Here is a 115,343-nt window from a genome sequence, read left to right as displayed (position 1 = left end):
TCAGTAAAACGAAAGGGTCTCAACCATAATTGATTGGTCTCAATAAAAGAATGTTTTCCTAATTTTGTCCAAATATCCATATGGTTATCATACAGTTTTTTTGCATACTAGTCAACGATGAAATGTAGATAGTGTAAGGAATTCTTTATTGTTTATAAAACACCTCAAAAATAAAAATTCTTTCAAATTAAAATTCCCACCACAAAAAAGTAATGGGAATTTTGAAAATGAAATGATGCATTTATCTATAACTATGCCAAATCTCATCATTATATTGTTTAATCGTTCTATCAGATGAAAAGAAGCCAGCTTTAGCAATATTATGAATTACTTTTTTAAGCCAAATATCTTGATTTTCATAATCTAAAAATACTTTTTCTTTGATAGCAATATATTCTTTCAAGTCAATTAAAGTCATGAACCAATCTTTAGTAATAAGCTCATGATGAAGTCTCAAAAGACGCTCTTTGTTTCCAAATTGTAGTAATTCTTCACTAACAATAAAGTCAACAGATTCTTTAATAACATCATCTTGATAGTAATCACCTGCTTTATAGGCTGAGTTCGCATAGAGATTTATGATTGTATCACTATCTTTACCAAAAGTAAAGATATTATCCATCCCCGCCAATTCAGCAATTTCAACATTAGCACCATCCATTGTACCAAGTGTCAAGGCACCATTTAACATAAATTTCATATTTCCTGTCCCTGAAGCCTCTTTGGAAGCTAATGAAATTTGTTCAGATATATCAGTAGCCGGAATTAATTTTTCAGCCACAGTTACATTATAGTTTTCTACCAAATAAACATTAAGATATGGGTTGACTTTTGGATCATTGTTGATAAGTTCAGACAAGCTGAGAATTAAGTGAATAATGTCTTGTGCAATAGTGTAAGCTGGAGCAGCCTTCCCTCCAAAAATAATTGTAATCTTGCGTTTTGGTAGATTACCTTTTTTAATATCTAAATATTTATGAATGACGTATAAAGCATTCATTTGTTGACGTTTATATTCATGGAAACGTTTAATTTGAGTATCTATAATTGAGTTTTCGTCTAAATCAATGCCTTTATTATCTTTGAAATAGTTTTTTAAAGCCAATTTATTATTAAATTTAATTTCAGCTAATTTTTGATGAACGTTGATATCATCAGCAAAATCCAATAATTTTTCAAGTTTCGTAGCATCCTCTAGATAGTCATCTCCAATTAATTCTTTAAGATAATCAGCTAAATCTTGATTAGCAAATTCTAACCAGCGTCTAAAGGTAATTCCATTTGTTTTATTGTTGAATTTCTCAGGATATAATTCATAGAAGTCTTTTAATTCACTGCTTTTTAAAATCTCTGTGTGGAGTGCTGCAACCCCATTAATACTATTTGAGTAGTGAATATCCATATGTGCCATATGAACACGTCCGGTATTGTCAATAATATGAACAGATGGATTTGAAAAATCTTTTTTCACAAGCTCATCTAGTTTGTAAATAATGGTAACAAGGTGAGGGACTACTTCTTCTAAATAATCAAGTGGCCATTTTTCCAAAGCTTCAGCCAAAATAGTATGATTAGTATAACCTGTCATCGCTTTAACAATTAGAACTGATTCTTCAAATGAAAGGCCATGAATTTCTGTTAATAAACGGACCAATTCAGGAATTACTAATGATGGGTGAGTGTCATTGATTTGAACGTAGGCATATTCAGCCAAATCATGAAGATTACTTCCTCTTTCAATTGCTTCATCAATTAAAAGTTGAGCTGCATTTGAGACCATGAAATACTGCTGATAAATACGCAATAATTCACCTGTTTTGTCAGAATCATCAGGATAAAGAAAGAGCGTTAGATTCTTTTTAATGTTTTTCTTATCAAATGAAATACCTTCTTTTATTAAACTATAATCAACAGATTTTATATCAAATAAATTGAGGTAGTTTTTCGTTTCTTTTTGATATCCTAATACATCAATACGATCTAATTTTGATCTGAGTGTAAAATGTTTGAAAGGAACATCATAGCTAATATCAGTCGGCACCAACCAACTATCATTTTCAATCCAGAAGTTAGGTTCTGCTTCTTGCTGATTATCTCTAAAGACCTGTCTAAAAAGACCACAATGGTAATTTAGACCAACACCCTCAGCATTTAAAGATAAAGTTGACATAGAATCAATAAAACATGATGCTAATCTTCCCAAACCACCATTTCCAAGTGATGGTTCTGGCTCAACATCTTCAATATGACTAATTGATTTGCCAGCAAGTGCTAACTCTTCTTTAATATTTTTATAGATTCCCAAGTTAATTAAATTATTGGATAATAATTTCCCAATAAGAAACTCTGCCGAAATATAGTACACTTTACGTTTTGATTGATTTTTCTCTTTTTTTGCAGCTTCTTCTTTGACATAGTTTAATAATTGAATATATATTTCTTCATTAGTCATTTCTTTCAAGGTTTTTTTAGTTTTTTCTAAAACATAATTAGTAAAATAAGTCATTTTTTTCATTTCCTCTTTGATATAATGTTGTAATTTTAATTAAAAAATCTTTCTTGTCTTGTGTCAAATCTTCTTTTTTCATACGCCATTGCCAATTTCCTCCAACTGTAGAGGGCAAGTTCATTCGAGATTTCGCATCTTTATCTAAAATGTCTTGCATGGTGGCAATAACAGTGTTACTAGCAGTTGCAAATAGAACTCTAAGCATAGCCTGGCTCACTGGTTCAATTGGTTTACGATTACTATATGCATCAAAATATTTTTTTTGATCAAGAGTAAGATTATCATACCAACCGTTAATGACCTCATTATCATGGGTTCCAGTATAAGCTACACTATTTGGAATACAACGGTGAGGACTATCAATACTTTTTCCTTCAATGTCATAAAACCCAAATTCTAAAACTTTCATCCCAGGAAAATTAGCTTCTTGTAATAATTGCCTAGCCTTATCATCTATATTACCAAGATCTTCTGCGATAATTGGTAATTCCCCCAAAGCCTCTTTAACAGCATTAAAGAGCTCAATTCCTGGACCAGGTTGCCAACTACCGTAACGTGCGATAGTAGCTTTCCCATCAATTTCCCAATAATCAGAAAAACCTTTAAAATGGTCAATTCTTAAATAATCATATAGTTTAAAACTTTCTCTAATACGCTCAATCCACCAAGTATAATTTGTTTTAGCATGATTTTCCCAGTCATAAATAGGATTACCCCAAAGTTGACCATCTGAGCTGAAATCATCAGCTGGAACACCTGCTACAAAAAGAGGTTTTCTATCATTATCTAATTTAAATAGCTCTGGCATAGTCCAAACTTCAACACTATCAGCTGAAACATAAATTGGCATATCTCCAATAATAGCAATATTTCTTTGATTAGCATAATTTTTTAATTTCTGCCATTGACTAAAGAAAAAATATTGGCACACTTTATGATAATGAATTTCTTTAGCTAGAAGTTGACGATAATAGGCTAAAGTTTCTTCTTCACGAACAACTGCTTTTTTATCATCCCAAAAAGGGAGTGCCTTATTGTCAAAATATTCTTTAAGGGCCATAAATTCCGCATAATTAGTTAACCATGAATGATTGTCAGATTCAAAAGCAGCATAATCTTGTGTTAACTCATCAATAGTTAAAAATTGTTCAACAGCCTTTTCAAGAATTGGACGTCTCATAGCAAATAAAATATCATAATCAACAAGCTCTTCATTGTTTGAGAAAACAAAAGATTCATAATCTTCATTTTTTAAGATGCCTTCCTTTGTTAACAAATCAAAATCAATGAAGTGAGTATTACCTGCCATAGCAGAAAAAGATTGATAAGGAGAGTCGCCAAAACTAGTTGTTGTTAAAGGCAAAATTTGCCAATAAGTTTGCTTTGTCTCAACTAAAAAATCAACAAATTCATATGCTTCTTTTCCAAAAGTCCCAATCCCAAATTTACCTGGTAAAGATGAAATGTGCATTAAAACACCACTTGCTCGTTTGTTCATAGCTTTAACCTCGATTTTATTTATTGCTAATGAGATTATAACGCAAACGGTTGCATAGGTCAAGCTTTTTCAAAAAAGAAAAAAGAAAGACTAACTCTTTCTTACAATTTATAAAGATCTCGTACACTTTCTCTTTCTTTTAAATGAAAAGGGACTGTTTCTTTCTTATAACCTTTTTTATAGTGATGCAGTTTATCCAATAAACCTAACAGACTTGATTGTCCTAGTTGTTTAATATTGATATCAAAAGTTGTCAAATAAGGATGAATAATTTTAGAGTAAGCAGAATTGTTAAATGAAATAATTGAAACCTGATCAGGTACTTTAATATTGTAAAAAGATAAAAATTGAATAACACGTACTGACAACATATCATCAATAACAATTAAAGCTGTAATATTTTTTTCTCTTATTTGAGTAATAAAATTATCCAATGAAAAAGGATTATGCCGATCAAATAAAATATTCCCATAATTTTTTATTTTCAAAGCTTTTGTTGCCGAAGCATAGCCTAAATAGCGTTCAGAATTAACCTTTGCTTTTTCATCATCAGTCACAAACAAAATATTCTTATGACCTTTTTCAAAAAGGTAATTAACTGCTGTTTTTGCCATTAATTGATTGTCATTATCAATATAAGTGACAGCATTTTCTTTTGATTCTTGTGAACCAACAATAACAAATGGAATGTTATTTTGATTAAGATAGAAAGTTACAGGATCATTTTTATCAGAATATAAAACAATAAAACCATCTACTCTTTTTTGACGATACATTAACATTGCTTGGTCTCTTAAACTTTCAAATGAGTCTCCAGCAGCAATTGAAACAGTAAAATCTTTCTTTTTGGCTTCATCATTAATAACAGTTAAAATTTCCATAAAAAAAGGTTGACTAATCCGATCAGAAGTTGTCAATGGAGGTAAAATAACACCTACACACTGTGTTAGGCCACTAGCCAACATTTGTGCAGCAAAATTAGGAACATAGCCTAAGTCATCCATTGCTTTTTTGACCTTTTCTTTAGTTTTTAGTGAAATGGATTGACTATTTTTTAAAGCCCGGCTTACAGTTGATGGATTAACACCAGCTTTTTTGGCAACATCTTTTATGGTAACCATCTTTTGCTACCTCCTTCAATCTATTTTAATATTATTTTCTATTTTACAATACATTTCTATTTAAAACAAGAAAACTCAGTTATAAGCCATTTCTAACAATAATTTTATAATATTTTTTTGAAACAAATCAATTGTCAAACTAAATATGATATGTCATCTATCTAATAAAGTCAGTTTCTTTTAAAGTGTTTGACTAGTCGAAAAAGTTTTAACATTTAATTTTGACTATTTTCAAAGCCTGTTGTTGATTTGTTAAATGAAAGGCATTAAACATCCTTAACTTTGATATTAAAAGGCATATCAAAAGAAAAACTCGTAAGTAAGAAATTTTCTTTCTAACATAATTCACACATTATCTTAGAAAAATAATGATAAGTGATTTTCCTGTAAAATAGATAATATGTCAGTCAATTTTTTCTTTATTCTACATTTTACGACTTTGTCAGATAAACATATTTTTTACTAACACTTCATTTTTATAGGGAAACAAAAGAAAAAAATTAAAAAAAATAACAAAAACACTTGACATTTTCTGCAAACGGTTGCATAATAGGAGTGTAACTAAATTTATTTCATGTTCCAGGGAGGAAACACGCTATGAAAAAATGGCAAAAATTATTAATTAGTAGTGCAAGTCTAACACTTGCTGGAAGTCTTTTAGTCGCTTGTGGTGCTAATGATAAAAAAGAAGATAGTGCTGCTGCATCTGATAATAAAACAATTAAATTATGGGTGCCAACTGATTCAAAAGACTCATATAAAGATATTATTGCACAATTTGAGAAAGATTCAGGCTATAAAGTTAAAGTTATTGAATCAGAAGATCCTAAAGCACAAGAAAAAATTAAAAAAGATGCCAGTACTGCTGCTGATGTCTTCTCACTTCCACATGATCAACTTGGTCAATTAGTTGAATCTGGTGTTATCCAAGAAATTCCTTCTAAATATTCAGACGAAATTGCTGCTACTGCTACTGACCAAGCAATTGCTGGAGCACAATATAATGGTAAAACTTATGCATTCCCATTTGGAATTGAGTCACAAGTACTTTTCTACAATAAAGAAAAATTATCTGAAGAAGATGTAAAATCTTATGAAACAATCACTTCAAAAGCAAAATTTGGTGAAACATTTAAACAAATGAATGCATATGCCACAGGTCCATTATTTATGTCAGTTGGTAATACTTTATTCGGTGAAACTGGAGAAGATGTTGCTGGAACTAATTGGGGAAATGAAGCTGGTGTTTCAGTTCTTAAATGGATTGCCGATCAAAATAATAATTCTGGATTTGTAAATTTAGATGCTAGTAACGTAATGTCATCATTTGGTGAGGGAACTGTTGCTGCAATTGAGACAGGTCCTTGGAACTACCAAGCAGCTCAAGAGGCTATTGGTGCTGATAATTTAGGAATTGCTGTCTATCCAAAAATAAATATTGGTGGACAAGACATTCAGCAAAAAGCATTTTTGGGAGTTAAACTTTATGCTGTAAACCAAGCACCAGCTAAAGGTGATACTAAACGAATTGCTGCAAGCTACCAATTAGCATCATACTTAACTAATGCTGAAAGCCAAGAAAATCAATTTAAAACTCGCACTATTATCCCAGCAAATAAAGAAGTTCAAGCTTCTGATGTTGTTCAAAATCATGATTTAGCACAAGCTGTTATCACAATGGGTTCATCAACTGATTATACTGTTGTTATGCCTAAGTTGAGCCAAATGGGTACTTTTTGGACTGAAAGTGCTGCTATCCTTAGTGACACATACAATGGTAAAATTTCAGAAAGTGACTACTTATCAAAACTTCAACAATTTGATAAAGATCTTGCTGCTACAGAATAATTCATGACACGTAACAAGTGAGGAGAAAACTTCTCCTCACTTATTTTGTTTAAAAAGAACCTCTGCTAATTAAGCTTTTCAATGGGTGAGTTTAACTAGCAGAGTTTCTAATTAATAATATAAAGGAGTCTTTTTATGGCTAAAGCTATCACATATGAGAATGTTTCTGTCGCACAAGCATTTAAAGAAGGCGGTATTGACATTAAACTCTCTTTTTTAATTATGGGATTTGCCAACCTTGCTAATAAACAGTTTATTAAAGGATTACTATTTTTTCTAAGCGAAATTTTATTTTTCATTACTTTTTTTATTCAAGTCATTCCTGCTTTAGGTGGTTTAATCACATTAGGAACACAGACACAAGGCATGAAGACTCAAGAAGTAGATGGCATTACTCTTCAGGTAGCTGTTGATGGTGATAATTCCATGTTAATGCTAATTTTTGGTTTGGCATCACTTATCTTTTGTCTCTTTTTTAGCTATATTTATTGGTCAAATCTAAAAAGTGCAAGAAATATTTACCTTTTGAAAAAAAATAACCAAAAAATTCCTTCTTTTAAAGAAGATTTTGTAACATTAGCTAATGGTCGCTTTCATATGACTTTAATGACTGTCCCATTAATTGGAGTCCTATTTTTTACAATTTTACCACTTATTTATATGATTACGATTGCTTTTACAAATTTTGATCATAACCATTTGCCACCCAAGTCACTCTTTGATTGGGTAGGATTTACTAACTTTGGGAACGTCTTTAGTGGTCGAATGGCTGGCACTTTCTTTCCTGTTCTGTCTTGGACACTGATTTGGGCTGTTTTTGCCACTGCAACTAACTTTTTCTTTGGTGTAATTTTAGCATTATTAATCAGTACTAAAGGATTAAAGTTAAAGAAAATGTGGCGAACTATTTTTGTGATAACTATAGCTGTTCCACAATTTATTTCGCTCTTAATTATGAGAAACTTATTAAATGATGTTGGCCCTCTAAATTCTTTATTAAAAAATTTAGGGCTAATCACTGAGGGGCTACCTTTCTTATCAGATTCTCTTTGGGCAAAATTTTCAATTATTTTTGTCAATATGTGGGTTGGTATTCCTTTTACCATGTTAATTGCAACAGGTATTATCATGAATCTTCCTAGTGAACAAATTGAAGCAGCTGAAATTGATGGTGCAAGTAAGTTTCAAGTCTTTAAATCCATTACTTTCCCACAAATTTTGTTAATTATGACACCAACTCTAATTCAACAATTTGTTGGTAATATAAATAATTTTAATGTAATCTACCTACTTACTGGTGGTGGACCTACAAATTCACAGTTTTATCAGGCAGGAAGTACAGATCTTTTGGTGACTTGGCTGTATAAATTAACAGTAACTGCAGCTGACTATAACTTAGCTTCTGTTGTAGGGATTTTAATCTTCACAATATCAGCTATTTTCAGCTTATTGGCTTACACTAGGACTGCATCTTACAAGGAAGGAGCAGCAAAATAATGAAAAATAAAAAACAACTCCGTCTAACAATGGTGTATGTGACACTAATTATTCTATCAATTATTTGGTTATTTCCAATTGTTTGGGTTGTTCTAACCAGTTTTCGTGGCGAAGGCACAGCTTATGTTACTTACTTTATTCCTAAAACTTTTACTTTAGATAATTACATCAAACTATTTACAAGTAGCTCCTTTCCATTTGGACGTTGGTTTTTAAATACCTTGTTTGTTGCCTCTGCTACATGTGTTCTTTCAACATTTATCACAGTAGCAATGGCATACTCACTTAGTCGAATAAAATTCAAATTTAGAAATCACTTTTTAAAACTTGCTCTTATTCTTAATATGTTTCCAGGTTTTATGAGTATGATTGCCGTCTACTATATCTTAAAAGCTCTTGGTTTAACACAAACCTTAACATCACTAATTCTTGTCTACTCAGCTGGGGCAGCTTTAACTTTCTACATTGCCAAAGGATTTTTTGATACTATCCCATATTCTCTTGATGAGTCAGCAATGATTGATGGAGCAACAAGAATGGATATTTTCTTTAAAATTACTCTTCCCTTATCAAAACCCATTATAGTTTATACTGCATTACTTGCATTTATGGGACCATGGGTTGACTTTATCTTTGCTCAAGTTATCTTAGGTGATGCAACTAACAAATATACTGTAGCTATCGGTTTATTTTCAATGTTACAACCTGATACCATTAATGAATGGTTTATGGCTTTTACTGCAGGTTCTGTTCTAATAGCCATTCCAATAACCCTTCTCTTCATGTTCATGCAAAAGTATTATGTCGAAGGTATTACCGGTGGTTCTGTTAAGTAAGAAGCTAAAAAAATTGTGAGGAAAAATTGTTATGACAACAGTAAAATTAAATAATATTTATAAAAAATATCCTAATAGTAAGCACTATTCTGTCGAAAACTTCAATCTAGACATTAAAGACAAGGAATTTATCGTCTTTGTTGGTCCCTCAGGATGTGGAAAATCAACAACTCTTCGAATGATTGCTGGTTTAGAAGACATTACAAAAGGGGAACTTTATATTGATGAAGAACTCATGAATGATGCTGCTCCTAAGGATCGAGATATTGCTATGGTTTTTCAAAACTACGCTTTGTATCCCCATATGACAGTTTATGAAAATATGGCTTTTGGACTTAAACTTCGTAAATACAAAAAAGATGATATTGATAAACGTGTTCGTGAAGCTGCTGAAGCTATCGGTTTAACTGAATTTCTTGATCGTAAACCCGCTGATCTCTCAGGTGGACAACGTCAACGTGTGGCTATGGGGCGAGCAATTGTTCGCGATGCTAAAGTATTCTTAATGGATGAACCTCTTTCAAACCTAGATGCCAAGTTACGTGTTTCTATGCGTGCTGAAATTGCCAAAATTCACAGACGTATTGGATCAACGACTATTTATGTCACTCATGACCAAACTGAAGCAATGACACTTGCTGATCGTATTGTCATCATGAGTGCCACTAAAAATCCTGATGGCACTGGAACGATCGGTCGAGTAGAACAAATTGGTTCTCCTCAAGAACTCTATAACTACCCTGCCAACCAGTTTGTTGCAGGCTTTATTGGAAGCCCATCTATGAACTTCTTTAATGTTCGAATTGAAGGTGAAGAAATTGTTAATTCTGAAGGACTTCAAGTGTCAATTACTGAGGGACAAAGAAAAGCTCTAGAGGCAAAAGGTTACCTTAGCAAATCACTTATTTTCGGAATTCGTCCTGAAGATATTTCAAGTAATCAGATTGTACATGAAACTTATCCAAATGCTAATGTTACTGCTGAAGTTTTAGTTTCAGAATTATTAGGTAGTGAGACAATGCTCTATGTAAAACTTGGACAAACAGAATTTGCTGCACGCGTTGATGCAAGAGATTTCCATCAACCCGGCGAAAATGTCAACCTTACTTTTAATGTAGCTAAAGGCCATTTCTTTGATATGGAAAGCAAAAAACGTATACAACTTAATTAAAAAAAAAGCTATTTAGGAAATCCTAAATAGCTTTTTATATCAAATTTAATAATCAACAAGAACAATGTTAGCCCCTAGATGAGTTAATTTTTCAACAATATTGGAATAACCACGAAGAATAAATTCAACATTAGTGATTTCAGTCTCCCCTTCAGCCAATAAACCAGCAATAATTAAGGCTGCACCAGCTCTTAAATCAGTTGCTTTAACTTTAGCACCAAATAGCGAAGATGGTCCATTATAAATAATTTTACCACCAACTACAGAGATGTTAGCATTCATTCTTGCTAATTCTGCAACATGATTAATACGTTTTTCATATATAGTATCAATAATAACACCTCTTCCTTTTGAACGAAGTAATAAGGGTGTGATTGGTTGTTGTAAATCAGTTGCAAAGCCAGGATAAGGTGAAGTTTTAATCGTGACTGCCCTCAAATCATCTTGTTTTTCAACAAAAACACTATCTTCTTCAACAGTCATTTTCACACCCATCTCTTCAAGTTTTGAAATAAAACCTTCTAAGTGCTCATATAGGACATTATTGACTCTAATTCCATCTCCCACTGCAGCAGCAAGGGCAATATAAGTACCAGCCTCAATACGATCTGGAATCACTTGATGACGTGTACTTCCAAGGTGTGATACTCCCTCAATAGTGATAACATCAGTTCCTGCCCCTCGAATATGTGCCCCCATATTGTTTAAAAATGTAGCAACATCAATAATTTCAGGTTCTCTAGCAGCATTTTCAATAATAGTTTTTCCTTCAGCTTTTGTTGCAGCTAAAATTGTATTAATTGTTGCCCCAACGCTAACTGTATCCATATAAATATGACTTCCTTTTAGAGATTTTCCTTGAGTTGTTAATCTCATATACTCACCTTCAAAAGAAAATTTTGCTCCCATAGCTTCAAATGCTTTTAAATGTAAATCAATTGGTCTTGGACCAAGGTCACATCCACCAGGTAAACCCACAACAGCTTCACCAAATCGTCCTAAAAGACTCCCATAAAAATAATAAGAAGCTCTTAAGCTATTTATTTTACCATATGGCATAGGCTCATTTTGAATACCCTTTGAGTTGATTTCTAAAGAATCATTTTCTCTTTTAACCGATGCACCCATTGCAATAAGAATGTCAATAAGGCTATCTACATCACTAATATCTGGAACGCCATCTAATCTTACAATATCATCTGATAAAATGGCAGCAGGAATTAAAGCAACAATACTATTTTTTGCACCAGAAACTGTCACTTCACCTTTTAGAGTTTTTCCACCATTAATTATAATTTTTTTCATTTAATCATCTTTCCTATACTTGACTTCAACCTTTTCATTTTACCATATTATAGGTCACTTTGACAAATTTTATAGAATACAACAAAAAAGAGAGGTTATTCCTCTCTTATTTATCAGTTAAAATAGCTTGTAAGGCTTCAATTTTATCTAATCTTTCCCATGGTAAATCAAGATCAGTTCGTCCCATATGACCATAAACAGCTGTTTGTCTGTAAATAGGACGTTTTAGATCCAGCATTTTTATAATGCCTGCTGGACGCAGATCAAAAATTTGACGGACGGCTTTTTCCAATTTTTGTTCAGAAACTTGACTAGTGCCAAAAGTATCAATTCGAATGGATACAGGATGAGCAACACCAATAGCATAAGCTAATTGCACTTCGACTTTATTAGCAAAACCAGCTGCCACAATATTTTTAGCAATATACCTAGCAGCATAACTTGCCGATCGATCAACTTTTGTAGCATCCTTACCAGAAAAAGCACCACCACCATGACGAGAATAACCACCATAGGTATCAACAATAATTTTTCGACCTGTTAATCCTGAATCACCTTGCGGTCCTCCAATCACAAAACGACCAGTGGGATTGATAAAAAATTTAGTTTTTTCATCTAGGTATTCCAGAGGAATAATAGATTTAATAACCTTATCAATCATGTCCTTCTTAATTTGTTCCTGACTAATATGGGGATCATGTTGTGTCGAAATAACGACTGTGTCAACACGAATAGGTTTATCATTTTCATCATATTCAACCGTTACTTGACTTTTAGCATCAGGACGAAGATAAGAAAGTATTTCTTTTTTTCTTAGATCTGCCAATTTTCTAACTAACTGATGAGCCAGTGATATTGGAAGGGGCATCAATTCAGGTGTCTCATTGACAGCAAATCCAAACATTAAACCTTGATCTCCAGCACCAATAAGGCTAAGAGCATCTTCATCACCCGAACGATTCTCTAATGCTTTATTAACTCCTTGTGCAATATCTATTGATTGCTCAACAAGTGAAGGATGAACTCCTACTGTTTCTGCTGAAAAACCATAGTCTGTGTTAGTATAGCCAATTTCTGCTATGGTATCTCTAACCACACGATTGATATCAACATAAGCAGATGTTGTAATTTCTCCAAAGACATGAACTGAACCAGTGTAAACAACAGTTTCTGCTGCCACATGTGCATCAGGATCTTGTTCTAAAATAGCATCTAAAATGGCATCTGAAATCTGATCAGCTATCTTATCTGGATGACCTTCTGATACTGATTCAGAAGTGAATAATTTACGTTCTGACATAATTTTATGTCCCCCTTTTAATTTTTAGTGTTAAAAAGTTACAAAGTACTAGCAAAGCTATCTTTTCGGGACTTATTAACTTATCTATTGTAACATTTTTTTAGAAATAATTCATTTTATAATAATTTTTTTATTAAGTTTTTAATCAAATTCAACTTTAGTGTATTTGATTAAAAAACTAAAAACGTCCCAAAAATAGGACGTTGTAGAGGTAACTTTATTTATTATCATTGTCATGATCATCTTCGTGGTCATCATGATCTTCATCGTGGTCATCATGTTTTTCATGATCTTCATCGTGGTCATCACCCTCAGTTAAAGCAATAGCTTCTGCTTTAGTGAGAATGGTATCTGTATTTTCTCTATTTTTTGGATAATAGTAGAATTTTTCGTTGACTTTGATTATATGACCCTCAGCAACTTCATATAAAACATCGCTATCATTCAATTTATAACTACCTTCTGGTAAAGTAGTATCCAAGAATTTAGCATTATTTGGTACTTTTCCTTCTTGAAAATGATCGTGATCACCATGAACATACGCATAGCCATCTGACATAATTTCTGAAACAATGATAAGGTCATCATGATTAGCATGATCATCTTTATCGTCATGATCAGCAGTCACTTGCGTAGTTGCCACATCATCTTTTTGATTATCACTTATGGAAGCTTGACAAGCCACTAACATAAAGTAACCAGCAAGAATGAGACCAATAATTTTTATTATAGTAAGATTTTTTTTCATTTTCTCCTCCTTTTATTAACCAGTTAAGTATATCATAAACTTAAATTTTTCACAAGTTATAACATCATTAGAATGATTTTTCAAATTATTTGTATTATACTAGAAGCATGAAAACACATGAAAAAATTTTTTGCCATCTCTATAAATCAAAAGACTTTATCACTGGAGAAGAGTTGGGTTTTCTTTGTAAACTCTCTAGAACTGCTATTTGGAAAGCTATTCAAAAATTAGATTATCATGACATTAAGATTCAATCTCAAAAAAATCGAGGTTATCGATTACTATCCGGTGATTTATTAATTCCAGAAATAATTGAAAAACAAACTGGTATTGCTGTTACACTTAACCATAACAGTCAATCAACGCAATTAGATGCCAAAATTGGCATTCAAGAAGGTCAAAAAGCACCAAGACTGTATCTTGCTAGTAATCAAAAAGAAGCTAAAGGCAGATTTGGAAGATCTTTTTATGCGTCTTCTGGTGGTATTTATATGTCTTTACATATTCAACCTCATGTTGCTACAGATAAACAACCTGCTTATACAATGATGATTGCAAGTGCTATTGTTAAAGCTATCTCTCGATTAACCGGTATTGAAACACAAATAAAATGGGTTAATGATATCTATTTGGGACACAAAAAAATAGCTGGTATTATAACCGAGGCTATTAGTTCAGTTGAAACAGGAATGATAACTGATGTGATTATAGGTGTTGGTATCAATTTTAATATTAAAGAAATACCTAAAGAACTTGAAAATAAAGCAGCATCGCTTTTTTCAAAAGAACCTAGTATTACAAGAAATCAGCTCATCGTAGAAATTTTAAAATTATTTTTTACAATTCCTGAAGCAGATCTCGTTAAAGTCTATAAAGATAAATCTTTCATTTTAGACAAAGAAATTAGCTTTTTAGAAGATGGGAAAACTTATCAAGGGGTTGCTGAAGATATTACAGATAATGGTGCTTTAGTCGTCCAACTAGATAATGGAAAAACAAAAATCCTTTTAGGAGGTGACATTAGTCTTTCTTCTTGGAAGATGAATTAAAAAAAACCGTCCACTTACTAATAATATAGGCTTTTCGAAGATTTTGAAACAGAAAAATTGCCCAAAACCCAACTAACCAATAAGACTGATTAAAAAAGGCATCCGTTAAAAAATACGTTTCTAAACTACACATGGCAGCCAGAATAAAAAATTGTTTTAGTGTCATAAAAATATTCTATCAAAAAAACTGCTGAAAAGCAGTTTTTTTATGATGAAATTATAATTTACTCCAATATTATAAAAATCTGTTTACTATTTCCCAAGGTTAAAAGAGTTAAGATCTTTCCAGCTTAATTGAAATGAAAATGAAAATTCCATGCCTAAATGTTATTTTGCAAAAGGATCTTTGTCACCGTATTTATCAAAATGAAGTGTATCAGATTTAAGGTAGTCGATAATCCATTTTGGAATATTAATGCCTGTTTCTTTATTCTTTTGATAAGTTAGAATATTTGGCTCACCAGGATAGTAAACTTGTTCAAAGCCTTTGGCTGGTTTCACTTCATGCAATTCATTAATACTTTGTTCCACATAATTTTTAAAAACTTCAAGATTAATAAATCGAGAAGGGTCAATAACAATAAAGAGATGCCCTAAGTCTCTTCCTTTTGTCATATCTGCATACATGGATGAGACATGTTTCCCAAAAGGTAAGCCAAGCATAACACCACTAAGCATATCAACCATCATCATCAAACCATATCCCTTAGGTCCTGATAAAGGAAGTAGACCAGAAACAGCCATTGGATCAGTAGTTGGTATACCATGACAATCTACTGCCCAAGTTTCAGGAATAGCTTTGCCTTTGGATCTAGCATCTAAAATTTTACCCCAAGCTTGAACAGTTGTTGCCATATCAAAAACGACAGGTCGGCCATTTTTTCGTGGTGCGCCAAAACCAATAGGATTGGTACCATAGTAAACCTCAGAACCTCCATAAGGTACTACCATTGGGTCAGATTGACAAATAGAAATAGCTACTAAATCTTCATTTGCTAATTTTTCTAGATAATAAGACATGGTTCCTGTATGACTTACTTTAGATAAACCAACAATGGCAACTCCTGTTTCTTTTGCCATTTCAATAATAGGTCCCAACGCTAAATTAGCAACGTAATGACCTTGAGCATTGTCACCATGATAAATAGCTGTGCTAGCTCCAGTTTTTTCAAATTTTAAGTTAGGATGACGCGTCACACCACCTTTATCTATTCGTTCAGCATAGTAATCAACACGAACAGCACCGTGAGAGTGAATCCCTGACATATCAGCAAAAACTAGATGATTAGCAACCTCTATTGCTTGTTCTTTTGGAAGACCAGCTCTTAGTAACTTATCAAAAATTAATTGATGTAATTCAGAATCTTTTATTTTAATTAATTGTTCATCCACTTTAGAATCCTCCCATGAGAAAATAGAATTGTTGACAGTTGACTCATTTTTTTAATTCACCAACGGTTTTTGCTACTAACATAGCAGTAAAAACATCAGAATCAACATTTAAAATCGTTCTTATCATTCCAACAAAGTAATCAACACCTGCAAACAATGCCACAGCTTCTATTGGAATTCCCATTTGTGGAAAAATAATTGCTAAAGATACGATACTAGAACCTGGGGCAACAGAATTAGCCAAAGAAACTAGAGAAGCTAAGACACCCAAATAGATTAATTTATCAATTCCAAGGTTAAATGAGTACATTTGGGCAACAGTAACAACTGTAATTGCCATGTGCATAGCCGCTCCATTACTATTTAATGAAACTCCCAACGGTAAAACCAAATTAGTGACATAATCATCTATTTTTAAATATTTTTTTGCACCTTCAATAGCAGTTGACAAAGTAATTGCAGATGAACCCGTTGTAAGGGCAACAACAGACATTTCTTTAATGCCTTTAACGAGAAAAGAAATAGACTTCTTACAATAAAAACTAACAACAGCAATCCAAATACATAAAAATAGCAAGGTAGCAAACGCATAAACCAATAAATATTTTAAAAGTGGTAAAATTACAGATAAACCTGCCTCACTAATAGTATCCGCTACCAAACTAAATATCCCTATTGGTGCTAATACCATAACAATTCTAATAACAACCATTACAATATCATTCAATTCTTCTAAAATTCTTAAAACAATATTATTGGTATGATTTTGAACATACATATTGATGGCTGTTCCAAAAACCAAAGAAAAGACAATAATTTGGATAATAGATCCACTAGATAGTGAGGCAAAAATATTAGATGGGAAAAAGTCAGCAAATGTTTCGGACAAATTTAATTCTTGTGCTGTTATTGCCTCCTCAGATGCTAAAGATATGGAAACACCTTGACCAGGTTTAAAAAGAGAACCAAAAAGAATTCCCCAAAAAGCAGCAATTAAAGTAGATACTGCAAATATGGTAATGGTGAGACCACCAATCTTAGAAATATCCTTTTTTTCAATACTTCCTAAAGCATAGACAATTTGTCCAAATATTAGAATAGGAATTGACATTTGCATTAATTTCAAAAATATTTTTCCAAAAATACTAAAATAGGCTGTCAAATTAGGAAACAAAAGTCCAAATGCAATCCCCACAATAACAGCTAGCACAATTTGGGAAATAAAAGATATTTTTTTCATTGCTAGCATCCTTTCACTTTTTGAAATTTTAACAATATATCAATCAACCATTAAACTAAATCTTTTTTGTATCTTGAGCTATCATTCCAAATAGAACTAGAGCAACCATTAACATTGCTGATGCTAAGTAGAATCCAATTTGCATAGAACCAGCGTTATCTGAAATAAAGCCAGTAACATAAGGAGCAAGGATTGAACCTGACATTCCAATGAAGTTATAAGCACTAAGAGTTGTTGATAGTCTACCTTTTGGTGCATGGCTGTTAACATAAGAGATTAAAATTGGATCGAGTGCTAATTTACCTGTTAATCCATAAAGAATTAAAACTGCAATAAGTAATCCTTGATTTTCAACAAAAGCAATGAGTGATACTGATAAGGCTGCTAGGGGCACTAAGAAATATGCTAATTTTTTAGTACTACCAATTTTATCCTTCATTCTTGCAAAAAATAATGCACCAGGAATAGAAGCCCAAGGAACAAGTGAAGAAATAAAACCGACACTAGAGCCTTCAAAACCACGTTCACTAATCAAGAATTGAGGTAACCAAGTGATAATAACAAAATTAGCATAGATACTTCCAAATAGTAAAATGAAGGCAAAAACAAGATTTTTATTACCAAAAATTTGTTTGAAAAAATTTCCTTTATTTGCAATTTCTAGCTCGCCAGTTTCTGATTCAATATTTCCATTTTCTTGAACAACTTTTTCTTTTAGCATTGTATAAAATAAAATACCAACAATAGCTGTTGGAACAGCCATGATAAAGAAAGGTTGACTCCAATCTTGTCCTCCTTCTAAAACAAGAGCACTTGAGAGTAGATAACCACCTGAAGTCCCAAAAGCCATACCACTATTAATAATAGCATTTCCTAGTGTCACTCTATCTTTAGGGATAGATTCAGAAGATAAAGCATATTGAGGTCCATAGTAAGCACCTTGTGCTATCCCTGCAATAGCACGAATAAGTAAGAACATCGCAAAGGTGCTAGCCAAACCACTAAGAAAGGTTGAAATGGCTAACCCTAAGAAACCAATTGTAATAACTAATTTTCTACCATATTTATCTCCAATTGCTCCAAATGGAATTTGAGCTACTGCATAAGTTAGGAAGAATATACTATTAGCTAATCCTAATTCTGTATTTGTAAGATTAAACTCTTCCCCAACAACTCCCATAATTGGATTAAAAATGGTACGAGTAGCATACATCAATATCCAACCAACAAAGAATAATCCAACTACCCTTATCCAGTAGGTATTATTAACTCTCTCTATTTTATGATTGTTCATTTTATATTCCTCGAGTGCATCTGTATTACAAATGATATTGCAAGAAATAATCCTAAAAGCATATCACTTCCAGAACTATGCCCAATTTTTTGTATGTTAGAGATGCATCTTTCCAATTTATTTTTTTCACAATAATGATGGTTTCTTAACCAAAGATATAGCTCATAAAGTGGTGTGCTCACCGATTGATTGAGACACGCCTTTAAGTAAGAAGCACTAATTAAAGTTGTTTTATCTAAAAAGTTTTCTATAAAAGATGATACTCGTTTTCTTTGATTATCATCACAAATAATCATCATAAAAAGATATGTCATTAAAATATCATCACCACTAGGAGTCAAGCCCTGGCCTCGGCCAATTAATTGTTCAACTGACTGTTCTAGTTCTGAAGGACTTGCTTTAACATTGGTTAGTGTTGAAAGAGCTTTTTGTGCACCATTTCCTAACCCGTTTTTTACTGATAAATGACTATTGTGTTCTAAATAATTTTTTAAAATATTTAATTTTTTATCAAATTGTTTCGTAAAGTCTATCTTATCTATCCTTAATCCAATAACAATCTCTTTATATTGTGTTTGATATATCCCATTAAAACTATAAATCATCAATGTTTTATCAGTTAGCTTAACTAAGTTTTCAACTTGAAGGTAAGGAACTAGCAGTTGGTAGTCAAGTTTTGATATCCGAATACCAAAACTTGACATAAAATCCTCATTACTACTAACATGAACCAACTGATGATTTATTAAAATATTAAAAGATGAGTTGAAGACACTGTGAATATGACCTATAGGGCCAAATTTTTCTAAAGGATAGACATAGCAACTAACCTCTATGTTAATCAACTTTTATTCCTCTTGATTTAGCATAAGCTTCCAGTGCCTTTTCAAAACAGCCAAGAGGAGCACGAACGGTCCCAGCTCCAACTTGTCCTACTCCTGCTTTCTTATGGGCAATACCAGTATTGATTAACGGTGTAATACCTGTTTCGACAACTTTACGAATGTCAATGCCTAAAAGTGATCCTTGGAAATCCCATGTTGGAATTGACCAATTTGGATTATGTGTAAGAGTTATTTTCTCCATTTCATTAGAAATATTAAGTGCATCTTTAAAGCCACCAGCACCAACAAATCGTGTAACACCTGGTGCTGAAATCATAGCCATAGCTCCAACCCCAACAGTTTCAGTAATAGCGCTATCACCAATATCTGGATTACCATCTTCTTCTTTGAACCCTGTAAAATATAAACCAATTGGGGTATTAACTGGTGCTGTATACCATTCATCATCTGTTTCAGCAATTCTAATACCAAAGTCAACTCCGTTTCTAGTCATAGTGGTGACAATTGTCCCCTTGCTACCAGTACGTGCACTATCAACGATTACTTTACCAATGGCCATCATAATATTTAAGAAGAATTGATCTGTATCTGATAAAAATTTAATAACATCATATTTTGTTTTTTGATCGACATCTTTTAATGACGTAATTAAAGGTGATATTTCTTTTAAAAAGTTTAATGAAGCAGCAATATTACGTTGATGGAATTCATCACCCATTGTAATGGCACGCGCAATCAAAACATTTAAATTGATGCCTTCTTTAGAAACATTTAAAGCTTTAGAGATAACTGGTCCAAGTACATTACGCATCCAGTTAAGACGATCTATAACTTCTTGTGAATAGGCACCAAATCTAAGAACTTTTCCAATTCCTTCATTTAAAGTACAGTACCCACGGACCCCATCAATCTTGTTTTCAACAATCAAAACAGGCATATTAGCTGAGGTAATACCACCCATTGGTCCAACAGCTTTCACATGATGACATGGTATAAAGCGAACAGCTCCTGAACTCAACAATTTAACGGCCTCTTCTTCTGAACTAGCCCATTTCTCAAATAATGCTGCTCCAATACATGACCCTTTCATTGGGCCTGTCATTACATCCCAAGTAATTGGTGGTCCAGCATGTAAAAGTGTTTTATGGTTTTTATCATTTAATTCAGATATAACACTCTTTGCTGGTTGAACATCAATCAAGAATGGTTGTGCTTCCTTCATTTTAGTAATCACTTTGTTGTTTTCTTCATCAATTTCATCTGCTATTTCTTCAAGAGCAGATAAAATTTTAATCATTTTTTTATTGCCACTAGCTCTTGGACGCCAGTTGAACTGTTCTGATATTCCTCCATAATCTTCAACTGATTTATTAAAACTTTGAAGACCAATATTAATTACTCGTGGTTTTGTTGTAATAAGTTCCATTACAGCTTCACTAGGTTGTGGTAATTCTAAATAATCACCTGTATAAGGTTTTGAATCTTTAACAACTTCTTTGAAATCATAGCCTTTTAGTTGTAATGCTAATCGAACTGCTTTTGCATTAGTATCTTCAATTAGAACACCAGCTTCATCCAAGCGTTTTACAGTGTCCTCATAACCCTGAGGGTCTTGATGTGTACCAACAACAGTTGCAACAAAATGTAGTTTACGATGATCTGCTTTAGCTTTTTCTAATTCCTCAATAATAGCTGGTAATAAGGCTGAAGCCATATCATCATGAGCACCATAACCTAAAACAAAGTCTAAAAGAATTACTCCAGTATTTTTATCTTGAGCAAATTCATGAATTTTTTGAATACGTGTTTCTGGGTCAATCATTGGGTGTGGTTTACCTTGGGTATAAACGTCATCACCTAGGTCAATTATCTCGTAGCCTTCAGCTCTTAAAACATAGCCTTCACTTTTAGCCGCACTAGTTAAATCAAGTGTTTCTTTAATCATCATTGCTGCTTCTGATGCCAATGTTCCACCTGAATATAATCCTTTAACCACTTTGTCTTCTGATAAACTAGCTAAATCATGATGTTTTAAATCTTCTAGATAATTTTGTTTTATCGTCTTTCCCTTGGCCAAATCAACAGCAATTTTTGCTGTTTCTTCTAAAGTATGTGCTAAGTAAACTTTACCAATATGGTTCTTTGGATTTTCACCTAGGAAGATTGCAACGACTGGTTTTTTCACACTTTGCAATAAACTAACAACATCATCACGAACTTCTTTAGCAGGAGGTTTAGAAATAATACACAAAACATCCGTTTCTTTATGATTCTCTAATGCAATAATAGCATCCTTAACAGTGATTGCACCAACTTCTGAACTTAAATCTCTGCCACCAGTTCCTATGGCATGGACAACACCACCTCCTAAACGATCAATTATAGTAGTTACTTCTTGAATACCAGTTCCTGAAGCACCAACAATGCCAATATTTCCTGGTTTAACAACGTTAGTAAAAGCTATTGGAATACTTGAAATAATACCAGTTCCACAATCAGGGCCCATCATCAATAGCCCTTTATCATGTGCCATTTTTTTTAATCTCACTTCATCTTCGATAGCTATATTATCGGTAAACGAAAAAACATGAAGATTATGACGTAAGGCTGTTTCAATTTCTTGTGCACCGTATTCTCCTGGAATACTAAAAACAGCCAAGTTAGCATTAGGTAAATGTTCTACTGCTTCATTCCAACTAGTTGAAATTGTTGTTTTACTGTCTTTTGATTTGACAGATAAATCATCTAAAAAAGTAGTTACCTCCTCAAGTACAATCTCAAGAATATCTGAACGCCCACTATTAACCACAATCATCAAGTCATTAGCAGAAGCTTCTTTAGCCTCATCTGTTAATAAACCCGTATTAGCTAGAATGTCTTTATTAGCATTTGTTCCCATCATTACTTGACTCATAACCACATCATCAAGCCCATTAATTTTATCTGTCAATAACATTAGGTTAATGGAATCTTGATAGTTATTTTTCAAAATTTTCGTAAATAACATTTTTTGACCTCCTTAAGTTATTATTAATCTTTCATAACTATTATACAAGGTTATGTTAACGCTTTCATTTGCCATTATTCTAATTTTTTGATATAATTTTTATCCAATATGGATAAAAATATATAATCGGAGTTAGTTATGAAAATAAAAGAATTACTTCAATTAGATCCCTTTAAAGACTGTGTTGTCAAAACAAGTTACATCGGTTTAGATAATGAAATTGAATCAGCAATGATACTTGAAGCCATTGATATTGAAAAATGGGGAAGAAAAAATCAACTTATCTTAACTTCTTTTTTTGCGTTAAAAGATCTAGATCAAAAAATGCTTGAAAAATTTTTTGCCACTATTCATGAAATAGGTATTAGTGGCATTATTTTAAAATTAAATCGCTTAATTGAATCAACACCTGAAAATATGATTAATCTTTGCTATCATTATCAAATTCCTTTAATTGAAATAAAAGGTGATGTTAACTATGAAAAAGTTTTAACCGCCATTTATGAGCCCTTATTAAATAAACAAACAACCTTACTAAGAACCTATTATGATGCAAATAAAGTTTTTTCAGCTTTAAAAAATTCCTCTGCAACCTATAAAGAAATTATTGAGCGTTTAGAAAGCATGATTTCAAAAAGTTGTCAGTTGACTATTCCTAGAGAAAATATTGTCATTAACAATCAACACACTTTTTTTAGTGATTGGGACTGTATCCAAACAGAAACTTTATCAACTGAATACACCGATAATACCTATCATATTACTACTCTAAAACATCACTCAATAGATCAATTAATTTATAAAATTACTGTTCAATATACCTCTCAGTCATTAATTCCTTTTGCCATTGACATCTTTCAACCAGAGCCTCAATTTGAACATTGTCACATTATGATTGTTGAAAATGCAATGGAAGCAATTCAACATAAACTCCAAATTGATTTATCCATTAAGCACGAATATTTTAATATCTATAATAACATTGCTGCTTCCATTTTTTTTGGTACGTCACCAAATGATAAAGAAAAAAATGATTTACTTGAAGAAACCAATTTACTTGCTCATCCCTATTATCAAGCAGTGGGTATTGGCAAACACATTCCACATGATAATGAAACTCTAAGATTATTAAGAAAAAAATTACAAGATATTTTTCCAAATAATCTCTACTATGAAAATAGAAAATATATAATTGTTCTTTTTAATATTCCAAAAAAGAGTGATAAATTGACAATTGAAAAACTTTCAAAAAAAATACCGACTCTATCTCTATTTAATGTTGTTATAAGTAGTTTCAGCGACAAAGATAATATCCATATTCTTTTTAATGAATGTTTAGATATGATTTATTTTAATAAAGAATATCACGTCTTCAACCTTATGACCATTACTGACTTAGGAGTATTTAGACATTTTTTGGATGCAAAAAATGATTTTTTCAACACTGATTTAGCTAATAACTTAACAAAATTAAAAGAAAAAAAACCTGAACTATTTGACACTTTCCTTAATTTTATTCTTTGTAAAGAAAACTATCAATTAACTGCCCAACAAATGTTTCTTCATCCTAAAACAGTAAGGTATCGTATCAATAAAATTCAAAAACTCCTTGATTTTGATATTAGAAATCCTATCCAAAACCTCAATTATTCAATGGCAACAATTATTATCAATTTTAATGCAAAGTAAAAAAACTGCCTAAGGCAGTTTTTTTATTTAACTTTTGGTAAATCATCAACCGTTTCTATCTTATCAGCTAAAAAAAAGAAATTATCAGGAATCATTGGTTGATTAATTTTTTTTTCTGTTTCTTGTTCATTTGGGGGATTATTTTTCAATTTACTTGTAAATTCTGTTCGAATCACTTCAAAATCATGTTTTGAAATAGCTAAAATATTTGGTGAAAAACCTGCTATTTTGCTCATAATATTACCAAAAATTGTATTCAAGTCAGAACGTCTCATTGCTTGTTCAGCATTAAAGGCTGCCTCAAATGCCAAAATGGCATTTTCACTATTGGCAAGAACGGGTTCAGATCCAAGGAGCAAAGCTCGATCTTGTGATGAAATACTATCTAAAATTTCATTCCATGCTGATTTTAAAGCCTCTAAATATTCTCTTGATTTTTGACTATCTTGAACAGTTTCCTCCATAATTGTCAAAATTTTACTTTTATCAATTTTTAAAGAAACGGTTTTTGTCGCCTTAATTGTTTTGGACATCACTTGATTTGATGGAATTTGTGACAAAGAAGACAAAAGAGCTTTCAAAGAGTTAACCTCTTCTTTTAAAGTTTGGAATTCCTGTATAAATTCTTCATTTATACTATTAGCCACTTCTTTAAATTCTGACAACTTCACTGTCATAGTTTCAGCATAAATTTTAGGATGGTCACCAGTTTTAATTTCGGTCAAACTTGCTGTCACAATATTAATTAAGTTAAGAATATAGGTCTGTGATAATTGTTGATTATTCAAAAAATATGAACTGTTATAGGTGCTTGAACCTCCACTTTTAACAATCAAAAGTTCTCTCAAATAATTAAGTAAATCAATAGCAAAACGACTCATGTTTTTACCACTAGAAAAAATAGTATTTAAATTGTCAAGTGCTTCTATAGTTTGATGATTAATTACATGATGCACATAAGTATCTAACGCAGATAAAGCAATACTTCCCGTAATATCCTCAACAACACCAATAGAAATGTGATTATCACTACTAAGGCTTCTTGCTTGATCAAGAATAGATAAGGCATCGCGCATGCCACCTTCAGCACGATTGGCAATAATGGTTAAAGCCTCATCATCAAAAGTCATTTGTTCTTTTTTTAAAATAAAAGCTAAATGCTCTTTAATAGCAACTAAACTAATGGCTCTAAATTCAAAACGTTGTACACGTGATAAAATTGTTGCAGGAATTTTATGTAATTCAGTTGTTGCAAGAATGAACACAACGTTTTCTGTTGGTTCTTCTAGTGTCTTTAATAAAGCATTAAAAGCACCCGTAGACAACATATGTACTTCATCAATGATATAAACCTTATAAGTTGCTCTACTAGGAGCATAAGTTGATTTATCACGAATATTACGAATATCATCAACACCATTATTTGAAGCAGCATCAATTTCAATCACATCATCTAGTTGACCAGCTGTAATATCTTTACAAATATCACAATAATTACATGGTTCTCCATCTAACTGATTAGGACAATTAATGGCTTTAGCAAAAATTTTTGCAGCACTTGTTTTACCAGTCCCCCGAGGGCCAGAAAAAAGATAGGCATGGCTAATTTTCCTAGTTGCTACAGCTTGTTTAAGGGTTTTTGAAATTATCTTTTGGCCAACCATTTCAGAAAATGTTTGACTACGGTATTTACGATAAAGGGCTTGATACATTACTTATCCACTCCAAACATGTCAAAATTAAATTCTGTTTTCTCAAGTAAGATGTTAATAAATTTTTCCAAATACTCTCTATCAATATCATCATAGTCAGCTATCAAAGAAGAATCCAAGTCTAAAACACCAATTAATTTGTTATTCTTGACCATAGGTAAAACAATTTCACTCATAGCAGCAGCATCACAAGAAATATAGTTCTCATGCTTTGTCACATCATCAACAATAAGAGTTTTTCTTTTTTGTGCGGATTCGCCACAAACACCCTTACCTAAAGTAATACGAACACAAGAAACACCACCTTGAAAGGGACCTAAAATAAGTTCCTGCCCATCATATAAATAAAAACCAGAAAAAACTGTGTTAGGCAAGGTTTGTTTGATTAAAGCGCTAGCATTAGAAAGGTTGGCTAGTGCATTATTTTCATTTTCAAATAGGGCTTTTGCTTGTTCTATCATAATTTGATAATATTTTTTTTTAACAGTCATTATTTAGTTACTACTTTCTTTGTTTACAGTTTGATTTGTTAAAGATATTTTATTTTACCATTCTATGGTAATTGTTTACCAAGTATACTGGCAATTTTGGTGCTAATCAAATCAAGTGCAACAAGATTTGACACACCTTCAGGAATAACAATATCAGCATAACGCTTTGTCGGCTCAATAAATTGATGATACATCGGTTTAACCACTGAAGTGTATTGGTCAATAACACTATTTAAACTACGATCACGTTCAATCATGTCTCTTTTAATTCGTCTAATAATTCTAATATCATCATCGGTATCAACAAATAATTTAATATCCATCAAATCCCGAAGTCTTTTATCTTCAAGAACTAAAATTCCCTCTACAATAAAGACTTCTTGAGGTTCTTGTCGATAAGTCTTATCACTTCTTGTGTGCTTGGTGTAATCATAAATTGGAATATCAACTGGACGACCCGATATCAACTCATTCATATGTTCTATCATCAAATCAGTGTCAAAGGCTAACGGATGATCGTAATTGGTAGAAATCCTTTCTTCAAAGGTTAAGTGGCTTTGATCTTTATAGTATGAATCGTGTTCAATCATTGCAATATCAGAATCTTCAAATTTAGATAATATTGCTCGAGATACACTTGTTTTTCCACTCCCTGATCCACCAGTAACGCCAATAATAATTGGTTTTTTACGCATCAGTTGTACACTCCTAACTCAGTCTTTTTATCTATTTTACACTAAAAAATGGTATAATGAAAGAAAATGACAATAAAAACTCCTCTTCTTTCTTATTAAAAAGAGTAAAACTATAGAAAATAAGGTAATCCATGATTAATCAACTTCCAATTGCATGGCAAGAAAAACTTACAAAACTTGCTTTTAAAACTTTAACTCCTATTCAAGAAGCTATTTTTGAACCAATAAAAAATGGTAAAAATGTTTTAGCTATAAGCCCTACAGGAACTGGAAAAACTCTAGCCTATCTTTTACCATCTTTACTAAATATCAAACCTAAAAAAGGGCAGCAACTACTAATTCTTGCTCCAAACACTGAGCTTTGTGGACAATTGTTTGAAGTTACTAAAAACTGGGCAGAACCTTTAGGATTATCTTCACAACTTTTTATTTCGGGTACTAGTCAAAAAAGACAGATAGAACGTCTAAAAAAAGGGCCTGAAATTTTAATTGGTACTCCTGGACGGATTTTTGAGCTGGTAAAACATAAGAAAATAAAAATGATGTCAATCAATACTGTTGTTTTTGATGAATTTGATGAACTTTTAAGCGATTCTCAATATCATTTTGTCAATCGCATCACTCACCACGTTCCTAAAAAACATCAAATGATTTATGTCAGTGCTACAAACTGTGTAGACAAAGAGATGCTTAAAAAAGATACGGAAGTTATTGATTTATCACTAAATAGTTTAGACACTATCACACACTATTATTTATTTCTTGATAAAAGACAACGGCTTGAGATACTTAGAAAATTAGCTAATATTCCCAATTTTCGAGGTCTAGTTTTTTTTAATAAACTTTCAGATCTAGGAGCAAGTGAAGAAAAATTACAATTTAATCAAATTAAAGCAATCTCACTGGCAAGTGATGTTAATACTAGATTTCGTAAAGTGATCCTAGAAAAATTTAAGAACAATGACATTTCTTTACTTCTTGGGACTGACCTCTTAGCAAGAGGACTTGACATTGAAGATTTAGCATATGTGATTAATTACGATTTGCCTAGTAGCAAGGAAAGTTATATTCACCGTTCAGGTAGAACTGGACGTATGGGTAAATCAGGAATTGTCATTACCTTAATCACACATAAAGAAGAACTCAAACAATTAAAAAAGTGGGCAGATGTGTCTGAAGTAATACTGAAAAACCAGGAATTACACCTTGTCCAAGAAACATCTAAAAATTAAAAAGTCTGTCAGTCCCTAACCAGGGACTGACAGACTTTTATGATTAATAACCGTAAAGTTCACTAATCGTTACAAATTCATAACCTTGAGAAATTAAGTAATCAATGACAGTGGGAAGGGCGTCGACAGACGTTTGATGAATATCGTGCATTAGAATAACACCGCCACTACCTAAAGTAGCTTTCAAGTTAGTCATAATTGATGGTGTGTTTCGCTCTGCCCAGTCTCTAGTATCAACTGTCCAAAAAACAAGAGGTAAACCAACATCTTGAGCAACCTTAGGGTTAGAGTCACCATAAGGTGGTCTAACGGTTTTTGGAGTCACACCTGTTGCTTTCATAATAGCATCAGTAGTTGATTGAATCTGCCACTTCACTTGTTCTGTTGTTAAACCTGTTAAAGCAGGGTGATCCCAAGAATGATTTCCCAACTCATGACCAGAAGTAATCATTTGTTGTAATATTGTCTCGTTTCCTGAAACATGAGACCCAAGAATATAAAAGGTTGCCTTAATATGATATTTAGCTAAAATTTCAAGTACTTGTGGAGTTGTTTGAGGACTTGGCCCATCATCAAAGGTTAAAGCTACCACTTTTCGACCTTGGTTTAGCATTTTTTTACGATTTTCTTCGGCTTGCTTTGCTTTTTCAGCAGCAATCCTTGCCTCTTCTTCTTTTTTCTTAATTTGATAATTTTGATAGTTCCTTAATTCTTCACCAGTTAAATAAGTTTCATTAATATTATCAAAAAAAATAGACAAAGGTATTTCAATTTCACTACCTAATTCAAGATAACCGTGTTTAAATGAAAAATAATTAATTGCCTTTCCTGTTTTCTTAAATTCAGAAACGAGATCCAATTGTTTTATTTTACCTAATATTTTTTCCTGGTTGTCTATCTGATGTTCTTTTAAATAATTTGCAATCGTATCAACTAATTGACTCTCATTACCTTTCACAAGTTCTTTCAAATAGAATAATTGGCCATTGTCATGAATGTAAAAATTTCTCAATACATTTTTACTTACTTTTTCAACACTCAGCAACTTTGATTGATAAACAGTCCTATAAACAGTTAATTTTTTAATACCTTTTAATGGCGAATCTTCAATTTTAGCATTTAAAAAAATAAGTTGATTTTTTTTAGGTGATGAAATTTTTTCTGCTTCTTTGTTCCAACTCTTAAATTCTGCCTCAATATCTTTAGAGTCTGTCACTGGCACCATAAAAATAGTAGATTTATTTTTACTTTTTTTAATATCAATCTCACCTGATGAGAATAATAATTCAGCCTTTTTCTTTTCAGTTTTAATAATCTTTTCTTCTTGTGTTTTTATATACCATTGTCTTACAAATATGGCGCTCACAACAAAACTTAAAATAATACCTATAGCTATAAAATATTTTTTCATTCTCTTTCATCTCTCTACTAAATCTAAACAATTATTAATAATAACACATATTATTATACATAAAACAACCTATTTTTTCAATGAAAAGAAGATTTATAAAAATTCAATAAATAATGTATTAAAAAAATTTGATAAAATAAAAAAGCAGAGATTTCTCTGCTTTTTCTTAATCAACATCAAGATATTCTTTTTGTAATTCAAGAACTTCTTCAGCTGTTGAGCATTCAGTTAAAGCACGTTGTGCGTATTCTTTCATTTTTTCAGTATCAAGACGTTTCATTAAACTTCTAGTTCTTAAAATAGAAGTGGCGCTCATTGAAAACTCATCAAGTCCCATTCCCATAAGTAATGGAACAGCTCTTTGATCACCAGCCATCTCACCACACATACCAGTCCATTTACCTTCTGCGTGAGATGCTTTGATCACGTTATTGATTAAACGAAGTAATGAAGGATTGTATGGTTGATACAAGTATGAAACTTGCTCGTTCATTCGATCGGCAGCCATTGTATATTGGATAAGATCATTTGTTCCAATAGAGAAGAAATCTACTTCTTTAGCAAATTGATCTGCAAGCATTGCTGCTGCAGGAATTTCAATCATGATTCCAACTTGAATATTATCTGCCACAGGAATGCCTTCTGCTTGTAATTTTGCTTTTTCTTCTTCATAAACTACTTTTGCTTTACGGAATTCTGTTAAGAGTGCAACCATTGGGAACATAATACGTAATTGACCATGAACTGACGAACGAAGTAAAGCACGAAGTTGTGTACGGAACATTTGATCGCCAGTTTCAGAAATAGAAATGCGAAGCGCTCTATAACCTAAAAATGGGTTCATTTCATCAGGTAAGTCAAAATAAGGTAATTCTTTATCACCACCAATATCCATTGTACGAACCACAACTGGTTTCCCATTCATTCCCTCAAGAACTGATTTATAAGCTTCATATTGTTCTTCTTCAGTTGGAAAATCTTGAGAATCCATGTATAAGAATTCTGTGCGGTATAAACCAACAGCTTCAGCTCCGTTATCATTAACACCTTCAATATCTTTAGGTGTTCCAATATTAGCAGCTAATTCAAAATGTTTGCCGTCAGCAGTAACTGTTTCAGCATCTTTTAATAAAGCCCATTCAGCTTTAAGATTTGCATACTCTTGACCAGCTTTTTGGAATTCAGCAATTTCATCTTCATTCGGGTTAATAATAACCTCACCAGTGATACCATTAACTGCAATAATATCATCACTTTTAACTAGGTCAGTAATATTATTAGTACCTAACACAGCGGCAATTTCTAAAGTACGTGCCATAATAGCTGAATGGCTGGTACGACCACCAATATTAGTTACAAAAGCCTTAACATATTTAGCATCTAATTGCGCAGTATCAGAAGGTGTTAAGTCATGAGCAATCACAATAGATTCTTCATCAATAGTTGCTGGATTAGGCAATTTAACACCCAATAGATTGGCTAAAACACGCTTAGCAACATCACGAATGTCTGCTGCACGTTCTTGCATATATGGGTTATCATCCATATTTTCAAACAAGGTAACAAACATATCAGTGACTTCTTTTAGACCACTTTCTGCATTAACTTGTTTTGCACGGATAGTTTCTTTAATTTGACCAATCATTTCAGGATCAGAAAGAACCATTAAATGAGCATCAAACACAGCTGCCGCTTCTTCCCCAAGACTACCTACTGCTTTTTCACGGATAATAGAAAGCTCGTCTTGTGATGCTGTTAATGCAGCATCTAAACGAGCTTCTTCTGAACTTGTATCTTCAACAGTTACAGTTTCAAATGATAAATCCGGTTGAGTGAGTAAATATGCCTTAGCAACAGCAACACCATCAGATGCAGCAATTCCTTTTAGCATTTTTGTCATAATTAAGCCAATCCTTCTTTTGTCATAGTTTCAACGATAGCAGCAAGTGCTTCGTCTGCATCAGCACCTTCAGTTGTAATTGTAACATCAGCACCTTGACCAACACCAAGACTCATAACACCCATAATTGATTTAAGGTTAACTGCTTTTCCTTTATAATCTAATGTAATGTCAGAGGCAAACTTACTAGCTGTTTGAACTAATAACGTCGCTGGACGTGCATGAATACCTGTTTCTGCAACAATGTGAAAATCTTTTGAAGCCATATAATGGTTCTCCTTTGTGTATTATCTTTATTAGTTGCCTATGGCAACCCTTACATTTTTTTATTATAGCACATCAGCCATATCTTTTCAACAATAAAATGATAAGCAAAAAAATTTTCACATCTTCTTTCTTTAATTTTCAATAAAATACTTTCAAATCATTAAAAATTAGTTAGGGTTTATTTAGGGTTAGAAATAGAAGAAAATGTCAAAATATTAACTTTTTCATATACTATTCTTAAATTTTGAACGTTCTTAAAACACCATATATAGTAACCAATAGAAAGAATAACACTATATTTAGTATTTATTTGATTTTCAGACTTGCCTTTTTTTCTCTTTTAAGGTATTCTATAAAAGTATTGTATTTTTTAAAAGTAAGGAGAAAAAAATGGCAAAAATCACTATTTTTTCAAAAAATAACTGCATCCAATGCAAAATGACTAAAAAATTTCTGACTGAAAAACAAGTAGAATTTGAAGAAATCAATCTAGATGAAAATCCTGATAAAATTAGCTATGTTAAAAATTTAGGATTCACTGCTGCTCCGGTTATTGAAGTTGGTGACATTGTTTTTTCAGGTTTTCAACCTAATCGTCTAAAAGAAATCATCTAATGCAATGGTAACAATAGTTTTTTATTCTTTGACTGGTCAAACCAGAAGATTCATGAAAAAATTGAATTATGATAATATATTAGAATTAAAAAGAAATAAAGAAAACCCTGATATAAATAATAATTTTATCCTAATTATACCAACTTATGAGGATGGATTAGATTTTGTTGATGATTTTCTTGATAGAAATCATCACTTTTTTAAGGGTGTTATTGGCTCTGGTAATCGTAATTTCGGTCCAGAATTTTGTCATGTCGCAAGACGCTTATCAAAAACTTACCATGTTCCTGTTTTGTATGAATATGAATTCAATGGTACGGATGAAGATGTAGAAAAAGTTAAAGGAATTATAGAAAATGAGTCTTAAAAATCTTGGGGAAATCTCTTACTTTCGCTTGAATAATGCTATAAACCGACCTGTAAATGGTAAAATCCCACTCAATAAAGATAAAGAGGCTTTAGAAGCCTTCTTCAATGAAAATGTCATCCCAAATACTATGACGTTTCCTTCTGTTTCAGAAAGGATTGATTATCTCATCCAAAATGATTATCTTGAAGAAGCTTTTCTGAAAAAATATAGCATGTCATTTATTGAAGAATTAGTTACTCTTATTAAAGAACAAAACTTCCACTTCAAATCTTTCATGGCTGCCTATAAATTCTATCAACAATATGCTTTAAAAACCAATGATGGTGAGTATTACTTAGAAAGTATGGAAGATCGTGTTCTTTATAATGCACTTTATTTTGCAGATGGTGATGAAGATTTGGCTAAATCAATAGCTATTGAAATGATTAATCAGCGTTATCAACCTGCAACACCTAGCTTTTTAAATGCTGGACGGAGTCGTCGTGGTGAATTAGTATCATGCTTTTTAATTCAAGCAACAGACGATATGAACTCAATTGGTCGTTCCATTAATTCAGCTCTTCAATTGTCTCGTATTGGTGGTGGTGTTGGTATTTCACTAAGTAACTTACGCGAGGCAGGTGCCCCTATTAAAGGGTATGAAGGGGCAGCTAGTGGTGTTGTACCAGTCATGAAACTTTTTGAAGACAGTTTCTCATACTCTAACCAACTAGGCCAACGTCAAGGAGCTGGTGTGGTCTATCTTGATGTCTTTCATCCGGATATCTTAGCATTTTTGTCTACTAAAAAAGAGAATGCTGATGAAAAAATTCGTGTTAAAACATTATCACTCGGTGTCACAGTCCCAGATAAGTTTTATGAATTAGTACGAAAAAATGAAGATATGTACCTCTTTAGCCCATATTCAATTGAAAAAGAATATGGTGTTCCATTCAATTATATTAATATCACAGAAAAATATGATGAGTTGATTAACAACCCTAATATTTCCAAAACAAAAATCAAAGCACGTGATTTAGAAACTGAAATTTCTAAACTGCAACAAGAATCTGGTTATCCTTATATCGTCAATATAGATACTGCTAATAATAGTAGTGCTATTGATGGTCGTATTATTATGAGTAACCTTTGTTCAGAAATTTTACAAGTTCAAGAACCAAGCACCATTAATGATTCACAAGAATTCATTAAAATGGGAACTGATATTTCTTGTAACCTTGGTTCAACCAACATTGTTAATATGATGACTTCACCAGATTTTGGAAAATCTATTAGAACAATGACCCGTGCTTTAACATTTGTCACTGATAATTCAAATATCGAAGCTGTTCCAACCATTAAAAATGGTAATAATAAAGCTCATACTATTGGTCTTGGGGCTATGGGATTACACAGCTACTTGGCAAAGAATCATATTCAATATGGTAGTCCTGAATCAATTGAATTCACTGATATTTACTTTATGTTGATGAATTATTGGACACTTATTGAGTCTAATAATATAGCACGTGAAAGAAAAATGAGCTTTGCTAACTTTGAAAAATCAAAATATGCTGATGGCTCTTATTTTGAAAAATATATTTCAGGTAATTTCCAACCAAAATCTGAATTAGTCAAAGAATTGTTTAAAGATCATTTCATCCCATCAAAAGAAGATTGGCAAGCTCTTTCTGATGCTATTCAAAAAGATGGTCTTTATCATCAAAACCGTTTAGCAGTTGCTCCAAATGGTTCTATCAGCTATATCAATGATGTTTCAGCAAGTATTCATCCAATCACACAACGTATTGAAGAACGTCAAGAAAAGAAAATTGGTAAAATCTACTACCCTGCATCAGGTTTAGCTACTGATACCATTCCTTATTATACTTCTGCTTATGATATGGATATGAGAAAAGTGATCGATGTTTATGCTGCTGCAACACAACACATCGACCAAGGGCTATCCTTAACACTATTTATGCGTAGCGATATTCCATTTGGCCTTTATGAATGGAAAAAAGAAAGAAAACAAACGACTCGTGATTTGTCAATTCTTCGTAACTATGCCTTCCATAAAGGTATTAAGTCAATCTACTACATCCGTACATTTACAGATGATGGTGAAGAAGTTGGCTCAAATCAATGTGAAAGTTGTGTCATCTAGGAGAGGAAAATATGACTTATTATAACGCGATAAATTGGAATGAAATTGAAGATGCTGTTGATAAATCAACTTGGGAAAAATTAACTGAACAATTTTGGCTTGATACACGTATTCCCTTATCAAATGACCTTGATGATTGGCGTAAACTCTCAGAAGTTGAAAAAGATTTAGTTGGTAAAGTTTTTGGTGGTCTCACACTACTTGATACAGTTCAATCTGAAAGTGGTATGTATCAACTTAAAAAAGATGTCAGAACACCTCACGAAGAGGCAGTGTTTAATAATATTGAATTCATGGAATCTGTTCATGCCAAATCTTACTCTTCTATCTTTTCAACCTTAAATACAAAATCAGAAATTGAAGAGATTTTCAAATGGGTTTCTGAGAATCCTTATTTACAAAAAAAAGCTGAAATGATTAATGAAATCTATATCAAGGGAGATCCTCTAGAGAAAAAAGTTGCTAGTGTATTTTTAGAAACCTTTCTCTTTTATTCAGGATTTTTTACACCACTCTATTATCTTGGTAATAATAAACTGGCTAATGTTGCAGAAATTATCAAATTGATTATTCGTGATGAATCTGTTCATGGTACCTACATTGGTTACAAATTCCAATTGGGATTTAACGAACTTTCTGATGCCGAACAAGATAAATTAAGAGACTGGATGTATGATCTTCTTTATCGTCTCTATGAAAATGAAGAAAAATACACAAAATATCTCTATGATCCACTTGGTTGGACAGATGAAGTGATGATTTTTCTTAGATATAATGCTAATAAAGCCCTTATGAATCTTGGTCAAGACCCTCTTTTTCCTGATACAGCTGATGATGTGAACCCTATCATTATGAATGGTATTTCAACAGGAACAAGTAATCATGACTTTTTCAGTCAAGTTGGTAATGGATACTTACTTGGTACTGTTGAAGCGATGACTGATGATGATTACCTCATCGGACTTGACTAAAACCAAAAAGTTTCCTTATATGAAATAAGGAAACTTTTTTATGGTTTATTTATAATAATCACGAACAGACTTAAACTGCATTAAAATAATATAAAGATGAATGACAGTGACAATGATGAGTCCTAAAAAAGGAATAGTCCTTGTTAATACACTATAAATAAAGAGTAGAATTTCAATTGCTGGTAGAACATATCCCGAAAGACTCATAACAATAGTAAAGCTTGACTTATATTCATTTAGCAATTCTGCTTCATCTTGTTGAAGAATATTATTGGCCACCTCTTTAACAGTAGGAAAAAGAGGTATGTCTATCTGACGCACATCCGAATAGAATTTCATCAACCTCCCTTGTAAAAAAATAACAATAAAAGTCATGACGATATCAAATAGAAACAATAGGATAGTTACAAATTTAAAATCTAGTAAATGATTTGCAGATAAAACAATGCTAAAGAAACATAAAATTGAAGTTAAACTATTAAATATCAAGCTATAAGCACCTTTTTTATTAATAGTAATATAAAGCTCTTCTGAACTATCATCTTTTTGATAATCTTGATATAATCTTTTAGCATCTCTAAATAAGAAGATAGCAATAAAAAATAAAATGGTGTAGATGGATCTAATAACAAAAGATGTTATATCAATGATGCTATCAATATCTATTCTTGTAAAAAATATTTTATCATTGATAAGCTCACTAGAAAAACCAACAATAAAACCCACAACACCACCAAGCAACAAGCTGCTAACAAGATTACCATATTTTTTTTTATTTTTCATTTTCTCCTCCTACTATGCGAAAAACATTTTCTACCGGTTCCTTAAAAATATTAGCAATTTTCAAAGCAATTAAAATGGAAGGTAGATATTCACCTCGTTCAATTAAACTTATCGTTTGCCTGGACACTTTTGCCAATTGTGCTAATTGGCTTTGATTTAAGCCATCTCTAGCACGTAATTCCTTCAATCGATTTTTAACAAGCATTTGATCACCTCATTTTCATCATTATTGTAACACATCCTTTTCTTTTTGACAATAATCATTGTCATTTTTTATATTATCTTTGTCATTAATCTATACAAAAAAGTTCTATGATTTTAATCATAGAACTTTTTTGTCCTTTTTATCGCACACCTAATGCAATTCTTGCATAACGACTCATCTTATCAACAGACCAAGCTGGGTACCATACCAGTTTAACATCCAACTTAGTGACTTCTGGTACAGTTTTCATCACATCATAAATCTGATCGGTTAACAAATCAGCTAGAGGGCAACCCATAGTTGTCAAAGTCATATCAATTTCTGTTTCACCATTATCATCAAATCTAATCTCATATATAAGGCCAAGATTGACAATATCAATACCCAGTTCAGGATCAATCACTTGTTCAAGTGCTTTTAAAATCTTACTCTTAATAACATCTACTTCTTTAAGAGAATAATTTTTTTCTGACATAAATTTCCCTCTTAATCTTCAATAAAATCACGTAATTGTTTACTACGACTTGGATGGCGAAGTTTTCTTAAAGCTTTTGCTTCAATCTGACGAATACGTTCACGTGTAACATTAAAAACTTTACCAACATCTTCCAATGTTCTCATTTTACCATCATCTAAACCAAAACGAAGGCGAAGAACATTTTCTTCTCGATCAGTTAAAGTATCCAAAACCTCATTCAATTGTTCTCTTAAAACAACTCGAGTTGTGTAATCAATTGGATTTTCAATAACTTCATCCTCAATAAAATCACCGAGATGGCTATCATCTTCTTCACCAATTGGTGTTTCTAAAGACACTGGCTCTTGAGCTATTTTCAAAATTTCACGAACTTTGTCTGGCGTCATCTCCATACGCTCACCAATTTGTTCAGCTGTAGGATCTTGACCAAGTTCTTGTAGAAGATTACGCTGCTCTCTAACTAATTTATTAATCGTTTCAACCATATGCACTGGAATACGAATGGTACGAGCTTGATCTGCAATAGCACGTGTAATAGCTTGTCTAATCCACCATGTGGCATAAGTTGAAAATTTGAAACCTTTAGAATAATCAAATTTATCAACAGCTTTCATCAACCCAATATTACCCTCTTGAATCAAATCAAGAAACTGCATACCTCTACCAACGTAGCGTTTTGCGATTGATACTACCAAACGTAAATTAGCTTCAGCTAGACGTTGCTTGGCTAGTGCATCTCCTTGGTCAACTAAGACAGCTAATTCTTTTTCTTCTTCGGTAGTTAAAAGAGGCACAACACCAATTTCTTTTAAGTACATGCGTACTGGATCATTAACCTTTGCAGAATTACTACCGAGAAGCTCTTCATCAGTTAATTCTTCTGGTTTTATTTCTTCAACAGCATAAGTATTTGACGGATTACCTTCTTTATCAGTAATAGAAATACCACCATCTGTGAGACGTTCCAATAAATTTTCAATTTGATCAGCATCTAGTGTAAAAGGAATAACTAATTTTTCTGTAACTTCATCATCAACAGCTGTTCCAGCTTTTTTATGATTACGGATAAAATCTGCGACTTGTACATTGTACGTTGATATTTCTTTTTTACTTACCATAATTCTCCTTTATTCCATATGACGCTTTTGTTCAATCAAGGCTTCAAGTGCTGAAATCGCACTTTCCATATCACCTTGGTTACTTGATTCACGGATAAATTGACTCTGTTTTCTCAAGTCTTGTTCCCTTAAAAAGAAATTACGTCGTTGTTCAATTTCTTCAATTTCATTTTCAGCTATTTCATCAGGTAAATTTTCTTCTAATGTTTTATAATAAGCCTGCCTTTGGTTATCAGTTAATTGAGCTAAATCTATAGTAGAAATTTCTCCTTTATCTTTTAAAATACTATATAAAAATTGCAGTTCAGGTGTTACAAATTTAAAATCATCTCTATTTCTAAAAATATTTAACAAAAATTCATGATGGATTAAACGATGGAATAATTGATTTTCCGCTCTTAATAGGCCTGTAGTATATCCCACTTTTTGTATTTCTCGATTAAGGGATGAAACATCAATTCTAACATTTGATTTTGAAGAACGTTGTTTAAGACGATAGTTGTTAACAACCTGTTCAACCTGAAGATAGTCAAAATCTGGAAGTCTCTCTGCCAATTTATAAATATAAGTGTTTTGAGCAGTTATAGACTGTTCTTTAGCAATTAATTGAGCCATTTGATCAACATAAGCTATTTCTGCTTGAAGATTGTCACTATTTTTTGGCATATAAAATTGCATTAAAAATTCAATGTTGCTAATTCGTGATTGTTCTAAGAGAGATACTAGTTCTTGTTCAGAATATTTTTTTACAAATTCATCTGGATCCAACTTCTGAGGCATTTTAACAATTTCAACTGTCAAATCACTTAATATTTCAAGTGCTTTAATAATCGCAGTTTGACCAGCAGAATCACCATCATAAGTCAAAATTACTTTTTTTGTAAATTTTTTCAAGTGTTTAACATGGTCAATCGTTAAAGCCGTTCCCATAGAAGCAACTACATTTTTTATCCCTGATCGATAAGCAGCAATAACATCCATAAAACCTTCCATGATATATACTTCATTTGTTTTTTTGATAATAGTTTTTGCTTTATCTAAATGATATAATTCATAGGATTTATTAAAAAATGGTGTTGTTCTCGTATTTTTATATTTCGCCACATTTTTATTAGAATTATCGTTTGTCCAAATACGACCAGAAAAACCAATGAGGTTACCTAAATCATCTGACAAAGGAAATATGATACGTTTTCTAAAGGCATCATATAACTGATTACTATCACTAATATTGAATAATCCAGAAGCTATGAGGTCTTTTTCCTCATATTTAGAGCCAATTGCTTGAAAAAGAAAATCTGTCTCATCTGGTGCTAACCCAATATTAAAATAAGTGATTAACTCATCAGTCAAGCCCCGATTATAAAGGTACTCTTTTGCCTTTTTACCAATCGTGGTTGTCATTAAAACAGCATGATAAAATTTGGCGGCATCTTTATTAAGTTCAAAAATATTATGATACGGGTGTTTTTTTTGTTCTTGTTTTCCTAAGAATTGACTACTAATTGAAAAGCCAGCTCTCTCACCAAGAGTTTTAACACTCTCTAGAAATGTAATCTGATGATATTCTTCAAAAAATTTAAAAACATCTCCTGATCGACCACAGCCAAAACAATGGTAAAATTGTTTATCTTCAATAACATTAAATGATGGGGTTTTTTCTTGATGAAACGGACATAGACCAAGGTAATTACGACCAGATTTTGTGAGTTCGACAACCTCACCAATAATATCAACGATATTAACACTATTTTTGATGTCAGAGATCATTGTTTTATCAATTGCCAAATCATCACCTCTACAGAAAAATCCCATTTTATTTTTATATTTCATTATAGCATAGTCATTTATAATTGTAAATTTTAAAACCGTTTTACTTGCTTTAACAACAAATTTACGTTATAATTCACAGGAATCAAATGAGAAAGGAGCAAGATATATGATTAAAGATCTTAAAAACTTTTTGTTTAAGGGAAATGTCCTTGACTTAGCCGTTGCTGTTATCATTGGTGGCGCTTTTGGAGCTGTTATTAGTTCTTTGGTTGAAGATGTTATTACACCTATTATTGGTATGATTGTTGGTCAACCTGACTTTTCAAGTATCAAAATTGGCTCTATTGCTATTGGTAATTTTATCAATGCTATTGTTAATTTTTTAATTGTTGGAACAGTCCTCTTTTTTATCGTTAAAGTCGCTGAACGTGCTATGACTCTTGGTAAAAAAGAAAAAACTATTATAGAAGAACCTGCTGGTCCAACTCAAGAAGAATTACTTATTGAAATTCGTGATTTACTAGCTAAAAAGTAAGACAAATAAATTTATGGTTTCACTCTTAATGAAAGACAAGCACTTAGTAGTGCTTGTCTTTTTTAATTTATTCTTTCAATACCTTATTCAAATTATACATTCAAGCTTATGAGCGCACTTCCATAACAACTGGTAAAACTGCAGGACGACGCTTGGTTTGCTCAAAAAGAAATCTACTAACATTATCTCTAATAGTTGACTTTAATTCACCCCACTCAAAATTATCTTTGGCCAAATATTTTTCAACAGTTTCATTAACTAAGTCAGCACTATCAATCAAAATGTCTCTACTTTTTTTAACATAAACAAATCCACGAGTATTAACTTTAGCTTTAGACACAATTTTTTTCTCACGTTTATTAACAGTAATAACGACAATGAAAATACCATCTTCTGATAAAACTTTACGGTCCCTTAAAACAATATTACCAACATCACCGATAGCATTACCATCTAATAAAACATCATTTGCTGGAACTTTTCCTTCTTTTAAGAAACGATCTTTTTGTAGAACCATAACATCGCCACGTTTCATAATATAAATATTTTCAGGAAACATACCAACCTCTTGTGCTAAGCCAGAATGTGCAGCCAATTCACGGTATTCTCCTTGAATTGGAAAAAGATATTTTGGTTTCATGAGATTAATCATCAACTGTAAATCTCTACCATTTGCATGACCTGAAACGCGTAAATTTTTGGTGATAGATTGAACCACACCCCCTGCCTTATAAATCAAATTTTCGACACGAGCAACAATAGCCTCACTGGCAATACTTGGAGTGGTAATAATGTAGATAAGATCACCCTCTTTAATCTGTACATAACGATGGCGACCTGTTGACATTTTTCTAAGACCATTAATAGGTTCACCCATACGACCTGTTTCAAGAACAATCAATTCACTATCATCAAATTTATCCATTTCTTTAGGTTTAATCAACAGTTTTTTATCAGATAAAGATAATTTTTTTAAATCTAGAGCTGTTCTAACAATATTTTCAGCATCAAAACCAGTTAATACAACACGACGACCATGTTTTTCTGCAGCAGCAAAGACTTGCTGAATCCTTGCTAAGTTACTTGCTACCGCAGCAACAATTATACGACCTTCCCAATCAGCTATGACATTATTAATCTCATCACCAACCTCTGCTTCACTAGCAATTTGAAAATTACTTTCAGCATTGGCAGAGTCTGAAAGAAGAGCTAAAACTCCTTCACTACCAATTTCTGCTAACCTAGAAAAATCCGTTTGATAAAGATTGCTTGCAGCTTGATCAAATTTAAAATCTCCTGTATAGACAATATTACCTTCAGAAGTTCCTATAACAATTCCTAAACTTTCAGGGATGGAATGAGTTGTTTTAAAAAAAGAAATAGTATTTTTACCAAATTCAATTTCTGTCTCACTATCAACAATGTGAAAATTTTTAAATTTCTTGGTGGCATCATTTGCTTTAACCACCAATTTAGCTAGAGCAATCGTTAACTCAGAACCAAAGACCGGTGCTTTTACTTCCTCTAATAAATAAGGAAGAGCACCAATAGCATCAGCATGACCATGAGTTAAAAAGATTCCTTGTACCCTTTCTTTATTTTCAAAAACATAATCTAAATTTGGAATAACAACATCCACACCCAATTGTTCATTTTCGGGATACTTCAATCCTGCATCTAAAATATAAATGGCTTTGCCAACTTCTACAATGTAGAAGTTTTTACCATTTTCTCTTACACCGCCTAGGGCAATGATTTTTATATTTGTCACTCTTTTCTCCTTAATATTTTTTTAATACTAACGGTCCTTGCCTAATCAACAAGTCGAATTACAGCGATTGCAACAATGTTGCGTACCTTTTTAGTATACAACTTTTCTCTTTTTTTTTCAATGATGGGCACTAGAGTTATTCATTAAAAACCATTGATACGTTTTATGAATGAACTGTGGTATAATAACAACATAAAACTGAAAGTGGGAATGTTATGTCTTTTGATGGCTTTTTTTTACACCATATGGTTAAAGAATTAAAAAGAAAAATTCTATTAGGTCGTGTGCAAAAAATTAATCAACCATTTGAAAATGAGTTGGTTTTATCCATTCGTCAAAATCGTCAAAATTATCGATTACTCCTATCTGCTCATCCCGTATTTGGAAGACTTCATATCACACAAGTAAGTTTTTCAAATCCACAAACACCAAACACTTTTACAATGATTATGAGAAAATACCTTCAAGGTGCTATGATTGAAGATATCAAACAACTTGATAATGATCGTATTGTTGAAATGACTTTTTCCAACAAAAATGAGATTGGTGATCATATCAAAGTTACCTTGATGATAGAAGTAATGGGAAAACACTCTAATATCATCTTAATTGATAAAAACAAGGGTAAAATTATTGAGTCAATCAAACACATTGGTTTTTCACAAAATAGTTATCGCACAATTTTACCAGGTAGTTCATATGTTTTACCACCAAAAACTAATAATATTAATCCTTTTGAGATTTCAGATGAAAAATTGTTTGAAATTTTACAGACTAATAAACTCACCCCTCAAAACCTACAACTCTTATTTCAAGGATTGGGACGTGATACCACACTAGAACTCAGTCAAAGGCTGATAAAGGAGAAATTCCAAGCCTTTCGTGACTTTTTTAATCAGCCTACTACACCTAATCTTACAGAAAAATCCTTCTCAGCCATTTTATTCTCAGATTCAAAAGAAACTTTTTCAAGTTTATCTGAGATGTTAGACGTCTATTATAAAGATAAGGCACAAAAAGATAGGATAAATCAGCAAGCTAATGATTTAATCCATCGTGTTAATACGGAAATACAAAAGAATAAGAAAAAATTAAAAAAACAAAAGCAAGAATTAAAAGACACCGAAAATGCAGAAGATTTTCGTCAAAAAGGAGAATTATTGACAACCTTTTTAAGGAATGTTCCAAATAATCAAAACCAGGTCACTCTCGAAAATTATTACACTGGAAAAATGATAACCATTTCACTTGATAAAGCTTTAACTCCCAATCAAAATGCCCAACGCTATTTTAAGAAATACCAAAAATTAAAAGAAGCTGTCAAGCATCTCCATCATTTGCTTAAAGAAACTATAGAAACGATTGCTTATTTAGAAACCGTTGAAATGGCTCTTAGTCAAGCTAGTCTTTCTGAAATTGCTGATATCAGAGAAGAATTAATTGAAACGGGATTTATCAAACAAAAAAAACGAGATAAACACCATAAAAGACAAAAACCTGAACAATACTTGGCAAGTGATGGTAAGACGATTATACTAGTTGGAAAAAATAATCTCCAAAACGATGAACTCTCCTTTAAAATCGCTCAGAAAAATGATCTCTGGTTCCATGCCAAAGATATTCCTGGTAGTCATGTGATTATTCGAAATAACCCAAATCCTAGCGATGAGGTTAAAACAGATGCTGCTGAACTTGCCGCTTATTTTTCTAAAGCACGATTATCAAATCTTGTTCCAGTTGACATGATTGAAGCTAAAAAATTAAATAAACCGACTGGTTCAAAACCTGGTTTTGTCACCTATACTGGTCAAAAAACCTTAAGGGTAACTCCTAATCAAGAAAAAATTAATAGAATGAGACAGTCTAAAAAAACACTTGCCTAGACAAGTGTTTTTTTAGACTATTCTTCTAATAGATGAACAATTTCCAAGTCATCAGGAACCAACTTGAGATAATTCTCTCCAATTCGTCTCATCCTTTCATTATCGCCATATTCTCTTAAAACGTAAAAATAATCTTTTAGAAATTCTGGATTAGTTTTTAAATCATTGACTAATTCTTCATAAGATGCTATTGTCTTTTCTTCGTCTTCAAGTGCTTGATAGGCTTTAGCAATGTTCCATCTGGTTAAAACATTATCAATATACTCTTTGCTCAAAGTAATAATGTCTTCATAACGTTCTTCTTCTAGGTAGAGGGTTGTCAATCGTAAAAAGACTTCCTCCTTGTCTTCTATGATTTGTTGAGCAGATAATAAATAAGTTTCTGCTGCTTTAACATCATGATTCTCATAAGATAATTGTGAAGCTAACAATAATAATTGACTATCAAATTCATTTTTAGACAATCCCTGTTGAGCAACCTTAAGAGCTTCTTGAATTTGATCTTCTTCATGGAGTGATAAAGCGTAAACATACTCATAACCGGTAAATTCACTGGAAAGATTATCCAACTGTTTAAAATAAAGATTAGCTTTTTGATATTCTTGCTTTTGATATAATACTGTTGCTAATTCAAAAATTGTATCTCTGCTATAATCAAATTCCAGAGATTTTTCTAGAAATTCAATAGCTACTTCATATTTTCCTAAACTAGCATAGGATTTACCAATTCTTTGATAGGTAGAAACACCTGTTAATGCTAAAATTTCCTGATGATTTAATTTAGCATATTCATTAATAGCCTCTTGATAATGCTCAAGCGACAACTCAATTTCAGCCAGGCCAAAAACAACAAGTGGTTCTTGACTCAACTGACTAGCTTCAACTAGCTTTTCACGCGCAACATCTGTCAAACCTTCTAAATCATATAAATCAGCCATAACTAGTAGAGCAGAAAGATAATGATTGCTTGTCTTTGAAATCTCATCAAGGTATAAAAAAGCTGTTTCAATATCGCCTTCTTCTGCCACAATTTGAGCTAAATTAATATTTACTTCTGGATAGTAATTTTTTAGCTTTAAATAGATAGCTTTTGCTTGGGGATAAAAACCTATGTTCTCTAGATATTCACCTAAAGAAAGCAACAAATCATCACTATCATTTATAAGGGCTTGATTAAAATAATAGTCTGCTCGCTCTAAATTTTTATTCTCAATTGCCTCTAGCATTTTTTCACTATTAGTCATCAATCTTCTTTCTTTTATCATCTTCATATAGCCCACTAACAGATTTATACCATTCAAACAATTCTTTTACGACTACTTTTAATGAGGCATAAACAGGTATACCAAGTAAGACACCCCAAAGACCAAACATTGACCCTGTTGTTAATAAGATAAATAATATAGTGATAGGATGAATGTTTAGTTTACTCCCTAAAACAAGTGGAGTTACAAAACGGCCTTCAATAGTTTGTTCAATTGTAAAAACAACAATAACCTTAATCAGCATGATTGGGCCATCTACTATAGCTAATATAATTACTGGTACCATGGCTAAAAAACTGCCCAAATAAGGAATCATATTTAAAAAACCAGCCATAATCCCTAAGGTAAATGCATAAGGCAGTTGAATGATATTAAACATGATAGAAAACATTAAACCAACGACAATAGCAACCGTTACTTGTCCTTGAACATAACCTGACAACTGTTTATTAACATCAGTTAAAATACGTGCCATTGGTTTTCTAATCTTTGTTGGTAAATAGGATACAACAGCTCCTTTGATTTGATTGCTGTCTCTTAAGAGGTAAAACAAGATAAAAGGAGAAATCAAAAGAGCTAACATGATTTTTGTTAGGGCTGAGGCAAATCTACTTGCCCAATCAACAGCTTGACTAGAGAAACTTTGGACAAAATCAATAGCCGTCTGACTAAAATTATCAATCATTTCAGACAACTGAGGTCTCATAGCTTCAAGACGATCATCTTTTAATAACTCTGTGAGTTGAGTCTCTAATTTAGTGATATAGTCAGGTAAATCATTGATGAAAGATGTGATTTGTGTCTGTAATGTTGGTATAATACTTGCTATTCCCAAAATCAACAGACCAAAAACCAGTATAAAAACGATTGTAATTGAAGCCATTTTATTGAGTCCTTTTTTCTTTAAAAAAGAAACAATTGGGTCTAATAGATAGTAAAATAAAGCAGAAATCACTATTGGTAACATAATAATAGAAATAATCGTAATAACTGGTTTAAAAATAAAACTAATTTTTGTTAAAACAAAAATATTTAAAAAGACCAGTAATGTTGATAATAAAACCACATTTACCTTATTATCTATAAACCATTTAAAAAACCAACTGAAACTAAATTTTTTGTCTCTAAAATTATTCATGGTGTCCTCTTTAAAATTTTATAATAAATACATTGTCTTAGCGCTCATTTCTTAAATTGAAAACATGTTGCAAAGTAGTTTTTGGCTGTAATAAAACCTTTTTTAAAAATTCTGGTTTAAGATTGAAGTCCGCTAAATCATTTAACGATAACCATTTAACAGGTAAATGTCCATCTTCGAAAACCTGACAAGGTGCCGTCTCAAGAAGAGTAACAGCATAATGGAACTCAATATTATGAAACTCTTTATCAGATAAAGAAAACTTGTTTTCGACCACAAACAATAAGTTGGAAACTTGACAAGCAATACCCAATTCTTCCATTACCTCACGTTGGACTGCTTCTTTTGTAGATTCACCAACCTCAATAGCACCTCCGGGTAGATAGTAAGTCTCTTTTTCTTCATTAAAATAAGTCAACAGTTAATTATTCTCAATAATAATGGCTTAACCTCTAACGCCAAAAATAGTCTGATTGCGTTCATGTCTAAAATCATTTTTAATCATAAAAAGTGACCTCCTTATCCACTAATTTTTTATTGACATAGGAAAATTTAGCAGAAAAGAAAGGATAATCCTCTAAAATCCAGTTTAAGATTTCATAATCACCTTCCCAAGTTGGTTTTTTTAAAACCTCCTCATAAGGTACCCACTCTAGTGTTCCCTCTGGGGAATCTTTTATCAGCTCTCCTTCAAATCCTATTACCTTAAAAACGTATGTATACCAATCCTCTTCAGGAGTAAAGTTTGGAAAAGTGATAATACCTTTAAGAGCCATTTGGGTGACAGTCAATCCAGTTTCTTCAAAAATCTCACGTTTAGCACACTCCTCAGGGCTTTCTCCTTGTTCGATTTTACCACCAACACTAATCCACTTGCCCGAGTGAATATCATTATCTTTTTTATTCCTGTGAAGCAATAATAAAGCTTTATCATTATCGATATAACAAATTGTTGCTAATTTTACCATTATCTCTCCAAAACCTTTTTATTCATTATACCAAAGTTTTAGAAGTTATGGGCAGTCTAAACTTTTCTTAAAATAAAAAATGTCAGAAAAAATTCTAACATTCTTTGAAAATTTTTTTCTCTTACCATATTAACTAAACCAAATGGCAATTTCTCTTTTGGCTGCTTCTGTTGAATCTGATCCATGCACAATATTAAAAATTCCACCTTCTTCTCCTGGAGCTTGAGCAAAATCTCCTCTAATGGTACCAGGCAAAGCATCTTTAGGATTGGTAACACCCATCATGGTTCGCCAGGATGAAACAACACGATTACCTGAAATCACTCCAATAACAATTGGACCGCTTGTCATGTAATCTTGTAATTCTGGGAAAAATGGTTTTTTAATGAGAGCTTCATAGTGTCGTTCTAGTAGCTCTTGGGTTGCCATACGCATATCTAATTTTTCAATAATAAACCCACGACGCTCGATTCTTTTAATGACCTCTCCTACTAAGCCTCTTTTGACACCATCTGGTTTAATGATAAATAAGGTTTTTTCCATCATTTATCCTCACATTCCTTTTTTATTATATTATAACATGAAAACCCTTTCAAAATAGTTATTATTTGTAATTTATAAATAAAACTACCAAATAAAAGGTAATTTTCCACATCCGTTAAATTTTCTCTCTCTTTTGAAAAAAAGCCCTCTAGTTAAACTAGGGGCTTAAAAGCTTATTGTATCAAGGCTTATTTTTTCAAGTTGTAGAATGATTTCAAACCACGGTATTCAGCCACTTCACCAAGTTGATCTTCAATGCGAAGTAATTGATTATATTTAGCAATACGATCAGTACGTGATAATGAACCCGTTTTAATTTGACCAGCATTTGTTGCCACAGCAATATCAGCAATGGTTGAATCTTCAGTTTCACCTGAACGATGTGAAACAACTGCAGTATATCCTGCTTCTTTAGCCATTTCAATAGCTTCAAAAGTTTCAGTCAAAGTACCGATTTGGTTAACTTTAATAAGAATTGAGTTCGCAGCATTTTCAGCAATACCACGAGCTAGATAGTCAGTGTTAGTTACAAAGAAGTCATCTCCAACCAATTGTACACGTCCACCAAGACGAGAAGTAAGAGCTTTCCAACCATCCCAGTCATTTTCATCCATACCATCTTCGATTGTAATGATTGGGTATTTATTAACTAATTCTTCAAGGTAATCAACTTGTTCAGCTGCAGTACGAATAGCCGCACCTTCACCTTCAAATTTAGTGTAGTCGTATACTTTACGTTCTTTATCATAAAATTCAGATGAAGCTACGTCAAAACCGATCATAATTCCATTTTCACCAGCTTCATATCCAGCAGTTTCAATTGCTTTAAGAATAGTTTCAACGCCATCTTCAGTTCCTTCAAACTTAGGTGCAAATCCACCTTCGTCACCAACAGCAGTCACAAGACCACGCTCTTTAAGAATTTTCTTAAGAGCATGAAAAACTTCAGCACCCCAACGAAGACCCTCTTTAAAAGTAGGTGCTCCTACAGGAATGATCATAAATTCTTGGAAAGCAATTGGGGCATCAGAATGCGAACCACCATTAATGATATTCATCATTGGAGTAGGAAGAGCTTTTGCGTTAAATCCACCAAGATAGTTATATAGTGGAATTTCTAGATAATCAGCTGCTGCGCGTGCTACAGCAATAGATACACCTAAAATAGCGTTAGCTCCCAATTTACCTTTATTTGGAGTACCGTCAAGAGCAATCATTGCACGGTCAATAGCTTGTTGATCACGAACATCATAACCAATAAGAGCTTCAGCAATAACGTTGTTTACGTTGTCAACAGCTTTTTGAGTTCCAAGACCAAGGTAACGAGACTTGTCCCCATCACGAAGTTCAACTGCTTCGTGCTCACCAGTTGAAGCACCTGAAGGAACCATACCACGTCCAAAAGCACCTGATTCAGTATAAACTTCTACTTCAAGTGTTGGGTTCCCGCGAGAGTCTAGGACTTCGCGAGCGTAAACATCAGTAATAATTGACATATAATACTCTCCTTATGAGTTTAATTTTTTACATGTTAATAATACCACAAAGTCATATCATAATCAAGATTTTACCTTTTTAAAAAAGTTTGAATGAAATAAGAATTTGAAGAAACAAATACAATATTTTTTATTTTAATGTTTTATGACAGCCTTCTCTTCTACTTTTATCAAAAATTAGTGTATAATAGTAATAAAGAATAAAGAGGTGAATTATGACAGATTTGCACGAAAAAGTATTAAAAGGAGCTTTTGGCGAAAAACGCTTGAATCCTGATGAACAGCGTTATTATCTAGGAACATTTTCTGAACGAGTCGTCCTTACTATTCTCATTGAAATGACTGAAAAAGATAAAATTAAAACATTCTTTCCAAAAGCTCTCGAACATCTTACTGAGCAATATGATAGGAAATTATTTGTTAAAATATCTCCACAAATTGCTCTTAGCCTCCAAATGCACTACTTAAAAATAGCTCAAGAACATGGGATTAATGCTACTATTATTGATGAAAAATCATCAAATTCTCCATTTGGGGTCGTTATTCATACGCAATCACCTGAATATCTTGATAAAACTGATATTTTTGATGTTTTTCCCAAACTTCTCTCTGACAAAAAAGAAACAAATCGTCCACAAAAAAAATCACTTTTTAAACGATTATTTAAAAAATAAAAGACCTCTCCAGACACTAATTGTTAAGAGAGGTTTTTAATTATATTAAATTAATAACAACATTATAAGTTGATAACAAAATAAGAAAAAGAATTAGTAAAAAATAAAGTTTCTCTATTCTTTTAATAGATAAAGATTGATTAAGGCGTGTACCAATCAATCCACCAATTATTGCTGTAATAATTAAAAAAGGAATAATTTTTAAATCGTAAATGATAAAACTACCACCAAGAACAGAAATTCCTAATTTAGATAATTGTGAAAAAAAGATTGTCGCTAAAGAATAAAAAGAAGCTTCTTTAATGGTAAATGAAAAACAAAACATGAGAACTGAAACATTTAACGGTCCACCACCAATACCTAAAAAGACTGAAATCATACCAAGAAAAAAGCCAATCAAAATGCTCGCTATGGTATTTTTGACTTGAAGATTTTTCACCTTTTCTTTTGAAAGAGTATAGTAAAAAATTAATAAAAGTGTAAGCAATAAAATACTTCCTTGAACTGCTTTAACTTGCTGATTATTCCAAATATTAAAAATAAATTGGAAAGCATATTCACCTAAAAACCCACCAAACACTGATCCAAAAGAAAGTGAATAAACAATATTATTATTAAATTCTATTTTTCTTCGAAGTTGTTTATAAAGAGAAATCACACACATTGAAAAAACAGCAACTGAAGAGAAAAAGCCAATTTCATCTACACTATGAAAACCAACTAAGTCAAATAAAGGTTTAATAATAATACCACCACCAAGTCCAGTAGTAGCACCAACAGAAGTAGCAAATAAAACAATTAGGATATAAATTAAGATAATCAAAATTGACTCCTTTTTAGTTATTAGTACCTTCTAGTTTAAAAAAAAAATAATAAAATAGCAATAAGAAGAAGATATTTATATATTAAAAATGAACTTTATTTAAAAAATGAAAAATAGCGGTAAGACCTGACACATGATTATTAAATTAGGTTTAATTATTTATTAGAATTTCGTAAACATGATAAGAATAAAAAAATATAGAAGCTAGGTGTCTATCCTAACCTCTTTATTATTTATAAATAATTATCAATCAATGAAATTACTTTATAAAGATCTGGCTCATTAATTTGATAATCAACTTGCTCTCTTACGATTGGTTTAGCACAAAAAGCAATTCCAAGGCCTGCTCTTTTTAACATTAATAGATCATTGGCTCCATCACCTACTGCTATCGTTTTTGATAACTCAAGCTGATTTTCACTTGCCCACTCTTCTAATTTTTCTTTTTTTATTTCTTTAGTGACAATGTCTCCAGACACTCTTCCAGTCAAAATACCATTCTTCACTTCTAAACGATTGGCTTTAACATAATCAATATTTAATTTTTCAGCAAGTTTATCAACTATTTCGTGAAAACCTCCTGAAACAAGACCAACCTTATAAGAACGCTTATGGAGTTCAGAAACTAATTTTTCAGCACCTTTCGTAAAGTGTAAGTTAATTAAAACGTCTTCAAAAATACTATCTGGTAAGCCTTCTAAAAGAGAAACACGATTTTCCAAAGATTGTCTAAAATCCAACTCACCTCTCATTGCTTTATCTGTAATACTAGCAATTTGCTCGCCTTTACCAATAGCTTTTCCTAATTGATCAATCACCTCTTCTTGAATAAGAGTTGAATCTACATCCATAATTAATAGACCTTTTATCTCTGACATCTTTTCTCCATTCTCTTGCTAATTTGTAAAAAGCACCTTGCCTTAGATATTCCTATTCAATAGGGAAATTAAGGCTAAGTGCTTTTAGTTATGACTATTTTTAAAAGCCAACTTTTTCTCTTGTTTTTTCATAAGAACTAACAAAACGTTCAGTGACGCCTGGCTCAACTGTTTCAAGTGTATAAGAAATTTCTTCAAATGAAGCTTGATAATCAAAATGAACTTCAAACAATTCCAAAGCTCTTTCAAAACTTTCTTGAACAGAAGCTTCAAAACTACGATAACGATTTGAATACTGTAATAGTTGCTCTGTTAAGGTAGCATTTTCAATGACCTGATAAGTTGTCTCTTCAAGAGTTGCTAGAGCTCCTGTTGCAGCGTCAGTTAGTTTTAAAACAATATTAATATCTACTCTTCCACGACTAAGTTCATCTCTTAAAGCTTCTAACTGAGAGCTTGTGGTAAAGAAAGTACTTAAGAAATGTTGTGGAATACCAGGTAAATTTTTCTTTTCCATATAACGTTTAATAATATGAAGTTTGTTGATATAATTGTCAAGTGTTTGACGTGATGTCTCTTCAAGTGCTTCAATATCTTTAAATGTTTCTAAAATAGCAAATTGTTCTTTCTCAATTTCTGATAAATGTTCATAAGTTTTCATAAGAGAATCTTTTAAAACTGAAAAAGGTTTTTTTCTATCTTCAATAGCTTCAATAACAGTAGTTGTTTCTGATTTTAAAGTTGCTAGCTGCTCTTTAAATGTTTGTAATTTTTCAATATGCTTTTCATCTAAAAGATAACGATGAGACAAACGTTGATATTCATTAATTAATTTTTGATTATTTTCATTATTATGGTCAATAAATTTTGGAATAACAGTTTTTTCTTTATTGACCTTTTTGAAGGCCGCAATTTCTTTTTCAAACAAAGCATATAAAGAATCAATACTTTCTTGGATATCTTTATTGGCATCTTCTGCTTTATCTAAATCTAATAATGTTAAATCTTCTACTGTTTTAGCAATAGCTTCTCTAATTTCCTGGAAACGTACTTCAATATCATCCTCAATAAATTGATAATCCTCTTCCAAAAGTCGTCCATAACCAGTTTCTAAATCATCTAGTTGATCTGGAAAATCATCTTCAAGTTTCACGACAATGGCAGGAATTTTTTCAGTAATTTGAGAAAGAGCAATGGTATGCTCCTCAGCAAGTTCTAAAATATTAGCAGCTTCAATTGGGTCGCCAGAGGAATTCAAAGTCACAAATTGTGAAAATTCACCTTGGATATTTTTTAACTGCTTACCAATTTCCGTCATGGTCGGACCATAATTATCAGCATTTTCAGCAATATCATTTTGAAGAGATTCATACATATCAAGAGCATGTGTCACACGTGAACTATTTTTTCCTTCTTGTTCCTTAAGAACTTCAAGTGCCTCTCTGATACCTTTTATATCTTCTTCCACTAAATTTAGTTGGCTTTCGATACTGTTGATTTCATTTTTTGCTTTAAAGAAATTAAAGGTTGCATTTAGATTTTCTGCTTCAAAAATATGATTTTCAATATCACTGAAAGAATTGAGTGACAAATCAACCCATTTTTGATTCCATTCACGAAAAGCAGTTTGACTTTGGCCAATGAGATGAAGATTTTTAACTTCTTCAATTTCATCATTAACAGGCAAATCAAAAAGTTCTTGTTTTCGTTCTTCTAACTTTACAATCAAGTCATCATTACGTTTTCTTATAATTGTAGCTATAAGATAAGTAATGATAACTAATAAAACTATTCCTACTATTAATAAGACGATTCCACTGGTCATCTTAATCTCCTTAACTTATCATTTTTACTAATATGGTCTATAACATTACGATTATACCACACTTCTATACAGTTTACAAAAACTTATATATCTAATGTGCTATAAACAGCGTTTTCTTCAATAAACTCACGTCTAGGCTCAACCTTATCTCCCATAAGCATTTCAAAAACACGATCAGCTTCTGCACCATCTTCGATAGAAACCTGTGCCATTAAACGTCTTTCTGGATCCATGGTAGTTTCCCAAAGTTGATGATCGTCCATTTCTCCCAAACCTTTATATCGTTGAACTGATGGTTTAAAACGACCCTCACTATATTTTTTCATAGCAATTTTCAATTCTTCTTCTTGATTTGGACCAGGCTGAATATATTGTTTAATCTCACTTCCTACTTTAATGCCATAAATTGGGGGTTGAGCAATGTAAACAAAACCGGCTTCTAAAACCGGCCGCATAAAGCGGTAAATCAATGTTAATAAGAGAGTCCTAATATGAGCACCATCAACATCAGCATCTGTCATAATCACTAATTTATGGTAACGTGCTTTTTCAACATCAAAAGCATTACCAAATCCTGTTCCCATTGCAGTAAAAATTGTTCTAATTTCCTCATTAGACAAAATCTTATCCATTGTTGCTTTTTCGACATTTAGTATTTTCCCACGGATAGGTAGAATAGCTTGAAATTCACGATTTCGACCAGATTTAGCAGACCCTCCTGCTGAATCTCCCTCAACAATAAATAATTCATTTTGAGCAGCAACATTTGAAGAACAGTCCGCTAACTTCCCAGGTAAATTTGAAATTTCAAGCCCTGATTTTTTTCTTGTTACTTCTCTTGCTCTTTTAGCAGCGATGCGAGCTTTACTAGCTAATATTCCTTTTTCAACAATTTTCTTAGCAGTTTGAGGATTTTCTAATAGGAAGCGATTAAAGGCCTCACTGAAAAGTCGATTTGTAATTTTAACAACTTCACTATTACCTAATTTGGTTTTAGTTTGCCCTTCAAACTGAGGATTAGGGTGTTTAATAGATATAACAGCAGTCAATCCTTCACGAACATCATCACCTGTTAGATTATCGTCATTGTCTTTTAAAATTTTATTTTTCTTAGCATAATCATTAATAACACGTGTTAAAGCTGTTCTAAAACCTTGTTCATGTGTACCACCTTCATGTGTATGAATATTATTAGCAAAACTCATTACATTTTCATGATATCCAGTGGTATATTGCATAGCTACTTCAACAGCAATACCATCCATTTCCCCTTCAGTATAAATAGGGGTTTCAAAAATAACTTGCTTATCAGTATTAATAAATTCTACGTAACTAGCAATTCCACCTTCGTAATAAAACTCCAAATCGTTGGGATTATTTTCACGTTTATCTGTAATTGCTATCCTTAATCCACGGTTTAAAAATGCTAATTCTTGAATACGCTTTGCCAATTTATTAAAATCAAACTCAATAGTTTCTGTGAAAATCTCAGCATCAGGAATAAAGTGAACAGTTGTACCAGAAAGATCTGTCTCTCCAATAATTTTTAAATCAGCAACAACTTGACCTCTTTGATACTCTTGATAGTATATTTTGCCATTTTTATATACTTTAACATCTAATTGACTAGATAGAGCATTGACAACTGAGGAGCCCACTCCGTGAAGACCTCCAGATACCTTATAGCCTCCACCACCAAACTTACCTCCTGCATGAAGCACTGTAAAGACAGTTTCAACTGCTGGTCTACCAGTTTTTTCTTGAATACCTACTGGAATCCCTCGACCATCGTCAGATACAGTTATAGAGTTATCTGGTTCAATGAATACCTTGATTTGCTTAGCAAATCCAGCCAAAGCTTCATCAATGGAATTATCGACAATTTCCCAAACCAAGTGGTGCAATCCTTCTTTTGATGTAGAGCCTATATACATCCCTGGACGCATACGAACAGCCTCTAATCCTTCTAAAACTTGTATTTGACTGGCATCGTATTCATTTGCTAAATCATTTTTCTTATCTTTTACCATTCGCCCTAACCTTATCATTATTATTTAATTTTATTAATCGCTAATAGAACAAAAAATTCTTACTTCTTTTAATAACTGATTTACTATAAATCCATTGTTATTGTCAACTATTAATCAATTGAATAGAGTGTATAACAAACTCATTATATACGATATTTATTATAACATATTTTTATGGTTTTTACACTATTTTGAATAGGAAAAAAAGCTCTATTACTAGAACTTTTCAATATCAATTAACTCTTGGTTTTCAACGAAGGTCTCTTTGAATTTTTGATTTTGATAAGACATAGATAAAATTAGACCAACCCCTAATAAGTTGGAAATTAAAGAGCTTCCTCCTTGAGATATAAAGGGTAAAGGGATACCTGTGAGAGGCAAAACACCAATAGCTGCACCAATATTTTCAAAAACATGAAATAAAATCATCATGATAAACCCTGTTGAGATATATGTATAAAATAGATTATTGGTTTCAAAAGTGACTCGAATCATCCGATAGATTAAAAATAAATAGAGTACTAAAAGAATACTTGAACCGATAAAACCAAAATTTTCGGCGATAACTGTAAAAATCATATCACTTTCTCTAACTGGAACTACTAGGTCCACAACATTTATTCCTTTACCAGTAAAACCACCACTTCCAATAGAAATCATTCCTTGAGTTTGTTGATAAGCAATAGAATCAGCAAAATCAAAAGGATTAAGCCAAGCCGAGATACGGTTAATTTGATATGTATCCATTCCTAATTTAAAAAGAAAGGACTTACCTGTTGGAGAAAGAAATATGGCTAAAAAAACTACTCCACCGGTTATAATTAATGTTGTCGCAAAAACAATTAATTGCCAGGAAATACCAGATAATAAAATAAGTCCCGACAAGATAGCCATAAATACTAAAGCTGTCCCTAAATCCTTTTGCAAAGTCAGTAAGAACAAAACAGGAAACGTTAATAAACCATATACTAAAAGTAACTTTAAATCATCCTTAAAATTGTGGTCAACCACTTCTTGCTGTAATTTAACAGTTGCTTGTGATAACATCAAAATATAGGAAATTTTCATAAACTCTGAGGGTTGAAATAGCGTTGTATTACCTATAGTAATCCAGTTTTTAGCTCCTGTTAGAGCAACTAATTGGGGACTATAAAAAAATAAGGGCAATACCATTAAAATAATGCCAAATAGGTAGAGAAAGGGAGTTATTTTCCACAAAAACTCTGTACTAAATAACATAACAATAAAACTTAGAACAAATCCTAATATAATCCATAAAACTTGTTGTGTCAAAACAGTTGATAAATTTTCAGGATAATCATGGTTAATAGCTATATAAACAGCTAATAAACCAATAACTAATAAAATAAAGACTGGTAAAATCAATAAATAATCAATTCTATCGTCAATAATTTTTTTTAATTTTTCCATGCCAACCTCTCAACTTATCATCATTTTATTATTTTTAAAAATTGCCATTTTTCCTTTTAAAATAATATATTTTTTGCTTATTAACAAATGAAAACCTTATATTAAAGTTTATAGAGTTAATACAAAATGTCCCCTGTAGGAATCGAACCTACAACGACTTCTTAGGAGGAAGTTGTTATATCCATTTAACTAAGGGAACTGATAAAAAAATCTGCCCAAATGAGCAGATTTGTTAACTCATCTTAACGACGAATTTCTTTGATACGTGCAGCTTTACCTTGCAAAGCACGTAAGTAGTATAATTTCGCACGACGAACTTTACCATAACGAACAACTTCGATTTTATCAACACGAGGTGTGTGAAGTGGGAAAGTACGTTCTACACCAATACCACTTGATAATTTACGAACAGTATACATTTCTGAAATGCCTTGACCTTTACGAGAGATAACAACACCCTCAAAGATCTGAATACGTTCACGAGTTCCTTCGACAACTTTCGCATGAACACGAACAGTGTCACCAGGACGAAACGATGGGATATCAGTACGAAGTTGACCTTCAGTCAAACTTTGAATTAATGGATTCATTTTATTTTCTCCTTATCTTACTAATCTTAAGAGCATTATCTTAGCGGATTAGCCGTTTATTATGTGTCCATTACACACGTAGTCTATTCTATCAGATTATTCTAATATTGTAAAGATAAATTTCAGCTTACTACTTAATATTTTTGTTCTCCATAGATACTATTTTTTTGACCAAAACTCAAGGCAAAAACCATAACAATAAAGAAATAAGGTAAATTCTCCATACCAAAAATCTCTGCCCCAATTAAAATAGGAGCTAAAAAGGTGCTTGTTGCACTTCCAAACACGCTAGCATAGCCAAGAGCTGCAGCTAAAGGAATAGGAAACCCAAAAATTGGAGCCAAAAAGACACCCAAACTTGAACCAATTGCAAATAGAGGTGTTACCTCCCCACCTTGAAAGCCAATCGCTAACGTAAGAATAGTAAGTACTAATTTTAAGAGCCAATCATAACTGAAAATGGTATTACCATTAAAACTCGCTTCAATCAGATTTGTTCCAAGTCCTGAATAACGCCCCATATCTAATAAAAGAAAAGTAAGTGCTAAAATAAAACCTATAAGAGCAACACGTAGATAAGCATTTGGAAACTTATCAATTAACCAATTCTTCAATTTCTTTAACCCAAAAGCAAAAAAATTACCAACCAAACCAAATAAAAATCCTAATAATGCTAATTTCACAAATATAATTGGAGTGATTGTTAAAGAAATATCAATCGGTACTTCAAAATGCTCTAACCCTAGAAAATGTGAGGTTTGACTCGCAGTATAAGAAGCTACTAAAACAGGAGTCAAAGCTGACAATCTAATACGACCAACAAATAATACCTCAATAGCAAATAAGGTTGCTGCAAGAGGTGTTTGAAAAAGACCAGCAAATCCTGCAGCCATACCAGTAATTAAAAATAGACTACGATTATCTTTTTCAAATGTTTTACTGAAAAAATTTGAAATGGTGGCACCAATTTGGACAGCAACCCCTTCACGACCAGCACTACCACCAAACAAATGAGTCATCCATGTCGTTATTATAACTAAGGGAATTAACCTCTTAGGAATTGTCTTGTCTTGACCGTGACCAACACGAAAAACTAAACCCATACCACCACTAGCTTTTCCACCATAATATTGATATAAAAATATTATAAAAAGGCCAGCAAAAGGCAAGAGAGGGATTAAAAACAAAGGGTGCTTTGCTCGTACATCACCAATTAAAAGGAGAATACGACCAAAAATCATATCAAATGCTCCTGTTACTAGACCTATTATTACACCCATAATAATAAACAAGAATTGTTTTTTAATAAATGTTATGATGTTCTTGCTATCAAAAGTCATTTTTTAGTCTTTCTTCTTGAAATTTTTTTGAGTGAAACATGATGTCTTTAAAAGAAGCTACAATTGCTTCTTGATATGAATCATTTTTAATTTGTTGAGCAACTTTTTCTAAAATATCTTCTTCTCTTTGTTGATCTAAAATTGCCATTTTAAAAGCTTTTTTATAAGTAACAACTTGACTAACTAGTGCCATTCTCTCTTCTAAAAGACCAATAAGTGCTTGATCAACAAGATCGATAGCCTGACGAGTTTTTTCTAATGACATACTAACTCCTACTCTAAAGTTTCTTTCATTATATAGGATTATAACAGACTTGACAAGCTAAGTGAAATTCTGTTAGTTCATTGATAAACCATGCTAAAAAGGCTAGAAAAAGCGTCTAGCCTCTAATTAGTTTTTTTATTTAGCCAAATTGTTAGTCATTATAATCCCTTTAGATAATTTCTATATTTTGACTAAATATAAAATGAAGGTAACTGGTATCTTTTTTTAAAATAACTTTTTTCCTTTTAGTGATTAAATCTATTAGAAAGTTCTTCAGCAAAAGCCTCTAAACGTTCAATATCTTCATCCTCTGCAGCCAAGTCGACTTTAACACTATCAGCTCCTTTAGTTGCTCCTGTCATTGCAAAAGCATCTTCAAAATCATCAACTGATTGGCAGAAATTATCATAAAAGGTATCTCCAGAACCGACCACACCATAAACTTTCCCAGAAAGATCCAATTCTTTCAAATCATCATAAAAATCAAGTATTTCATCAGGCAACTCACCCTCACCATAAGTATAGGTAGCAATAATAACAATATCACCATCTTCAAACTCACTAGCATCAACCATTGTACACTCATTAATATCGACGGTATGTCCTAGTTCCTCTAATTTTTTTGCAACGATATCAGCAATTTCCTCAGTATTACCAGTCATACTAGCATAAACAATTTGTGCAAAAGCCATAGTCTCCTCCTCATTATATTGGTTTTATTATATCATAAATAATTACTTGAAAACAATTAGATTATAAGAGATATGGATGATAACTTTCTTTTAAACGTTTTAAAAGAACTTTTTTCTCTTTAGCTGTTGTAAAACTAGCTAAAATTGCATTTTGATTGAAGCGATAAAAGTCAGAAATAGATGTATTGAAATACTGATGATACAAAGCATACTCTTTTGTTAAATTAGTATTAGAAACTGTTCGATTGTCAGTATTAATCGTTATTTTAAGACCGGCTTCATAAAATAATTGATATGGAAAGTCTGCAATACTTCTAGCAGCCTTTGTTTGTAAATTACTAGTTAAACACATTTCTGCCGTAGCATTTGATGCTTTAAATTCTTCGATTAACTCAGGCTTTTGATACAAGGCTGTGACATGACCAAATCTTTTGATACCAAGTTGTATACCATAGTTAATATTGTTGGGACAATGACATTCTCCAGCATGAAAGGTTAGAGGAAGTCCCAAATCTTGCGTATTTTTAATAATATCCTTTAACTCAGATGTTGGAAAATCAGCTTCATTACCTGCAAAATCAAAACCAACTAGACCATTTCCTGATAGTTTAATTACCTCTTTAAAAATGCCTTGTGTGACTTCTTTTTGACTTTGTTTCAAACCACAAACCAATAAACGTGCTATAATATCAAACTCTTTCATAGCTTTATTTAAACCATCAAGAACAGCTTCAACAGTATCAAGAGCAGAGAGATTTTCATCCATAGACAATTCTGGTGCAAATCGAACTTCAATGTAGATAACATTTTCTTTTGCAGCTTGTTTCACGACATCATACGCTGCAAGAGAAAGTGCAGCTTTTGTTTGTAATAACGGTCTAATAAAATCAAACGTTTTTAAATAATCCATAAGATTATCAGAATCTTCTGCTACTGTTACTAATTTTCTTAAGGCTTCATCTTCCGTTGGGATAGCAATATTTGCTTTCATAGCCAACTGTCTTATCACCTCTAAAGACAAGGAACCATCTAAGTGACAATGGAGTTCTGTTTTCTTTAAATCATGCCATTTATTATCAATCATATTGTACTTCTTTCACCTGTGATATTGCTTTATATCATAACATATTTCTCTTGATTTTCCAGTTTTTCTGTGATATATTTTGGATATTATTGGGAGGAATTATCTATGTGGTACTCGAAACATTTTGATCAATTAACTTCTGAAGAATTATTTATCATTTTAAAAGAGCGTGTCCGAGTCTTTGTTGTTGAACAAAATTGTGCTTACCAAGAGATTGATGAAGAAGATTTAACTGCCATTCATCTCTTTTGTCTTAAGGATAATAAATTAATGGCGTATTGTCGACTGATTCCTCAAGAAAATCAGGTAAAACTTGGACGCGTTTTGGTTCCTTATTCATTTCGTCAAAAAGGATTAGGAAGAAAATTGATACTAAAAGCTAGAGAATTTTGGCAACAACACTATCAAGTGCCACTTTTTGCACAAGCGCAAGCTTACTTGAAGGACTTTTATCAAGAATTTGGCTTTGAAAGCATTTCTGAGGTTTACCTTGAAGATGATATCCCCCACATTGATATGATATTAACAAAAACAGATAAGGATAATTTATGACAACCTATGAAGCTATTTTAGAAAAAATTAAAGAACATCAGACAATCATTATTCATCGTCATATGAAACCTGATCCCGATGCTATTGGTAGTCAGGTGGGATTTAAACAATTAATTCAGCATAATTTCCCCGAAAAAAAAGTTTTGGTTACTGGTTTTAATGAGCCAACTCTAGAATGGTTAGCAAAAATGGATAATGTTTTAGATGATGATTACAAAAATGCTTTGGTTATTGTGACTGACACAGCAAACACACCTCGTATTGATGATAAACGTTATAGCACTGGTAATTTTTTAATTAAAATGGACCATCATCCTAATGATGATCCTTATGGCAATCTTTATTTTGTTGATACCAATGCTTCAAGCGCCAGTGAAATTGTTGCTGATTTTGCTTATCAAATGCAACTAGAATTAACCTCTGATGTTGCTCGTCTTCTTTATGCTGGTATTGTAGGGGATACTGGACGATTTCTTTATCCAGCAACTAGTAGTAAAACTTTAGAAATTGCAAGCCAACTACGTCAATTTGATTTTGATTTTTCTGAAGTTTCGAGACAAATGGATTCTTTTCCTTATAAAATTGCTAAACTACAAGGGTTTGTTTATGATCATTTAGAAATTGATGAAAATGGTGTCGCTCGTGTTTTTCTCACCAGAGACATTATGGACAAATTCCAGGTAAGTGATGCAGAAACTGCGGCTATTGTCTCAGCACCTGGTAAAATTGACTCAATTGTGACTTGGGCAATTTTTGTTGAACAACCAGACGGACATTATCGCGTCCGTTTAAGAAGTAAGACCGTTGTTATTAATGCTATTGCTAAAAAACATGATGGTGGTGGCCACCCACTAGCAAGTGGTGCTAATTCTTATTCTGCTGAAGAAAATGAAACTATTTACCAAGAATTAAGACAAGCAGTCCAAAAAGAAAAAAATACTCCATAAACCATTAAAAAATAAAGAAAAAGGTTGTCAAAACATTAAAATTTTGATAAACTAATAGAGTTATTAAACTATGACTCAAAAAGGGTTATGGCAGAAAGGAAAATGACATAATGAAAAAAGATATCCATCCAGATTACCGTCCAGTAGTATTTCTTGATACTTCAACTGGTTACCAATTCCTTAGTGGTTCAACAAAACCAACTAAAGAAACTGTTGAATTTGAAGGTGAAACTTACCCACTTATTCGTGTGGAAATTTCATCAGACTCACATCCATTCTATACAGGACGTCAAAAATTCACACAAGCAGACGGACGTGTGGACCGTTTCAACAAAAAATATGGTCTCAAAGACGCAAACGCTGCGCAATAAGCAAAATAATGATAAAAAGGCATATCCAACGGACATGCCTTTTTTGTTATATCTATCACTGACAAACTCTCCTAAAATCTAGTTTAATCAATTGCTCGGCTTCTAAAATAGTGATTAATGGGTAGCCATCAAGATCTTTAGAAAATCCTAACGATTGGTAAAAAGCATTAGAGATGTCATCATTTTTGTCAGTGATTAACATCAATTGACGAATAGCTGCCTATTTCAAAAAAAAGCTATTCATTAATCCTCGACCAATTCCTTTTTTATGGTGAAATAATTTGATAATGACATCTTAAACGTAAAAATAATTTTCTCATTGCCAATACACTTTACAAAATTAATCAATTAATTCTTTTTAAAAATATTTAGAATATAAAGAGATTGCTCAAAAGCACGAGAAAGTTTATGTTTGTCACTTAAATATTCTGACCATTGATTTTCACGATAAATCTGATATACCTCATCAATTCGTTCTGAACGAAATGTTTTATATTCAATCATAGTCCCCTCCACAATTGATTTTTCTTTTTTAAATTTGATAGAACTATAATAAGATAATCCCAACTTTATTACCATTTTTTTGCTCTTGCAAACAAAAAAAGCTATCAACCAAGCTAAAATGCTTGATATGATTAGCTTTTTTATGTTCTATTATTTAACAGCGTCTTTAAGAGCTTTACCAGCTTTGAAAGCAGGTACTTTTGAAGCTGCGATTTGGATTTCTTTTCCAGTTTGTGGGTTGCGACCTTTACGAGCTGCACGTTCACGAACTTCAAAGTTACCAAAACCAATTAATTGAACTTTTTCACCTTTTGAAAGGTAATCTGTAACTGCTCCAAAAACAGCATCAACTGCTACTGCAGAGTCCTTTTTAGTCAATTTAGTAGCTTCTGCCACTTTTGCAATCAAATCTTGCTTATTAGCCATTTAACAATTCCTCCAATATATTTATGAGTTTTATACTCTAACAAGTATTATCATACCTAAAAATTATTATTTGGTCAAGCATTTAATGTTATTTTATTGTTTTTTTATAAATATCAAAACTAATAGCATCATTAATCAAATCTAAGGTTGTTGCTTTTAAATAAATCTTATTATCAATTATCATTGATTGAATATTGATATTAATAATTGCTTCGTCTGGTAAAATTTCAACAAACTCTGGGATATCATATGTATTATTAATATACTTTAAAACATCTTTTTCTGGTAAAGGAAGTGTCCCAGCAGATATAGATGTTGTTTTTAGTTGAATAGCTCCACTTGATAATTTATAAGGTTCAAAATACACATAAAGTGGCACATCATAACCCAAAATTTTATAGGTTCCTTCAAACAAAATAGATTTCGAGCTGATATAGATGTTGTAAGTTAAATCTGATGTTTGATATTTTTTTAGATAGGTTGCCAGTGTTTTATTTAATTGCTCTTTTGTTGTTGAAATTTGACCAATTTTAAAATCATCAGTTATTTGATTAAAAACTGTATTTTTTTCCGGCTCTCTTTCTTGTAATAATCTTGAAGCAACAATTCCTAAAAAACTAAGATTTAAAGCAATTAGGATTAAAAAGCAATACTTCCAATAATTTCTTAATTTACCATCTTTCTCTTGTTTCATTAATTTTCTCCATCATTGCATTGGTTATAATTTGATAGCCTATATTATTTGGGTGGAAATGATCATCTTCAAATAGTGTATTATTAATCACAAAACTTGATGAACTATCTGACTCAACTATTCCTTCTTTTCCATTATAACCTTTATAAAGTAGATCATTGATTGGAACAAAGTAAATATTCTCATATTCTGAAACAACAGCAATTGTTGCTTCGTTCCATCCATCTATAATTTCCTGCATTTCAACAATTTCTGGAAAATTAAGATAAAAAGGGTTATAGATCCCCAGAATATATATTGGTAAGTTAGCATTTTCTTTTCTAGCCAGGTTAATGATTTGACGCAAACGTTTTTGATAATTTTTTTGAGCCTGATCAAAAGAGGATAAATCAAGATGACTTAAATTCTTTTTTATCACAGACATGACATCATTACCACCAATTGTGAGAGTCATAAAATCTGCTTTTTTAATTGCAGGGATAATCATTTCATCTTTTGTCATTCTTTTCAATATTTGTTGACTAGTATTTCCAGCAACACCAAAATTATTTGAAATAACATGATAATTATAATTTGTTTCTAACTGATCTGACAATAAAGAGACAAATCCACCTTGATTTGTCGTATCACCTGTCCCTTGTGTTAAAGAATCTCCTAAAGCCACATAATGAAGTTTTGGTGTCTTGTTTTCTAAAAAATCATTTTTAGTGAATTGAGGATTTGATTGGGGAATAAGAAAATAAAATATAGTTGAAAAGATGACTAATAGACCGACAAAAAAGAGACTATCATTTATTAATTTTTTTTTACTCATAACGAATCATTATGGCGAATGCGCCCTCTCCTGTATGGGTTTGAATGATTGAACCGGTTTCTAAAATAACAATATCAGAATCAACAAATTTTTGTAGTTGCTCCTTTAATTGATTAGCAAATTCATCTGTACCAGCATAAGAAATTGTGATTTCAGCAACGGCTTTATTTTCCAATTTATGACTTAATTCTGTTAACCATTTATAAAAAGTCTTGTTACCTCTTCCTTTAACCACTGGATGCAGTTCATGGTTTTGTAATGCCATAACAATTTTTATATTAAAGAGAGAACTAATCATACCCGCAACTCTGCTCACTCGACCACCTTTAATAAGATTTTCAAGTGTTGACAAGCCAATAAATAATTCTGTTTTGTTTTTAACCTCTTCTATTTTAACTAAAATATCTTTAAGATTCACTCCTTTTTGTAAAAGCTTTGCTGCTTCAACAACTTGGTATTTCATTGCTTGATCAGTAAAAGACGAATCTAAAACAATAATATCTCCACCAACAAGAGCTGCACCTTGACGGGCTGCTTCAACTGTTCCAGACAAAGAATGTGTAATGTGAATCGAAACAATAGTGTCGTAGCCTTCTTTAAAAATCTTTTCATAAGTATCTGCAAACAATCCAACAGGAGGTTGACTAGTTTTAGGAAGATGGGTGCTATTTATCATCATATTCAAAAATTGACCTTCTTTAAGATCATTATCAGAATAGACTACCCCATCAACCATCACAGACAATGGAACTACAGTAATATTATATTTTTCAAGAAGTTCAGACTCTATTGTGATAGAAGAATCTGTCACTATTTTAATACTTGCCATTTTAACCTCTTTTTTATATTTTTTTATTGTTTATGTTATTATTATAACAAATAAATATTAAGTTGGGGGATTTTATGACATCTAAACATTATAACATTATCAATGAAGTCTTAAATGCCATTACTCACTCAATTGGTGTTATTCTAGCAATTATTGGATTAAAATTATTACTAGATAAAGCATCAACTCACCAATCTCAATTAGAAATAATAGCTTATAGCATTTATGGTATATCACTTATCACGTTATTTCTTTCTTCAACACTTTATCATATCTTATCTTTTAGTAAATACAAAAGACTTTTTAAAGTGTTTGATCACTCTGCTATCTTTTTGTTAATTGCGGGCACCTATACACCATATTGCTTAATAACACTAAAGGGATGGATTGGGTGGACACTACTTAGTCTAGTTTGGGCTTGTGCTATTAGTGGCATCACAATGAAAATTATTTTCTTAAAACCAAAAAAAAGTATTTCTAAAATATCCACTTTATTATATATTATTATGGGATGGCTAATTGTTTTTGCTGCGAAACCTCTATGGGATAATCTTCCAATAAATGGCATTTTACTTCTCTTTTTTGGAGGTGTTACTTATACAGTGGGAGCAATCATTTATGCTATAAAGTTTCCTTTTAATCATGTTATTTGGCATTGTTTTATCCTAGTTGCTGCCTATTTGATGTGGATTTCAATTTATTTCTATGTTTAATGTCATCTCCATCAAAACACCCACTAAGAAAACTTAGAGGGTGTTTTTTTCTAGTAATTCTTTAGCTTGTGCACGTGCTGTAGCAGTCACGTCATTACCAGCTAACATTTTGGCAATTTCTTCAATTCGTTCTTCATTACTTAATAATCTTACTGTTGATACTGTTGAGGTGGCATTACTTATTTTTTCAATGAAAAATTGATGATCAGCTTTAGCAATAACTTGTGGCAAATGAGAAATGGCTAGCACTTGAGCATGTTGTGAAATCAGATGAATTTTTTCAGCAATGGCTTGTGCTACCCTACCGGAAACACCTGTATCTACTTCATCAAAAACAATACTAGTTCTTTCAAGCGTTTTAGAAAAAACAGCCTTAATGGCTAACATCAAACGTGACAATTCTCCACCAGATGCAATTTTAATAAGAGGTTTAAAAGTTTCCCCAGGATTTGTTGAAATGTAAAAAGCGACACTCTCATTACCCAAGCGGTTAAATTTACCTTCTGAGAAAACAACCTTAAAATCAGCTTTTTCCATATAAAGATCTTTTAATTCTCGTTTGATATTTTCTTCCAATTCTTTAGCAAGCTCATGACGTTTTTGATTCAATTTTTTCACCGTTAAAACAAGTGAATGTTCTAAGGTTTTTAATTTTGCTTCACTATCATCCATTGCCTCATCACTAGCTGTTAAGAATTGATATTCCAAAGTAATATTAGAAAGATAAACCAATACATCATTAACACTACCACCATACTTTCGTGTGATGGTATTGATAATATCTAGGCGACTATCAATACTTAGTAATTGATTGGCATCATAGTCCAAATCATCAATAATATCAGACAAACGCTTTGAAACGTCCTCTAAAACATAATAGGATTCCTGAATATCTTTTGAAATCTCATGATATCGGCTATCGTATCTTTCAATGCTTTCAATTTCATTCATAGCAGATTTGATATTGTCCAAACTCGAAAAATCATCATTATCTAATTGTTGATAGGCTTCAGTCAGAGCATCAGCAATTTTTTTATGATTCATTAAGCGATTTCGTTCTTCTTGTAAGAGCTTATCTTCGTCTTTTTTTAAGTCTGCACTTTCTATTTCTGAAATTTGATAAGCTAACATTTCAATCCTAGCTTTATTATCACTCTCATTCTTTTTTTTAAGAAGAACAGACTTTCTCAATTCTTTATAAGCATCAAAAAATTTTTGATAGTCTTCTTTTATCTCTTGAAATTCTTTTGAACCAAACTGGTCTAACATGAGAATATGATGCGATTGTTTCATCAATTCTTCTTGATCATGCTGACCGTGGATGTCTACTAATTCTTGTCCAATAATTTTAAGAATAGTTAGATTTACCATATGTCCATTAATACGACTGATGCTTCTACCATTACTGAAGATTTCTCTACGAATAATCAATTCATCACTATCATCAATACCATTGTCAATCAACAACTGCTTAAGCCTTGTTTTTTTTCTAATATCAAATAATCCTTCTATTTCAGCTTTTTTTGAACCATTCCGAACTGATTCAGAGTTGGCTCTAGCTCCAAGCATCATATTCATAGCATCAATAATAATTGACTTTCCAGCCCCAGTTTCACCGGTTAAAACAGTCATGCCATTGTCAAAATGTAGCGAAATATCTTCTATAATGGCAAAATGACGAATAGAAATGTTTAATAACATTTTTATCTCCTTACTACTTTAATCATCTTGTTTATTCTAATAATTCTTTTCTTAGTTAAACAGTATCTAAAGGGCTCTTCTTTTCAATATGGGTTAGTATTCATCTTTTTATTTCGATACAGCACTTTAGAATAATATGTTACAGTATCTTTAATTACTCAGATTTTTCATTATTGTTAAACTCTTTATGGGCTTTTTCAATAACTTTTTTGATATCATCCTCCACCATATTAAGAGGTGAATTTGCTTTTTCTAAAAAGAGAAGAAATTCTATATTGCCTTGACCACCTTGAATAGGAGAAAAATCTAGCTGTTTCACACTAAAACTATTCTCAATAGCAAATTGACTGACAGAAATAATCACTTTTTCATGAACAGCTCTATCTTTTACAATCCCATTTTTACCTATTTGTTCTCGACCAGCCTCAAATTGAGGCTTGACTAAGGCAACAACTTGACCTTTTTCTGGAAGAATTTTTGAAAGAGCTGGCAAAATTAAACCAAGGGAAATAAAACTAACATCAATTGAAGCAAATTCAGGTTGTTTTTCTGTAAAATCATGGGGATTTGCATAACGAAAATTATACTGTTCCATGCTTTTAACACGTACATCTTTTCTTAATTTCCAAACCAATTGATTTGTGCCAACATCAACAGCATAAACCAAGTTAGCACCATTTTGAAGCATGACATCTGTAAAGCCACCAGTAGAAGCACCAATATCTAGCGTCGTCTTATCAGCTACCGAGAGATTAAACACTTGTAAAGCCTTTTCTAATTTTAATCCTCCACGACTAACATATTTCAATTTTTCACCTTTTAATTTTAATTCGGTGTTCTCATCAATTTTTTCACCTGGTTTATCAAATCGTTCACCATTTAAAACGGAAATCACTAAACCAGCCATCACACCACGTTTAGCTTTTTCTCTTGTATCAAATAGACCTTGACGATAAGCAAGTACATCTACTCTTTCTTTAGGCATTAAATCGTAACCTTTCTATGATGGTTTTAATAGCTTGACTATCAAACTGATGAGTCTTTTCAAAATTAGAAAAAATCAAAAGTACTTCCTCTAAAGATTGATTTAGAATAGTAATTGACTTGTCTAAACCAAATAAACTTGGATAAGTTGTCTTCTTAGCGGCAAGGTCTTTATTTGGAGTTTTTCCAATTTCAGAAAAAGTAGCAGTCACATCTAAAATATCATCTCTCACCTGAAAAGCCAAGCCAATAAGTTGCCCTGCTTTATTAAGTAAGGCCATGCCTTTTTCATCTAAATCAGAAATAATTCCTGCAGCAATAAATGGAAATGCTAATAATTTTCCAGTTTTATTGCTATGAATGGCAACTAAGTCAACTTCTTTTAAGGTTTGACATTCTCCTTTAATATCAAGCGCTTGCCCTCCAACCATACCTCTACTACCTGAAGAATCAGATAAAAGACCAACCAGTTGTACAATTTTATCATCAGCTAGCTTTGAAGAAGCTAATAAACCAAAAGCATCTAAAAATAAAGCATCTCCTGCTAAAATAGCAGTGGCTTCATCAAATTTTTTATGATTGGTCAATTTGCCACGACGATAATCATCATTATCCATAGCCGGTAAATCATCATGAATTAAACTACCTGTATGAACCATCTCTATACTAGCTGCAATACGATAGTGATCATTTTGTAGTGAAATGCCAAAACCTTCTAAAAGCATCAAAAATAAAAGTGGTCGAAGACGTTTACCACCTGCATCAACAGAATAAAGAATAGCTTTAGTTAAATCGGTTGAAACAACGATATCCTCATAATAAGACCTAATGACTTCATTAGTAAATTCAATCATCTTGCCCCTTTAATCCATTTCTTTTTCAGTATCATCAGCTTGCATGACTTTAACTAACGTTTTTTCAGCTTCATTGAGTATTTTTTGTAATTCTTTTGATAAAATCATCCCTTTTTGGAATTCAGAAATGGCCTCTTCCAGTGGCACATCACCATTTTCTAATTTTGAGACAATAACTTCTAAATCTTGTAAATTTTCTTCAAATGTTTTATTATTTTTTGACATTTTTAACCTCCACTTCAATTTGACCATCACGCATACTGATGTTCAAGCTATCTCCTTTAACTATTTTTTCAACGGATCCTATCACTTGATTTTCCTTATGCACAATAGCATATCCTCTTGCAACAATCCTTGACGTATCAAGAGATAATAATGCTTCTTGAGATTTTTCAACCCGTTTTAAAGACTTTTCATAAAGCGTGTTTATCTGATGAGTTAATAAACGATTGGTCTGTTCAATATGATCCTGATAAGTTTTAATTCTTTTTAATAAATTAATTGCCACTAATCCATTAACCAACAAAAGTGTATGATGCTCTTTTTGACGATAAGATTCCTTAAAAAGATTAGCCATTTGATTGGTCAATTTATCGAGTTTTTGCAGATAACTATCATAAAGTCTTTCAGGCTGTCTAAAAATAACTGATCCTGCTAATTGATTAAGATGATCTTTTTTTATCTTCAACTGTTGCATCATGATGCTATATAGTCGTGTCTGTCTCTCATTTAAGTATTGATAAACATCCGCCTTTGTAACAGGTGTAGCAAGTTCAGCTGCAGCTGTTGGGGTAGCCGCACGCCTATCGGCTGCGAAGTCAGCTAAGGTTGTATCAGTTTCATGACCGACACTTGAAATAATTGGCAATCGTGACAAAAAAATCGCTTCTACAACAATTTCTTCATTAAAACTCCACAAATCCTCAATTGAGCCACCACCACGGCCAACAATTAAAATGTCTAAATCATCTCTTAAATTGGCTTTTTTGATATTAGCTACGATTTCCTCAGCACTACCAGGACCTTGAACTTTAGTTGGAAACAACAATATTTCAACACCTGGGAAACGTCTTTGAACAGTTGTAATGATGTCTCTAATAACTGCCCCACTTTGGCTAGTAACAATGCCTATCTTCTTAACAAATTGAGGAAGTTGTTGTTTATGTTTTTGATCAAAATAACCTGCTTTAGTTAGTTTTTTCTTGAGTTGTTCAAACTGAACGGCTAGTACACCAATACCATCTGGCTCAGCTTTTTCAATTAAGATAGAGTAAGAACCATTAGGTTCATATAATTGAATTCGACCAATAACATTTAGTTTCATTCCTTCTTCAATCTCAAATTTAAGAGATTTAAAGATACCAGACCACATCGTTGCCTGAATTACAGCTTTATCATCTTTTAATGAAAAATATTGATGAGCTGGACGCTTTCTATAATTTGAAACTTCTCCAGTCAAATATACTCTTTCCAAATAAGGATCGCGGTCAAATTTTAATTTTAAATACTTTGTCAAATGAGATACCGATAAATACTCTGACATGCTCTCTCCTCAATTGTTTTTATTATTCTCATTATATCAAAAAAGTGTCTAATAGACACTTTTTATCTGATTCATAATAATCATATAAAGATATTTATTCGTTAATTAATTTTTCTAAGTGCTGATTCATAGGTTTGTTCAAGAAGCATGGTAATTGTCATTGGTCCAACACCTCCTGGTACAGGTGTAATATAGCTAGCAATGTCAGCCACTTCATCAAATTTGACATCTCCGATTAACTTACCATTGTCATCCCGATTCATACCCACATCAATAACAACGGCTCCTGGTTTGACAAAATCTTTTGTAATCATATGGCCTCTTCCAATAGCAACCACCAAAATATCAGCTGTTTTGGCTAATTCTTGTAAGTTTTTTGTGCGAGAATGTGCTATTGTTACTGTAGCATTTTCATCCAATAAAAGTTGGGCCATTGGTTTTCCAACAATATTACTACGACCAATCACAAGAGCATTTTTACCTAAAAGAGAAATATTATATTCCTTAAACATTTCCATAATGCCTGCTGGTGTACAAGGTTTCATGATAGCATGACCGCTCCATAATAATCCCATATTAACAGGATGAAAGCCATCAACATCTTTTTCTGGAGAAATAGCCATCAAAATAGCTTCTTCATCAATATGACGAGGCAATGGCAATTGTACTAGGATACCATGAAATGTTTGATCATTATTATAAGATTTAACCAATGTTAACAAATCTTCTTGACTAATCGTTTCAGGTAGACGAACCACTTCACTCTTGAAACCAGCAGCAAGAGCTGAGCGCTCTTTATTTCTAACATAAACTTGACTAGCTGGATCTTCCCCAACAAGAATAACAACAAGACCTGGCACAATATCATATGTTTGTTTTAAGTCTTTCACTTTTTTAGCAAGATTTGTTTGCATTTTTGTAGCAAGCCTTTTGCCATCAATTTTGGTTACCATTATGTTCTCCTGTCTTCTAATTAGTTTGATACTTATCAATTTTAAAAGACAAAAGCACTAAGCACTCTTGCCTTTTCTAAAGCATCATTAATAAAGCAAGTCAAAAATCTCAATTGCTATTAAATCAATACTGTCAAAAGTATATGTTTCACGAGCTGCAACATCACGAAGGGTAAAAGTAGCTCCTTGATCAAGATCATTATTATATGCTACTTCAGCTACAACAACACCATCTCGTTCAAAATTTCGCTTAAAATTTCCACCATCAGTTGCCATTAATTCAAGACGATTAATAATTCTCACTAAATGTGATTCCATATTTCTCTCCTATTCACTTTTAATCTCTACTATTTTATCATAAAAAAAGGCAAACAAACAATAAAATTATTTTTTTGTTGGCTCTCAATCTTATTTGATTACTTTTAGTTAAAGTTAAATAATCAAATGAATATAATATTCAAAGTTTTTTACTTGATTTCTTTACTGATGGTGATATAATAAATTTATAAATAGTTTGACCAAAACTGACCAAATGTTTTAAAGGTCAACTATTATTTCATAACGAAAGAGGTAACTGCCATGCTTTGTCAAAATTGTAACTTAAATGAAGCCACAATACACCTTTTTACTAATGTTAACGGGAAGAAAAAACAAATTGATTTATGTCAAAATTGTTATCAAATTATGAAAACAGATCCTCACAATCAATTATTACGAAATCTTACTCATTCATCATCAATAAATCCACTCTTTGATGATTTTTTTGGTGATTTGAATAATTTTCATGCCTTTAATAACGATTTGCCAAACTCACCAAAAACACAGGCAGGTGGAAATGGCATTAACAATAATGGTAATAACCGTTACCGTAATACACCACCAACACCACCTAAAGCACAAGGCGTTTTGGACGAATTCGGAATTAACTTAACAGAAATTGCTAGAAAAGGTAACATTGACCCTGTTATAGGTCGTGATGAAGAGATTACACGAGTAATTGAGATTCTTAATCGAAGAACAAAAAATAATCCTGTCTTAATTGGTGAAGCAGGAGTTGGAAAAACAGCTGTTGTTGAAGGGTTAGCTCAAAAAATTGTTGATGGTGATGTCCCACAAAAATTACAAGGTAAACAAGTCATTCGTTTAGATGTTGTTAGTCTTGTTCAAGGTACAGGTATTCGAGGTCAATTTGAAGAACGTATGCAAAAATTAATGGAAGAGATTAGAAATCGTAATGAGATTATTCTCTTTATCGATGAAATCCATGAAATTGTTGGTGCAGGTTCTGCTGGAGAAGGTAATATGGATGCTGGTAACATCTTAAAACCAGCTCTAGCACGTGGTGAACTGCAACTTGTAGGTGCGACCACACTAAAAGAATACCGTATAATTGAAAAAGATGCTGCTCTTGAGCGTCGTATGCAGCCTGTCAAAGTTGATGAACCAAGTGTTGAAGAAACAATTACCATTTTAAAAGGTATCCAAAGTAAGTACGAAGATTACCATCATGTTAAATATACTGAAGAAGCGATTCGTGCGGCTGCAGTATTATCAAATCGCTACATTCAAGATCGTTTCCTACCTGATAAAGCCATTGACTTATTAGATGAAACAGGTTCAAAAATGAATTTAACTCTAAATTTTGTCAACCCACAAGAAATCGATAAGCGCCTAACTGAAGCAGAAAATCTTAAAAATCAAGCCACTCGTGATGAAGATTATGAACGCGCTGCTTATTTTAGAGATCAAATTGCTAAATATAAAGAAATGCAAAAAAATCGTGTGGATGAACAAAATACACCTATTATCACTGAAAAAAATATTGAAAGCATTATTGAGCAAAAAACAAATATTCCTGTGGGAGATTTAAAAGAAAAAGAACAAACTCAGTTAGTGAACTTAGCTGAAGACTTAAAAGCTCATGTTATCGGTCAAGATGAGGCTGTCGATAAAATTGCCAAAGCTATTCGCCGTAACCGTGTTGGACTAGGATCGCCAAATCGTCCTATTGGAAGCTTTCTTTTTGTTGGACCAACTGGGGTTGGTAAAACAGAGCTATCCAAACAACTTGCCATTGAACTTTTTGGTTCGGCTGACAGCATGATTCGTTTTGACATGAGTGAATACATGGAAAAACATGCTGTTTCAAAATTAGTTGGTGCTCCTCCAGGTTATGTTGGTTATGATGAGGCTGGTCAATTAACTGAAAAAGTCCGTCGCAAACCATACTCAGTCATTCTTTTAGATGAAATTGAAAAAGCACATCCAGATGTCTTACACATGTTCCTTCAAGTACTTGATGATGGTAGATTAACCGATGGTCAAGGTAGAACAGTTAGCTTTAAGGATGCTATTATCATTATGACATCAAATGCTGGTAGCGGTAAAACTGAAGCAAGTGTTGGTTTTGGTGCAACTAGAGAAGGTCGTAAAAATTCTATTCTCGGACAACTTTCTAATTTCTTTAGTCCTGAATTTATGAATAGATTTGATGGGATTATTGAATTCCAGCCATTAAGCAAAGAAAATCTGTTACTAATTGTTGATTTAATGTTAAACGATGTTAGTGAACGCCTTCTTAATAACGACATCAAACTAAGTGTTACTGATAAGGTTAAAGAAAAACTAGTTGATCTTGGCTATGATCCAAAAATGGGCGCACGTCCGCTTCGCCGAACTATCCAAGAATATATTGAAGATGGGATTACTGATTTTTACCTTGACAATCCTTCTGAAAAAGAACTTAAAGCTGTTATGACAAGTAATGGAAATATTGTCATTAAATCAGCTAAAAAAAATGATGGCAGTGACAATGCTTAAGAAAAACTAGATTCCATTTAGCTTACTGTTTTTTATCAAGTAATTAAAAAATAAACAACGGTCTTTCTCCTCATTTCAAGAGCAAAAAGACCGTTTTTTTTCTTAAAATATTGCTTATTTAGACATTAATATCTACTAGAATTTTTTCATAAATATTAAACAGTTTGAAAGTTATAACACATTATCTTAAACTATCCAAAAATCGTTTCATCGGATATAATACTACACTTTCAAGTATCTAATATAAAGCAAATAAGTTGATGTTTAATGGCGAATATAACTATTTATGTAAAATCTCTGTGTGCCTATAAATACGAATAATCACTATAGTATAAGAATTAACTTTTATCATATTAACTAGAGTTGCTATCTCAGTAAATTGTCATTTTATTGCTACTTAACAAGAAAAGTCATTTTTTATAATGAAAGATTTAACTAAGGTGTCTATTTATTCCAGTTACAACTCCTCTTTAAATTTTTATTAAATTCAGCTTATCAGATTTTTGACCATTTCCTCTAAATCCTTTTTATTTTCTTAACCATTATCTAACAGACTTACTTTCTTGTGGACTTCTTAAGAAAATCTTAAATTTTACTTAATACTTATTGCTTTTCTTTTTTTTGAGAAAGTTAATTCCCTTTTATTGTTGATAGTAAATTTTTTATAGTACTATGTGCTATAAGGGATATAAACCAAGCCTGAATCTAACATTTATCTATACAAAATTATAGCTAAATAAACTATTTTTTCTTAGTCTTTGACTAATTAGTTTTTAAGCAATTTTTTTAATAAAACTAGTCTTATTAACAATGTGACAATAGTCAAACTAAAAAGATTTTAGTATAATGTTAAAAAGGAGTTAATTATGACAAATCCCGTTTTTGGTACTAAAGAAAAAAATGTTGACTACATTTCTAGGTATGGTGTTTATGCAGTCATTGCTGATAATGAAAAAGAAAATATAATACTTGTCCAAGCACCAAATGGGGCATGGTTTTTACCTGGTGGTGAAATTGAGAGTGATGAAGACCACTTCTGTGCTTTAAAACGAGAGCTAATTGAAGAACTTGGTTTTGAAGCTACTATTGGTGATTATTTTGGACAAGCAGATGAGTATTTCTTTTCGTCGCATAGACAAACGTATTATTACAATCCGGCCTATATCTATGACATTATTTCTTATGAGAAAATTTCTCAACCTTTAGAAGATTTTAATAATCTATCATGGTTTCCAATTTCTGAAGCAATTTTAAAATTAAAACGAGGTAGTCATCGTTGGGGGATTGAACAATGGCAAAAAAAATACAAAAAAGAACACTAATTTAAGTCATATTTATAAAATCATGCTATAATAATAAAAAAGAAATAACGGAGGAATAAGATGAGACTAATCAATACTACAAGTAGCCATCCTCAATTGGTTAAAAATCAGTTGAAGCACACTGATGCAAAGCTTGTTGAAGTATACTCAGCAGGAAATACCGATGTTATCTTTACACAAGCTCCTAAACACTATGAATTATTGATTATTAATAAATACAGAGCTATCAAAGATAGTGAAATAGAAGCTATTCGTGAATTTTTCTTGAAACGTAAAATTGATCGAAAAATTACAATTCCAGATCAAATCAAAACCATTCATTCAGCAAAACTAATTGAAATATCCATTCCAACAACTATTTAAAGCAGTATCACACTGCTTTTTATTTATCATTAAAAAACGATGTATAGCTTTTTAAATAGGCTAAACACATCGTTTTTTCTTTATTTTGTTTCAAATCCTTCTTTTACTGCTTCAGGGAAATGAGCTTCTAAGATTCTTGCACAAGAATCACAAACCATATTAAGATTTTGATTAATATTTGTACCAACTGTCTCATCTAATCGACGACAACGAGCACAAACGTCACCAGTAGCATGAGAAACACTAAAGGCAATGTCTTCAAAAACAACAGCATCTTTAGGGGCTTTTTGTTCAGTTAAGGTTAATTGAGAAACAATTAACAACTGAGCAATATCACTCTGCAAACTTTCTAAAAATGTTTTTGTCTCACCATTTAGATAAATCGTTAAGTGTGCTTCCAGTGATTTACCAATCACTTTTTGATTACGAGCTTCCTCAAGAGCTTTTTGTGCCTGAGTGCGAATAGTCATGAAACGTTCCCACTGCTCTATAATCTTATCTTCTTGATCAAAAACAAGAGCTTTAGGCATTTCTGATAATTGGACAAACTCTTCTTTTTCAAAGGCTAAATACGACCAAATTTCTTCAGCAGTATGTGGTAAAATTGGTGTCAATAATTTTGTTAATTTAACTAAAATATCATAGAAAACAGTCTGCATTTGACGTCTTTCTAAACTATCAGCGGCTTGGATATAAACAACATCCTTAGCAAAATCAAGATAGAATGCAGATAAATCTACTGTCACAAAGTTAACAATTGCTTTATAAATAGTCATAAAATCGTACTCTTCATAAGCTTTATTTATTGTTGCTACTAACTGATTAAACTTAATTGTAATGTATTGATCTACTGATCGTAGTTTCTCAAAAGACACAAAATTAACTTCTGGATTAAAATCACTGGTATTGGCTAACAAGAAACGAAGTGTATTTCTAACTTTTCGGTAAGTTTCTGAAACTTGTCCTAAAATATCCATTGAAACACGAACATCATTTGAAGAATCAACAGAAGTTACCCAAAGACGAAGAATTTCAGCACCGTATTGTCTAGCCACATCGTTTGGTGAAATAATATTCCCTTTAGATTTTGACATTTTTTCACCCTTACCATCAAGAACAAAACCTTGTGATAAAACAGACTTATATGGTGCATAATTATTAACAGCTACTGAAGTGATGAGAGATGAATTAAACCAACCACGATATTGGTCACTTCCTTCTAGATAAAGATCAGCTGGATAAGAAAGACCAAAACGATTATTCATAACACCATTCCATGAACTTCCTGAATCAAACCAAACATCCATGATGTCAGATTCTTTAGTAAACTCCCCATTTGGAGAACCAGGATGTGTAAAACCTTCAGGTAGCAATTCTTTTGCTTCTTTTTGCCACCAGATTACTGAACCTTCTTGTTCAAAAAGAGTTGCAACATGATCAGTCACTTCTTTAGACATAATTGGCGTTCCATCTTCAGCATAGAAAATTGGTAAAGGCACTCCCCAAGCACGTTGTCTGGAGATAACCCAGTCACCTCGATCACGAATCATATTGTAAAGTCGTGTTTTTCCCCAAACTGGGTAAAAAGTAGTATTTTCAATTTCTGAAAGAATCTGTTCTCGAAATTTAGAAACAGAGGCAAACCATTGAGGAACCGCTCTCCAAATAATTGGTTTTTTAGTACGCCAGTCAAATGGGTAAGAATGGGTAATTGTATCAGTTGCTAGTAAAAGTGTTCCCAATTTTTCAATAACAATCGGAGTTACTTTAGCATAGAACTGACCAGCAAAAGCTTCACCAGCATTATCCATCATCATACCACGGCCGTCAACGGTCACTGCAACTTCTAGACCATACTGAACAGCAACATTGTAGTCATCTTCACCAAATCCTGGAGCTGTGTGGACAATTCCTGTACCGGAGTCTAAAGTAACATGGTCTCCTAAAATAATTAACTCATCAACATTAGTATCCCATGGATGTTCTGTAACAATTCTTTCTAATTCTTTTCCTTTATAAGTTTTCAATACTTCTGGCGATTCCCAAGAAAAGCGATTAGCTAAATCGTTAAGCATGTCATAAGCAACAATAAATTTTCTTGTATCATTAGAAGGTTTGACAAGTGCATAGTCAAAATCAGGGCCAACTGTTAAACCACGTGAAGCTGTTACGGTAAATGGTGTTGTTGTCCAAACTACAATATAGGTATTAGTATCTAAAATATCCCTACCATCCTTAACCTTGTTGGCATAATAGATAGAAGTCGATTCTAAATCATGATATTCAATCTCAGCCTCAGCTAAGGCTGACTCAGATGACCATGACCAATAGACAGGCTTAGCACCACGATAAATGTAGCCTTTATCTGCCATAGCACCAAATACTCTAATTTGTGCTGCTTCATAATCTTTAGTTAATGTGATATAAGGATTTTCCCAATCCGCTGAAATCCCTAAACGTTTAAAATCTTCCATCTGTTTATCAACTTGACTTAAAGCATATTGACGACACATTTCAAGGTAATCAGATAAATCAATTTCTTTACGTTTAACACCTTTTTTAGCCAAGACCTGTTCAATTGGAAGACCATGTGTATCCCATCCAGGAACATAAGGTGCTTTGTAACCTGACATTGATTTAGAACGAACAATAATATCCTTAGAAATTTTATTTAATGCATGTCCTACATGAATATTTCCATTGGCATAAGGTGGACCATCATGGAGATGGAATTCTGGTTTATTATCATTCAATTTTTGTCTTTTAGCATATAAATTAGCTTTTAACCAAGATTCTTGCCATTGAGGTTCTTTGTTAGGTAAGCCTGCTCTCATTGGAAAAGCTGTATTACCAAGATTAAGTGTTTCTTTTAATTTCATTTTTTCTCCTTATATATAAAAAAGCCCTCATCGTAAAGGACGAAAGCTCGTGGTACCACCTTAATTCAAATACTAAAAAGTATTCCTCTTTGCTTATAAGGTAGCTAACCTTCTATCTTAAAAATCTATTCAGATAGAAACAAACAAGATGATAAATAACTGATAAGGGATTATAGGACTCACACCATCTCCTACTCGCTTTAAATATTATTAATTATTTGTATTCTTGTTATTCGTCAATATTAAATTGGATAGTATCATCTGTATCATCAATCTGATCTGAAATAATTTCAATTGTAGGATTTGATGAAGCTTCAGATGCTTGTTTAGTTACTTTAAGTTGTGCATTACCTTCAGCAACACGTCTTTGTAATTCTTCCATTTCTTCAGGACTAAACTGACGTGTCGCATCAAAAGAAGTGGAGTCATCTTTTTCTGGAACATGTTCTTCTAAAACTTTTTCAACAACTTCTTTGAAAGCAGCATCGGAATTTTGTAGATAAACCGCAGTTGGTTGTAATAGATCATGCCATTCTGGAGAATTGACTAAACCCATTTGTCCTTCAACTACTGAAAGTAAACGCTGATGGAATAAACGGCTTTGACGTTTCAAATCTTCAGTTTCAACAGCGACACGTTTAGCATCATCTGTTGCATCACGAAGAATTTGATTGGCTTTAGCTTTTGCTTCCTCAATTAAAGAAAAGGCATCATTTTGAGCTTTTTTTAAAATATTATCTGCTTCGATTTTAGCAGAAATTTTAACCTTATCAGAAGTTTCTTGGGCTAATATAACAGACTGTGTTAAAGAATCTTTCATATTGTCAAAATAAGCTATTTTATCTTCAAGATCTTTAATACGTTGTTCTTTAGTGTGGTTAGAACGAATAATATCTTCATAGTCATCAATAACCATGTCCAAAAATTCGTTAACTTCATCAATACTGTAGCCTCTAAATTTTATATTAAATGTTTTATCTTTAATTTCAAGAGTTGTTAATGTCATTTCGTTTCCTCACTTATGCACTTTTCGAATAATTGTTAATTTATGTTTTTTTTGTTTTGACAAACCATTATTAGAAGCAATACTAAATCTACCATATCCTCTAACACTAATAATATCATTGACTGAGACAATTTCAGAGGTTTTATTGATAACCATATAATTAATTTTAACTTTTTCGGCTGTGATTAATTTCATGGCTATAGTTCTTGAAATTTTTAAAACTGATGCAATGACGTTATCTACTCTTAGACTTGATACAAGAATATCAGTCAATTCATCAATTTCATCTATTTTAAGTAAATTCTCTAAAGAATCCTCAAACAACAAGACACTAGAACGTCCAATTTTATGAATATTATTTTTAAAATAAGAAATCATCTTTGTATCTAGTAAAAGTTGAGCTTGACCTTTTTTAACAATAATATCTCCAATAATGGTTCTCTTAATACCAAGAGTATGAATCAAAGTTCCGAGTATTTGAGCATGAGTTAATTGATTGAATTTATTATTATAACTGATATTTAGTAATGAGATACCAAAATCTGAAAAATTAATTTCATAAAAAGGTGGTGGAGGAGAAATAATGATTTTTGCATATTCCATCTCGTAATATTCACTACTAACATAAAAAGTCATACCTCTTGTTGTTAATAGAATTTTTGCAATATAGACTTGTCTAGGATTTAAAAAATCAGTTACCTGAATAAAATAAGAATTTTCAACTTTTTGAATAAATTCTTCTATTTTTTCCAAAAAAATTTTTTCACTTGGTTTAAAATGTTGATGTAGTGATTTTTTTGTCATATTATAAAATTATATTAATAAAATTTTTTAAAATTCTAAGAGCGATTAAAGCAGCTACGACAGTAAAATCCATATTACCAAATTGGAGATTAAATTTTCTAAACACTTTTAAAATAGGTTCTACAATCTGATACAAATATCCAGCCCAAGTACTATTATGTGTTTCTGGAAACCAAGATAGCAAGGCATAAACAACAAGAAAAAAAGAAAAAATATCAATTGCTTTGTTTATTATAAATACTAACATTTATCATCTCTTCATATCATAGTCATAGCTAATATCTTGTCCATTGTGCGGAATTCCAATTTCCTCAAAATCAACAATAACATTAGCAGGAGTTAACAAGAACATAGAAGAACTTACTTTTTGAAGATTACCGTAGAGAACTTTACTGGCACCATCAATAAAATCAAGACAGCGACGTGCTTGAGCATCTATCATGTATTGAAAATCAATTAAAATGCACTCATTAAGTATCAAAGCATTAACTATTTCTTGAGCATCCTCATACTTTTTAGGGTATTTTATAGCGATAGTTGTCTTAGCTGACTCTAAAGCTGTTTGAGCCATCTGTTCTCTGTTTGTTTTAGCATGTGAAGGTGACACATTAGCTACAGGACGCAAATGTGTTCTGTCTTTTACTTCATTTCTTTCAGTGTTCTCAATCCTAGAAGGGTGCTCTCGTCTTTGTTGAGGCGCTTCTACTCGAGTTTGTCTAACAGTCTGTTCAACTGTCTCTTCTTCTACTTCACTGATATCATCTGTATCAAAGTAAGAAATAAGTTTACTAAATTTATCTCTAAGTGCCATATTTTATCTCCATTTAACTAAAAAATGCTGTTCCAATTCTAACAAATGTTGAGCCATTTTGAATCGCAATTTTGTAATCTCTACTCATACCCATACTTAAATCAGTCAAAGGCATATTTTTAATTTTTCTATTCTTATAAGTCATCCTAATTTGGTTTGTTTTTTTAAAAATATGTTCCAATTCTTCATCACTAGCATCAATTGGTGCCATTGTCATTAATCCTATGATGATAATTTTATCATAGTCACTTAAAACACTTAAAACATGGTCAATTTCAGTTATCGAAAAACCATGTTTGCTTTCTTCACCAGAAATATTAACTTGTAAAAAGCACTTTATCGGATGTTCTGCTCTCTTTTGAATTTCTTTAGCTAGGTTCAAAGAATCAAGAGCATGAAAGTAATCAATTTTATTGATGATTTCCTTCACTTTTCGACGCTGTAAACTTCCAATAAAATGCCAAATTATTGGTTCATTAGCAAGTGTTTCATACTTTGTCAAAAATTTATCAACACGATTTTCACCAATATGTTTTATGCCCAATGTTATCATTTCTTTTGTTGTGTTTGAATCAACATATTTTGTAACCGCTATAATATTAATGTCTTCAAAAAATCTTCCAGCCTTTTGGGCAACTTTTGAGATTTCCTGAAGAACATTAGTTATATTTTTTTCTAAATTCATTTTAACGATTCTTAAAGAATGGAGGAGTTTCTAACTCATCATCATCAGATTGGTCTGAAAATGAAGACATTGTCAACTTACTATCAAGCTCACCTTCTGTTGGACGAGTAATAGAATCACGACGAAGATCCCAATTGCCAAATCCAGAAGATTGTGATGATAAATCTTTTTGACGATCTGCCCTAGGAAGTTCAGGAGTATCATTCATATCAAATGGTTGATAAGCTTGACGTCTTGAATTTAATTGGTCAGACACATACTGAGAGCCTGCTTGTCTAGAATTTAAAACATGAGATTGATTATTTCCAATACCTGAAACGCGCTCAACCTTGTCTTTACGAACTCCTGTAGCAACAACAGTAACTCTAATTTCATCTGACAAAGTATCATCAATCGAAGTACCAAGCCAAATATTAACACCTTGACCTGCAGCTTGACTAACAATTTCAGAAGCTTCTTCTGCTTCAATCAAGGTCATATCAAGACCACCAGTTACATTAACAATGACATCTTCAGCACCGTCAATAGTTGTTTCAAGAAGTGGCGAGTAGATAGCTTTTCGAGCAGCTTCGACGATACGTTCTTCACCAGAGCCAATCCCAATACCCATCAAAGCATTCCCTTTGTTTGCCATTACAGTTTTAACATCAGCAAAGTCAAGATTAATTAGTCCAGGGCTAGTGATCAAATCAGAGATTCCTTGCACACCTTGACGTAAAACGTTATCTGCTTCACTCAATGCTTCAAGAAGCGGTGTCTTCTTATCTACAATTTCTAAAAGATTATTGTTAGAAATAATTAGTAAGGTATCTACTTGGTCTCTTAGTTCAGAAATTCCTTCAATTGCAAAATTGCTGCGTTTATTTCCTTCAAAAGCAAATGGACGTGTAACAACTGCTACTGTTAATGCTCCTAAACTTTTAGCAATTCTAGCAATAACTGGTGCGGCACCAGTTCCAGAACCACCACCCATTCCCGCAGTGATAAACACCATATCAGAACCAGTTAATGCTTCTGTAATAGCTTCTTCACTTTCTTCAGCTGCTTTACGGCCAACTTCAGGTTGTCCTCCAGCACCAAGTCCTCTAGTCAACTTAGGTCCAAGTTGAATGACAGTTTCAGCTTTTGAACTACTTAAAGCTTGTACATCAGTATTAGCAGCTATGAATTCAACACCAGAAACACCTTCTGTAATCATTCGGTTGATGGCATTACCACCACCACCACCGACACCGATAACTTTAATAATTGCACCTTGACTAGCTGCTGTATCAAATGAAAATACCATTTTATTTCCTCACTTATTTTATCTTTAATCAAACATACTTCCAAAAATATTTCGTACTTTATCTCCTAAGTTTTCTTTTTGCTTAGGTTCAACATTATCTTGTGGTTTTTTAATTTCTGGGATATTGTTAGTTTCTGAGTAGGCAACTGATTCACTAACAACAGTTGTTCTCCCAGTGTCAATAGGTTTACGACGTAACAATTCTTCTCCTGTTACTGCTTTTTGAGCAATAACATCAACGTCTGTCATCGAACCAACATAGTCTACTAATGAAATCACATTAGCAAACATTGGGTTTCTAATTCCCATTTGGTTTGGAACAAACAATTTAACATTTACACCAAAAGTTTCTTGTGCTAATTCAACAACACCAGGTATAATTGCACCACCACCAGCAAGAATAATTCCTCCTGGATACTCGATTGAACGGCTACGTTCTAGGTCTTGTTTAATATGGCTAAAAATATTTCGAACTCTAGCTGAAATAATTTCTGAAATATATCTTTCAGAAACATCAATTGGTTGTACTTCTCCTACAACTTCAACTTGTATAGTTTCAGTGACACTACTTTCACCAACATTAGCATTTCCAAAATTATATTTAATAGCTTCAGCGGTATTTATAGAAGTCTTAAGAACTTTTGAAATATCTTTTGTGACATAGTCACCACCTTCAGGATAGATATTTGTAAATTGCAATTCCTGAGAGCGCATTGATGCAACAGTTGTCTGTCCGCCACCCATATCAATAACGGTAGCACCAAATTCTCTTTCACCCTCATTAAGAACATATTTAGTCATAGCTAACGGTGAGATAATGACATTTTCAACATTAATTCCTGCTTTTTCAACGGTTTTTCTAAGATTATGCAAAATGGTGCTTGGTCCTGTATACAACAAACCACGCATTTCTAAACGAATCCCCATCATGCCACGTGGATCTCTAATTCCTTTAAAACCATCAACAATAAATTCTCCAGGAACTAATGAGATGACTTCACGCTCTGGTGTAATACTTTTTGTAAGTGCTGACTTAACAACACTATCAACATCTTCGTCTTTAATTTCTTTTGAATCACTAGTTACAGGAATCATTCCTTGAGTTGGTTCAATTTGAAGAAGATTTGCTGGTAAACTAACACTCACTTTATCAATGGAGATACCAGCTTTTTCTTCTGCTTGATCAATCGCAACTCTTATAGCTTTCGAAGCGGCATCAATATCAATCACAATCCCATCTCGAACTCCTGAGCTCTTTACATTACTCACTCCAATGACATTCATTTCATTATCAACAAATTCAGCAACAAGAACTTTAATCGAGCTTGTTCCTATATCCAATCCTGTAAAAAAGCCATTTCTAGCCATTCACTCGACCTCACTATCTCTCTTATCTATAGTACTGATTAAAAACAGTATTATTCCAAAATATTATAACATAAAAAAACGTAAAATGTTAGTATTTTACGTTTTTGATAATAAAAATTTTATTTATTTGTCATTTTTTAGAAATAATGTCATTTTTTAAAAAATTAAGTGGTTTAATTAATATTATTTTCAAAATTTAATTGATTTAAAAAAGCGATTAATACTTTTGCAGATTTTTGACTAGCTTCTTTAATAAATTCAGAAAAAGTAATATTGGCATCATGTGATGCAGTGTCACTAATAGCTCGTACAACTATAAAAGAGCAATTTGCGTTAATAGCTGCTTGTGCTATAGCAGCACCTTCCATTTCAACTGCAAGAGTTTTAGGAAAGTGGTTTAAAATGTCATCTATTTTTTTTTGCCCAGCAATAAAACTATCTCCAGTTGCAATTAGCCCTATCTTAGAAGAGATAGTTTGCTCTTTTAACACTTTTTGAAAAGCTTCAACTAACCAGGGACTTGATTGAAAATAAAGTGGTTGTGAAGCCATTTGACCATACTGATAACCAAAAGCCGTCACATCAACATCATGGTAAACTAAGAAATCTGATACTACAACATCTCCAATTTTTAGTTCTTTAGCAACCGCTCCTGCTGAGCCTGTATTAATAATCACAGATACTCCAAAATGGTCTGCTAAAATAGCAACACTCATGGCACTCATAACCTTACCAATACCACTTTGAACTAAAACCACCTCATGTTGTCCAATTTTACCACAGAAATAGGTTTGATTTAAAATAAGTGTTTCTTTTTTTTCTGTAAGATTATTCACTAAATGTTGCAATTCTTCTGCCATTGCAGCAATAATTCCAATTGTCATTTTTTCTCCTAAATTTTAAAAATAGCGTATATTAATACCAATAGCAGTAGAATAACAATAATCAAAATTAAATTTAATTTCTTACTAAAAGCACGTCGTTTAGCATTTTCAATTCGTCTACTTTTAATCATTTGAAATTGTTTTTCAGACGTTTCATCATCAATCATAAAATCAGAATAATCATCAGAAATAACTGGGATAATTTTGGTATCCTCATTTTCTATCAACTGACTATTCAATGTTTTTTTGACATTCGCACGCCTAATGATGTCATCAGTTAATAAAGGTTTACCCATCATAGTATCCTTTCTTGATTTAATGTTAGAAACTGAATGGCAATAATAGTTTTAGCATCAGTGATTTCTCCAATACTAATCATTTCTTGACATTCTTTCAAACTTAATTCGAGAATTTCAATAGTTTCATCTGGATCTTTTGGTTTTGGTTTTGGTACTTTTTTAAGATTGGTCCCTAAATAGAGTTTTATTTTTTCATTACAAAATCCGATAGCTGTATGAAATTCATGAATAAGTAAAAGATCACCAACATAACCCGTTTCTTCTTCTAATTCACGAAGAGCAGCTTTTTTTTCAGAACCCCCTTCACCAATTTCTAATTTCCCGGCTGGAACCTCATAACTAATCCTTTCAATAGCTTTACGATATTGCTTAACAATAACTAATTTATTTTCTGGTGTTATTGCTAAAACGGCGACTGCCCCCTTATGAAAAACAAGTTCTCGTTTTGACATTCCTAAGCCATTTGGTAATTCAACCTTATCAACTGCAACATCAAAGATATGCCCTTTAAAAATAGTTTCTCTCTCAATTGTCTTTTCAATAAACTCCATAAAAACTCCTATTTCTGACTTGGATGGTGAGGCATTTTAACAGCGTAACCTTCTTTATTAACTTGATGAGCACGACCAATAGCCAAACCATCTTCTGGAACATCTTGATGAATAGTTGAACCCGCAGCTGTTATTGCATTTTCCCCAACAGTCACAGGTGCAATGATAGTTGAATTACTTCCAATAAAAGCATTGTTTTCAATAGTTGTTTCAAACTTATTTTGGCCATCGTAATTAGCAATAATTGTTCCAGCACCAACATTGACATCACTACCAATGGTTGTATTACCTATATAAGTCAAATGACCTGATTTTGTATTAGCTCCAATTGTTGATGCTTTAACCTCAACAAAATTACCAATGTGGACATTGTTTAAAAGATGTGATTGTGGTCGAATATGGGCATATGGACCAACAGTCACATTGTCTTCTATAACGGACTCTTCAATCATAGAAGTTGTTATAGTCACATTTTTACCAATAGTGGCATCCACTAGATAGCTGCCATTAGTAATTTTACTTGCTTGCCCTACTTTAGTTTTTCCTTTTAGCGTAACATTTGCCTCTAAAATAACTTCTGATGATAAAGAAACATCAATATCAATATAAGCCGTCTTAGGATCAACAAAAGAAACACCATTAACCATATGATGATGATTAATTCTTTGTCGCATAACTTCTTCTGCCTTTGATAAAGCAACACGATCATTGACACCTAAACTCTCATCGAAATCACGAAGTTTATAAGCACCAACTTTTTCACCTAATTGTTTAAAAATACCAATAACATCTGTCAAATAATATTCTCCCTGAGCATTATTTGTAGTGATGTTTTTTAAAGCTTCAAACAGACGTTTATTATCAAAAACATAAGTTCCTGTATTGATTTCTTTGACTTGTTGTTCAAAATCAGAGGCGTCTTTTTGCTCAACAATTTTAGTGACTTCATCATTTTGATTACGGATAATACGTCCATAGCCAAAAGGGTTTTTTGCTTCAGCAGTTAAAATAGTGGCAACATTTTTATGATTACTATGAAAATCAACAAGATTTTTTAAACTTTGGCCAGTAATTAAAGGTGTATCACCAGCAATAACGAGGGTCTGACCGTCAAGTCCAGCCAACTCTTCTTCAGCCATCATAACAGCATGACCTGTTCCTAATTGCTCTTTTTGTAGAACAAAGTGCGATTGTTCTTCCAGTACTTTCTTCACTAATTCAGCCATATGGCCAATAATTGTTACTTTTTTTTCGGGATTGATAGCAGCAACACTTCTAAACACATGTTCCACCATTGAGATACCTGCCACCTGATGAAGTACTTTAGGTAGGTCTGATTTCATACGAGTACCTTTCCCAGCGGCTAAAATAATTGCATAATTTGTCATTTCTTTTCCTCGCAATACTTTTTAAAATCACTCCATTATAGCATATTTAGCAACTGTTGTTAAACAGTTGTTAAATATGCTTGTTCAAGCACTTTCATCACTTGTTGACTATGTTTAAGTCTTTGTTTTGCTTCTTTAAAATCTTTTAAACGAATGATTTCTTCAAATGCAACAAATTCAGACCATAGACGAGGTTGATTAAGATTTTTATTAATAAGGCTTGTTTTTTCTTCGTTTAGCGTTAGAGCAACGGATGGAATGATACTTGTGGGACCGTTAATTTCAAGATAACCTTTATTTCCTTGAATAGTTGTTTTGCAATCAGCACTTGAGTCTTTAGAACCGACACAAGAGACTTTAAATGTTTGATAATCTAACAGTAAGATACCTGATGTGTCAATACCGTTTTCCATATTTGCTAGGTAATGAACTGATTTGGGCAAGCCAAATAAACCAACCACAAAATGAATATTATAGATATTTAAATCACGAAGAGCACCACCACCTTTTTCAGGGTCAAAAACTGGAGCAATCTCCCCCTTTTTAAAAGCGTCATATCGTGAAGAATATTGAGAAAAATTACAGGTTATAATTTTAATATCCCCTAATTTTGACAATGATTCTTTAATATAAGAATAATTTTCCAAATATTGATTGGTAATAGCCTCTAATAAAATGAGTTGTCTTTTATTTGCTATTTGAGAAAGCTCTTCTAGTTGTTGTGCAGTCATTGTAAAAGGTTTCTCACAAATGACATGCTTATTAGCCATCAAAGCTTCTTTGACAAATGGATAGTGAAGATGGTTGGGCAAAGCAATATAAACAGTGTCTACCATTTCACTATCTAAAGCATCACGATAATGACTTGTATATGTTTTGATACCATAGTCTTGTGATAATTCTTCTGCTAGTTTGATACTACGAGAAGTAGAGACTATCATTTCTAAAAGAATACCATCAATTGTTTTTAGAACAGGTAGGACTTCTTTGACAATCATACCTGTTCCAATAATTGCTAATTTCATTGCAAACTCCTTTTATTTCAAACTCCATCCACCATCAATTGTAACAATTTCTCCTTGCATGGCAGAAGCTTTTCCTGAGGCCAAAAATAAACTCAATTCTGCTACTTCTTCGGGTAAAATCCAACGTTTGATTGGTGTTTCATTGGCTACCCACTCTGATAATCCTTCTTGCTCAAAATCCGACTTTGTCATTGCTGTTTTAACTGCTCCAGGAGCAATACCAAAAATGGATATATTTTCTTTAGCATAATCAAGAGCTAATTGTTTAGTGAAACCTGCTAATGCATGTTTTGAAGAAGTATAAGCAACTCCTCCACCCCCAGCTAAAAAAGAGGCAATCGAACACATTGTTATGATGCAACCAGATTGTTTTTCAACCATTTTCTCCAAATAAAAAGAGGTAACATTAACAACAGCAAAAAAATTAGTCGCAAAAACGTCTTCTATTTCTTGTTTATTTGTTTCTAATAAAGGTTTGTAGTCATCTAAAATACCAGCTGTCAAGCATAAAATATCGACCTCTTTCACATTTGTAAATAAAGCAGTTAGATCTTTACTGATATCTATTTGCAAAAAATCAAAGTTTCCATCTAGTTTTTGAGCAGGATTTTTATCAACACCATAAACATGATAACCTTCTTTTAAAAACAATCTTGCTTGCTCATAACCGATACCACTGGAGACACCTGTAATTAAAACGGTCTTAGTCATTGACTTCAATCCAATCTGTGGCTAAAACGTCACACGGTGTTGGACTCCACATTGAAAATCCTTCACTTTCTCCTGAGACATTAATTAAAAAGTAGGGTGTTACCTTTAAAAATTGTCCATCTTGTTCAAGACTATCAAATAATTGAACATAATTTTCAGAACCACCCCAGCCTTTTCTAACATATTTTTTCTTTTCTTTTAAGCCCGGTAAAATTTCTTCAAATGTCATAATGTCCTCCTTTATTCTATTTTCATTATATCATAAAAGATACCTTTTCTTTTTTTTGAATATAGTTATTTAGATAGTAAAAAAAGAGAACATGGTTATGTTCTCTTTTAACATGATTAACCAATTTGACTACCATTTGGTACCTTCTGATTCACAGTTAGTATGGTTAGTTGACCATCGTGTTCTGCTGACAAAATCATTCCTTGGCTCAGTAATCCCATCATCTTACGTGGTTTGAGATTAGCAACAATTTGTAGCTTTTGTCCAATTAACTTTTCTGGATTAGGATAATACTTAGCAATTCCCGAAAGAATTTGACGGTCTTCTCCATCACCAGCATCTAGTCTAAATTGTAATAATTTATCAGAACCTGGTACTTTTTGAACGTCCTTCACTTCGGCAACGCGAATTTCTACCTTATCAAAGACATCAAATTTGATGACATCTTTTTCATTTACTAACTCTACCTCAGCAGGATCCCAAGGTTTTTCTGTGACTTGTTTTCCTGACATTTGTTCTTTAATATAGGCAATTTCTTCTTCCATGTCAAGTCTTGGGAAAAGTGGCTCACCTTTTTTAACAACGGTTAGGTTAGCTGGCAAACTCTCCAATGAAATAGTGGCTAGATGATAAATATTGTCAAGACCAAGTTGGGTCATAATACCAGTAGCAGTTGTCATCATAAATGGTTGAATAAGGTGGGCAACAACTCGTAAACTTGCTGCTAAGTGACTCATCACACCTGCTAACTCTTGTGTTTTTTCTTCTTTTGCAAGAATCCAAGGTGTCGTTTCATCGATATATTTGTTGGTTTTAGCAATAATCTGCCAAATACTGTCAAGAACTCTTGGAAAATCGACTGCTTCCATATGGTGATGATAAGCTTTGATATTTTCTGCTACTACTTCAGCAAGTGAAGCATCAAATGCTGTCACATTTTCTTGGTAGCTAGGAATATGCCCATCAAAATATTTATTAATCATGGCTACAGTGCGGTTGAGAAGGTTTCCTAAATCATTGGCTAATTCATAGTTGATACGCCCAACATAATCTTCTGGTGTGAAGGTTCCATCACTGCCAACAGGTAGACTTCTCATCAAATAATAACGTAAGGCATCTAATCCATAACGCTCTACTAGCATTTCAGGGTAGACAACATTACCTTTTGATTTTGACATTTTACCATCTTGCATGACAAACCAGCCATGAGCAATAAGACGTTTTGGCATTGGTAAATCAAGAGCCATGAGAAGAACTGGCCAATAGATAGAGTGAAAACGCAAAATATCCTTTCCTAGCATATGGATATCTGCTGGCCAAAATTGATCAAAATATTTGGTATCAGAAGCTCCATAACCAAGTGCAGAAATATAATTACTCAAGGCATCAATCCAGACATAGACAATGTGCTTAGGATTAGAAGGCACTTTAACACCCCAGGTAAAGGAAGTACGTGATACTGCCAAATCTTCTAACCCAGGCTCGATAAAGTTTTTCAACATTTCATTCATGCGACCATGTGGCTGGATAAATTCTGGGTGTTCTTGATAGAAAGCAACCAAGCGATCAGCATATTTGCTCAAACGTAAGAAGTAAGATTCTTCAGAAACCCACTTGACTTCGTGTCCGCTTGGAGCAATTCCTCCGATAACCTTACCATCAGCATCATGAAATACTTCTGCTAATTGATTTTCTGTAAAAAATTCTTCGTCAGATACAGAATACCAACCCGAGTATTCTCCAAGATAGATATCATCTTGAGCTAATAAACGCTCAAAAATTTGAGCCACAACAGCTTCATGGTCTTTATCGGTTGTTCTAATAAATTTATCATAAGAAATATCCAGTAAATGCCATAATTGTTTGACATCTTCAGCCATTTCATCAACATAAGTTTGAGGTGTTTTATCAACTTCTGAAGCTTTTTCTTGAATTTTTTGACCGTGTTCATCAAGACCTGTTAAATAAAAAACATCATAACCCATAAGGCGTTTATATCGAGCCAAAACATCAGAAGCAATTGTGGTATAGGCTGAACCAATATGGAGTTTGCCACTTGGATAGTAAATCGGTGTAGTAATATAAAATGATTTTTTGTCAGTCATTTCTAGTTCCTTTCTGCGCAAATGAAACGCATATCATTATTTTTTAATTATACCATAAAAGAATTGCTACGATAAGGTTTTTATATGTTTTACTATTATATCACCAAGCTTTTTCAATTAGTCGCAGAAATGCATTTGTTTTGATATAATAAATACACTAAATAATGAAAAGGAAAAAATGATGAAATTAATCTCTTGGAATATTGACTCTTTGAATGCCGCTTTAACTAGCGACTCTAACCGTGCCATTTTATCACGTCAAGTCATTGATACCTTGGTTGCTGAAAATGCCGATATTATTGCTATTCAGGAAACTAAACTATCAGCTAAAGGGCCAACAAAAAAACATCTTGAACAATTAGATTTCTACTTCCCAAATTATACCAATACTTGGCGTTCTTCTGTAGAACCTGCAAGAAAAGGGTATGCAGGAACCATGTTTCTATATAAATCAGAACTGACACCAAATATTACTTTCCCAAAAATTGGTGCTCCATCAACGATGGACAGTGAGGGACGTATTATAACTTTGGAATTTGAAGACTACTTTGTCACTCAAGTCTACACACCTAATGCAGGTGATGGACTAAAACGTTTAACTGACAGGCAAGAATGGGATAGATATTACGCCGATTATTTAGTCTCACTCGATCAACAAAAACCTGTTTTAGCGACAGGCGATTATAATGTTGCTCATAAAGAAATTGACCTTGCTAATCCTAGCAGTAATCACCAATCCCCTGGCTTTACTAATGAAGAAAGAGAAGGCTTTACTAATCTTTTAGCCAAAGGCTTTGTAGACACCTTTAGACATCTTCACGGGGATATCCCTGATGTTTATACCTGGTGGGCACAACGCAGTAAAACCAGTAAAATCAATAATACTGGCTGGAGAATTGACTATTGGTTAACAAGTCAAAGACTGGCAGATAAAATTAAGAAATCAGAAATGATTGACTCAGGTAGTCGTCAGGACCATACGCCCATTGTCTTAGAAATTGATATATAAAAAACAGGGAGTTTGCTCCCTGTTTTTTATTCTCTATAAGTCTAATTCTTTATAGCTCTTACGATAACCGATTTGTAACACCTGATTATCCTTTATTAACAAAGGGCGCTTGATTAACATGCCATCGCTTGATAACAAATCGACCGCCTCATCAATTGTCAACTGCTGAAGTTTGTCTTTTAGTCCTAAAGAACGATAACTCAGACCACTTGTATTGAAAAAAGATTTCAAAGGTATCCCACTGTATAAAATCCATTGCTTCAACATTTTAGCACTTGGTGGTGTTTCTTTAAGATTAATCTCATAAAACTCACTACCAAGTGCAGTTAATTCAGTTTTTGCTTTACGACAAGTACTACATTTAGGATACTCATAAAAGGTTAACATTGTTATCTCCTTTCGATTATTTTATAATGTGCTAAATTAATTTGGCAAATTAGATTTTCTTGTTAAAAAAACCTTCATTCTTAACATTTTCATTATTTTAAGTGATAAATGTTATTGTTTCATGTTCTAAGAGCCAACATTTTTTATCTAATCCACCTGCATAGCCTGAGAGTTTTCCTGCACTAGATAAAACTCGGTGGCAAGGAATGACAATAGAAAAAGGATTTCTACCAATAGCTGTCCCAACTGCTTGAGGTGACTTACAATCTAGTTGCTTGGCTAATTCACCATAGGTCGTTGATTCTCCATACGGTATTCTTCTAAGGGCTTTCCAAACTTTCTTTTGAAACGACGTTCCGTTAATGATTAGAGGAAGATTTTTTGCTGAAGGATTTCCACCTGAAAAATAATCATTCAACCAGTCAACCACAAGTTCAATCGCTTCAGTTGAACCTTCAATCGGTTTTTCAAAAACACCTTGCTCAAAATAGTTTTGCTCTAAAAACCAAATACCTATCACACCTTTTTTATTAGCTATAATAGACATATCTCCCAAGGGAGAATGATAGATTTGTTTAACTAACATAAAGTCTTTACTCTTTATTTTCAATTAAGCGAACACGAATAATATTGTCATTAGCTTCAAAGATACTAACTAGCTTGTCTACCTTTTTTTTATCACTTTCTCCTAAGTCAATAAGAGTATAAGCGAAATCTCCTTTTGATCGATTAATGATATTGTCGATATTAATTGATTCTTTTGATACTGCTGCAGAAATTTCAGCAACCATGTTAGGAACATTTTTATTAATGAGAGTGATGCGGTAAGGTGATTTTAAAGCCTGATGAACATTGGGGAAATTAACAGAATTGGTAATCTCTCCAGTTTCTAAAAACTGGCGAATCGTTTGGCTGGCCATAATAGCACAATTTAATTCAGCTTCTTGTGTTGAACCTCCTACATGAGGAAAAACAGTAATTTGTTCTTTGTTTAGTAAGTCTTCATTGCCAAAATCAGTCACATAATGTTTAATAGTTCCCGATGAAATAGCTTTAAAGAGTGCTTCTTGATCTACCAGTTCAGCACGTGCAAAATTAATGAGTGTTGTGCCTTTTGGCATCATGGCAAATGTTTCTTTATTGAAAGTATTTTTAGTATCAGAAGTAAGAGGAACATGGATAGTAATGTAGTCTGCTTGTGTTAAGATATCCTTTATGTCTGAAACTCTTTTAACATGACTAGAAATACTCCAAGCTGTTTCAATGGAAACATAAGGGTCATAGCCTAAAACCTTCATCCCTAAACGTCTGGCATCATTAGCAATACGAGCTCCAATAGCTCCTAGACCGATAACACCTAATGTTTTACCAGAAATTTCAGACCCAGCAAATTGACTTTTACCGGCTTCAATTTGTTTAGGAACATCATCTCCAGAAAGCGTATTGACCCATTGATTTGCTGAGATATAATCACGTGCTGATAATAAGAGAGCTGTAATAACAGACTCTTTAACAGCATTAGCATTGGCACCTGGGGTATTAAAAACCACAATCCCTTTTGCAGTTGCTTCATCAATTGGAATATTATTTGTACCTGCACCTGCACGTGCAATCGCTGTTAGTGATTCTGGAAAGGGATAATCATGTAAGTTTTGACTACGAAGAATGAAAGCATCCTCTTGTTTTCCTTCACTATTAACTTCAAAATCTGATCCCAATTCTTTCAAGCCTATTGGATTAATATTGTTAAATGTTTTAATGTTGTATTTCATTTTTTCTCCCTAACTAATGGATATTATAAACGATTATTGTTTACTTTAGTTTTTTGATAAGCATGACACTCACCATTTATAGGTCTTTTTCCTTGATCGTTAAAACCCAAATTATTTGATATATGTTGCATAATCTTATTTTTTCATGAGTATCACATCTAAAATTGCTCGCTTCAAAACCAATTAAACCTTCCAGTAATGTTTGAGCAATTTGGGTTCTCTATAAGATTTAACATTTGCCAGATAATGAAAAGTAATATTGTCCTTATTTTGATTCAACGACCTGACATTACAAATAGTTTCATAAGCAGCCTATTTACCTTCTATCACATCTACATAACTAGCAATAAAATAAACAACAAAAATAACATATCTTTGGTCTTTTATGATCTCTTCAATGTTAATCTTTTTGTTTAAGTAGTCTTTTTACCACTGATTGTTACCGCTTTTTACTAAAATGTTTTGGCGTCTGCTATAGTGACCATGATACTTTCTATTTCATTTGAAAAAGCTAATCTAATAATCATGCCCTATTTGCTTCTTCAAATGCTTTCATAAAGTCTATTAAAGCGTAGACACCTTCTTTAGGAAAAGCATTATATAAACTAGCTCTCATCCCTCCAACACTACGATGGCCTTTAATATTTTTAAAACCTGCCAAATCGGCTTCTTGATTAAATTTATCATCTAGTACTTTATTTGGCGTTGTGAATGGAATATTGGAGAGAGATCGATTTTCTTTGTTTAAAACAGGATTCTGATAAAAGTCAGATTGGTCAATAAAGTCATATAAAAGAGACGATTTTTCTTGATTTTGTTTTGTCATTTCAGTGACACCTCCAAGATCTTTTAACCATTCAAAGACCAATTTTGCCATATATATACTAAAGGTTGGAGGAGTATTGTAAAGAGACTGACTATCAGCTTGAATACGATAATCCAACATACTTGATAGGACGGGTTCTGTATTTAGCAAATCCTCACGAATAATCACAATAGTTACACCTGCTGGACCAATATTTTTTTGGGCACCTGCATAAATCATACCAAAATCAGAAACTTGATAAGGGAATGCTAAAATGTTTGAACTCATATCTGCAATAATGGGAACACCATTTGTATCTGGTAACTCATAAATAGCAGTTCCTTCGATGGTATTATTAGTCGTTAAATGAAGATAAGCAGCATCTGATTCAATATCTTTAGCACTAATTTCAGGAATATGATTAAAACCGTCTTTTTCTGAAGAAGCTAATAAAATTGGTTCAAACGGAATTGTTTTAGAAAGCTTAACAGCTTCACTATAAGCCTTTTTCCCCCAAGATCCTGCAACAAGATAATAAGCTTTCTTGCCTTTGGCTAAATTCAAGGGTATCATTGAAAATTGAGTCGAGGCGCCACCTTGTAAAAAGAGAACCTTGTAATTATCAGGAATTGTCATTAATTCTCTTAATGATTGCTCAGCATCTTTAATTATTTGATCAAAAGCTTTAGAACGATGGGACAGTTCCATAACACTCATTTGTGTATTAGCATAGTTTAAAAACTCATCTTGTGCTTTTTTTAGCACGCTTTTAGGTAAAACAGCAGGACCCGCTGAAAAGTTATATATCGTCATCTGATAGCCTCCATAAAAAATTGCTTCTATTATACCATAATTTTCAGAAAATTCAAAACTATTTTACTTTTTAAAAAACTAAAATTTCATGTTATAATAACTTTAATAAAAAAAGGAGAAAATCAATGATTATTAAAGAATTTTGTGCTGAAAATTTAACCGATTTACCAAAACTAGTTGGGACTGATATTACTCGTATTGAGCTGTGCGATAATTTAGCCCAAGGAGGGACAACTCCTAGTTATGGTGTCATTAAAGAAGCATGTCGTTACCTACACGATAATAATATTACTGTGGCAACCATGATTCGTCCACGAGGTGGTAATTTTGTTTATAACGATACTGAAATCAGAGTTATGGAAGATGATATTTTAAAAGCTGTCGAGTTAGAAAGTGATGCTCTTGTTTTTGGAATGCTCACTAAAGATAATGAGATTGATATTGATGGTATCGAACAACTCTTACCTGCTTGTCAAGGAGTTGATAAGGTCTTTCATATGGCCTTTGATTTAATTCCTGAGGATAAACAAAAAAAAGCTATTGATATATTAATTGAACTTGGATTTGTTCGCATTTTATTACATGGTAGTAAAGAGCGTGGTGACATTTTTAATAATGTTAATCATTTATTGGAATTAATTGCTTATGCTGATAACCGTATTGAAATTCTCTTAGGTGGAGGCGTTTCAGATAAAAACTATAAACAGTTACTTAGTTTAACAAAAACAAATCAAGTGCATGGCACTGGGCTTCTTGTCAATTAATAAAAAATTTGTTTCACTTAAATCAAAAAAGCACTTAGATTATATTGTGCTGCGTCCAAAAAGTTGGATACAGTTCAAAAATTAAGTGCTTTTTAGTTTTATTCATTTAATTGATGATACCTATTATAAACATCCTGACGATTTATTTGATGATCTTTTGCTATTTTTTTAATAGCTTGATTAGGCTTAAGTCCATCATTTATCAAAAGTTCAACCATTTTTGCTATATCTAGATTTTCGATTGCCACTTCACCAACAATTTCTTTAGCACCTGAAACAATCACTAGGCACTCTCCTTTTAAAGGATTTTTTTCAATAAATTCTATAACCTCTTTGAGAGAACCTCTTTGATACTCTTCAAATAATTTTGTTAATTCACGAACCACTACCACCTGTCTATTACCATAAACACTTAACATTGTTGTTAATGTTTCTTTGACACGATAAGGGGATTCATAAAAAATTTGTGTTTCTGGGTAATGCAGTTTTTGTTGAAAAAAAGCTTTTTGTTGGGAAATTTTCCTTGGAAGAAAACCATAAAAAATATGTGGTTGAGGAGCTAAACCACTAGCAATAAGGGCAGTTATTCCAGCGCTAGCTCCAGGTAAAGCAACAACATTAATATTTTTTTCAATCGCAGCAACTACTAAATCATGCCCGGGATCTGAAATACTTGGAAGCCCCGCATCAGATACTTGAGCGATTGACTTACCTGATTCTAAAAGAGCAATTAAATCAGGTGTTTTACGAAAAGCATTATGCTCATGAAAACTTGTTTGTCTGGTTGAAATATTAAAGTGCTTCAATAATATTCCAGTGTTTCTTGTATCCTCAGCAGCAATAAGGTCAACCGTTTTTAAAATAGACAGACTTCTAAAAGTCATATCTTCTAAATTACCAATTGGTGTTGCAACTAAATACAAAGTACCAAATTGAGATTTTTTAAAACTTTTTTGTATTTGCATTGCTATCACTCTCTATATAATAATTCCATACAAAAAACACAATCAGCATTAGCTTCGCGATGTTGACCATAAAAGGTATTACAAACATGAAAACCTTCATCATATATTTTTTCAAGGTGATTTCTACTTTTTTTAGAAATTGTCGCACTAGCTATGACTTTAGTATGCTCTAATTGCTCTTTCAATTGATGGTTTTGAAGCCGCAATCTGGTATTTTCTTCAGACATTTCTCTAACTGTTTTTTTTAAAGCCTCAACATCAGCTATTGATAACAACAAATCTTGAGATATCTCATCAAAATGTTCTAATAAATTTTTTTTATCCATTAATTGTCATTTCCTTTTAGACCTTGTTTTCATTACTTAAATAATTTCATTTTGAAGTGTTGTAAAACCTACTAATCAGCCAATACCATAAATTCTAAAGCATTTTGAAAGCTAACATTTGCTTGCCACATCTTTTGTGCTCTATGAATTTTTTTTAACAAATCATCTTTTTTGAAAAGGTCATCGACATCACTTAAAAGTAATACCATTAGCTTGAAAGTTAGGAGTTGTTCATCTTTTTCTTGAATTTTCTCACTTAATTTAGCAATTCTTAAATAGACCTTTGGATGATTAGCTATTAAAGAACTTACTAGTAACTCGATTTCTTTCATATTGTCTAACCACTTTTGATTTTTTGATAAAGTTTCAGCCTCAAAAAGAGTTGAAGTAAGTTCAGCCAACTTTATAGCTTGGCTAGGAAGTACTTCTAAAGATTCTAAATAATTCTTAATATAGTCACTGTTTTTTCTAAAGTAAAAAATTTGGCATCTACTTCTAATTGTAGGTAATATCTTATTTGCATCCGATGTCATTAGAATGATATAAACATCTTTATTAGGATTTTCGATAAATTTTAAAAGACTATTAGCCGCGTTGAGATGCATTTTTTCAGCTTCTTTGATAATAAAAATTTGCCTTTTTCCTTCAATACCGGAAAAAGAAAAATCATGAATAAAATTGCGAACTACCTCTGTTTTAATCATATTTCCTGATGGCTCAATAATTTTTAAATCTAAAAACTCTTGAACATCAATCAATCGGCAAGAACGACAAAGCAAACAAGGTTGATTGTCTTTTGAAAGATTGGTACAAAATAAACTCTTTGCTACATAAATTGCCATCTCAAAACTGGCAAACTCCCCTGAAAAAAGATAAGCATGGCTAAGACATTGTTTTTTTAAAATTGTTTTGAAATAATCAAAAATTTTTGGCTGCTGTTCTTCAAGGTTCATATCACAACTCCAAAAAATTTTCTAAGATAGCCTGTGTTTCTTTAATGACATTTTCTAAAGCTTGTGAGGCATCAATCACTTTAAAACGATTAGGTTCTTGTTTTGCTATTGATAAATAGCCTTGTCTAACACGTTTATGCATGTCAAGCTTTTCTAAGTCTAAACGATTCACTTCGCGATTATGGTTTTTTTGAATTCTACCTAGACCAGCTTCTGAAGATAAATCAAATAAAAATGTTAAATCAGGCTTAATACCATCAGTAGCATAATGATTTAACCAATCAACATCTGAAATTGAAATTCCACGTCCATAACCTTGATAGGCAACCGAACTATCAATAAAACGATCAATTAAAACTAGGTTACCTTTTACTAATTCAGGTAAAATTTTTTCTACCAAATGTTGGCGTCTTGCCGCAGCGTAAAGAAGCAATTCTGTCTTACTGTCCATACTTGTATGTTTAACATCTAAAATGATATGTCGAATTTTTTCAGCAATTTCTACACCACCAGGTTCTCTTGTCATAATAACTTGTCCAGTAAATTTTTTTTGCAATACTGGTAACAAAGACTCTAAAACGGTTGTCTTACCTGCACCATCCGGACCTTCAAATGAAATAATTTTTCCTGTACGCATATGTCATCCTTAATTTTTTATTATTTCCATTTTATCAAAAAAAACATTAAAAAGACACTGCTATTTTCTAACAGTGTTTTATTTTTTAAAGTAATTTTTTTTCTGATGTTTTAATAATGGACTCCACTTCAATAGCAAATGGATGTAATTTATCATTTAATTTTTTTCTTAATGTCTCAATATCAAAGGTACCTTCAATTTGAACCTCAATAACAACTTTATCTAATCCTTTGTTTGCCTCAACAGTACGACCAATATTGAGATTTTCTTCTGAGATAGCTTGAATGATTTTAGCTAATACACCAACTTTGTTATCAGCAATAATACGAATTCGAACACCCTCAACACCATAGCCAGAAACTTCTAGAAAGGTTTTAAAAACATCTTTATCTGTAATAATCCCAACTAATTGATTATCCTCTAAAACAGGTAAAACACCTATCTTATTAGTCATCATTAAATAAATAGCATCTTCTAAACTTGCTTTTGGATCAATCGTTATTACTTCTTTGACCATTACATCTTTTATTAGTGTTTTATTTAACAAATAATTCATTTCATAAATAGATAAAACCGTTGCTTTAGAAGGTCTTGCATCAGCTAGAGTCCCTTCAGTAACCAAACCGACTAATTGACCATTTTCTACAACAGGCAAACGACGAAAGTTTTTTTCTCTCATTAAATCTGCAGCCTGAGCAACTGTTGTATTTGGTGATACATGAATCACATCATCCGTCATGAAATCTCTTACAGCCATAATGTTCCTCCTTATGATTATGCCATTATTATACCATAGATGTGGTGTTTTTGGTAAAAAATGACAAAACTATAAAAACTATAAATAAGTTAAATGGTGGCCGATAACTTATTCATAGTTTTGTTAACATTAATTAATCGTGATATTCTCCTCGATCCCACTTTTCTAAAAACTCTTCAAAAAAATTGGGGTCTGATTGATCTTTGTTGATATTTTCAACATGTGCAATTTTTGCAATTAATTTTTTGTTTTCTGGTGTCTCTTTATATTCAGCATTAATAAATGCTTCAATAATATCATTCATCAAAAGTCCGCCAGTGATTTTACCGCCAAAGCCGATAACATTTGCGTTCAATTCTTCTTTAGCATATAAGGCAGTTGTCATATCGCGTACTAAGGCAGATCTAATACCAGGAACTTTATTAACAGCATTATTAATGCCTACACCTGTTCCACAAATACAAACACCTAAATCAGCTTCTCCACTAGCAACTGCTTCTCCAACTTTCTTTCCAAAAATAGGATAGTGAGTCCGAGTAGTATCATAAGTCCCAAAATCTAGCACTTCATGACCAAGACTTTTTAAGAAGTTGGAAACTTCAATTTTTTCATAAGTAACAATATGGTCACATCCAATTGCAATCTTCATTTTATATCACCTTTCTTTAATTATCCCATTTTATTAAGCATATCAACACGAATTTGATGGCGTCCGCCATCATAAGAACCTGTAACAAAGCCTTTCACAATATTTCTTGCTAGTTCACGACCAACAATTTCAGCCCCCATAGTAATCATGCGAGCATTATTATGACCTCTTGTCATATAGGCAGATCGTTCATCTGAAACTTCAGCACAAACCATTCCTTTGATTTTTGTACCAACCATGAAACTTCCAGCACCATAAGCATCAATTGCAATCCCTAAATTATTGTCTGATTTTTGAACTTCTTGGGCAACAGCTAGAGTTGTTTCAACAAAATCTTTATCAGAAGCTTCATTAACATCAAAAATATCGTAATCGTTACTAATAAGATAGTCTTTAACGATTTCTTTAAGTTCTTTTCCTGCTGAATCAGCACCAATTACAATAGTCATATTTTTCTCCTCATCAATTGATATATCTTTAAAAAGTTTTTGAATAGATATATTATTCCATATCTTGATTATAACTCTAAATAAACAAAAAGTCAACATATAATGTTGACTTTTTGTTGTTTTATCTTAGATTTTAACTTTATTTACCATAAAACTTTAATTTTAGTTATTTATTTTTAATAATCAACATTTTATGTTTTATTTATTGAATAATTTCAGTATACGCTCTTAATCGTCTCATTGTTTCTGTTTCATGATCATCCATAATAATTCCAGTAATATTTGTCAAAGAGGCAAAAGTTGTAAAGTCCTCTTTACCAATTTTTGAAGAATCAATTAAAAGATAACGCTCAATAGAGTGGCTTAGAGCTAGTTTTTGAGTGTAAGCTTCTGAAACCGAGGAGGTCATTACTGATTTTCCCTTAACACCATTGGCACTAAAAAACATTTTACTAAAATGCATTCTCTCTAAAGTAGTGTTAGTTATATCGCCAACAAAAGACTCAGTTATTTCTCTCATCTCACCACCTAAAAGAAATACTTGAAAAGAAGGTGATGTTTTTTGAAATAAAATATTAAAAACTGGCCAACAATTAGTAACAATTGACAAAGATTTATGAGTAATTTCTTCTGCTAATAATGAAATTGTTGTTCCTGGACCTAAAAAAATAGTATCTCCTTCTTCAATTAAAGAGGCTGCCTTTTGAGCAATTAAACGTTTAGCTTCAACATTTTGTGTGTTTTTTTCACGGTGAGAAATTTCTCTGTATTGAAAAGCTGTATTACTTCTAGCTGCACCGTGTAGCTTTGTTAAAACTCCCTGCTCTTCTAGTTCAGCTAAATCTCTTCTAACAGTCATATCGGTGACATGTAGTTTTTTAACAATTTCAGAGATTCTCATGGTTCCTTTTTGATTAACCATCTTTGTGATTTCTTCTAATCGTTGATATTTTTTCATTTTGCTTACCCCCTATTCTACCTTTTTATTATATAGCCTTATGTTGAAATAAACAACAAATAACTATTAAAATACTTATAAAATAACAAAAGGAATAAATATTATTTATCCCTTTCATTATAGTAGTAAACATTTCTTTCAAAATTATTTAGAAAGCATTAATATTATTTAGCAGCAGCTTTAACATATTCTTCATTACGTACTTTCATTTGTTTTGCATACCAGAAGAAAATACCAAGATAAAATGCTAAATAGACAAAGAAGCCGATAACAAAAGCAATTTGACCTGTTGTTGCTTGTCCAATAAGATAACCAAAGATTTTTTCCATTGGTCCTTCCAAAGTGGAGTGAGTGATTAAAGCATCTGCAGGAGCATTAGCTGGGAATGCTTGAACATTTTTTGCAAGTTCTGTTGCAAATGGTGCAATCATTGTCCCAGATAATAAGAATAATGGTAATAACAGTGCGCCGATTAAAATCATACGAAGAAGACGGCCACGAGTAACTACAAGAAGTGCAGGAGTCATACCCATAGCAATAATACCTGCAAGAGGTAAGATTCCATTACCAACATTTGAAAGAAGGACAGCTTCGATAAGCATTATTGGCGCTAAAATGTTAGCACATGCCCAAATTTCAGCACGACCTGCAATAAATGGCCAGTCAAGTCCGATATTGAAACGACGTCCTCCCATTTTGCTGTTTGCAAAGTTTGTGATTCCTTGAGATAGAGGTTCAACAGAGGCGATAAACCATGAACCAATGATTGAGAACAGTTCTAAGCTGGCACCAGCTGTGAAACCAAGAACAAACCATCCTTGAACACTTTCAAAAGAAAGTGTTGGATTACCCATAATACCAATAACAAAACCTAAAACCATACCGATAAAGAATTTTGAACCCCAGAAACCAATTTTTTGGTTCAATTTAGCAGCATCAAAGTCGTATTTGTCTAACCATGGGAAAACTTTATCAAAAATTTTATCTAAAATCATGATAACTGGATTCATCATGTAGTTAAGGTGAGTTGAGGTCATTGGAGAATTATGATCAGTATTTAACAAATCGTCAAATGTTGGTTTCATTAAGTCTGAATTGATAATTTTTAGAACACCAACAAGAACAATAGCAGCAATAGCAACTAATAAGCCAACAATTGTTGAAACGTCATTACGTTCTGCGTACCACATAATAAGGAGTCCAGTAATAGATAAATGCCAAATGTTAAAGATATCAACATCAAGTGTATTCGTCTTATTAAGAATAATCATAACGATATTTACAATAATCATAATTAATAAAAATAATAAGGTGTATGGGGAACCCCAAGTAATAGTTGCAAGTGGAGCCCAACCAACGTCGATAATATTTAACGTAATTCCTGTATTTTCAACAAAGGCTTGAAGTGATGCAGAAAATGCGCCAGTAAGCATACCAATAATAGCTCCCACACCTGTAAGAGCGATTGCTAATTTTATGCCCCCCTCCAAGGCTTTTGAGAATTTAACACCAAATAACATGGCTAAACCTGTCATAACGATTAACATAATAACAGGGGCACCCAATTTAATAATTGGATCAAAGAATTTATTAACGATTTCAATAAACTGTTGCATGATATTTTTTTCTCCTTAATATTTAATTATTTTAAATCATGTTCTTTAATGATTTCTTCAATTTTGTCAAAAACTGGCTGGCTCATTGCTGGAATACGATAAAGAATTGGTCCAGCTTCAACCATAGGAATCTTTAAATCAAAACTTAAATCAGTTTTAGCAATTGGGGCAAAAATATCATAGCGATTAACCATTTCTTCAGTAATATCTTTAACCATAACAGCATCTGCTATTACTGAATAACCTTTAGCTGACAATTCTGTTTCAATTGCATTTTTAATTTGATGGCTAGAATTAACACCAGCTCCACAAGCTGCCAATATTTTAATCATAGTGTAATACTCCTTTTTGTATTAAATATTTTTTAATAACATCTTTAGAATCCATTTTTCCTAATTCTTCCAGGTTACCTTTTTCAACAAAAAATGACATTAATTGAGACAAAACATCTGTTTGTCTATCATTTTTATCATTAATAATAAAGAAAAATGAATTAACGTAGCACTCTTCTTCAGGATTAATCATATGTTTAAAAACTAAAGATTTACTATTTTTAACATAGACAATCCGATTGGTTAAACAATATTTTGTTTCAGTATGAGGTATGGCTGCATATAGAATATCTGACCCATCCATCAAATCAATTCTCAAACCTGTAGGAAATTCTTTTTCTCTTTCTTTCAAAGCTTCTTTATATTCTTTAGTCACATAACCAACTTTCTCTAAGATATTGGCAACGCTTTCAAAGAGTTGTTCTTGATTGGACACATCTGTTAGTAAAATATCTTCAAACATTTGTTCTCCTTTTTTACCTTTATACATGTATAAAATTGTAATAAAATAGCCTAAAACGTCATTCTTTTTGTTTGACCTAAGTTTTATTTAATCAAATAATAACATAAATGTAACAGTTTGTCAACCTATTTTGTTGTTTTATTGTTGTTTTATTGTTGTTTTATGTTTTGTTTTCAACAAATGGCGTTTTCACTACAATAAGTCAACAAAATCAACATTTCATCTAATTTAGTTTTATATAAAATTTTTGAGACTAACTGTCATCAAAAAAACATTCTTGTTAAATTAATAGAACAAGAATGTTTTCTTTTTATTTTTTAATTGGCATTTCAAAAATATTAAAACGTTCAACTCCTTTTATAAGAAGAATCAAAATAATAATATGTATTGGTAATTGAATTACATTCGAAATTAATCGAGTGATGAAAGTTTCATAAAATGGTAATTGATAAAGGACAACTAACCAAATTGTATTTAATATAGAACTGATTGTGATACTATAAAAAATTTGAGCCGTAATAATTCTCTTTAAATTGAAAGGTTTTTTATATAAAAAATAACCATAGATTAAGCCTGTTAAAGCTGCACTAATTGTAAAACCAGGGAAAAACGGGCCTGTTGGTCTGATAAAAAAACCACCAATATCAGACACTGCACCTACTATCATTGCAACTCCAGGACCAAGAAGTGAACCTGCTATAGCAATAACATCAGACGCAAAACGTATTTCTACAATTTGAGAAATAGGTAATTTAAAAAATCCCATCACAATAGCTAGTGATGCTAATATAGTGGCTAATGTTAGAACCCTAACATTCTTAAGTTGTAACATAAATAATACCTCCAATGCAGATGGTACCAGTTACTACATCATTGGTTTTATACCACTCTATAGATAAGAAAAATCATTACCTTATAGAAAAAAGATGTAGCAGCGGGATGCGACTACGAAACCGCAAAAAGACAGTTCTCTCTTTTTTTCGTCCTAATGACAACTCCCCGTTCATCAGGCACTTGACGCTTCATAATCTACTCTGCTATTTTTTTTGAACTAATATTTATTATAGTGTTATTTCTTTAAAATTGCAAGCTCAAAAAAAGTATTTCACCATCCATGAAATACTTTTAATGTTAATAATTTTATTTAAAATTATCCTAAGACCCTTATATCAAATGAATAAGATTTCAACTCATTAGGTTTTGCAAATTGAATATGACGTTTTTCTTCAAAAACATCAGATTCTTCAAGCGACGTTGACAAACCTAACCATGGTTCCAAAGCAATGAATGGTCCTTTGTTTGGTGTTGTCCACAAAATGAGTGCAGGAAAATCGTTAAAGACTACTTCAATACCCTTATCATGATTTTTAGACAAAAGTTTAACTCTTCTTGATTCTAGTTGATCAAGTGTAATAGCATCTTCTTTGAATAAATCAAATGATAGTGGTAAGATTTTTTCTTGGTTAAAAAAATCTTTTCTATCTAACAAATCTAAAAGACCTGTCTCAGGAAACTGTTTTGGAATAGTTGTAGATTCAATTTTTTCAAACTCTAAGTAGTAATCATCGTAAGACTCACCATCTTTAATTGGACAATTAAATCCTGGATGACCCCCAATAAAGAATGGCATTTGCTTAGAATCTTTATTCTTAATTTGATACTCTGTTGTAATTGTTTTATCAGATAGAGTATAAAGAATAGTTAGTTCAAAAGAAAAAGGATAATTGTCTAACATTTCTTTAGTAGATTGAATACTAAACGCAATACTATTTTCGTCGTGATGAGTCACATCAAATACTTTTTTACGAACTAATCCATGACGAGGAAGACTTCCCTCAACATGATTAGCTGAAGCAAAAATAGTTTTGTCATCCCTCACACTACCACAATTTGGAAATAGTACTGGTGCTTGCCCACTCCAATAGTTAGCTTCGCCTTGCCAAAGATACTCGATACCCTCTTTATCTTTGATAGATGTTAAAGTGGCACCATTTTCACTAAAGGTTACTGTTAAAAAGTCATTACTTAAACTTAACATCTTTTTATCCTTTATTATTCTTAAACTTTTTCAGTCCAAGGAGTAGCCGTTTTTTCAATGACTTTGTTTAATTCGTCAATATTATTAAATCCTGTTGTACGTAGCCATTCCACAGCAGCGTCTTTACCTTCTTTAATATAAACTTCAACCGAACCAGCCCAAGTTGCTCGACCACAAAGAACACCATTAAATTTAGCGCCAGCTTCATGTGCAAATACAAGTGTTTCTTGGAAAAGTTTGCTACTTACACCAGCACTCAAGTAAATGTATGGTAAGTTACTTGCTGCTTCTTGATCACGGAAGTATTGCGCTGCTTCTTCTTTAGTGTAAACCACTTCACCAGTTGCAAACCCTTCAACATAGTTCATGTTAACTGGTACTTCAACTTTTAAAACATCAACATTGTAGCGATCTTCTGAAAAGACTTTCATTGCTTCAATCACTTTTCTTGGTTTTATTTTAGCATATTCTGCACCTGAAGAGTCTTTGATTTTTTCATCATATGAAACAATTTCAAGATAGAAAGGAATGTCCTCGGCAACACATTCTGAACCAATTCTTTCAATATATGCTTTCTTTTGAAGGTTAGTATAATCATCACTATCTACATCATAATAAAGAAGGAATTTAATAGCGTCTGCACCTTGTTCTTTCAAACGTTTAACAGACCACTCAACTAAACAGTCTGGTAAGCGAGTTGTTGTTGTCGCATCATAACCTGTTTTTTCATAAGCAAGTAATAGACCAGCATTTTCATCTTTAACGTCAACAGCTGGAAGACCAAATTCTGGGTCTAAAAGAATTGATGAAGAATATTTGGTTAATTCTTCTGATACTAAACTCTTTAATTCTTCCATTTGTGCTACAGCCGGTTCTTCAGCTTGATGTTGTGACATCATTCTTTTTAATGCACCACGTTGGTCAAAGGCAAGTGCTGAAATCACACCATCTTTATTTGAGAGTTTTTCCATGTAACGACGTTTTTGTTCTGTAAGTACCATTTTTATACCTCTTCTACTTTAATTTGTTTATATAAGTTATCATAGTTTGCCATGTTAACATGACCAGTCATTTTTTCTTGGGCATTAAGCATACCAAGAACGTTAGCTTTTGTAAGAAGTTCTTCATCACTTTCATTGTGTAAAAGTGCTGATGAAATGCCAGCTACCGTTGAGTCCCCTGAACCCACTGGATTAACAACAGAAATTTTTGGAATAGTGACACGATAGAAAGTACCGTTGTGTTTTGCAAAAGCTCCTTTAGATCCTAAAGAAACAACAATCCATTCAATTCCTGAGAATAAATCATCATTTAGAACTGTTTTTAACTCTTCAATATCTGAAGAAACAGATCGACCCAATAATTGAGACAATTCTTCTAAGTTTGGTTTAATAACCGTAGGTTTATTTTTAGATGCTAAAACAGTTTCTAAAGCTTTACCTGAACAATCTAGCACTACTTTTTTATGGTAAGTGTTAGCTATTTCAATCATTCTTGAGTAATAATCTTGTTCAAGACCATCAGGTAAACTACCAGAAATAGCCACGACCTCTGCTTGTTTTAAAATAATTTTAAAATGATTGAGAAAGCCCTCGCTCTCATCAAGATCAAGCATTGGACCTTTTTCTAAAATTTCTGTTTGATTACCATCATGAAGAATAGCCACACAATTTCTTGTATCACGACTAATACTAAAGAAACATTTTTTGATGCTTTCGTCTAAATGTTCAATCAAATACTGACCAGTTGTGCCTCCAATACACCCACTAGCCATGACTTTATCGCCAAGTTCAGATAAAACTCTAGTAACATTTAACCCTTTGCCACCAGGCGTTTTAACAACTTCAGAGACCCGGTTGACAGTATCCAAATCCAAATTATCTAAATGATATGAAATATCAACAGATGGATTCATGGTAATGGTTAATATCATTACATTCTCCTTTCATTTTATGGGATGTTATCTCATCTTAATGCCTTCAAAGGTAATTAAATTTCAGTTTGATAAGGTGATAACACAGTCAAAATTACTAATTAATTATCTTATTCACACTCTTCTAATATAAACCAAAACAAACACAAAGTCAAGTTTTTATGTTTATATTTGTTTGTATTTATTTGTTTTTTTTAGGGTTGAAAAATAAATTGATTGAAAAAAATTAGGCTCTATGCTATGATAAATCTAAAATCAGTCAACTATTATGTGAAGGAGTATGACATGTTAAAAAGAGAGCGCTTACAAAGGATTCTTAAAAAAGTTAACAATGAGGGCCTCATCACAGTTCAAGAAATTATTGCTGAGTTAGATGTTTCAGATATGACTGTTCGAAGGGATTTAGATGAATTAGAAAAAAATGGTAAATTAATTCGAGTGCATGGTGGTGCACAAAGTATTAGTCAAAATAGTTTCTATGAACGTTCAAATACTGAAAAACTGACAAAACAAATTAACGAAAAACAAGAAATTGCTACTACGGCTGCTAAATTAATTAAAGATAGTGAAACGATTTTTCTTGGTCCTGGAACAACAATTGAATGTCTTGCAAGAGAACTACGACAACGTAATTTACGTATTATCACTAATAGTCTACCAGTTTTCAACATTTTAAAAGATTGCCAATCAGTTGATCTCATTCTTCTTGGAGGAGAGTATCGAGATATTACTGGTGCTTTTGTGGGAAGCTTTGCCAATAACTATGTTAAATCTTTAAAATTTTCAAAGACTTTTATTAGTGCAAATGCCATCTATAAAGAACGAGTAGCTACCTATAGTGAGTCAGAAGGTGAGTTGCTCAATATTGTTTTGAATAATTCTATTCAAAAAATACTACTAGCTGATCACACAAAGTTTGGACGCTATGATTTCTATGTTTTTTATAAAACTAATTATTTTGATTATTTAATAACAGATGCCAATATCACTCAAGAAAATCAAAAGCTTTATAATCAATATACTAAAATTATTATTCCTGAACAACCATAATAAAAAAGCATTGCTATCAATGCTTTTTTATTATACGTATTATTATTAATGCTTTATTAATCACTGACTGAAAATCGATTAGTCATTAAATTACTGGCATCATGAAGAAGTTTTCCTAAGAGAAGATTGGTTTTATCTTCTACATAGTCACTCATAGTTTGATTTTCTTGTTCAAAATCAATTGTTTCACCTTGAGCAAGTGCTTTATCAACTTTTAACAATTGCTCATGTCCTTTTGCCATAATTTTTTGATTGTAGCTTTCAATATCTCCTTCATGTTGTCTAAAATGAGGGTCACTAATAGCTGCTATCAAGCGATTGGTCCAGTAAAAACTGCTAGTTGTCACTGTCTCAGGTGTATAGGCAAAATACTCTGGTGTTTTACTGATTTGTGTGAAAAAAGGCACCATAGTATTAAAAGGCATAGAACCAAAACTTAACCATTGTATGCCTGTGGTTTCTTTAGGTTTATCAGGACGAAGTTGTAAAAGAGCTGTCTGGATAGTTCTATTGATGCCAATAGGTCTAAAGGCTTTTTTAGAGTGTTCATTACCTTCAAGTCCATAAGGATCATATTCTGTATTTTGAAAATGACCACTTAAAACATATTTAATGTCCTCAACAGTAATCTTGCGATAGGGTTTTTGACACCAAGGAATGAAAAAACTAGTTGGCTCTTGCTTTATTTCAGGATTTAAAAACTGTTGAATAAACCAAGATCTTGGTGTGTTATACTGTCTATCTTTATCCTTTTGACTACCAAAAGCTAGCCTTGGGTTAAAATGCTCATGACTATAATTCAACTCAAGATGATTTTCTTTAATAAATTCTCGAAGACCTGATGAGTAAAGAAAATGATCAGGATTATTAAACTCAAAATAATCTATACCTAATTGATTTGGGTTGGTGACATAGGCATTATCTGGTACTCGTCTTGCAATCCAGTGGTGCCCACCGACTGTTTCCATCCACCAAATCTCATTAACATCTGAAAAAGCAATGCCATTAGATTCATAAGTACCAAACTCTTCAAGAATTTTACCCAAACGTTCTACACCCTCACGCGCCGAATGGATATAAGGCAAGACAAGTGTCACCATGTCTTCCTCACCAACACCAGATGAAACTAATGGATCAGCTCCTAAGACACGACTATTTGTTGTGATAGTTTCAGTCGCACTCATGGCAACATTTTCCTCATTTATTCCTGCTGCTGCCCAAAGACCATCTTTTCTAAGAGCATCTGGAACAGCAGTATAACACATAGGTGTCTCATCAAGTGACATTTCAAATGATGATAAAACCGAATGATATTTCTTTGGTTGATCTTCCTTATTAAAGACTACAAAATGTTTTGGTGTGAATTCGCCATTTTGTGAATCTTCTGTTCTTGCAATCATAGTTGAGCCATCATAACTAGCATTTTTGCCAACTAGAATTGTTGTACATCCCATATTTTCCTCCTATAATTCTTCTGCTATTTTATTTATTTTTCGTAAACGATGATTAACACCACTTTTGGTTAACGGAAACTCTAAATTATCAGCAATTTCTTGTAATGAATATTCTGGATGAGTAACTCTAATTTGAGCAATTTGTTGAAGCTCAATAGGTAAACTATCTAAACCAATAGTATCGTTTATTTTACTGATATTATTAATGAGTTTCATACTAGCATTAATAGTTCTTGTGATATTCGCAGTTTCAACATTGTTAGCGCGGTTAATATCATTTCTTGCTTCTTTTATTAACTTGATTTCTTCAAATGTTTCTCTGGCTGCCATGGCATTAATAACAATCAAGAAGTCCATGATATCATCGGCTTTTTGAAGATAAGTGACAGCACCATTTTTTCGTTCAATGACTTTGGCATCCAGTAGAAATTTTTTCATAAGGTTGGCTAAATCATAGGCGTGATCTGAATAAACAGAAAAAATTTCCAACTGATATTTGCCAGAATCTGGTTCTCTAATCGTTCCTGCTGATAAAAATGCACCTCTTAAATAAGATCGTCCTGCCTCATCATCAGTGAGAATATGAATGTCAATACCTGTTGAAAAGCCAAAGAAAGAATCAGCTAATTGTAATTGTGATAAAATTTTGTCAACTTGTTTTTCAATAAAAACATGATAAACGCGATTTTTTTTAAGATTTGTTTTTTGATGATATCTGATGTCTGGTTTAACGTGACATAATTTTTCAAGCATTTCATAGATATGTCTTGCAACCTTAGCATTTTCTGTTGAAACTGACAAAGTTAAACCATTACTTGTCAACCCTAAATTTCCAGACATTTTAATAATTGCTGATAGTTCATAATTATCAGCATTTGAAGTGATTAAAACTTCTTCTTTAACTGTGGTTGTAAAACTCATAGCCCCCGCCCTTTAATCAAACTCATCAACTCTTCTACTACTAAATCACCATGATGGAAAGCACCGCCATTTTCTAATCGTAAGAAGTTTGAGGAGATGACACGTTTTACTTGTTTGGTTAG

At 32.4% G+C, this 115,343-nt stretch carries 116 protein-coding genes, 1 tRNA gene and 1 riboswitch (2 of these 118 cut by a window edge); of the genes, 24 read left to right on the top strand and 93 right to left on the bottom strand.

All coding sequences use genetic code 11. The features are described from left to right. From A3I1_RS0104230 to A3I1_RS0104215, 4 genes are all read right to left on the bottom strand, one after another. Positions 1-80, bottom strand: partial view of a GNAT family N-acetyltransferase gene (locus tag A3I1_RS0104230; protein WP_018370067.1) — the 5' end (the start) only. 475 nt of this gene lie to the left of the window's left edge; the window shows 80 of its 555 coding nt (coding positions 1-80); the start codon lies at positions 78-80; its stop codon lies off the left edge, out of view. Positions 81-241: 161 nt separating this feature from the next. Continuing rightward, positions 242-2,506, bottom strand: coding sequence for a glycogen/starch/alpha-glucan family phosphorylase (gene glgP, locus A3I1_RS0104225; protein WP_026216755.1), 2,265 nt, complete (start codon positions 2,504-2,506; stop codon positions 242-244). Then, positions 2,490-4,007 carry a 4-alpha-glucanotransferase gene (gene malQ, locus A3I1_RS0104220; RefSeq protein ID WP_018370065.1) on the bottom strand — a complete coding sequence of 506 codons (1,518 nt, stop codon included), beginning with the start codon at positions 4,005-4,007 and terminating at the stop codon, positions 2,490-2,492. The genes glgP and malQ overlap by 17 nt, the downstream gene beginning before the upstream one ends. 101 nt (positions 4,008-4,108) lie before the next feature. After that, on the bottom strand, positions 4,109-5,128 hold the full coding sequence (locus A3I1_RS0104215; protein WP_018370064.1) for a LacI family DNA-binding transcriptional regulator: 1,020 nt from the start codon (positions 5,126-5,128) through the stop codon (positions 4,109-4,111). 597 nt (positions 5,129-5,725) lie between these two features. Here A3I1_RS0104215 and A3I1_RS0104210 point away from each other — a divergent pair. The 4 genes from A3I1_RS0104210 (at position 5,726) to A3I1_RS0104195 (ending at position 10,480) form a co-directional block, all read left to right on the top strand. After that, complete coding sequence (locus A3I1_RS0104210) at positions 5,726-6,976, top strand: extracellular solute-binding protein (protein ID WP_018370063.1); 1,251 nt, start codon at positions 5,726-5,728, stop codon at positions 6,974-6,976. A gap of 135 nt (positions 6,977-7,111) precedes the next feature. Next, on the top strand, positions 7,112-8,473 hold the full coding sequence (locus A3I1_RS0104205; protein ID WP_018370062.1) for a carbohydrate ABC transporter permease: 1,362 nt from the start codon (positions 7,112-7,114) through the stop codon (positions 8,471-8,473). After that, positions 8,473-9,309 (top strand): sugar ABC transporter permease, encoded by an 837-nt coding sequence (locus A3I1_RS0104200; RefSeq protein ID WP_018370061.1) that lies wholly within the window; start codon positions 8,473-8,475, stop codon positions 9,307-9,309. Before A3I1_RS0104205 ends, A3I1_RS0104200 begins: the two co-directional genes overlap by 1 nt. A gap of 31 nt (positions 9,310-9,340) precedes the next feature. Next, entirely contained in the window at positions 9,341-10,480 is a 1,140-nt protein-coding gene (locus tag A3I1_RS0104195) for an ABC transporter ATP-binding protein (protein WP_018370060.1), read from the top strand. A gap of 45 nt (positions 10,481-10,525) precedes the next feature. On the opposite strand, the gene A3I1_RS0104190 is transcribed toward A3I1_RS0104195, so the two are convergent. The 3 genes from A3I1_RS0104190 to A3I1_RS0104180 all read right to left on the bottom strand — a co-directional run bounded on the left by A3I1_RS0104190 (position 10,526) and on the right by A3I1_RS0104180 (position 13,833). Continuing rightward, positions 10,526-11,785, bottom strand: a complete 1,260-nt coding sequence (locus tag A3I1_RS0104190; protein WP_018370059.1) for a UDP-N-acetylglucosamine 1-carboxyvinyltransferase — start codon at positions 11,783-11,785, stop codon at positions 10,526-10,528. A 106-nt stretch (positions 11,786-11,891) separates the two neighbouring features. Continuing rightward, on the bottom strand, positions 11,892-13,085 hold the full coding sequence (metK, locus tag A3I1_RS0104185; protein WP_018370058.1) for a methionine adenosyltransferase: 1,194 nt from the start codon (positions 13,083-13,085) through the stop codon (positions 11,892-11,894). 217 nt (positions 13,086-13,302) lie between these two features. After that, positions 13,303-13,833: a pneumococcal-type histidine triad protein gene (locus tag A3I1_RS0104180; RefSeq protein ID WP_018370057.1), complete on the bottom strand. Its 531-nt coding sequence runs from the start codon at positions 13,831-13,833 to the stop codon at positions 13,303-13,305. Positions 13,834-13,940: 107 nt separating this feature from the next. Between A3I1_RS0104180 and birA the strand changes: the two genes are divergently transcribed. Further along, on the top strand, positions 13,941-14,882 hold the full coding sequence (gene birA, locus A3I1_RS0104175) for a bifunctional biotin--[acetyl-CoA-carboxylase] ligase/biotin operon repressor BirA (RefSeq protein ID WP_018370056.1): 942 nt from the start codon (positions 13,941-13,943) through the stop codon (positions 14,880-14,882). On the opposite strand, the gene A3I1_RS08675 is transcribed toward birA, so the two are convergent. From A3I1_RS08675 to A3I1_RS08360, 6 genes are all read right to left on the bottom strand, one after another. Next, a complete protein-coding gene (locus A3I1_RS08675) occupies positions 14,854-15,015 on the bottom strand; it encodes a DUF3272 family protein (RefSeq protein WP_419756767.1) in 162 nt (53 codons plus the stop codon). The genes birA and A3I1_RS08675 overlap by 29 nt on opposite strands. 194 nt (positions 15,016-15,209) lie before the next feature. After that, the gene (allD, locus tag A3I1_RS0104165) at positions 15,210-16,274 is read right to left on the bottom strand and encodes an ureidoglycolate dehydrogenase (RefSeq protein ID WP_018370055.1); all 1,065 of its coding nucleotides are present in this window, start codon (positions 16,272-16,274) and stop codon (positions 15,210-15,212) included. Between the two features lie 43 nt (positions 16,275-16,317). Then, positions 16,318-17,514, bottom strand: coding sequence for a dicarboxylate/amino acid:cation symporter (locus A3I1_RS0104160; protein ID WP_018370054.1), 1,197 nt, complete (start codon positions 17,512-17,514; stop codon positions 16,318-16,320). A gap of 55 nt (positions 17,515-17,569) precedes the next feature. Then, positions 17,570-18,808 carry an MFS transporter gene (locus A3I1_RS0104155; protein ID WP_018370053.1) on the bottom strand — a complete coding sequence of 413 codons (1,239 nt, stop codon included), beginning with the start codon at positions 18,806-18,808 and terminating at the stop codon, positions 17,570-17,572. Then, entirely contained in the window at positions 18,805-19,512 is a 708-nt protein-coding gene (locus tag A3I1_RS0104150; protein WP_149031793.1) for an oxamate carbamoyltransferase subunit AllH family protein, read from the bottom strand. The genes A3I1_RS0104155 and A3I1_RS0104150 overlap by 4 nt, the downstream gene beginning before the upstream one ends. Before the next feature lie 133 nt (positions 19,513-19,645). Further along, positions 19,646-22,660 (bottom strand): bifunctional FdrA/YlbE family protein, encoded by a 3,015-nt coding sequence (locus tag A3I1_RS08360; RefSeq protein WP_018370051.1) that lies wholly within the window; start codon positions 22,658-22,660, stop codon positions 19,646-19,648. A 138-nt stretch (positions 22,661-22,798) separates the two neighbouring features. Here A3I1_RS08360 and A3I1_RS0104135 point away from each other — a divergent pair, with 138 nt between their 5' ends. Then, entirely contained in the window at positions 22,799-24,349 is a 1,551-nt protein-coding gene (locus A3I1_RS0104135) for a PucR family transcriptional regulator (protein ID WP_018370050.1), read from the top strand. A gap of 23 nt (positions 24,350-24,372) precedes the next feature. On the opposite strand, the gene dnaX is transcribed toward A3I1_RS0104135, so the two are convergent. The 3 genes from dnaX to udk form a co-directional block, all read right to left on the bottom strand. Further along, positions 24,373-26,061: a DNA polymerase III subunit gamma/tau gene (gene dnaX, locus A3I1_RS0104130; RefSeq protein ID WP_018370049.1), complete on the bottom strand. Its 1,689-nt coding sequence runs from the start codon at positions 26,059-26,061 to the stop codon at positions 24,373-24,375. Further along, positions 26,061-26,552 (bottom strand): GAF domain-containing protein, encoded by a 492-nt coding sequence (locus A3I1_RS0104125; RefSeq protein ID WP_018370048.1) that lies wholly within the window; start codon positions 26,550-26,552, stop codon positions 26,061-26,063. The genes dnaX and A3I1_RS0104125 overlap by 1 nt, the downstream gene beginning before the upstream one ends. Positions 26,553-26,614: 62 nt before the next feature. Then, entirely contained in the window at positions 26,615-27,247 is a 633-nt protein-coding gene (gene udk / locus A3I1_RS0104120; RefSeq protein ID WP_018370047.1) for a uridine kinase, read from the bottom strand. A 131-nt stretch (positions 27,248-27,378) separates the two neighbouring features. Here udk and A3I1_RS0104115 point away from each other — a divergent pair, with 131 nt between their 5' ends. After that, positions 27,379-28,479, top strand: a complete 1,101-nt coding sequence (locus A3I1_RS0104115; protein WP_018370046.1) for a DEAD/DEAH box helicase — start codon at positions 27,379-27,381, stop codon at positions 28,477-28,479. A gap of 43 nt (positions 28,480-28,522) precedes the next feature. Here A3I1_RS0104115 and A3I1_RS07895 read toward each other — a convergent pair whose 3' ends face one another. The 3 genes from A3I1_RS07895 to A3I1_RS0104100 form a co-directional block, all read right to left on the bottom strand. Next, complete coding sequence (locus A3I1_RS07895) at positions 28,523-29,890, bottom strand: polysaccharide deacetylase family protein (RefSeq protein WP_018370045.1); 1,368 nt, start codon at positions 29,888-29,890, stop codon at positions 28,523-28,525. A 166-nt stretch (positions 29,891-30,056) separates the two neighbouring features. Beyond that, positions 30,057-31,790 carry a phosphoenolpyruvate--protein phosphotransferase gene (gene ptsP, locus A3I1_RS0104105; RefSeq protein WP_018370044.1) on the bottom strand — a complete coding sequence of 578 codons (1,734 nt, stop codon included), beginning with the start codon at positions 31,788-31,790 and terminating at the stop codon, positions 30,057-30,059. Positions 31,791-31,792: 2 nt separating this feature from the next. Further along, entirely contained in the window at positions 31,793-32,056 is a 264-nt protein-coding gene (locus tag A3I1_RS0104100) for a phosphocarrier protein HPr (protein WP_018370043.1), read from the bottom strand. A gap of 391 nt (positions 32,057-32,447) precedes the next feature. Here A3I1_RS0104100 and nrdH point away from each other — a divergent pair, with 391 nt between their 5' ends. Genes nrdH through nrdF form a run of 4 tightly spaced genes read left to right on the top strand, consistent with a single transcriptional unit; the run spans position 32,448 to position 36,159 of the window. Next, a complete protein-coding gene (nrdH, locus tag A3I1_RS0104095) occupies positions 32,448-32,672 on the top strand; it encodes a glutaredoxin-like protein NrdH (protein WP_018370042.1) in 225 nt (74 codons plus the stop codon). 4 nt (positions 32,673-32,676) lie between these two features. After that, positions 32,677-33,039, top strand: coding sequence for a class Ib ribonucleoside-diphosphate reductase assembly flavoprotein NrdI (gene nrdI / locus A3I1_RS0104090; protein ID WP_033376355.1), 363 nt, complete (start codon positions 32,677-32,679; stop codon positions 33,037-33,039). Further along, entirely contained in the window at positions 33,029-35,188 is a 2,160-nt protein-coding gene (nrdE, locus tag A3I1_RS07890; protein ID WP_018370040.1) for a class 1b ribonucleoside-diphosphate reductase subunit alpha, read from the top strand. The genes nrdI and nrdE overlap by 11 nt, the downstream gene beginning before the upstream one ends. An 11-nt stretch (positions 35,189-35,199) precedes the next feature. Further along, entirely contained in the window at positions 35,200-36,159 is a 960-nt protein-coding gene (gene nrdF, locus A3I1_RS0104075) for a class 1b ribonucleoside-diphosphate reductase subunit beta (protein ID WP_018370039.1), read from the top strand. A 45-nt stretch (positions 36,160-36,204) separates the two neighbouring features. Here the strand turns inward: nrdF and A3I1_RS0104070 are convergent, their stop codons facing one another. The 5 genes from A3I1_RS0104070 to dnaG form a co-directional block, all read right to left on the bottom strand. Further along, on the bottom strand, positions 36,205-36,942 hold the full coding sequence (locus tag A3I1_RS0104070) for a DUF3169 family protein (RefSeq protein WP_018370038.1): 738 nt from the start codon (positions 36,940-36,942) through the stop codon (positions 36,205-36,207). After that, entirely contained in the window at positions 36,932-37,147 is a 216-nt protein-coding gene (locus A3I1_RS0104065; RefSeq protein WP_018370037.1) for a helix-turn-helix transcriptional regulator, read from the bottom strand. The genes A3I1_RS0104070 and A3I1_RS0104065 overlap by 11 nt, the downstream gene beginning before the upstream one ends. 139 nt (positions 37,148-37,286) lie before the next feature. Then, positions 37,287-37,622, bottom strand: coding sequence for a metal-sulfur cluster assembly factor (locus A3I1_RS0104060; protein WP_018370036.1), 336 nt, complete (start codon positions 37,620-37,622; stop codon positions 37,287-37,289). Between the two features lie 11 nt (positions 37,623-37,633). Next, positions 37,634-38,743, bottom strand: a complete 1,110-nt coding sequence (rpoD, locus tag A3I1_RS0104055) for an RNA polymerase sigma factor RpoD (RefSeq protein ID WP_018370035.1) — start codon at positions 38,741-38,743, stop codon at positions 37,634-37,636. A 9-nt stretch (positions 38,744-38,752) separates the two neighbouring features. Further along, positions 38,753-40,558, bottom strand: a complete 1,806-nt coding sequence (dnaG, locus tag A3I1_RS0104050; RefSeq protein WP_018370034.1) for a DNA primase — start codon at positions 40,556-40,558, stop codon at positions 38,753-38,755. Between the two features lie 124 nt (positions 40,559-40,682). Between dnaG and mscL the strand changes: the two genes are divergently transcribed. Continuing rightward, positions 40,683-41,051 carry a large conductance mechanosensitive channel protein MscL gene (mscL, locus tag A3I1_RS0104045; RefSeq protein WP_018370033.1) on the top strand — a complete coding sequence of 123 codons (369 nt, stop codon included), beginning with the start codon at positions 40,683-40,685 and terminating at the stop codon, positions 41,049-41,051. A gap of 106 nt (positions 41,052-41,157) precedes the next feature. Here the strand turns inward: mscL and A3I1_RS0104040 are convergent, their stop codons facing one another. Then, on the bottom strand, positions 41,158-42,822 hold the full coding sequence (locus A3I1_RS0104040; protein WP_018370032.1) for a ribonuclease J: 1,665 nt from the start codon (positions 42,820-42,822) through the stop codon (positions 41,158-41,160). Positions 42,823-43,037: 215 nt separating this feature from the next. On the opposite strand from A3I1_RS0104040, the gene A3I1_RS0104035 reads away from it, so the two are divergent. Next, on the top strand, positions 43,038-44,705 hold the full coding sequence (locus A3I1_RS0104035; RefSeq protein WP_018370031.1) for an Rqc2 family fibronectin-binding protein: 1,668 nt from the start codon (positions 43,038-43,040) through the stop codon (positions 44,703-44,705). A 17-nt stretch (positions 44,706-44,722) separates the two neighbouring features. On the opposite strand, the gene A3I1_RS0104030 is transcribed toward A3I1_RS0104035, so the two are convergent. The 6 genes from A3I1_RS0104030 to eno all read right to left on the bottom strand — a co-directional run bounded on the left by A3I1_RS0104030 (position 44,723) and on the right by eno (position 50,115). Next, positions 44,723-45,949: a tetratricopeptide repeat protein gene (locus tag A3I1_RS0104030; RefSeq protein ID WP_026216752.1), complete on the bottom strand. Its 1,227-nt coding sequence runs from the start codon at positions 45,947-45,949 to the stop codon at positions 44,723-44,725. Further along, positions 45,942-47,108, bottom strand: coding sequence for an AI-2E family transporter (locus A3I1_RS0104025; protein ID WP_018370029.1), 1,167 nt, complete (start codon positions 47,106-47,108; stop codon positions 45,942-45,944). Before A3I1_RS0104025 ends, A3I1_RS0104030 begins: the two co-directional genes overlap by 8 nt. A gap of 37 nt (positions 47,109-47,145) precedes the next feature. Further along, entirely contained in the window at positions 47,146-47,526 is a 381-nt protein-coding gene (locus A3I1_RS08140; protein WP_018370028.1) for an NUDIX hydrolase, read from the bottom strand. A gap of 79 nt (positions 47,527-47,605) precedes the next feature. Then, positions 47,606-48,076 (bottom strand): NUDIX hydrolase, encoded by a 471-nt coding sequence (locus tag A3I1_RS0104015; protein ID WP_018370027.1) that lies wholly within the window; start codon positions 48,074-48,076, stop codon positions 47,606-47,608. Between the two features lie 129 nt (positions 48,077-48,205). After that, positions 48,206-48,619 carry a nucleoside-diphosphate kinase gene (gene ndk / locus A3I1_RS0104010; RefSeq protein ID WP_018370026.1) on the bottom strand — a complete coding sequence of 138 codons (414 nt, stop codon included), beginning with the start codon at positions 48,617-48,619 and terminating at the stop codon, positions 48,206-48,208. A 188-nt stretch (positions 48,620-48,807) separates the two neighbouring features. Next, entirely contained in the window at positions 48,808-50,115 is a 1,308-nt protein-coding gene (gene eno, locus A3I1_RS0104005; RefSeq protein ID WP_018370025.1) for a surface-displayed alpha-enolase, read from the bottom strand. Between the two features lie 215 nt (positions 50,116-50,330). On the opposite strand from eno, the gene A3I1_RS0104000 reads away from it, so the two are divergent. Continuing rightward, entirely contained in the window at positions 50,331-50,789 is a 459-nt protein-coding gene (locus A3I1_RS0104000; protein ID WP_018370024.1) for a YueI family protein, read from the top strand. Positions 50,790-50,829: 40 nt separating this feature from the next. Here the strand turns inward: A3I1_RS0104000 and A3I1_RS0103995 are convergent, their stop codons facing one another. The 11 genes from A3I1_RS0103995 to add form a co-directional block, all read right to left on the bottom strand. Beyond that, positions 50,830-51,612, bottom strand: a complete 783-nt coding sequence (locus A3I1_RS0103995; RefSeq protein WP_018370023.1) for a sulfite exporter TauE/SafE family protein — start codon at positions 51,610-51,612, stop codon at positions 50,830-50,832. 233 nt (positions 51,613-51,845) lie between these two features. Continuing rightward, complete coding sequence (gene serB, locus A3I1_RS0103990) at positions 51,846-52,490, bottom strand: phosphoserine phosphatase SerB (RefSeq protein WP_018370022.1); 645 nt, start codon at positions 52,488-52,490, stop codon at positions 51,846-51,848. Between the two features lie 100 nt (positions 52,491-52,590). After that, positions 52,591-54,315, bottom strand: a complete 1,725-nt coding sequence (gene ezrA, locus A3I1_RS0103985; protein ID WP_018370021.1) for a septation ring formation regulator EzrA — start codon at positions 54,313-54,315, stop codon at positions 52,591-52,593. Positions 54,316-54,398: 83 nt separating this feature from the next. Beyond that, positions 54,399-56,345: a DNA topoisomerase (ATP-hydrolyzing) subunit B gene (gene gyrB / locus A3I1_RS0103980; RefSeq protein ID WP_018370020.1), complete on the bottom strand. Its 1,947-nt coding sequence runs from the start codon at positions 56,343-56,345 to the stop codon at positions 54,399-54,401. A gap of 216 nt (positions 56,346-56,561) precedes the next feature. Beyond that, the gene (locus A3I1_RS0103975) at positions 56,562-57,776 is read right to left on the bottom strand and encodes an FtsW/RodA/SpoVE family cell cycle protein (protein WP_018370019.1); all 1,215 of its coding nucleotides are present in this window, start codon (positions 57,774-57,776) and stop codon (positions 56,562-56,564) included. A gap of 127 nt (positions 57,777-57,903) precedes the next feature. Next, positions 57,904-57,975 (bottom strand) — tRNA-Arg (locus A3I1_RS0103970). Between the two features lie 43 nt (positions 57,976-58,018). After that, positions 58,019-58,366, bottom strand: a complete 348-nt coding sequence (gene rplS / locus A3I1_RS0103965) for a 50S ribosomal protein L19 (protein ID WP_018370018.1) — start codon at positions 58,364-58,366, stop codon at positions 58,019-58,021. A gap of 134 nt (positions 58,367-58,500) precedes the next feature. Next, positions 58,501-59,706: a chloride channel protein gene (locus tag A3I1_RS0103960; RefSeq protein WP_018370017.1), complete on the bottom strand. Its 1,206-nt coding sequence runs from the start codon at positions 59,704-59,706 to the stop codon at positions 58,501-58,503. Next, positions 59,696-59,971, bottom strand: a complete 276-nt coding sequence (locus A3I1_RS0103955) for a chorismate mutase (protein WP_018370016.1) — start codon at positions 59,969-59,971, stop codon at positions 59,696-59,698. The genes A3I1_RS0103960 and A3I1_RS0103955 overlap by 11 nt, the downstream gene beginning before the upstream one ends. 245 nt (positions 59,972-60,216) lie before the next feature. Beyond that, entirely contained in the window at positions 60,217-60,663 is a 447-nt protein-coding gene (locus A3I1_RS0103950) for a flavodoxin (RefSeq protein ID WP_018370015.1), read from the bottom strand. Positions 60,664-60,724: 61 nt separating this feature from the next. After that, positions 60,725-61,747, bottom strand: coding sequence for an adenosine deaminase (gene add, locus A3I1_RS0103945; protein ID WP_018370014.1), 1,023 nt, complete (start codon positions 61,745-61,747; stop codon positions 60,725-60,727). A 105-nt stretch (positions 61,748-61,852) separates the two neighbouring features. Here add and A3I1_RS0103940 point away from each other — a divergent pair, with 105 nt between their 5' ends. The 3 genes from A3I1_RS0103940 to A3I1_RS0103930 all read left to right on the top strand — a co-directional run bounded on the left by A3I1_RS0103940 (position 61,853) and on the right by A3I1_RS0103930 (position 63,617). Then, positions 61,853-62,299, top strand: coding sequence for a GNAT family N-acetyltransferase (locus A3I1_RS0103940; RefSeq protein ID WP_018370013.1), 447 nt, complete (start codon positions 61,853-61,855; stop codon positions 62,297-62,299). Then, positions 62,296-63,246 (top strand): DHH family phosphoesterase, encoded by a 951-nt coding sequence (locus A3I1_RS0103935; protein WP_018370012.1) that lies wholly within the window; start codon positions 62,296-62,298, stop codon positions 63,244-63,246. The genes A3I1_RS0103940 and A3I1_RS0103935 overlap by 4 nt, the downstream gene beginning before the upstream one ends. A 110-nt stretch (positions 63,247-63,356) precedes the next feature. Next, positions 63,357-63,617 (top strand): type B 50S ribosomal protein L31, encoded by a 261-nt coding sequence (locus A3I1_RS0103930; protein ID WP_018370011.1) that lies wholly within the window; start codon positions 63,357-63,359, stop codon positions 63,615-63,617. 55 nt (positions 63,618-63,672) lie between these two features. Here A3I1_RS0103930 and A3I1_RS08500 read toward each other — a convergent pair whose 3' ends face one another. The 6 genes from A3I1_RS08500 to A3I1_RS0103905 form a co-directional block, all read right to left on the bottom strand. Further along, a complete protein-coding gene (locus tag A3I1_RS08500) occupies positions 63,673-63,819 on the bottom strand; it encodes a hypothetical protein (protein WP_169332631.1) in 147 nt (48 codons plus the stop codon). A 146-nt stretch (positions 63,820-63,965) separates the two neighbouring features. After that, the gene (locus A3I1_RS0103925) at positions 63,966-64,196 is read right to left on the bottom strand and encodes a hypothetical protein (RefSeq protein ID WP_018370010.1); all 231 of its coding nucleotides are present in this window, start codon (positions 64,194-64,196) and stop codon (positions 63,966-63,968) included. A gap of 75 nt (positions 64,197-64,271) precedes the next feature. Further along, positions 64,272-64,547 carry an HU family DNA-binding protein gene (locus A3I1_RS0103920; RefSeq protein ID WP_018370009.1) on the bottom strand — a complete coding sequence of 92 codons (276 nt, stop codon included), beginning with the start codon at positions 64,545-64,547 and terminating at the stop codon, positions 64,272-64,274. 88 nt (positions 64,548-64,635) lie between these two features. After that, a complete protein-coding gene (locus tag A3I1_RS0103915) occupies positions 64,636-65,241 on the bottom strand; it encodes a YpmS family protein (RefSeq protein ID WP_018370008.1) in 606 nt (201 codons plus the stop codon). Beyond that, the gene (locus A3I1_RS0103910) at positions 65,219-66,055 is read right to left on the bottom strand and encodes an SGNH/GDSL hydrolase family protein (RefSeq protein ID WP_018370007.1); all 837 of its coding nucleotides are present in this window, start codon (positions 66,053-66,055) and stop codon (positions 65,219-65,221) included. The genes A3I1_RS0103915 and A3I1_RS0103910 overlap by 23 nt, the downstream gene beginning before the upstream one ends. After that, positions 66,048-66,884, bottom strand: coding sequence for a DegV family protein (locus A3I1_RS0103905; protein ID WP_018370006.1), 837 nt, complete (start codon positions 66,882-66,884; stop codon positions 66,048-66,050). Before A3I1_RS0103905 ends, A3I1_RS0103910 begins: the two co-directional genes overlap by 8 nt. A gap of 74 nt (positions 66,885-66,958) precedes the next feature. On the opposite strand from A3I1_RS0103905, the gene trhA reads away from it, so the two are divergent. Further along, positions 66,959-67,597: a PAQR family membrane homeostasis protein TrhA gene (gene trhA / locus A3I1_RS0103900; protein ID WP_018370005.1), complete on the top strand. Its 639-nt coding sequence runs from the start codon at positions 66,959-66,961 to the stop codon at positions 67,595-67,597. A gap of 33 nt (positions 67,598-67,630) precedes the next feature. Here the strand turns inward: trhA and recN are convergent, their stop codons facing one another. The 7 genes from recN to A3I1_RS0103865 all read right to left on the bottom strand — a co-directional run bounded on the left by recN (position 67,631) and on the right by A3I1_RS0103865 (position 73,950). Further along, positions 67,631-69,298, bottom strand: coding sequence for a DNA repair protein RecN (gene recN / locus A3I1_RS0103895; protein ID WP_018370004.1), 1,668 nt, complete (start codon positions 69,296-69,298; stop codon positions 67,631-67,633). A gap of 154 nt (positions 69,299-69,452) precedes the next feature. Further along, entirely contained in the window at positions 69,453-70,283 is an 831-nt protein-coding gene (locus tag A3I1_RS0103890) for a TlyA family RNA methyltransferase (protein WP_018370003.1), read from the bottom strand. Continuing rightward, positions 70,276-71,136: a polyprenyl synthetase family protein gene (locus tag A3I1_RS0103885; RefSeq protein WP_018370002.1), complete on the bottom strand. Its 861-nt coding sequence runs from the start codon at positions 71,134-71,136 to the stop codon at positions 70,276-70,278. The genes A3I1_RS0103890 and A3I1_RS0103885 overlap by 8 nt, the downstream gene beginning before the upstream one ends. Before the next feature lie 9 nt (positions 71,137-71,145). Continuing rightward, complete coding sequence (locus A3I1_RS0103880) at positions 71,146-71,361, bottom strand: exodeoxyribonuclease VII small subunit (protein ID WP_018370001.1); 216 nt, start codon at positions 71,359-71,361, stop codon at positions 71,146-71,148. Next, positions 71,348-72,679: an exodeoxyribonuclease VII large subunit gene (gene xseA, locus A3I1_RS0103875; protein WP_018370000.1), complete on the bottom strand. Its 1,332-nt coding sequence runs from the start codon at positions 72,677-72,679 to the stop codon at positions 71,348-71,350. Before xseA ends, A3I1_RS0103880 begins: the two co-directional genes overlap by 14 nt. Before the next feature lie 101 nt (positions 72,680-72,780). Next, entirely contained in the window at positions 72,781-73,632 is an 852-nt protein-coding gene (locus A3I1_RS0103870) for a bifunctional methylenetetrahydrofolate dehydrogenase/methenyltetrahydrofolate cyclohydrolase (RefSeq protein ID WP_018369999.1), read from the bottom strand. Positions 73,633-73,719: 87 nt separating this feature from the next. Further along, on the bottom strand, positions 73,720-73,950 hold the full coding sequence (locus A3I1_RS0103865) for a DUF1797 family protein (protein WP_018369998.1): 231 nt from the start codon (positions 73,948-73,950) through the stop codon (positions 73,720-73,722). 261 nt (positions 73,951-74,211) lie between these two features. On the opposite strand from A3I1_RS0103865, the gene A3I1_RS0103860 reads away from it, so the two are divergent. The 3 genes from A3I1_RS0103860 to A3I1_RS0103850 all read left to right on the top strand — a co-directional run bounded on the left by A3I1_RS0103860 (position 74,212) and on the right by A3I1_RS0103850 (position 78,137). Continuing rightward, complete coding sequence (locus tag A3I1_RS0103860) at positions 74,212-76,452, top strand: ATP-dependent Clp protease ATP-binding subunit (RefSeq protein ID WP_018369997.1); 2,241 nt, start codon at positions 74,212-74,214, stop codon at positions 76,450-76,452. A gap of 866 nt (positions 76,453-77,318) precedes the next feature. After that, positions 77,319-77,774: an NUDIX hydrolase gene (locus A3I1_RS0103855; RefSeq protein WP_018369996.1), complete on the top strand. Its 456-nt coding sequence runs from the start codon at positions 77,319-77,321 to the stop codon at positions 77,772-77,774. 60 nt (positions 77,775-77,834) lie between these two features. Beyond that, complete coding sequence (locus tag A3I1_RS0103850) at positions 77,835-78,137, top strand: DUF1827 family protein (protein ID WP_018369995.1); 303 nt, start codon at positions 77,835-77,837, stop codon at positions 78,135-78,137. 80 nt (positions 78,138-78,217) lie between these two features. On the opposite strand, the gene ileS is transcribed toward A3I1_RS0103850, so the two are convergent. The 16 genes from ileS to metG all read right to left on the bottom strand — a co-directional run bounded on the left by ileS (position 78,218) and on the right by metG (position 94,170). After that, entirely contained in the window at positions 78,218-81,016 is a 2,799-nt protein-coding gene (ileS, locus tag A3I1_RS0103845; RefSeq protein WP_018369994.1) for an isoleucine--tRNA ligase, read from the bottom strand. Between the two features lie 229 nt (positions 81,017-81,245). After that, positions 81,246-82,022, bottom strand: coding sequence for a DivIVA domain-containing protein (locus A3I1_RS0103840; RefSeq protein WP_018369993.1), 777 nt, complete (start codon positions 82,020-82,022; stop codon positions 81,246-81,248). Positions 82,023-82,031: 9 nt separating this feature from the next. After that, on the bottom strand, positions 82,032-82,826 hold the full coding sequence (locus A3I1_RS0103835) for a YlmH family RNA-binding protein (RefSeq protein WP_018369992.1): 795 nt from the start codon (positions 82,824-82,826) through the stop codon (positions 82,032-82,034). Position 82,827: 1 nt separating this feature from the next. Continuing rightward, the gene (locus A3I1_RS0103830; protein WP_018369991.1) at positions 82,828-83,073 is read right to left on the bottom strand and encodes a YggT family protein; all 246 of its coding nucleotides are present in this window, start codon (positions 83,071-83,073) and stop codon (positions 82,828-82,830) included. A 3-nt stretch (positions 83,074-83,076) separates the two neighbouring features. Further along, entirely contained in the window at positions 83,077-83,637 is a 561-nt protein-coding gene (locus A3I1_RS0103825) for a cell division protein SepF (RefSeq protein ID WP_018369990.1), read from the bottom strand. A gap of 13 nt (positions 83,638-83,650) precedes the next feature. After that, positions 83,651-84,322, bottom strand: a complete 672-nt coding sequence (locus tag A3I1_RS0103820; RefSeq protein WP_018369989.1) for a YggS family pyridoxal phosphate-dependent enzyme — start codon at positions 84,320-84,322, stop codon at positions 83,651-83,653. A 1-nt stretch (position 84,323) separates the two neighbouring features. After that, positions 84,324-85,610, bottom strand: coding sequence for a cell division protein FtsZ (ftsZ, locus tag A3I1_RS0103815; protein ID WP_018369988.1), 1,287 nt, complete (start codon positions 85,608-85,610; stop codon positions 84,324-84,326). 24 nt (positions 85,611-85,634) lie between these two features. After that, positions 85,635-86,978 carry a cell division protein FtsA gene (gene ftsA / locus A3I1_RS0103810; RefSeq protein ID WP_018369987.1) on the bottom strand — a complete coding sequence of 448 codons (1,344 nt, stop codon included), beginning with the start codon at positions 86,976-86,978 and terminating at the stop codon, positions 85,635-85,637. Between the two features lie 173 nt (positions 86,979-87,151). Then, a complete protein-coding gene (locus tag A3I1_RS0103805) occupies positions 87,152-87,862 on the bottom strand; it encodes a 5'-methylthioadenosine/adenosylhomocysteine nucleosidase (protein ID WP_018369986.1) in 711 nt (236 codons plus the stop codon). Between the two features lie 8 nt (positions 87,863-87,870). Then, positions 87,871-88,158, bottom strand: coding sequence for a cell wall synthase accessory phosphoprotein MacP (gene macP / locus A3I1_RS0103800; RefSeq protein WP_018369985.1), 288 nt, complete (start codon positions 88,156-88,158; stop codon positions 87,871-87,873). Further along, positions 88,158-88,712: an NUDIX hydrolase gene (locus A3I1_RS0103795; RefSeq protein ID WP_018369984.1), complete on the bottom strand. Its 555-nt coding sequence runs from the start codon at positions 88,710-88,712 to the stop codon at positions 88,158-88,160. The genes macP and A3I1_RS0103795 overlap by 1 nt, the downstream gene beginning before the upstream one ends. An 8-nt stretch (positions 88,713-88,720) precedes the next feature. Beyond that, positions 88,721-90,100, bottom strand: coding sequence for a bifunctional UDP-N-acetylglucosamine diphosphorylase/glucosamine-1-phosphate N-acetyltransferase GlmU (gene glmU / locus A3I1_RS0103790; RefSeq protein WP_018369983.1), 1,380 nt, complete (start codon positions 90,098-90,100; stop codon positions 88,721-88,723). Between the two features lie 59 nt (positions 90,101-90,159). Further along, on the bottom strand, positions 90,160-91,125 hold the full coding sequence (locus A3I1_RS0103785; protein ID WP_018369982.1) for a Gfo/Idh/MocA family protein: 966 nt from the start codon (positions 91,123-91,125) through the stop codon (positions 90,160-90,162). Positions 91,126-91,137: 12 nt separating this feature from the next. Continuing rightward, entirely contained in the window at positions 91,138-91,836 is a 699-nt protein-coding gene (locus A3I1_RS0103780; RefSeq protein ID WP_018369981.1) for a 3-oxoacyl-ACP reductase, read from the bottom strand. After that, entirely contained in the window at positions 91,829-92,065 is a 237-nt protein-coding gene (locus tag A3I1_RS0103775; RefSeq protein WP_018369980.1) for a DUF2829 domain-containing protein, read from the bottom strand. Before A3I1_RS0103775 ends, A3I1_RS0103780 begins: the two co-directional genes overlap by 8 nt. 116 nt (positions 92,066-92,181) lie before the next feature. Continuing rightward, on the bottom strand, positions 92,182-94,170 hold the full coding sequence (gene metG, locus A3I1_RS0103770; RefSeq protein ID WP_018369979.1) for a methionine--tRNA ligase: 1,989 nt from the start codon (positions 94,168-94,170) through the stop codon (positions 92,182-92,184). Between the two features lie 181 nt (positions 94,171-94,351). On the opposite strand from metG, the gene A3I1_RS0103765 reads away from it, so the two are divergent. Then, entirely contained in the window at positions 94,352-95,179 is an 828-nt protein-coding gene (locus A3I1_RS0103765) for an exodeoxyribonuclease III (RefSeq protein ID WP_018369978.1), read from the top strand. Between the two features lie 33 nt (positions 95,180-95,212). Here A3I1_RS0103765 and A3I1_RS0103760 read toward each other — a convergent pair whose 3' ends face one another. The 4 genes from A3I1_RS0103760 to serC all read right to left on the bottom strand — a co-directional run bounded on the left by A3I1_RS0103760 (position 95,213) and on the right by serC (position 98,956). Beyond that, positions 95,213-95,566, bottom strand: coding sequence for an arsenate reductase family protein (locus tag A3I1_RS0103760; RefSeq protein WP_018369977.1), 354 nt, complete (start codon positions 95,564-95,566; stop codon positions 95,213-95,215). A gap of 97 nt (positions 95,567-95,663) precedes the next feature. Next, positions 95,664-96,152 carry a methylated-DNA--[protein]-cysteine S-methyltransferase gene (locus A3I1_RS0103755; RefSeq protein WP_018369976.1) on the bottom strand — a complete coding sequence of 163 codons (489 nt, stop codon included), beginning with the start codon at positions 96,150-96,152 and terminating at the stop codon, positions 95,664-95,666. Positions 96,153-96,159: 7 nt separating this feature from the next. Further along, positions 96,160-97,338, bottom strand: a complete 1,179-nt coding sequence (locus A3I1_RS0103750) for a 3-phosphoglycerate dehydrogenase family protein (RefSeq protein ID WP_018369975.1) — start codon at positions 97,336-97,338, stop codon at positions 96,160-96,162. 523 nt (positions 97,339-97,861) lie between these two features. Beyond that, a complete protein-coding gene (serC, locus tag A3I1_RS0103745) occupies positions 97,862-98,956 on the bottom strand; it encodes a 3-phosphoserine/phosphohydroxythreonine transaminase (RefSeq protein WP_018369974.1) in 1,095 nt (364 codons plus the stop codon). A 125-nt stretch (positions 98,957-99,081) separates the two neighbouring features. Here serC and A3I1_RS0103740 point away from each other — a divergent pair, with 125 nt between their 5' ends. Continuing rightward, positions 99,082-99,720, top strand: a complete 639-nt coding sequence (locus A3I1_RS0103740) for a copper homeostasis protein CutC (RefSeq protein WP_018369973.1) — start codon at positions 99,082-99,084, stop codon at positions 99,718-99,720. Positions 99,721-99,818: 98 nt separating this feature from the next. Here A3I1_RS0103740 and rsmI read toward each other — a convergent pair whose 3' ends face one another. From rsmI to A3I1_RS0103665, 15 genes are all read right to left on the bottom strand, one after another. Continuing rightward, positions 99,819-100,685, bottom strand: coding sequence for a 16S rRNA (cytidine(1402)-2'-O)-methyltransferase (gene rsmI, locus A3I1_RS0103735; RefSeq protein ID WP_018369972.1), 867 nt, complete (start codon positions 100,683-100,685; stop codon positions 99,819-99,821). A gap of 5 nt (positions 100,686-100,690) precedes the next feature. Continuing rightward, positions 100,691-101,011, bottom strand: coding sequence for a DNA replication initiation control protein YabA (yabA, locus tag A3I1_RS0103730; protein WP_018369971.1), 321 nt, complete (start codon positions 101,009-101,011; stop codon positions 100,691-100,693). 71 nt (positions 101,012-101,082) lie between these two features. Next, the gene (locus tag A3I1_RS0103725) at positions 101,083-101,964 is read right to left on the bottom strand and encodes a DNA polymerase III subunit delta' (RefSeq protein ID WP_018369970.1); all 882 of its coding nucleotides are present in this window, start codon (positions 101,962-101,964) and stop codon (positions 101,083-101,085) included. A 1-nt stretch (position 101,965) separates the two neighbouring features. Next, the gene (gene tmk, locus A3I1_RS0103720) at positions 101,966-102,601 is read right to left on the bottom strand and encodes a dTMP kinase (RefSeq protein ID WP_018369969.1); all 636 of its coding nucleotides are present in this window, start codon (positions 102,599-102,601) and stop codon (positions 101,966-101,968) included. Between the two features lie 85 nt (positions 102,602-102,686). Next, positions 102,687-103,358 (bottom strand): CBS domain-containing protein, encoded by a 672-nt coding sequence (locus A3I1_RS0103715; protein WP_018369968.1) that lies wholly within the window; start codon positions 103,356-103,358, stop codon positions 102,687-102,689. 133 nt (positions 103,359-103,491) lie between these two features. After that, positions 103,492-104,007 (bottom strand): galactose-6-phosphate isomerase subunit LacB, encoded by a 516-nt coding sequence (lacB, locus tag A3I1_RS0103710; RefSeq protein WP_018369967.1) that lies wholly within the window; start codon positions 104,005-104,007, stop codon positions 103,492-103,494. A 20-nt stretch (positions 104,008-104,027) separates the two neighbouring features. Then, positions 104,028-104,456, bottom strand: coding sequence for a galactose-6-phosphate isomerase subunit LacA (gene lacA / locus A3I1_RS0103705; protein ID WP_018369966.1), 429 nt, complete (start codon positions 104,454-104,456; stop codon positions 104,028-104,030). Positions 104,457-104,658: 202 nt separating this feature from the next. Further along, positions 104,659-105,414 carry a DeoR/GlpR family DNA-binding transcription regulator gene (locus tag A3I1_RS0103700; protein ID WP_018369965.1) on the bottom strand — a complete coding sequence of 252 codons (756 nt, stop codon included), beginning with the start codon at positions 105,412-105,414 and terminating at the stop codon, positions 104,659-104,661. Positions 105,415-105,578: 164 nt separating this feature from the next. After that, on the bottom strand, positions 105,579-107,030 hold the full coding sequence (locus tag A3I1_RS0103695) for a PTS transporter subunit IIC (RefSeq protein ID WP_018369964.1): 1,452 nt from the start codon (positions 107,028-107,030) through the stop codon (positions 105,579-105,581). Between the two features lie 26 nt (positions 107,031-107,056). Continuing rightward, positions 107,057-107,362, bottom strand: a complete 306-nt coding sequence (locus A3I1_RS0103690; RefSeq protein WP_018369963.1) for a PTS sugar transporter subunit IIB — start codon at positions 107,360-107,362, stop codon at positions 107,057-107,059. Then, complete coding sequence (locus tag A3I1_RS0103685; protein WP_018369962.1) at positions 107,355-107,825, bottom strand: PTS sugar transporter subunit IIA; 471 nt, start codon at positions 107,823-107,825, stop codon at positions 107,355-107,357. Before A3I1_RS0103685 ends, A3I1_RS0103690 begins: the two co-directional genes overlap by 8 nt. A gap of 310 nt (positions 107,826-108,135) precedes the next feature. Next, a complete protein-coding gene (locus A3I1_RS0103680; RefSeq protein WP_018369961.1) occupies positions 108,136-108,657 on the bottom strand; it encodes a folate family ECF transporter S component in 522 nt (173 codons plus the stop codon). A 98-nt stretch (positions 108,658-108,755) separates the two neighbouring features. Further along, a riboswitch (THF riboswitch) is annotated at positions 108,756-108,864 on the bottom strand. A gap of 111 nt (positions 108,865-108,975) precedes the next feature. Next, a complete protein-coding gene (locus A3I1_RS0103675) occupies positions 108,976-109,863 on the bottom strand; it encodes an aldose 1-epimerase family protein (protein ID WP_018369960.1) in 888 nt (295 codons plus the stop codon). A gap of 20 nt (positions 109,864-109,883) precedes the next feature. Then, positions 109,884-110,864 carry a tagatose-bisphosphate aldolase gene (lacD, locus tag A3I1_RS0103670; RefSeq protein WP_018369959.1) on the bottom strand — a complete coding sequence of 327 codons (981 nt, stop codon included), beginning with the start codon at positions 110,862-110,864 and terminating at the stop codon, positions 109,884-109,886. 2 nt (positions 110,865-110,866) lie between these two features. After that, entirely contained in the window at positions 110,867-111,796 is a 930-nt protein-coding gene (locus tag A3I1_RS0103665) for a tagatose-6-phosphate kinase (RefSeq protein WP_018369958.1), read from the bottom strand. A 285-nt stretch (positions 111,797-112,081) separates the two neighbouring features. Between A3I1_RS0103665 and A3I1_RS0103660 the strand changes: the two genes are divergently transcribed. Next, complete coding sequence (locus tag A3I1_RS0103660) at positions 112,082-112,846, top strand: DeoR/GlpR family DNA-binding transcription regulator (RefSeq protein WP_018369957.1); 765 nt, start codon at positions 112,082-112,084, stop codon at positions 112,844-112,846. Positions 112,847-112,902: 56 nt separating this feature from the next. Here A3I1_RS0103660 and A3I1_RS0103655 read toward each other — a convergent pair whose 3' ends face one another. The 3 genes in view from A3I1_RS0103655 to A3I1_RS0103645 are tightly spaced (at most 9 nt apart) and all read right to left on the bottom strand, a layout consistent with a single transcriptional unit that may run on beyond the window. Further along, positions 112,903-114,300: a C69 family dipeptidase gene (locus A3I1_RS0103655; RefSeq protein ID WP_018369956.1), complete on the bottom strand. Its 1,398-nt coding sequence runs from the start codon at positions 114,298-114,300 to the stop codon at positions 112,903-112,905. A gap of 9 nt (positions 114,301-114,309) precedes the next feature. After that, complete coding sequence (gene whiA, locus A3I1_RS0103650; RefSeq protein WP_018369955.1) at positions 114,310-115,221, bottom strand: DNA-binding protein WhiA; 912 nt, start codon at positions 115,219-115,221, stop codon at positions 114,310-114,312. Next, positions 115,218-115,343, bottom strand: partial view of a YvcK family protein gene (locus A3I1_RS0103645; protein WP_018369954.1) — the 3' end only. The gene runs 852 nt beyond the window's last position; the window shows 126 of its 978 coding nt (coding positions 853-978); the start codon falls outside the window, past its right edge; the stop codon is at positions 115,218-115,220. The genes whiA and A3I1_RS0103645 overlap by 4 nt, the downstream gene beginning before the upstream one ends.

Source organism: Streptococcus marimammalium DSM 18627, assembly GCF_000380045.1.
In the GTDB taxonomy this organism is placed as follows: domain Bacteria; phylum Bacillota; class Bacilli; order Lactobacillales; family Streptococcaceae; genus Streptococcus; species Streptococcus marimammalium.
Note: the sequence above shows the minus strand (reverse complement) of the source record. Positions and strands in the feature narration are given on the sequence as shown.

Excerpts from the sequence above, each read along its gene's own strand:
- glgP (WP_026216755.1), bottom strand. The coding sequence starts at position 2,506 with ATGACTTATTTTACTAATTATGTTTTAGAAAAAACTAAAAAAACCTTG.
- malQ (WP_018370065.1), bottom strand. The coding sequence starts at position 4,007 with ATGAACAAACGAGCAAGTGGTGTTTTAATGCACATTTCATCTTTACCA.
- A3I1_RS0104215 (WP_018370064.1), bottom strand. The coding sequence starts at position 5,128 with ATGGTTACCATAAAAGATGTTGCCAAAAAAGCTGGTGTTAATCCATCA.
- A3I1_RS0104210 (WP_018370063.1), top strand. The coding sequence starts at position 5,726 with ATGAAAAAATGGCAAAAATTATTAATTAGTAGTGCAAGTCTAACACTT.
- A3I1_RS0104205 (WP_018370062.1), top strand. The coding sequence starts at position 7,112 with ATGGCTAAAGCTATCACATATGAGAATGTTTCTGTCGCACAAGCATTT.
- A3I1_RS0104200 (WP_018370061.1), top strand. The coding sequence starts at position 8,473 with ATGAAAAATAAAAAACAACTCCGTCTAACAATGGTGTATGTGACACTA.
- A3I1_RS0104195 (WP_018370060.1), top strand. The coding sequence starts at position 9,341 with ATGACAACAGTAAAATTAAATAATATTTATAAAAAATATCCTAATAGT.
- A3I1_RS0104190 (WP_018370059.1), bottom strand. The coding sequence starts at position 11,785 with ATGAAAAAAATTATAATTAATGGTGGAAAAACTCTAAAAGGTGAAGTG.
- metK (WP_018370058.1), bottom strand. The coding sequence starts at position 13,085 with ATGTCAGAACGTAAATTATTCACTTCTGAATCAGTATCAGAAGGTCAT.
- A3I1_RS0104180 (WP_018370057.1), bottom strand. The coding sequence starts at position 13,833 with ATGAAAAAAAATCTTACTATAATAAAAATTATTGGTCTCATTCTTGCT.
- birA (WP_018370056.1), top strand. The coding sequence starts at position 13,941 with ATGAAAACACATGAAAAAATTTTTTGCCATCTCTATAAATCAAAAGAC.
- A3I1_RS08675 (WP_419756767.1), bottom strand. The coding sequence starts at position 15,015 with ATGTGTAGTTTAGAAACGTATTTTTTAACGGATGCCTTTTTTAATCAG.
- A3I1_RS0104160 (WP_018370054.1), bottom strand. The coding sequence starts at position 17,514 with ATGAAAAAAATATCTTTTATTTCCCAAATTGTGCTAGCTGTTATTGTG.
- A3I1_RS0104155 (WP_018370053.1), bottom strand. The coding sequence starts at position 18,808 with ATGAACAATCATAAAATAGAGAGAGTTAATAATACCTACTGGATAAGG.
- A3I1_RS0104150 (WP_149031793.1), bottom strand. The coding sequence starts at position 19,512 with ATGTCAAGTTTTGGTATTCGGATATCAAAACTTGACTACCAACTGCTA.
- A3I1_RS08360 (WP_018370051.1), bottom strand. The coding sequence starts at position 22,660 with ATGTTATTTACGAAAATTTTGAAAAATAACTATCAAGATTCCATTAAC.
- A3I1_RS0104135 (WP_018370050.1), top strand. The coding sequence starts at position 22,799 with ATGAAAATAAAAGAATTACTTCAATTAGATCCCTTTAAAGACTGTGTT.
- dnaX (WP_018370049.1), bottom strand. The coding sequence starts at position 26,061 with ATGTATCAAGCCCTTTATCGTAAATACCGTAGTCAAACATTTTCTGAA.
- A3I1_RS0104125 (WP_018370048.1), bottom strand. The coding sequence starts at position 26,552 with ATGACTGTTAAAAAAAAATATTATCAAATTATGATAGAACAAGCAAAA.
- udk (WP_018370047.1), bottom strand. The coding sequence starts at position 27,247 with ATGCGTAAAAAACCAATTATTATTGGCGTTACTGGTGGATCAGGGAGT.
- A3I1_RS0104115 (WP_018370046.1), top strand. The coding sequence starts at position 27,379 with ATGATTAATCAACTTCCAATTGCATGGCAAGAAAAACTTACAAAACTT.
- A3I1_RS07895 (WP_018370045.1), bottom strand. The coding sequence starts at position 29,890 with ATGAAAAAATATTTTATAGCTATAGGTATTATTTTAAGTTTTGTTGTG.
- ptsP (WP_018370044.1), bottom strand. The coding sequence starts at position 31,790 with ATGACAAAAATGCTAAAAGGAATTGCTGCATCTGATGGTGTTGCTGTT.
- A3I1_RS0104100 (WP_018370043.1), bottom strand. The coding sequence starts at position 32,056 with ATGGCTTCAAAAGATTTTCACATTGTTGCAGAAACAGGTATTCATGCA.
- nrdH (WP_018370042.1), top strand. The coding sequence starts at position 32,448 with ATGGCAAAAATCACTATTTTTTCAAAAAATAACTGCATCCAATGCAAA.
- nrdI (WP_033376355.1), top strand. The coding sequence starts at position 32,677 with ATGGTAACAATAGTTTTTTATTCTTTGACTGGTCAAACCAGAAGATTC.
- nrdE (WP_018370040.1), top strand. The coding sequence starts at position 33,029 with ATGAGTCTTAAAAATCTTGGGGAAATCTCTTACTTTCGCTTGAATAAT.
- nrdF (WP_018370039.1), top strand. The coding sequence starts at position 35,200 with ATGACTTATTATAACGCGATAAATTGGAATGAAATTGAAGATGCTGTT.
- A3I1_RS0104070 (WP_018370038.1), bottom strand. The coding sequence starts at position 36,942 with ATGAAAAATAAAAAAAAATATGGTAATCTTGTTAGCAGCTTGTTGCTT.
- A3I1_RS0104065 (WP_018370037.1), bottom strand. The coding sequence starts at position 37,147 with ATGCTTGTTAAAAATCGATTGAAGGAATTACGTGCTAGAGATGGCTTA.
- A3I1_RS0104060 (WP_018370036.1), bottom strand. The coding sequence starts at position 37,622 with ATGTCAGAAAAAAATTATTCTCTTAAAGAAGTAGATGTTATTAAGAGT.
- rpoD (WP_018370035.1), bottom strand. The coding sequence starts at position 38,743 with ATGGTAAGTAAAAAAGAAATATCAACGTACAATGTACAAGTCGCAGAT.
- dnaG (WP_018370034.1), bottom strand. The coding sequence starts at position 40,558 with ATGGGATTTTTCTGTAGAGGTGATGATTTGGCAATTGATAAAACAATG.
- mscL (WP_018370033.1), top strand. The coding sequence starts at position 40,683 with ATGATTAAAGATCTTAAAAACTTTTTGTTTAAGGGAAATGTCCTTGAC.
- A3I1_RS0104035 (WP_018370031.1), top strand. The coding sequence starts at position 43,038 with ATGTCTTTTGATGGCTTTTTTTTACACCATATGGTTAAAGAATTAAAA.
- A3I1_RS0104030 (WP_026216752.1), bottom strand. The coding sequence starts at position 45,949 with ATGACTAATAGTGAAAAAATGCTAGAGGCAATTGAGAATAAAAATTTA.
- A3I1_RS0104025 (WP_018370029.1), bottom strand. The coding sequence starts at position 47,108 with ATGAATAATTTTAGAGACAAAAAATTTAGTTTCAGTTGGTTTTTTAAA.
- A3I1_RS0104015 (WP_018370027.1), bottom strand. The coding sequence starts at position 48,076 with ATGGTAAAATTAGCAACAATTTGTTATATCGATAATGATAAAGCTTTA.
- ndk (WP_018370026.1), bottom strand. The coding sequence starts at position 48,619 with ATGGAAAAAACCTTATTTATCATTAAACCAGATGGTGTCAAAAGAGGC.
- eno (WP_018370025.1), bottom strand. The coding sequence starts at position 50,115 with ATGTCAATTATTACTGATGTTTACGCTCGCGAAGTCCTAGACTCTCGC.
- A3I1_RS0104000 (WP_018370024.1), top strand. The coding sequence starts at position 50,331 with ATGACAGATTTGCACGAAAAAGTATTAAAAGGAGCTTTTGGCGAAAAA.
- serB (WP_018370022.1), bottom strand. The coding sequence starts at position 52,490 with ATGTCAGAGATAAAAGGTCTATTAATTATGGATGTAGATTCAACTCTT.
- ezrA (WP_018370021.1), bottom strand. The coding sequence starts at position 54,315 with ATGACCAGTGGAATCGTCTTATTAATAGTAGGAATAGTTTTATTAGTT.
- gyrB (WP_018370020.1), bottom strand. The coding sequence starts at position 56,345 with ATGGTAAAAGATAAGAAAAATGATTTAGCAAATGAATACGATGCCAGT.
- A3I1_RS0103975 (WP_018370019.1), bottom strand. The coding sequence starts at position 57,776 with ATGGAAAAATTAAAAAAAATTATTGACGATAGAATTGATTATTTATTG.
- rplS (WP_018370018.1), bottom strand. The coding sequence starts at position 58,366 with ATGAATCCATTAATTCAAAGTTTGACTGAAGGTCAACTTCGTACTGAT.
- A3I1_RS0103960 (WP_018370017.1), bottom strand. The coding sequence starts at position 59,706 with ATGACTTTTGATAGCAAGAACATCATAACATTTATTAAAAAACAATTC.
- A3I1_RS0103955 (WP_018370016.1), bottom strand. The coding sequence starts at position 59,971 with ATGTCATTAGAAAAAACTCGTCAGGCTATCGATCTTGTTGATCAAGCA.
- A3I1_RS0103950 (WP_018370015.1), bottom strand. The coding sequence starts at position 60,663 with ATGGCTTTTGCACAAATTGTTTATGCTAGTATGACTGGTAATACTGAG.
- add (WP_018370014.1), bottom strand. The coding sequence starts at position 61,747 with ATGATTGATAATAAATGGCATGATTTAAAGAAAACAGAACTCCATTGT.
- A3I1_RS0103940 (WP_018370013.1), top strand. The coding sequence starts at position 61,853 with ATGTGGTACTCGAAACATTTTGATCAATTAACTTCTGAAGAATTATTT.
- A3I1_RS0103935 (WP_018370012.1), top strand. The coding sequence starts at position 62,296 with ATGACAACCTATGAAGCTATTTTAGAAAAAATTAAAGAACATCAGACA.
- A3I1_RS0103930 (WP_018370011.1), top strand. The coding sequence starts at position 63,357 with ATGAAAAAAGATATCCATCCAGATTACCGTCCAGTAGTATTTCTTGAT.
- A3I1_RS08500 (WP_169332631.1), bottom strand. The coding sequence starts at position 63,819 with ATGTTAATCACTGACAAAAATGATGACATCTCTAATGCTTTTTACCAA.
- A3I1_RS0103925 (WP_018370010.1), bottom strand. The coding sequence starts at position 64,196 with ATGGTAATAAAGTTGGGATTATCTTATTATAGTTCTATCAAATTTAAA.
- A3I1_RS0103920 (WP_018370009.1), bottom strand. The coding sequence starts at position 64,547 with ATGGCTAATAAGCAAGATTTGATTGCAAAAGTGGCAGAAGCTACTAAA.
- A3I1_RS0103915 (WP_018370008.1), bottom strand. The coding sequence starts at position 65,241 with ATGAAACAAGAGAAAGATGGTAAATTAAGAAATTATTGGAAGTATTGC.
- A3I1_RS0103910 (WP_018370007.1), bottom strand. The coding sequence starts at position 66,055 with ATGAGTAAAAAAAAATTAATAAATGATAGTCTCTTTTTTGTCGGTCTA.
- A3I1_RS0103905 (WP_018370006.1), bottom strand. The coding sequence starts at position 66,884 with ATGGCAAGTATTAAAATAGTGACAGATTCTTCTATCACAATAGAGTCT.
- trhA (WP_018370005.1), top strand. The coding sequence starts at position 66,959 with ATGACATCTAAACATTATAACATTATCAATGAAGTCTTAAATGCCATT.
- recN (WP_018370004.1), bottom strand. The coding sequence starts at position 69,298 with ATGTTATTAAACATTTCTATTCGTCATTTTGCCATTATAGAAGATATT.
- A3I1_RS0103890 (WP_018370003.1), bottom strand. The coding sequence starts at position 70,283 with ATGCCTAAAGAAAGAGTAGATGTACTTGCTTATCGTCAAGGTCTATTT.
- A3I1_RS0103885 (WP_018370002.1), bottom strand. The coding sequence starts at position 71,136 with ATGATTGAATTTACTAATGAAGTCATTAGGTCTTATTATGAGGATATC.
- A3I1_RS0103880 (WP_018370001.1), bottom strand. The coding sequence starts at position 71,361 with ATGTCAAAAAATAATAAAACATTTGAAGAAAATTTACAAGATTTAGAA.
- xseA (WP_018370000.1), bottom strand. The coding sequence starts at position 72,679 with ATGTCAGAGTATTTATCGGTATCTCATTTGACAAAGTATTTAAAATTA.
- A3I1_RS0103870 (WP_018369999.1), bottom strand. The coding sequence starts at position 73,632 with ATGGTAACCAAAATTGATGGCAAAAGGCTTGCTACAAAAATGCAAACA.
- A3I1_RS0103865 (WP_018369998.1), bottom strand. The coding sequence starts at position 73,950 with ATGGAATCACATTTAGTGAGAATTATTAATCGTCTTGAATTAATGGCA.
- A3I1_RS0103860 (WP_018369997.1), top strand. The coding sequence starts at position 74,212 with ATGCTTTGTCAAAATTGTAACTTAAATGAAGCCACAATACACCTTTTT.
- A3I1_RS0103855 (WP_018369996.1), top strand. The coding sequence starts at position 77,319 with ATGACAAATCCCGTTTTTGGTACTAAAGAAAAAAATGTTGACTACATT.
- A3I1_RS0103850 (WP_018369995.1), top strand. The coding sequence starts at position 77,835 with ATGAGACTAATCAATACTACAAGTAGCCATCCTCAATTGGTTAAAAAT.
- ileS (WP_018369994.1), bottom strand. The coding sequence starts at position 81,016 with ATGAAATTAAAAGAAACACTTAATCTTGGTAATACAGCTTTTCCAATG.
- A3I1_RS0103840 (WP_018369993.1), bottom strand. The coding sequence starts at position 82,022 with ATGACATTAACAACTCTTGAAATTAAAGATAAAACATTTAATATAAAA.
- A3I1_RS0103835 (WP_018369992.1), bottom strand. The coding sequence starts at position 82,826 with ATGACAAAAAAATCACTACATCAACATTTTAAACCAAGTGAAAAAATT.
- A3I1_RS0103830 (WP_018369991.1), bottom strand. The coding sequence starts at position 83,073 with ATGTTAGTATTTATAATAAACAAAGCAATTGATATTTTTTCTTTTTTT.
- A3I1_RS0103825 (WP_018369990.1), bottom strand. The coding sequence starts at position 83,637 with ATGGCACTTAGAGATAAATTTAGTAAACTTATTTCTTACTTTGATACA.
- A3I1_RS0103820 (WP_018369989.1), bottom strand. The coding sequence starts at position 84,322 with ATGAATTTAGAAAAAAATATAACTAATGTTCTTCAGGAAATCTCAAAA.
- ftsZ (WP_018369988.1), bottom strand. The coding sequence starts at position 85,610 with ATGGTATTTTCATTTGATACAGCAGCTAGTCAAGGTGCAATTATTAAA.
- ftsA (WP_018369987.1), bottom strand. The coding sequence starts at position 86,978 with ATGGCTAGAAATGGCTTTTTTACAGGATTGGATATAGGAACAAGCTCG.
- A3I1_RS0103805 (WP_018369986.1), bottom strand. The coding sequence starts at position 87,862 with ATGACAATTGGAATTATTGCTGCAATGGCAGAAGAATTGCAACATTTA.
- macP (WP_018369985.1), bottom strand. The coding sequence starts at position 88,158 with ATGGGTAAACCTTTATTAACTGATGACATCATTAGGCGTGCGAATGTC.
- A3I1_RS0103795 (WP_018369984.1), bottom strand. The coding sequence starts at position 88,712 with ATGGAGTTTATTGAAAAGACAATTGAGAGAGAAACTATTTTTAAAGGG.
- glmU (WP_018369983.1), bottom strand. The coding sequence starts at position 90,100 with ATGACAAATTATGCAATTATTTTAGCCGCTGGGAAAGGTACTCGTATG.
- A3I1_RS0103785 (WP_018369982.1), bottom strand. The coding sequence starts at position 91,125 with ATGAAATTAGCAATTATTGGAACAGGTATGATTGTCAAAGAAGTCCTA.
- A3I1_RS0103780 (WP_018369981.1), bottom strand. The coding sequence starts at position 91,836 with ATGACTAAGACCGTTTTAATTACAGGTGTCTCCAGTGGTATCGGTTAT.
- A3I1_RS0103775 (WP_018369980.1), bottom strand. The coding sequence starts at position 92,065 with ATGACATTTGAAGAAATTTTACCGGGCTTAAAAGAAAAGAAAAAATAT.
- metG (WP_018369979.1), bottom strand. The coding sequence starts at position 94,170 with ATGACTGACAAAAAATCATTTTATATTACTACACCGATTTACTATCCA.
- A3I1_RS0103765 (WP_018369978.1), top strand. The coding sequence starts at position 94,352 with ATGAAATTAATCTCTTGGAATATTGACTCTTTGAATGCCGCTTTAACT.
- A3I1_RS0103760 (WP_018369977.1), bottom strand. The coding sequence starts at position 95,566 with ATGTTAACCTTTTATGAGTATCCTAAATGTAGTACTTGTCGTAAAGCA.
- A3I1_RS0103755 (WP_018369976.1), bottom strand. The coding sequence starts at position 96,152 with ATGTTAGTTAAACAAATCTATCATTCTCCCTTGGGAGATATGTCTATT.
- A3I1_RS0103750 (WP_018369975.1), bottom strand. The coding sequence starts at position 97,338 with ATGAAATACAACATTAAAACATTTAACAATATTAATCCAATAGGCTTG.
- serC (WP_018369974.1), bottom strand. The coding sequence starts at position 98,956 with ATGACGATATATAACTTTTCAGCGGGTCCTGCTGTTTTACCTAAAAGC.
- A3I1_RS0103740 (WP_018369973.1), top strand. The coding sequence starts at position 99,082 with ATGATTATTAAAGAATTTTGTGCTGAAAATTTAACCGATTTACCAAAA.
- rsmI (WP_018369972.1), bottom strand. The coding sequence starts at position 100,685 with ATGCAAATACAAAAAAGTTTTAAAAAATCTCAATTTGGTACTTTGTAT.
- yabA (WP_018369971.1), bottom strand. The coding sequence starts at position 101,011 with ATGGATAAAAAAAATTTATTAGAACATTTTGATGAGATATCTCAAGAT.
- A3I1_RS0103725 (WP_018369970.1), bottom strand. The coding sequence starts at position 101,964 with ATGAACCTTGAAGAACAGCAGCCAAAAATTTTTGATTATTTCAAAACA.
- tmk (WP_018369969.1), bottom strand. The coding sequence starts at position 102,601 with ATGCGTACAGGAAAAATTATTTCATTTGAAGGTCCGGATGGTGCAGGT.
- A3I1_RS0103715 (WP_018369968.1), bottom strand. The coding sequence starts at position 103,358 with ATGGCTGTAAGAGATTTCATGACGGATGATGTGATTCATGTATCACCA.
- lacB (WP_018369967.1), bottom strand. The coding sequence starts at position 104,007 with ATGAAGATTGCAATTGGATGTGACCATATTGTTACTTATGAAAAAATT.
- lacA (WP_018369966.1), bottom strand. The coding sequence starts at position 104,456 with ATGACTATTGTAATTGGTGCTGATTCAGCAGGAAAAGAACTTAAAGAA.
- A3I1_RS0103700 (WP_018369965.1), bottom strand. The coding sequence starts at position 105,414 with ATGAAAAAATATCAACGATTAGAAGAAATCACAAAGATGGTTAATCAA.
- A3I1_RS0103695 (WP_018369964.1), bottom strand. The coding sequence starts at position 107,030 with ATGCAACAGTTTATTGAAATCGTTAATAAATTCTTTGATCCAATTATT.
- A3I1_RS0103690 (WP_018369963.1), bottom strand. The coding sequence starts at position 107,362 with ATGATTAAAATATTGGCAGCTTGTGGAGCTGGTGTTAATTCTAGCCAT.
- A3I1_RS0103685 (WP_018369962.1), bottom strand. The coding sequence starts at position 107,825 with ATGTTTGAAGATATTTTACTAACAGATGTGTCCAATCAAGAACAACTC.
- A3I1_RS0103680 (WP_018369961.1), bottom strand. The coding sequence starts at position 108,657 with ATGTTACAACTTAAGAATGTTAGGGTTCTAACATTAGCCACTATATTA.
- A3I1_RS0103675 (WP_018369960.1), bottom strand. The coding sequence starts at position 109,863 with ATGTTAAGTTTAAGTAATGACTTTTTAACAGTAACCTTTAGTGAAAAT.
- lacD (WP_018369959.1), bottom strand. The coding sequence starts at position 110,864 with ATGGTACTTACAGAACAAAAACGTCGTTACATGGAAAAACTCTCAAAT.
- A3I1_RS0103665 (WP_018369958.1), bottom strand. The coding sequence starts at position 111,796 with ATGATATTAACCATTACCATGAATCCATCTGTTGATATTTCATATCAT.
- A3I1_RS0103660 (WP_018369957.1), top strand. The coding sequence starts at position 112,082 with ATGTTAAAAAGAGAGCGCTTACAAAGGATTCTTAAAAAAGTTAACAAT.
- A3I1_RS0103655 (WP_018369956.1), bottom strand. The coding sequence starts at position 114,300 with ATGGGATGTACAACAATTCTAGTTGGCAAAAATGCTAGTTATGATGGC.
- whiA (WP_018369955.1), bottom strand. The coding sequence starts at position 115,221 with ATGAGTTTTACAACCACAGTTAAAGAAGAAGTTTTAATCACTTCAAAT.